102 protein-coding genes, 1 tRNA gene and 3 pseudogenes (1 of these 106 running past the window's edge) are annotated in these 114,575 nt (G+C 72.3%); 76 read left to right on the forward strand and 30 right to left on the reverse strand.

Translation table 11 applies throughout. The features are described 5' to 3' along the window. The 22 genes from LADH09A_RS19790 to LADH09A_RS19895 form a co-directional block, all read left to right on the forward strand. Window positions 1-1,900, forward strand: a 1,900-nt coding sequence (locus LADH09A_RS19790) for a peptidoglycan D,D-transpeptidase FtsI family protein (protein WP_274529815.1), incomplete at its 5' end; no start/stop codon positions are given. A gap of 52 nt (window positions 1,901-1,952) precedes the next feature. Further along, window positions 1,953-3,515: a UDP-N-acetylmuramoyl-L-alanyl-D-glutamate--2,6-diaminopimelate ligase gene (locus LADH09A_RS19795; RefSeq protein WP_238646971.1), complete on the forward strand. Its 1,563-nt coding sequence runs from the start codon at window positions 1,953-1,955 to the stop codon at window positions 3,513-3,515. Further along, window positions 3,512-4,909, forward strand: a complete 1,398-nt coding sequence (locus tag LADH09A_RS19800; RefSeq protein WP_238646972.1) for a UDP-N-acetylmuramoyl-tripeptide--D-alanyl-D-alanine ligase — start codon at window positions 3,512-3,514, stop codon at window positions 4,907-4,909. The genes LADH09A_RS19795 and LADH09A_RS19800 overlap by 4 nt, the downstream gene beginning before the upstream one ends. Further along, window positions 4,906-6,030 (forward strand): phospho-N-acetylmuramoyl-pentapeptide-transferase, encoded by a 1,125-nt coding sequence (gene mraY / locus LADH09A_RS19805; protein WP_238646973.1) that lies wholly within the window; start codon window positions 4,906-4,908, stop codon window positions 6,028-6,030. Before LADH09A_RS19800 ends, mraY begins: the two co-directional genes overlap by 4 nt. Window positions 6,031-6,369: 339 nt before the next feature. Next, complete coding sequence (locus tag LADH09A_RS19810; protein WP_238647060.1) at window positions 6,370-7,815, forward strand: FtsW/RodA/SpoVE family cell cycle protein; 1,446 nt, start codon at window positions 6,370-6,372, stop codon at window positions 7,813-7,815. Next, window positions 7,815-8,921 carry an undecaprenyldiphospho-muramoylpentapeptide beta-N-acetylglucosaminyltransferase gene (gene murG, locus LADH09A_RS19815; RefSeq protein ID WP_238646974.1) on the forward strand — a complete coding sequence of 369 codons (1,107 nt, stop codon included), beginning with the start codon at window positions 7,815-7,817 and terminating at the stop codon, window positions 8,919-8,921. Before LADH09A_RS19810 ends, murG begins: the two co-directional genes overlap by 1 nt. Next, entirely contained in the window at window positions 8,918-10,483 is a 1,566-nt protein-coding gene (gene murC, locus LADH09A_RS19820) for a UDP-N-acetylmuramate--L-alanine ligase (protein ID WP_238646975.1), read from the forward strand. Before murG ends, murC begins: the two co-directional genes overlap by 4 nt. Next, on the forward strand, window positions 10,480-11,298 hold the full coding sequence (locus tag LADH09A_RS19825) for a cell division protein FtsQ/DivIB (RefSeq protein ID WP_238646976.1): 819 nt from the start codon (window positions 10,480-10,482) through the stop codon (window positions 11,296-11,298). The genes murC and LADH09A_RS19825 overlap by 4 nt, the downstream gene beginning before the upstream one ends. Before the next feature lie 246 nt (window positions 11,299-11,544). Beyond that, window positions 11,545-12,660 (forward strand): cell division protein FtsZ, encoded by a 1,116-nt coding sequence (gene ftsZ / locus LADH09A_RS19830; protein ID WP_238646977.1) that lies wholly within the window; start codon window positions 11,545-11,547, stop codon window positions 12,658-12,660. A 9-nt stretch (window positions 12,661-12,669) separates the two neighbouring features. Continuing rightward, the gene (locus tag LADH09A_RS19835; protein WP_238646978.1) at window positions 12,670-13,413 is read left to right on the forward strand and encodes a YggS family pyridoxal phosphate-dependent enzyme; all 744 of its coding nucleotides are present in this window, start codon (window positions 12,670-12,672) and stop codon (window positions 13,411-13,413) included. Between the two features lie 190 nt (window positions 13,414-13,603). Next, window positions 13,604-14,296, forward strand: a complete 693-nt coding sequence (locus LADH09A_RS19840) for a cell division protein SepF (protein WP_238646979.1) — start codon at window positions 13,604-13,606, stop codon at window positions 14,294-14,296. 30 nt (window positions 14,297-14,326) lie between these two features. Beyond that, window positions 14,327-14,632 (forward strand): YggT family protein, encoded by a 306-nt coding sequence (locus tag LADH09A_RS19845; RefSeq protein WP_030334503.1) that lies wholly within the window; start codon window positions 14,327-14,329, stop codon window positions 14,630-14,632. A 44-nt stretch (window positions 14,633-14,676) separates the two neighbouring features. Next, window positions 14,677-15,486 (forward strand): DivIVA domain-containing protein, encoded by an 810-nt coding sequence (locus LADH09A_RS19850; protein WP_124820047.1) that lies wholly within the window; start codon window positions 14,677-14,679, stop codon window positions 15,484-15,486. Between the two features lie 158 nt (window positions 15,487-15,644). Beyond that, entirely contained in the window at window positions 15,645-16,340 is a 696-nt protein-coding gene (locus tag LADH09A_RS19855; RefSeq protein ID WP_274529825.1) for a flagellar biosynthesis protein FlhF, read from the forward strand. 10 nt (window positions 16,341-16,350) lie between these two features. Further along, window positions 16,351-16,656: a DUF167 domain-containing protein gene (locus tag LADH09A_RS19860; protein WP_238646981.1), complete on the forward strand. Its 306-nt coding sequence runs from the start codon at window positions 16,351-16,353 to the stop codon at window positions 16,654-16,656. A gap of 22 nt (window positions 16,657-16,678) precedes the next feature. Next, a complete protein-coding gene (locus LADH09A_RS19865; protein ID WP_238646982.1) occupies window positions 16,679-18,178 on the forward strand; it encodes a potassium/proton antiporter in 1,500 nt (499 codons plus the stop codon). A 227-nt stretch (window positions 18,179-18,405) separates the two neighbouring features. After that, entirely contained in the window at window positions 18,406-18,825 is a 420-nt protein-coding gene (locus LADH09A_RS19870; protein WP_238646983.1) for a TraR/DksA family transcriptional regulator, read from the forward strand. Window positions 18,826-18,890: 65 nt separating this feature from the next. Further along, window positions 18,891-19,505, forward strand: coding sequence for a signal peptidase II (lspA, locus tag LADH09A_RS19875; RefSeq protein WP_238646984.1), 615 nt, complete (start codon window positions 18,891-18,893; stop codon window positions 19,503-19,505). Continuing rightward, window positions 19,502-20,446, forward strand: coding sequence for an RluA family pseudouridine synthase (locus LADH09A_RS19880; protein ID WP_091407730.1), 945 nt, complete (start codon window positions 19,502-19,504; stop codon window positions 20,444-20,446). Before lspA ends, LADH09A_RS19880 begins: the two co-directional genes overlap by 4 nt. A gap of 42 nt (window positions 20,447-20,488) precedes the next feature. Beyond that, window positions 20,489-21,517, forward strand: a complete 1,029-nt coding sequence (locus tag LADH09A_RS19885) for a hypothetical protein (protein ID WP_238646985.1) — start codon at window positions 20,489-20,491, stop codon at window positions 21,515-21,517. A gap of 74 nt (window positions 21,518-21,591) precedes the next feature. After that, on the forward strand, window positions 21,592-23,364 hold the full coding sequence (locus LADH09A_RS19890) for a MinD/ParA family ATP-binding protein (RefSeq protein WP_238646986.1): 1,773 nt from the start codon (window positions 21,592-21,594) through the stop codon (window positions 23,362-23,364). Window positions 23,365-23,420: 56 nt separating this feature from the next. Continuing rightward, complete coding sequence (locus LADH09A_RS19895; RefSeq protein WP_238646987.1) at window positions 23,421-24,248, forward strand: DUF2567 domain-containing protein; 828 nt, start codon at window positions 23,421-23,423, stop codon at window positions 24,246-24,248. On the opposite strand, the gene LADH09A_RS19900 is transcribed toward LADH09A_RS19895, so the two are convergent. Further along, complete coding sequence (locus tag LADH09A_RS19900; protein WP_238646988.1) at window positions 24,163-24,867, reverse strand: LON peptidase substrate-binding domain-containing protein; 705 nt, start codon at window positions 24,865-24,867, stop codon at window positions 24,163-24,165. The genes LADH09A_RS19895 and LADH09A_RS19900 overlap by 86 nt on opposite strands. Window positions 24,868-24,973: 106 nt before the next feature. On the opposite strand from LADH09A_RS19900, the gene hisD reads away from it, so the two are divergent. From hisD to hisF, 12 genes are all read left to right on the forward strand, one after another. After that, a complete protein-coding gene (hisD, locus tag LADH09A_RS19905; protein WP_238646989.1) occupies window positions 24,974-26,296 on the forward strand; it encodes a histidinol dehydrogenase in 1,323 nt (440 codons plus the stop codon). Continuing rightward, on the forward strand, window positions 26,293-27,366 hold the full coding sequence (locus LADH09A_RS19910) for a histidinol-phosphate transaminase (RefSeq protein ID WP_238646990.1): 1,074 nt from the start codon (window positions 26,293-26,295) through the stop codon (window positions 27,364-27,366). The genes hisD and LADH09A_RS19910 overlap by 4 nt, the downstream gene beginning before the upstream one ends. Beyond that, window positions 27,363-27,974 carry an imidazoleglycerol-phosphate dehydratase HisB gene (gene hisB / locus LADH09A_RS19915; RefSeq protein WP_238646991.1) on the forward strand — a complete coding sequence of 204 codons (612 nt, stop codon included), beginning with the start codon at window positions 27,363-27,365 and terminating at the stop codon, window positions 27,972-27,974. Before LADH09A_RS19910 ends, hisB begins: the two co-directional genes overlap by 4 nt. Then, complete coding sequence (locus tag LADH09A_RS19920) at window positions 27,974-28,144, forward strand: CG2302 family histidine operon protein (protein ID WP_165435803.1); 171 nt, start codon at window positions 27,974-27,976, stop codon at window positions 28,142-28,144. The genes hisB and LADH09A_RS19920 overlap by 1 nt, the downstream gene beginning before the upstream one ends. 13 nt (window positions 28,145-28,157) lie before the next feature. After that, window positions 28,158-28,790 (forward strand): imidazole glycerol phosphate synthase subunit HisH, encoded by a 633-nt coding sequence (hisH, locus tag LADH09A_RS19925; RefSeq protein ID WP_238646992.1) that lies wholly within the window; start codon window positions 28,158-28,160, stop codon window positions 28,788-28,790. Between the two features lie 36 nt (window positions 28,791-28,826). Further along, a complete protein-coding gene (locus LADH09A_RS19930) occupies window positions 28,827-29,150 on the forward strand; it encodes a hypothetical protein (RefSeq protein ID WP_238646993.1) in 324 nt (107 codons plus the stop codon). A 14-nt stretch (window positions 29,151-29,164) separates the two neighbouring features. Then, the gene (gene priA, locus LADH09A_RS19935) at window positions 29,165-29,890 is read left to right on the forward strand and encodes a bifunctional 1-(5-phosphoribosyl)-5-((5-phosphoribosylamino)methylideneamino)imidazole-4-carboxamide isomerase/phosphoribosylanthranilate isomerase PriA (protein ID WP_238646994.1); all 726 of its coding nucleotides are present in this window, start codon (window positions 29,165-29,167) and stop codon (window positions 29,888-29,890) included. Then, window positions 29,887-30,276, forward strand: coding sequence for a RidA family protein (locus LADH09A_RS19940; RefSeq protein ID WP_238646995.1), 390 nt, complete (start codon window positions 29,887-29,889; stop codon window positions 30,274-30,276). Before priA ends, LADH09A_RS19940 begins: the two co-directional genes overlap by 4 nt. A gap of 79 nt (window positions 30,277-30,355) precedes the next feature. Beyond that, on the forward strand, window positions 30,356-30,802 hold the full coding sequence (locus LADH09A_RS19945) for a MarR family winged helix-turn-helix transcriptional regulator (protein ID WP_238646996.1): 447 nt from the start codon (window positions 30,356-30,358) through the stop codon (window positions 30,800-30,802). Between the two features lie 5 nt (window positions 30,803-30,807). Next, window positions 30,808-31,239 carry an organic hydroperoxide resistance protein gene (locus tag LADH09A_RS19950; RefSeq protein WP_274529816.1) on the forward strand — a complete coding sequence of 144 codons (432 nt, stop codon included), beginning with the start codon at window positions 30,808-30,810 and terminating at the stop codon, window positions 31,237-31,239. A 46-nt stretch (window positions 31,240-31,285) separates the two neighbouring features. Further along, a complete protein-coding gene (locus LADH09A_RS19955; protein WP_238646998.1) occupies window positions 31,286-32,284 on the forward strand; it encodes an NADP-dependent oxidoreductase in 999 nt (332 codons plus the stop codon). Between the two features lie 73 nt (window positions 32,285-32,357). Next, the gene (gene hisF, locus LADH09A_RS19960; protein ID WP_238646999.1) at window positions 32,358-33,125 is read left to right on the forward strand and encodes an imidazole glycerol phosphate synthase subunit HisF; all 768 of its coding nucleotides are present in this window, start codon (window positions 32,358-32,360) and stop codon (window positions 33,123-33,125) included. A gap of 5 nt (window positions 33,126-33,130) precedes the next feature. Here hisF and LADH09A_RS19965 read toward each other — a convergent pair whose 3' ends face one another. Together LADH09A_RS19965 and yczE are read right to left on the reverse strand one after the other, a co-directional pair. Continuing rightward, window positions 33,131-33,592, reverse strand: coding sequence for a hypothetical protein (locus LADH09A_RS19965; RefSeq protein WP_238647000.1), 462 nt, complete (start codon window positions 33,590-33,592; stop codon window positions 33,131-33,133). Window positions 33,593-33,693: 101 nt separating this feature from the next. Further along, a complete protein-coding gene (gene yczE, locus LADH09A_RS19970; RefSeq protein WP_238647001.1) occupies window positions 33,694-34,434 on the reverse strand; it encodes a membrane protein YczE in 741 nt (246 codons plus the stop codon). A gap of 59 nt (window positions 34,435-34,493) precedes the next feature. Between yczE and yczR the strand changes: the two genes are divergently transcribed. After that, complete coding sequence (gene yczR, locus LADH09A_RS19975; protein ID WP_238647002.1) at window positions 34,494-35,951, forward strand: MocR-like transcription factor YczR; 1,458 nt, start codon at window positions 34,494-34,496, stop codon at window positions 35,949-35,951. A gap of 79 nt (window positions 35,952-36,030) precedes the next feature. Here the strand turns inward: yczR and LADH09A_RS19980 are convergent, their stop codons facing one another. From LADH09A_RS19980 to LADH09A_RS19990, 3 genes are all read right to left on the reverse strand, one after another. Beyond that, window positions 36,031-37,857, reverse strand: coding sequence for an AMP-dependent synthetase/ligase (locus LADH09A_RS19980; protein ID WP_238647003.1), 1,827 nt, complete (start codon window positions 37,855-37,857; stop codon window positions 36,031-36,033). A 138-nt stretch (window positions 37,858-37,995) separates the two neighbouring features. Continuing rightward, on the reverse strand, window positions 37,996-38,943 hold the full coding sequence (locus LADH09A_RS19985; protein ID WP_238647004.1) for a terpene synthase family protein: 948 nt from the start codon (window positions 38,941-38,943) through the stop codon (window positions 37,996-37,998). 127 nt (window positions 38,944-39,070) lie between these two features. Then, entirely contained in the window at window positions 39,071-39,700 is a 630-nt protein-coding gene (locus tag LADH09A_RS19990; protein ID WP_238647005.1) for a TIGR03085 family metal-binding protein, read from the reverse strand. 173 nt (window positions 39,701-39,873) lie between these two features. On the opposite strand from LADH09A_RS19990, the gene LADH09A_RS19995 reads away from it, so the two are divergent. The 3 genes from LADH09A_RS19995 (at window position 39,874) to LADH09A_RS20005 (ending at window position 44,491) form a co-directional block, all read left to right on the forward strand. Further along, on the forward strand, window positions 39,874-41,757 hold the full coding sequence (locus LADH09A_RS19995; RefSeq protein WP_238647006.1) for an ABC transporter ATP-binding protein: 1,884 nt from the start codon (window positions 39,874-39,876) through the stop codon (window positions 41,755-41,757). A gap of 115 nt (window positions 41,758-41,872) precedes the next feature. After that, window positions 41,873-43,654 carry an ABC transporter ATP-binding protein gene (locus LADH09A_RS20000; RefSeq protein WP_238647007.1) on the forward strand — a complete coding sequence of 594 codons (1,782 nt, stop codon included), beginning with the start codon at window positions 41,873-41,875 and terminating at the stop codon, window positions 43,652-43,654. An 87-nt stretch (window positions 43,655-43,741) separates the two neighbouring features. Next, window positions 43,742-44,491: a DUF2470 domain-containing protein gene (locus LADH09A_RS20005; protein WP_238647008.1), complete on the forward strand. Its 750-nt coding sequence runs from the start codon at window positions 43,742-43,744 to the stop codon at window positions 44,489-44,491. A gap of 54 nt (window positions 44,492-44,545) precedes the next feature. Here LADH09A_RS20005 and LADH09A_RS20010 read toward each other — a convergent pair whose 3' ends face one another. From LADH09A_RS20010 to LADH09A_RS20020, 3 genes are all read right to left on the reverse strand, one after another. After that, window positions 44,546-45,142: a TetR/AcrR family transcriptional regulator gene (locus LADH09A_RS20010; RefSeq protein WP_238647009.1), complete on the reverse strand. Its 597-nt coding sequence runs from the start codon at window positions 45,140-45,142 to the stop codon at window positions 44,546-44,548. A gap of 61 nt (window positions 45,143-45,203) precedes the next feature. Beyond that, window positions 45,204-45,959, reverse strand: a complete 756-nt coding sequence (locus LADH09A_RS20015; protein WP_238647010.1) for an ABC transporter permease — start codon at window positions 45,957-45,959, stop codon at window positions 45,204-45,206. Further along, the gene (locus LADH09A_RS20020) at window positions 45,956-46,711 is read right to left on the reverse strand and encodes an ABC transporter ATP-binding protein (protein ID WP_238647011.1); all 756 of its coding nucleotides are present in this window, start codon (window positions 46,709-46,711) and stop codon (window positions 45,956-45,958) included. The genes LADH09A_RS20015 and LADH09A_RS20020 overlap by 4 nt, the downstream gene beginning before the upstream one ends. Window positions 46,712-47,269: 558 nt before the next feature. Between LADH09A_RS20020 and LADH09A_RS31965 the strand changes: the two are divergent. The 4 genes and pseudogenes from LADH09A_RS31965 to LADH09A_RS20040 all read left to right on the forward strand — a co-directional run. Beyond that, window positions 47,270-47,587, forward strand: a pseudogene (locus tag LADH09A_RS31965) (phosphoribosyl-AMP cyclohydrolase); the annotation flags it as partial. Between the two features lie 186 nt (window positions 47,588-47,773). Next, entirely contained in the window at window positions 47,774-48,205 is a 432-nt protein-coding gene (gene hisI, locus LADH09A_RS20030) for a phosphoribosyl-AMP cyclohydrolase (protein WP_238647061.1), read from the forward strand. 58 nt (window positions 48,206-48,263) lie between these two features. After that, window positions 48,264-49,817: an anthranilate synthase component I gene (locus LADH09A_RS20035; RefSeq protein WP_238647012.1), complete on the forward strand. Its 1,554-nt coding sequence runs from the start codon at window positions 48,264-48,266 to the stop codon at window positions 49,815-49,817. Beyond that, window positions 49,814-50,404 (forward strand): Trp biosynthesis-associated membrane protein, encoded by a 591-nt coding sequence (locus tag LADH09A_RS20040; RefSeq protein ID WP_238647013.1) that lies wholly within the window; start codon window positions 49,814-49,816, stop codon window positions 50,402-50,404. Before LADH09A_RS20035 ends, LADH09A_RS20040 begins: the two co-directional genes overlap by 4 nt. A 26-nt stretch (window positions 50,405-50,430) precedes the next feature. Here the strand turns inward: LADH09A_RS20040 and LADH09A_RS20045 are convergent, their stop codons facing one another. Beyond that, window positions 50,431-50,694, reverse strand: a complete 264-nt coding sequence (locus tag LADH09A_RS20045; protein ID WP_372492318.1) for a hypothetical protein — start codon at window positions 50,692-50,694, stop codon at window positions 50,431-50,433. Window positions 50,695-51,186: 492 nt separating this feature from the next. On the opposite strand from LADH09A_RS20045, the gene trpC reads away from it, so the two are divergent. The 3 genes from trpC to trpA are packed head-to-tail and all read left to right on the forward strand — an operon-like array spanning window position 51,187 to window position 54,068. Then, window positions 51,187-51,990 carry an indole-3-glycerol phosphate synthase TrpC gene (gene trpC / locus LADH09A_RS20050; protein WP_172862221.1) on the forward strand — a complete coding sequence of 268 codons (804 nt, stop codon included), beginning with the start codon at window positions 51,187-51,189 and terminating at the stop codon, window positions 51,988-51,990. Between the two features lie 34 nt (window positions 51,991-52,024). Next, entirely contained in the window at window positions 52,025-53,263 is a 1,239-nt protein-coding gene (gene trpB, locus LADH09A_RS20055) for a tryptophan synthase subunit beta (protein ID WP_238647015.1), read from the forward strand. Window position 53,264: 1 nt separating this feature from the next. Then, window positions 53,265-54,068, forward strand: a complete 804-nt coding sequence (gene trpA, locus LADH09A_RS20060) for a tryptophan synthase subunit alpha (protein WP_238647016.1) — start codon at window positions 53,265-53,267, stop codon at window positions 54,066-54,068. A 167-nt stretch (window positions 54,069-54,235) separates the two neighbouring features. On the opposite strand, the gene LADH09A_RS20065 is transcribed toward trpA, so the two are convergent. Continuing rightward, complete coding sequence (locus LADH09A_RS20065) at window positions 54,236-54,889, reverse strand: NUDIX hydrolase (RefSeq protein WP_238647017.1); 654 nt, start codon at window positions 54,887-54,889, stop codon at window positions 54,236-54,238. 102 nt (window positions 54,890-54,991) lie between these two features. On the opposite strand from LADH09A_RS20065, the gene lgt reads away from it, so the two are divergent. After that, window positions 54,992-56,194 (forward strand): prolipoprotein diacylglyceryl transferase, encoded by a 1,203-nt coding sequence (gene lgt, locus LADH09A_RS20070; protein ID WP_238647018.1) that lies wholly within the window; start codon window positions 54,992-54,994, stop codon window positions 56,192-56,194. Between the two features lie 15 nt (window positions 56,195-56,209). Continuing rightward, window positions 56,210-57,397 (forward strand): FAD-dependent monooxygenase, encoded by a 1,188-nt coding sequence (locus tag LADH09A_RS20075; protein WP_238647019.1) that lies wholly within the window; start codon window positions 56,210-56,212, stop codon window positions 57,395-57,397. A gap of 31 nt (window positions 57,398-57,428) precedes the next feature. Here LADH09A_RS20075 and LADH09A_RS20080 read toward each other — a convergent pair whose 3' ends face one another. Then, window positions 57,429-58,274, reverse strand: coding sequence for a GNAT family N-acetyltransferase (locus LADH09A_RS20080; RefSeq protein ID WP_238647020.1), 846 nt, complete (start codon window positions 58,272-58,274; stop codon window positions 57,429-57,431). A 165-nt stretch (window positions 58,275-58,439) separates the two neighbouring features. Here LADH09A_RS20080 and gltB point away from each other — a divergent pair, with 165 nt between their 5' ends. After that, window positions 58,440-63,125 (forward strand): glutamate synthase large subunit, encoded by a 4,686-nt coding sequence (gene gltB / locus LADH09A_RS20085; RefSeq protein WP_238647062.1) that lies wholly within the window; start codon window positions 58,440-58,442, stop codon window positions 63,123-63,125. Continuing rightward, on the forward strand, window positions 63,118-64,653 hold the full coding sequence (locus tag LADH09A_RS20090) for a glutamate synthase subunit beta (protein WP_238647021.1): 1,536 nt from the start codon (window positions 63,118-63,120) through the stop codon (window positions 64,651-64,653). Before gltB ends, LADH09A_RS20090 begins: the two co-directional genes overlap by 8 nt. Window positions 64,654-65,163: 510 nt before the next feature. Here the strand turns inward: LADH09A_RS20090 and LADH09A_RS20095 are convergent. Then, window positions 65,164-66,714, reverse strand: coding sequence for a M1 family metallopeptidase (locus tag LADH09A_RS20095; RefSeq protein ID WP_274529819.1), 1,551 nt, complete (start codon window positions 66,712-66,714; stop codon window positions 65,164-65,166). 142 nt (window positions 66,715-66,856) lie between these two features. Between LADH09A_RS20095 and LADH09A_RS20100 the strand changes: the two genes are divergently transcribed. The 3 genes from LADH09A_RS20100 to LADH09A_RS20110 all read left to right on the forward strand — a co-directional run bounded on the left by LADH09A_RS20100 (window position 66,857) and on the right by LADH09A_RS20110 (window position 73,313). Continuing rightward, entirely contained in the window at window positions 66,857-69,553 is a 2,697-nt protein-coding gene (locus LADH09A_RS20100; protein ID WP_238647023.1) for a type 1 periplasmic-binding domain-containing protein, read from the forward strand. Window positions 69,554-69,651: 98 nt separating this feature from the next. After that, window positions 69,652-72,183: an FtsK/SpoIIIE domain-containing protein gene (locus LADH09A_RS20105; protein ID WP_238647024.1), complete on the forward strand. Its 2,532-nt coding sequence runs from the start codon at window positions 69,652-69,654 to the stop codon at window positions 72,181-72,183. A 593-nt stretch (window positions 72,184-72,776) separates the two neighbouring features. After that, complete coding sequence (locus LADH09A_RS20110; RefSeq protein ID WP_238647025.1) at window positions 72,777-73,313, forward strand: hypothetical protein; 537 nt, start codon at window positions 72,777-72,779, stop codon at window positions 73,311-73,313. Between the two features lie 113 nt (window positions 73,314-73,426). Here LADH09A_RS20110 and LADH09A_RS20115 read toward each other — a convergent pair whose 3' ends face one another. Beyond that, window positions 73,427-73,804, reverse strand: a complete 378-nt coding sequence (locus LADH09A_RS20115) for a hypothetical protein (RefSeq protein WP_238647026.1) — start codon at window positions 73,802-73,804, stop codon at window positions 73,427-73,429. Between the two features lie 404 nt (window positions 73,805-74,208). Here LADH09A_RS20115 and LADH09A_RS20120 point away from each other — a divergent pair, with 404 nt between their 5' ends. The 3 genes from LADH09A_RS20120 (at window position 74,209) to LADH09A_RS20130 (ending at window position 75,717) form a co-directional block, all read left to right on the forward strand. After that, window positions 74,209-74,403: a winged helix-turn-helix domain-containing protein gene (locus tag LADH09A_RS20120; RefSeq protein ID WP_238647063.1), complete on the forward strand. Its 195-nt coding sequence runs from the start codon at window positions 74,209-74,211 to the stop codon at window positions 74,401-74,403. Window positions 74,404-74,592: 189 nt separating this feature from the next. Then, window positions 74,593-74,931, forward strand: a complete 339-nt coding sequence (locus LADH09A_RS20125) for a DUF6244 family protein (protein WP_238647027.1) — start codon at window positions 74,593-74,595, stop codon at window positions 74,929-74,931. Between the two features lie 339 nt (window positions 74,932-75,270). Then, window positions 75,271-75,717 carry a hypothetical protein gene (locus tag LADH09A_RS20130; RefSeq protein WP_238647028.1) on the forward strand — a complete coding sequence of 149 codons (447 nt, stop codon included), beginning with the start codon at window positions 75,271-75,273 and terminating at the stop codon, window positions 75,715-75,717. A 14-nt stretch (window positions 75,718-75,731) separates the two neighbouring features. Here LADH09A_RS20130 and LADH09A_RS20135 read toward each other — a convergent pair whose 3' ends face one another. The 3 genes from LADH09A_RS20135 to LADH09A_RS20145 form a co-directional block, all read right to left on the reverse strand. Beyond that, entirely contained in the window at window positions 75,732-76,199 is a 468-nt protein-coding gene (locus tag LADH09A_RS20135) for a nitroreductase family deazaflavin-dependent oxidoreductase (protein WP_238647029.1), read from the reverse strand. Window positions 76,200-76,468: 269 nt separating this feature from the next. Beyond that, entirely contained in the window at window positions 76,469-77,455 is a 987-nt protein-coding gene (locus LADH09A_RS20140; protein WP_238647030.1) for an SEC-C domain-containing protein, read from the reverse strand. 204 nt (window positions 77,456-77,659) lie between these two features. Continuing rightward, entirely contained in the window at window positions 77,660-79,126 is a 1,467-nt protein-coding gene (locus LADH09A_RS20145) for an MFS transporter (protein ID WP_238647031.1), read from the reverse strand. Window positions 79,127-79,341: 215 nt separating this feature from the next. On the opposite strand from LADH09A_RS20145, the gene LADH09A_RS20150 reads away from it, so the two are divergent. Beyond that, window positions 79,342-79,917 (forward strand): TetR/AcrR family transcriptional regulator, encoded by a 576-nt coding sequence (locus LADH09A_RS20150; RefSeq protein WP_238647032.1) that lies wholly within the window; start codon window positions 79,342-79,344, stop codon window positions 79,915-79,917. 7 nt (window positions 79,918-79,924) lie between these two features. Here the strand turns inward: LADH09A_RS20150 and LADH09A_RS31970 are convergent, their stop codons facing one another. Further along, a complete protein-coding gene (locus LADH09A_RS31970; RefSeq protein WP_238647033.1) occupies window positions 79,925-81,286 on the reverse strand; it encodes a pentapeptide repeat-containing protein in 1,362 nt (453 codons plus the stop codon). Window positions 81,287-81,515: 229 nt separating this feature from the next. Between LADH09A_RS31970 and LADH09A_RS20160 the strand changes: the two genes are divergently transcribed. The 3 genes from LADH09A_RS20160 (at window position 81,516) to LADH09A_RS20170 (ending at window position 85,210) form a co-directional block, all read left to right on the forward strand. Then, window positions 81,516-82,313, forward strand: a complete 798-nt coding sequence (locus tag LADH09A_RS20160) for an esterase/lipase family protein (RefSeq protein ID WP_238647034.1) — start codon at window positions 81,516-81,518, stop codon at window positions 82,311-82,313. Between the two features lie 173 nt (window positions 82,314-82,486). Further along, window positions 82,487-84,730 carry a M48 family metalloprotease gene (locus LADH09A_RS20165; protein ID WP_238647035.1) on the forward strand — a complete coding sequence of 748 codons (2,244 nt, stop codon included), beginning with the start codon at window positions 82,487-82,489 and terminating at the stop codon, window positions 84,728-84,730. Window positions 84,731-84,745: 15 nt separating this feature from the next. Continuing rightward, entirely contained in the window at window positions 84,746-85,210 is a 465-nt protein-coding gene (locus LADH09A_RS20170) for an effector-associated constant component EACC1 (RefSeq protein ID WP_238647036.1), read from the forward strand. A gap of 25 nt (window positions 85,211-85,235) precedes the next feature. On the opposite strand, the gene LADH09A_RS20175 is transcribed toward LADH09A_RS20170, so the two are convergent. Then, window positions 85,236-86,108, reverse strand: coding sequence for an aldo/keto reductase (locus LADH09A_RS20175; protein WP_238647037.1), 873 nt, complete (start codon window positions 86,106-86,108; stop codon window positions 85,236-85,238). Window positions 86,109-86,370: 262 nt separating this feature from the next. On the opposite strand from LADH09A_RS20175, the gene LADH09A_RS20180 reads away from it, so the two are divergent. From LADH09A_RS20180 to LADH09A_RS20195, 4 genes are all read left to right on the forward strand, one after another. Next, complete coding sequence (locus LADH09A_RS20180; protein ID WP_238647038.1) at window positions 86,371-86,736, forward strand: YciI family protein; 366 nt, start codon at window positions 86,371-86,373, stop codon at window positions 86,734-86,736. Between the two features lie 133 nt (window positions 86,737-86,869). Then, window positions 86,870-88,246, forward strand: coding sequence for an FAD-binding oxidoreductase (locus LADH09A_RS20185; RefSeq protein ID WP_238647039.1), 1,377 nt, complete (start codon window positions 86,870-86,872; stop codon window positions 88,244-88,246). 205 nt (window positions 88,247-88,451) lie between these two features. Beyond that, on the forward strand, window positions 88,452-89,900 hold the full coding sequence (pyk, locus tag LADH09A_RS20190; RefSeq protein WP_238647040.1) for a pyruvate kinase: 1,449 nt from the start codon (window positions 88,452-88,454) through the stop codon (window positions 89,898-89,900). Continuing rightward, the gene (locus LADH09A_RS20195; protein WP_238647041.1) at window positions 89,897-90,781 is read left to right on the forward strand and encodes an acyl-CoA thioesterase; all 885 of its coding nucleotides are present in this window, start codon (window positions 89,897-89,899) and stop codon (window positions 90,779-90,781) included. The genes pyk and LADH09A_RS20195 overlap by 4 nt, the downstream gene beginning before the upstream one ends. A gap of 47 nt (window positions 90,782-90,828) precedes the next feature. On the opposite strand, the gene LADH09A_RS20200 is transcribed toward LADH09A_RS20195, so the two are convergent. Then, the gene (locus LADH09A_RS20200; protein ID WP_238647042.1) at window positions 90,829-91,497 is read right to left on the reverse strand and encodes a YceI family protein; all 669 of its coding nucleotides are present in this window, start codon (window positions 91,495-91,497) and stop codon (window positions 90,829-90,831) included. Window positions 91,498-91,753: 256 nt separating this feature from the next. Between LADH09A_RS20200 and LADH09A_RS20205 the strand changes: the two genes are divergently transcribed. Both LADH09A_RS20205 and LADH09A_RS20210 read left to right on the forward strand, forming a co-directional pair. Next, window positions 91,754-92,218, forward strand: a complete 465-nt coding sequence (locus LADH09A_RS20205) for an RrF2 family transcriptional regulator (RefSeq protein ID WP_238647043.1) — start codon at window positions 91,754-91,756, stop codon at window positions 92,216-92,218. 282 nt (window positions 92,219-92,500) lie between these two features. Next, on the forward strand, window positions 92,501-93,508 hold the full coding sequence (locus tag LADH09A_RS20210) for a sulfite exporter TauE/SafE family protein (protein ID WP_238647044.1): 1,008 nt from the start codon (window positions 92,501-92,503) through the stop codon (window positions 93,506-93,508). 329 nt (window positions 93,509-93,837) lie between these two features. Here LADH09A_RS20210 and LADH09A_RS20215 read toward each other — a convergent pair whose 3' ends face one another. Beyond that, the gene (locus LADH09A_RS20215) at window positions 93,838-95,277 is read right to left on the reverse strand and encodes a pyridoxal-dependent decarboxylase (protein ID WP_238647045.1); all 1,440 of its coding nucleotides are present in this window, start codon (window positions 95,275-95,277) and stop codon (window positions 93,838-93,840) included. A gap of 268 nt (window positions 95,278-95,545) precedes the next feature. Between LADH09A_RS20215 and LADH09A_RS20220 the strand changes: the two genes are divergently transcribed. After that, entirely contained in the window at window positions 95,546-97,774 is a 2,229-nt protein-coding gene (locus LADH09A_RS20220; RefSeq protein ID WP_274529820.1) for a rhamnogalacturonan lyase family protein, read from the forward strand. A 200-nt stretch (window positions 97,775-97,974) separates the two neighbouring features. On the opposite strand, the gene LADH09A_RS20225 is transcribed toward LADH09A_RS20220, so the two are convergent. Both LADH09A_RS20225 and LADH09A_RS20230 read right to left on the reverse strand, forming a co-directional pair. Continuing rightward, window positions 97,975-98,985, reverse strand: coding sequence for an LLM class flavin-dependent oxidoreductase (locus LADH09A_RS20225; RefSeq protein ID WP_238647046.1), 1,011 nt, complete (start codon window positions 98,983-98,985; stop codon window positions 97,975-97,977). A 93-nt stretch (window positions 98,986-99,078) separates the two neighbouring features. After that, a complete protein-coding gene (locus tag LADH09A_RS20230) occupies window positions 99,079-99,558 on the reverse strand; it encodes an Lrp/AsnC family transcriptional regulator (protein ID WP_088949299.1) in 480 nt (159 codons plus the stop codon). Window positions 99,559-99,641: 83 nt separating this feature from the next. Between LADH09A_RS20230 and LADH09A_RS20235 the strand changes: the two genes are divergently transcribed. Further along, on the forward strand, window positions 99,642-100,820 hold the full coding sequence (locus tag LADH09A_RS20235) for a trans-sulfuration enzyme family protein (protein ID WP_238647047.1): 1,179 nt from the start codon (window positions 99,642-99,644) through the stop codon (window positions 100,818-100,820). Window positions 100,821-100,830: 10 nt separating this feature from the next. Here the strand turns inward: LADH09A_RS20235 and LADH09A_RS20240 are convergent, their stop codons facing one another. Next, entirely contained in the window at window positions 100,831-101,481 is a 651-nt protein-coding gene (locus LADH09A_RS20240) for a Rossmann-fold NAD(P)-binding domain-containing protein (protein ID WP_238647048.1), read from the reverse strand. A gap of 139 nt (window positions 101,482-101,620) precedes the next feature. Here LADH09A_RS20240 and LADH09A_RS20245 point away from each other — a divergent pair, with 139 nt between their 5' ends. After that, window positions 101,621-102,472 (forward strand): alpha/beta fold hydrolase, encoded by an 852-nt coding sequence (locus LADH09A_RS20245; protein WP_238647049.1) that lies wholly within the window; start codon window positions 101,621-101,623, stop codon window positions 102,470-102,472. 7 nt (window positions 102,473-102,479) lie between these two features. Here LADH09A_RS20245 and LADH09A_RS20250 read toward each other — a convergent pair whose 3' ends face one another. The 3 genes and pseudogenes from LADH09A_RS20250 to LADH09A_RS20255 all read right to left on the reverse strand — a co-directional run bounded on the left by LADH09A_RS20250 (window position 102,480) and on the right by LADH09A_RS20255 (window position 103,340). Next, complete coding sequence (locus tag LADH09A_RS20250) at window positions 102,480-102,983, reverse strand: hypothetical protein (RefSeq protein ID WP_238647050.1); 504 nt, start codon at window positions 102,981-102,983, stop codon at window positions 102,480-102,482. 141 nt (window positions 102,984-103,124) lie between these two features. Continuing rightward, a pseudogene (locus LADH09A_RS31975) lies at window positions 103,125-103,292 on the reverse strand (hypothetical protein); the annotation flags it as partial. Further along, window positions 103,263-103,340: transfer RNA gene (locus LADH09A_RS20255), tRNA-Leu, on the reverse strand. The gene LADH09A_RS20255 and the pseudogene LADH09A_RS31975, both read right to left, overlap by 30 nt. A gap of 97 nt (window positions 103,341-103,437) precedes the next feature. On the opposite strand from LADH09A_RS20255, the gene LADH09A_RS20260 reads away from it, so the two are divergent. The 8 genes from LADH09A_RS20260 (at window position 103,438) to polA (ending at window position 113,526) form a co-directional block, all read left to right on the forward strand. Next, the gene (locus tag LADH09A_RS20260; protein ID WP_088991522.1) at window positions 103,438-104,061 is read left to right on the forward strand and encodes an ANTAR domain-containing response regulator; all 624 of its coding nucleotides are present in this window, start codon (window positions 103,438-103,440) and stop codon (window positions 104,059-104,061) included. A 66-nt stretch (window positions 104,062-104,127) separates the two neighbouring features. Next, on the forward strand, window positions 104,128-105,315 hold the full coding sequence (locus LADH09A_RS20265; protein ID WP_238647051.1) for a hypothetical protein: 1,188 nt from the start codon (window positions 104,128-104,130) through the stop codon (window positions 105,313-105,315). Window positions 105,316-105,679: 364 nt separating this feature from the next. After that, window positions 105,680-106,831, forward strand: a complete 1,152-nt coding sequence (locus LADH09A_RS20270; protein WP_238647052.1) for a branched-chain amino acid ABC transporter substrate-binding protein — start codon at window positions 105,680-105,682, stop codon at window positions 106,829-106,831. Window positions 106,832-106,897: 66 nt separating this feature from the next. Next, window positions 106,898-107,881, forward strand: coding sequence for a branched-chain amino acid ABC transporter permease (locus LADH09A_RS20275; protein WP_238647053.1), 984 nt, complete (start codon window positions 106,898-106,900; stop codon window positions 107,879-107,881). Further along, entirely contained in the window at window positions 107,878-109,056 is a 1,179-nt protein-coding gene (locus LADH09A_RS20280) for a branched-chain amino acid ABC transporter permease (RefSeq protein ID WP_238647054.1), read from the forward strand. The genes LADH09A_RS20275 and LADH09A_RS20280 overlap by 4 nt, the downstream gene beginning before the upstream one ends. Beyond that, window positions 109,049-109,990: an ABC transporter ATP-binding protein gene (locus tag LADH09A_RS20285; protein WP_238647055.1), complete on the forward strand. Its 942-nt coding sequence runs from the start codon at window positions 109,049-109,051 to the stop codon at window positions 109,988-109,990. The genes LADH09A_RS20280 and LADH09A_RS20285 overlap by 8 nt, the downstream gene beginning before the upstream one ends. Further along, window positions 109,980-110,690 carry an ABC transporter ATP-binding protein gene (locus LADH09A_RS20290; protein ID WP_238647065.1) on the forward strand — a complete coding sequence of 237 codons (711 nt, stop codon included), beginning with the start codon at window positions 109,980-109,982 and terminating at the stop codon, window positions 110,688-110,690. The genes LADH09A_RS20285 and LADH09A_RS20290 overlap by 11 nt, the downstream gene beginning before the upstream one ends. A gap of 136 nt (window positions 110,691-110,826) precedes the next feature. Next, window positions 110,827-113,526: a DNA polymerase I gene (polA, locus tag LADH09A_RS20295; RefSeq protein ID WP_238647056.1), complete on the forward strand. Its 2,700-nt coding sequence runs from the start codon at window positions 110,827-110,829 to the stop codon at window positions 113,524-113,526. 370 nt (window positions 113,527-113,896) lie between these two features. Here polA and LADH09A_RS20300 read toward each other — a convergent pair. The 3 genes and pseudogenes from LADH09A_RS20300 to LADH09A_RS20310 form a co-directional block, all read right to left on the reverse strand. Next, a pseudogene (locus LADH09A_RS20300) lies at window positions 113,897-114,244 on the reverse strand (DUF3140 domain-containing protein); the annotation flags it as partial. Continuing rightward, a complete protein-coding gene (locus tag LADH09A_RS20305) occupies window positions 114,231-114,449 on the reverse strand; it encodes a hypervirulence associated TUDOR domain-containing protein (protein WP_238647057.1) in 219 nt (72 codons plus the stop codon). The pseudogene LADH09A_RS20300 and the gene LADH09A_RS20305, both read right to left, overlap by 14 nt. Window positions 114,450-114,572: 123 nt before the next feature. After that, window positions 114,573-114,575 carry the end of a class I SAM-dependent methyltransferase gene (locus tag LADH09A_RS20310; protein WP_238647058.1) on the reverse strand. Its footprint extends 804 nt past the window's final position, so the window shows 3 of its 807 coding nt (coding positions 805-807); the start codon falls outside the window, past its right edge; it ends in the stop codon at window positions 114,573-114,575.

Consider the following 114,575-nt stretch of genomic DNA (forward strand, 5'->3'; position numbering starts at 1 on the left):
GGCCGGGCGCGGCGGCGTCGTGCGCACCGTCTCGCCGCGCACCCCGCGTGCCCCGGGCGTCGACGAGCCGCCACCGCGCCGCCGGACCACCACACCACGCGCGCCGCGCCGCACCGACCGACCGGCGGCCCGTCGTCCGTCCCGCAAACCACCTCGCCCGCCGAAGCTGGCCGAATCGCGACTGCGCCTGCGGCTGGGCACCGCGCTCGCCCTGACGCTGTTCGCCGCCATCGGGATCCGGCTGATCTTCCTCCAGGCGGTCGACGCCCCGGCGTACGCCGGGGGCGGCATCGCCGACCGTCTCCGCACGGTCGAGCTGCCGGCGGCGCGCGGCGCGATCTACGACAGCACCGGCGCGCCGCTGGCCCGCAGTGTCGAGGCGCGCTACGTGTTCGCCGACCCGACCGAGGTGAAGGATCCGCCCGCCACCGCGAAGGCGCTCTCCCCGCTGCTCGGCATCCCGGTGTCGAAGCTGGTCGAGCTGATGAAGCCCCGCAAGCTGGAGAGCGGCAAGTTGTCCACGTTCGCCTACCTGGCCCGCGGTGTGGAGATCCCGACCGCCAAGCGGGTGCAGGCGCTGGAGCTTCCCGGCATCGGCGTGCACCGCGACGAGAGCCGTGACGTGCCCGGCGGCGACCTGGCGGCCAACCTGATCGGCTTCACCAGTCAGGACATGGCCGGCCTGGAGGGGCTGGAGGCCCGCTACGACGACGTGCTCGCCGGGCAGGACGGCAAGCGGGTGTACGAGGCCGGCCTCGGTGACCTCGCGGCGCCGATCCCGGGCGGTTACAGCCAGACCACTCCCGCCAAGCCGGGCAGCTCGCTGACCCTCACCATCGACCGTGACCTGCAGTTCCGCACGCAGCAGATCCTCAGCGCGGGCATGGCCCAGCAGCGCGGCGGCACCGGCGTCGCGGTGATCATCGAGATCCCCTCCGGCGCGGTGCTGGCCCAGGCCAGCAATCCCACCTACAGCGCGGCGAAGCCGCTGGCGAGCGACCCGGTCGCCCGGGAGGACGCGGCGACCAGCTTCGTCGTCGACCCCGGCTCGATCCACAAGGCGATTACCTTCGGCGCGGCGTTGCAGGAGGGTGTGATCACGCCGGACACGGCGCTGCCCATCGCCAACAGCATCAAGAAGGGCGACACCTGGTTCTCCGACACCCATCCCGCCAACGGCAAGAAGATGAGCGTGCCGGGGATGCTGGCCTACTCGTCGAACGTCGGCACCATCACGATCGCCGACCAGCTCGGCAAGGACCGGTTGATCGACTACCAGAAGCGGTTCGGGCTGGGTAAGCCCACCGGTGAGGGAATGCCGGGGGAGGCCAGCGGGCGTCTGTTGCCGGCCGACGAGTGGAGCGGATCGTCGGAGGGGTCGGTGCCGATCGGGCACAGCGTCGACGCCACCCCGTTGCAGATGGCCGCCGCGTACGCCGCCATCGCCAACAACGGCACGTACGTGCAGCCGCACCTGGTCAAGGAGGTGATCGGCCCGGACGGCAGGCGCACGCCCGCGCCGGCACCGGTGACCCGGTCGGTGCTCAGCCCGCAGAACGCGGCGGCCCTGCGCACCATGCTGGAGGCCGTCACCACGGTCGACCATGCCACCGGGCTGACCGCCGCGGTGCCCGGCTACCGGGTCGCCGGCAAGACCGGCACCGGGTGGCGACTGGTGGACGGCAAGAAGCAGCCCGGCGAGGTGTCCTCGTTCATCGGCATGGCCCCCGCCGAGAACCCCCGGTACGTGATCGCGGTGTTCGTCTACGCCCCCGGGGGTGGGGGCGCGGCGATCGCCGGCCCGGCGTTCCGCGACATGATGCAGTTCACTCTGCGTCACTACCGCGTACCGCCGTCGACCGGTGGTTCCGCACCCAAGTTCGTGGTCTATCCGCGCTGAGCAGCAATGGCGGGACATCATCGGTGAGTGCCGACGAACCACCGGGGCGGCTGTGCGGCCGGAACCGGACGACGGGGTAGGGTCTGACGCCGTGCCCGGCAATCCACGTCCACGTACCGTGACCGGAGTCCGGCTCGGCGATCTCGCCGCCCGACTCGCCGTCGACCTTTCGGCGGACGCCGCCGAGGTGGTCGTCACCGGGGCCACCCACGCCAGCCAGGAGGTCCACCCCGGCGACCTGTACGCGGCGTTGCCCGGCGCTCGCCGGCACGGCGCGGAGTTCGCCGCCGGTGCCGCCGAGGCGGGTGCCGTGGCCATGCTGACCGACCCGGCGGGTGCGGAGCTGGCCGCGGGAAGCGGCCTGCCCGTCCTGGTGGTGCCCGACCCGCGTGCCGTGCTCGGCGAGCTGGCCTCGGCCGTGTACGGCGACCCGACCGCCGGTCTCACCGTGATCGGGGTGACCGGCACCGCCGGGAAGACCTCCACCGCGTACCTGGTCGAGTCGGGGCTGCGGGCCGCCGGCCACACCACCGGGTTGATCGGCACGGTGGAGACCCGGCTCGGTGACCTGGTGATCGACAGTGTGCGCACCACCCCGGAGGCGACCGACCTGCACGCCATGCTGGCCACCGCCCGCGAGCGGGGGGTCACGGCGGTGGTCATGGAGGTCTCCAGCCACGCGTTGGCCATGGGCCGGGTGGGCGGGGTCCGGTTCGCCGTCGGCGGCTACACCAACTTCGGCTCCGACCACCTGGACTTCCACGCCGACAGCGACGACTACTTCGCGGCCAAGGCCCAGCTCTTCGACGGGCGGTGCGCCGTCGAGGTGCTCAACCACGACGACCCGGCCCTGAAGCCGCTGTACAAGCCGGCCACCGTCACCTACTCGGCGGCCGGCGACCAGGGCGCGAGCTGGTGGGCCGACGGCGTCGGCGGCGAGGGGTACGCCCAGCGGTTCACCGCGCACGGCCCGGACGGCGTGGTCCTGCCCGCGGGGGTGGCACTGCCCGGCCGGCACAACGTGGCGAACGCGCTGTTGGCCATCGCCGCGCTGGTCGGCGCCGGGGTGGATCCGACGACCGCGGCGGCCGGCGTGGCCGCCTGCGGTGGCGTGCCGGGCCGGCTGGAGCTGGTCGACGTCGCCGCGCCGGTACGTGGCGTGGTCGACTACGCGCACAAGTCGGACGCGATCGTGGCGGCGCTGGCCGCGCTGCGGGAGTTGAGCGCCGGGCGGCTGATCTGTGTGATCGGCGCCGGGGGTGACCGGGACCGGGGCAAGCGGCCGGTGATGGGCGCCGCCGCGGCGGAGGGGGCCGACCTGGTGCTGGTGACCGACGACAACCCGCGTACCGAGGACCCGGCGACGATCCGCGCCGAGGTGCTCGCCGGCGCGTACCGGGCCGCGACGGCCGCCCGGATCATCGAGGTGGCCGGCCGCCGCGCCGCGATCGACGAGGCGGTTCGGCTGTCCGAGCCGGGCGACGTCATCGCGCTGCTCGGCAAGGGGCACGAGCGCGGCCAGGAGGTGGCGGGCGAGGTGTTTCCGTTCGACGACAGCATCGAGCTGGCCGACGCGCTGCGGGCCCGCTTCGGGGACCTGGCGGTCCAGCGGTGATCGCGCTGAGCCTGGCCGAGGTGGCCGCCGCGGTCGACGGGCGTCTGGAGGCCGCCGACCCCGCCGCCACCGTGACCGGTTCGGTGGAGTTCGACTCGCGCAAGGTGGGGCCCGGTTCGCTCTTCGTGGCGTTCCCCGGTGAGAAGGTCGACGGGCACGACTACGCGGCGACGGCGATCCAGGCCGGCGCGGTGGCGGTGCTCGGCAGCCATGCGGTGCCCGGGGTGCCGATGGTGCTGGTGGACGACGCACTGACCGCGATGGGCCGGCTGGCCCGTGCCGCGGTGGACCGGCTCCCGCAGCTGACCGTGATCGGGGTGACCGGTTCCTCCGGCAAGACCACCACGAAGGACCTGATCGGTCAGCTCACCGCCCGGCTCGGGGCCACGGTGGCGCCGCCCGGCTCGTTCAACAACGAGCTGGGCCACCCGTACACCGCTCTGCGGGCCGGGCCGGACACCCGCTATCTGGTGATGGAGAAGGGCGCGCGGGGGATCGGGCACGTGCGGTACCTGTGTGAGCTGGTGCCGCCCCGGATCTCCGTGGTGCTCAACGTCGGCACGTCGCACATCGGCGAGTTCGGCTCGCAGGAGGCCATCGCCCAGGCCAAGGGAGAGCTGGTCGAGGCTCTGCCGGCGGACGGGCTGGCGGTGCTGAACGCCGACGACCCCCGGGTGGACGCCATGGCGGGTCGCACCGGGGCCCGGGTGGTCCGCTACGGCGAGGCGCCGGACGCCGACGTGCGCGCCGAGGACGTCACGCTGGACGAGCGGGGGCACCCGTCGTACACGCTGGTCACCCCCGAGGGACGCGCGCCGGTGCGGCTCGGGCTGACCGGCCGTCACCAGGTCGGCAACACGCTCGCGGCGGCGGCGGTCGCCCGGGAGCTGGACATGCCGTTGGCCGAGGTGGCCGTGGCCCTCGGCGAGCTGAGGCTGGTCTCGACCCGTCGGATGGACGTCTTCGACCGCCCTGACGGGGTGACCGTCATCGACGACTCGTACAACGCCAACCCGGCCTCGATGGCGGTGGCGGTGCGGGCGCTGGCCGGTATGGGCCAGGGGCGGCGTACCGTCGCGGTGCTCGGTTACATGGCCGAGCTGGGCCCGTTCGAGCGGAGCGGCCATGCCGAGGTCGGCCAACTGGCGGCCGAACTGGGCGTCGACCGGCTGCTCGTGGTGGGTGAGCCGGCCGCGCCGATCCACGAAGGCGCGACAGCGGTAGCGAACTGGGGAGGAGAGTCGGTGCTGCTCACCGATCAGGCGGCGGCCGTCGAGGTGCTGCGGAGCGAGCTACGACCGGGGGACGTCGTCCTGGTCAAGGGCTCCCGGTACCGGACCTGGGAGGTGGCCGACGCCCTGCGCGCCGACACCGGTGGGGAGCCGACCCGATGAGGGCGGTCATCGTCGCGGTCGGCGTGGCGTTCCTCGTCTCGCTCTTCTGCACCCCGATCGCGATCAAGTTGTTCACCCGGCTCAAGGCCGGTCAGCCGATCCGGTCCGACGGCCCCGCCATGCACCAGGGCAAGAAGGGCACGCCCACCATGGGTGGCGTGGTCTTCATCCTGGCCACGGTGATCGCGTACGTGGCCGGGCACCTGGCCCTGACCACCCTGCCGGACCAGCAGATCGCCCAGGTGGAGCCGACCATCACGGCGTTGGTGCTGCTGGGGCTGATGGTCTTCTCCGGCGCGGTGGGCTTCCTCGACGACTTCCTCAAGGTGCGCAAGCGCAACAGCGCCGGGCTGAACAAGCGCGGCAAGCTGCTCGGTCAGATCCTGGTCGGCGCGGTCTTCGGGGTGATCGCGCTGTGGTTCCCGAGCACGATGACCGACGGCTCGGGCCTGGCGACCAACACCGAGACGGTGGGCAGCACCACGCTGAGCTTCATCCGGGACATCGATGCCCTGGAGGTCAGCAAGGTCGGCGCGGTGATCATCTTCATCTTCGTGGTGATGGGCGCCACGAACGGTGTCAACCTCACCGACGGCCTCGACGGCCTGGCCACCGGCGCCTCGGTGATGGTGCTCGCCGCGTACGCGTTGATCGCGTTCTGGCAGTACCGGCACTGGTGCGCCGACCCGAACTACACCCAGCCGTACTGCTACGAGGTCCGCGACCCGTTGGAGATCGCGCTGATAGCCGGGGCGGCGGCCGGGGCCTGTGTGGGCTTCCTCTGGTGGAACACGTCCCCGGCACGGATCTTCATGGGTGACACCGGTGCGCTGGGGCTGGGCGGCCTGATCGCCGGTATGGCGATGTCCACCCGCACCATCCTGCTGCTGCCGATCATCGGCGGGCTCTTCGTGATCATCACGATGTCCGTGGTGATCCAGATCATCTCCTTCAAGACCACCGGTAAACGCGTGTTCCGGATGTCGCCCCTCCAGCACCACTTCGAGTTGGCCGGCTGGAGTGAGGTCAACATCGTGGTGCGCTTCTGGATCATCGCCGGCATCGGCGTGGCCATCGCCCTGGGCCTGTTCTACAGCGAGTTCCTCGCCAACATGACCTGATCGGCCCTCGCGATCCCCGCACTGATCGGCCGCCCGGACGGCCCGCCCCGCGCGGGTTTCGTCCGGGCGGTCAGTGCGTCAACGGCCGGCGTCGGAGTCCGACACGCCCGGTGCGTCGTTGTGGGCGTGCCCGGCGCGTCCAGCGGTGATGATGTCGGGGTGGGGGAGGACTCAGGCACCGACGACAGGACAGCCGGTCGGCCGCGACGGTCACCGGGCGCGACGCGCACCGCCGCGGCCGGCGCGCCGCCCGACCAGGCGGCGAGCGGCCGGGGAGCCGACGACGCGCGCGGCCCGGAACCGGGTGCGGCACCGCGGGCAGCGGACCCGCCACCACCCGTGCCACTGCGCGGGTTGGACGGGGCCGGTGGCCTCGCCGCGCTGCGAGGTCTGCTGGCGCGACCGCTGGCCTCCTACTATCTGCTGCTGTCCAGCGCCGGCCTGCTGCTGCTGATCGGGTTGACCATGGTCTTCTCGGCGACCAGCGTGAAGGACTACGCCGAGGACGGCAACGCCTCGGCCTCAGTGACCAAGCAGGCGATCTTCGCGGTGATCGGCATCGGGGCGTTCTGGGTCTGCCAGCGCCTGCCCGCCAGCACGTACCGCTCGCTGGGCCGACCGCTGCTGTTCACCTCGATCGGGCTGTTGCTGATACTCAACCTGCTGCTCGCGTACGCCCGGCTCAGTCACCAGGACTCGGCCCGGATCGGCCCGATCGAGGCGCGCCTGCTCTGGTTGTTCATCGGCGGGATCCAGGTCCAGCCCTCCGAGCTGGCCAAGTTCGCGCTGGTGCTGTGGGGCGCGCACCTGATCGCCCGCAAGGGCGCCGCGCTGGGGTGGTGGCGGGAGCTGGCCACCCCGCTCTTCCCGGTGATGGGCCTGCTGTTCGTGCTGGTCGGCTACAACGACGTGGGCACGATGCTCTGCCTGCTGGCCCTGGTGGTGGGCCTGCTCTGGGCGGCCGGCGTGCGGATGCGGGTCTTCGGCGCGCTGACCGTGGTCGGTCTGCTCGGCGTCGGCCTGCTCATCGCGGTGGCCTCGCTGGGCGCCGGCTCCGGCGAGAAGGGCGCGGACAACTACCGCTTCGCCCGGCTGGTCATGTTCTTCAACCCGCCCGACCCGGAGACCTGCAAGCTCGGCGACTGTCTCCAGTTCTACCAGGGTCGACTGGCCATCGAGCACGGCGGCTGGTTCGGCGTCGGGCTGGGCAAGGGCAGCCTGAAGTGGGACTGGCTGCCCGAGGCGCACAACGACTTCATCTTCGCGATCATCGCCGAGGAGCTGGGCGTGATCGGCTGCGCGGTGGTGCTCGCGCTGTTCGCGGTCCTCGCGTACACCGGGTTGCGGATCGCCCGCCGGGTAGACGACCCGTTCCGCCGGTTCGCCGCCGCCGCCGTGACCACCTGGCTGGTGAGCCAGGCCGTGATCAACATCGGCGGGGTGGTCGGGCTGCTGCCGATCACCGGCCTGCCGCTGCCGTTCATCTCCGACGGCGGAAGTGCCCTGGTCGTGACGTTGGCGGGGATCGGCATGCTGGCGTCCTTCGCCCGCGCCGAACCCGATGCGGCCCGAGCACTGCATGCCCGTCCGCCGGCCCGGTGGGTCCGACTACTCTGGGCCCCGTTGCCGCCGCTTCCCGGGCGGCGTCGCCGACCGGCGACGCCGCCCGCCGGCCGAGGGTCCGTACCCCGGTCCCGCGAGCGGCGCCATGACGACCAGGCCGCGCCGCGCGGGGTCCGCCAGGACCGGAGCCGCGGGGGTACGGCGAGCGAAAGGAGACGCTGATGGGTCCGCTGCGTTCGGTGGTGCTCGCGGGAGGTGGCACCGGGGGGCACGTCTACCCGCTGCTCGCCTTCGCCGACTGCCTGCGCCGACACGACCCGGGCGTCCGGATCACCTGCCTCGGCACACCACGCGGCATGGAGAACGACCTGATCCCGCCGCAGGGCTACGACCTGCGGCAGATCCCGGCGTACCAGCTGCCCCGGTCGGTCAACATGAACCTGGTGCGTACCCCGGGCCGGATGTGGACCGCGGCGCGCGCCGCGGGCAAGGTGATCGACGAGGTGCGCGCCGACGTGGTCGTCGGCTTCGGCGGGTACGTCTCGGTGCCGGCCTACCTGGCCGCCTGGCGCCGGGAGATGCCCATGGTGATCCACGAGGTGAACGTGCCACCGGGGGTGGCCAACAAGCTGGGCATGAAGTTCACCAAGAACGTCGCCGTCGGCTTCCCGCACCAGCCGAGCCAGGCCGAGTCGCTGCGCGACGCCACAGTGGTCGGGGTGCCGCTGCGCCGCACCATCGCCGGCCTGGACCGGTACGCGCTGCGCGACGCCGCCCGCGCCCACTTCGGGCTCCGCCCGGACCTGCCGGTACTCTTCGTCTCCGGCGGCTCGTCGGGCGCCCGCTCGATCAACCTGGCGCTCTCCGGGGCGGCCAAGGAGCTGGCCCGCAACGGCGTGCAGGTGCTGCACGTGATGGGCGCCCGCAACGAGCCGGTGCCGATCCCCACCGACCTGCCGGTGCCGTACGTGACGCTGCCGTACCTGTCCGAGATGGAGCTGGGTTACGCCGCCGCCGACCTGATGCTGGCCCGGGGCGGGGCGATGACCGTCGCCGAGGTCGCCGCGATCGGGCTCCCGACGATCTACGTGCCGTACCCGCACAGCAACCAGGAGCAGCGGCGCAACGCGCTGCCCGTGGTCGAGGCCGGCGGTGGGCTGCTGGTCGACGACGCGGAGCTCACCCCGGCGTGGCTGGAGCGCACCGTCATCCCCCTCATCCGAGACCCGCAACGGTTGTACGCGATGGGCGCGGCCGCGGGGGCGTACGGCCGGCGCGACGGTGACGAGGCCCTGCGCTCCTTCGTCCTCCAGGCGGTGGCCCGATGACCGCGCAGTTCACCCCGGCCGGCACGCTCACCGCAGAGGACCTGGGCGCCGTCCACCTGATCGGGGTGGGCGGGGTGGGCATGCTCGGCGTCGCCCGACTGCTGCTCACCCGCGGCATCCGGGTCTCCGGCAGCGACCTGCGGGAGTGGCCCTCCTTGGCGGGCCTGCGGGCGCTCGGCGGCACCATCTACCTCAGCCACGAGGCGACCAACCTCGACGGCGTGGACACCGTGGTCTACTCGTCGGCCATCCCCCAGGACCACCTGGAGCTGGTCGAGGCGCGTCGGCGCGGCCTGCGGGTGCTGCACCGCTCGGAGGCCCTGGCCGCCGCGATGACCGGCCGCCGGGCGGTGGCGGTCGCCGGCACGCACGGCAAGACCACCACCACCTCGATGGTGACGATGGTGCTCCAACAGGCCGGTGTGGACCCGTCCTTCGTGATCGGCGGCGAGATCTCCGAGGTCGGCTCGGGCGCCCACCACGGCACCGGCGAGCACTTCGTGGTCGAGGCGGACGAGAGCGACCGCTCGTTCCTCATCTACCGCCCGTACGTCTCGATCATCACGAACGTCGAGGCGGACCACCTGAACACCTACGGCGACTACGCGACGCTGGAGGCGGCGTTCGTGGAGTTCGCCCGCCTCACCGACCCGGACGGGTTCATCATCACCTGCGCCGACGACCCGGGCGGTCGGCGGCTGGCCGAGAGCCTGCGCGCCGAGGGGCGGCAGGTGTTCACCTACGGCGAGGCGGCCGACGCCGACCTGCGGCTGACCGAGATCGTCTCCTCCGCGCGCGGGGTGCGCTACCTGGCCGCGATCGACGGCCGGTCACTGGGCGAGTTCCGGTTGCCGGTGCCGGGGCGGCACATGGGGCTGAACAGCGCCTCCGCGGTGCTGGCCGCGTACCTGCTGAAACTGCCGCTGGAGGCGGCGGAGGCCGCGCTGGCGGTCTTCCCCGGGGTGCGGCGGCGTTTCGAGCGCAAGGGCGTCGCGGACGACGTGCTGGTCTACGACGAGTACGCCTACCACCCGACCTCGATGACGTTGGCGATGCAGACGCTGCGCGAGGTGGCCGGCGACGGGCGCCTGATCGTCGTCTTCCAGCCGTACCGGCTGTACCGCACCCGCGACAACCAGTCGGAGATCGCCGCGGCGCTGGCCATCGCCGACGAGGTGGTGCTGTTGGAGGTCTTCGGGCCGGGCGAGCTGCGCCAACCCGGCGAGGGTTCGGCGGCGCTGATCGCCGCGGTGGAGCTGCCCGCCGACCGCAAGGTCTTCGTCGACTCGTGGGAGGCGGCCCCGCTGGAGGTGGCCCGTCGGGCCCGCCCAGGGGACGTGGTGGTGACCATGGGCGCCCCGCCGATCTCGCTGATGGGTGACGAGCTGCTGGCCGCCCTGGGGGAGCGTGCGGCCGGCTCCGCGCCGACCGCGACCGTCGACCCGGTGGCCACCGCCCCGGTGTTCGGTGACCCGGTGCCGGGTGGCGCCACGGCCGGCGGCGACGGAGCGGCCCTCGGTGGCACCGTCGCGCCCGGCGGCACGGCGCCCACGGCCGGATGAGTCCCGGCCCGGCCCGAGGGCGGACCCGCGCCGCCGAGGGCGGCGCCCCGCGTCGCGGTCCGGCCCGGCGTTGGCAGCTGGTCCGGGCGAGCAGCGACGCGGTACCGCCCTCGGCCCGCCGGTTCATGGCCCGTGCCCGGCAGCGTCGGATGCGCGCGGCGCTGCCCTGGGCCGTGGCCGCCGGGGTGCTCGCGCTGGCCGGGCTGGTCGCCTGGACGGTGCTGGGCACCGGGCTGTTCGGTGTGCGGGAGGTGCGCGTGGAGGGGGCCGACCTGGTCACCCCGGTGCAGGTGCACGACGCGGCCGGCGTACCGGACGGGGTGCCGCTGGCCCGGGTGGACCTGGCCGCCGCGGCCCGCCGGGTCGGCGCGCTCGCGCCGGTGGAGCGGGCCACCGTGTCCCGCGACTGGCCCGGCACGCTGGTGGTGCGGGTGACCGAGCGGACCCCGGTGGCGGCGGTGCCCCAGGGCGACGCGTACGCCCTGATCGACCGCAGCGGTGTGGCGTTCCGGACGGTGGACCAGCGCCCGGCCGGGATGCCGCAGGTGACGGTGGCCCGACCGGCCGCCGACGACCCGGGCACCCGGGCCGGGCTGGAGGTGCTCGTCGCGCTGACCCCGCAGTTGCGCGCCGAGCTGGTGGACGTGAGCGTGGAGGGGTTGGCCCGGATCACCCTGCGGCTGCGGGGGGACCGGACGGTGGTCTGGGGCGACGCGACCCGGGGCACGGACAAGGCTCGGGTGGCCACCGCTCTGCTCGACGAGGACACCGATCGGATCGACGTGAGCGCCCCGGACGTGGTGACCTTCCGCTGACCCGCCGAGCGCGGGGAGGCGTGACCTGTCGCGCTCCGGTCGGCGACACGCCGAGCGGGTCCTTGGCTCATCGCGTGGTGGCGCTTACGTTGCCCCGAAGAGGTTCAGTGGTTGACATAACTGTAAGCCTCTAGTAGAGGGTGAGGGTTCACCCCTGACTCTCGCTGGTGACAGCTGTCGTCGGCCGCTGGTCTGGCCACGCCGTAACCGGTCGGCCGAAGCCAATCTCGAAGGAAAGGACCGGAGATGACACCTCCGCACAACTACCTGGCGGTCATCAAGGTCGTCGGCATCGGGGGCGGCGGCGTCAACGCCGTCAACCGGATGATCGAGGTTGGGCTCAAGGGCGTCGAGTTCATCGCGATCAACACCGATGCCCAGGCGCTGCTGATGAGTGACGCCGACGTCAAGCTCGACGTCGGCCGGGAGCTGACCCGCGGTCTGGGGGCCGGGGCCAACCCGGACGTCGGCAAGAACGCCGCCGAGGACCACCGCGACGAGATCGAGGAGGTGCTCAAGGGCGCCGACATGGTCTTCGTGACCTGCGGCGAGGGCGGCGGCACCGGCACCGGTGGCGCGCCCGTGGTGGCCAACATCGCCCGCAAGCTCGGTGCGCTGACCATCGGCGTGGTGACCCGCCCGTTCTCCTTCGAGGGCAAGCGTCGCCAGGTACAGGCCGAGACCGGAATAGACGAACTCCGCAACCAGTGCGACACGCTGATCGTGATCCCGAACGACCGGCTGTTGGCCCTGGGTGACCGCAACATCAGCATGATGGACGCGTTCCGCACGGCCGACCAGGTGCTGCTCTCCGGTGTGCAGGGCATCACCGACCTGATCACGACCCCGGGTCTGATCAACCTGGACTTCGCCGACGTCAAGAGCGTGATGAGCGGCGCCGGCAGCGCGTTGATGGGCATCGGCAGCGCCCGCGGCGAGAACCGCGCGGTCGAGGCGGCCGAGGCGGCCATCTCCAGCCCGCTGCTGGAGCAGAGCATGGACGGCGCGCGCGGTGTGCTGCTCTCCATCGCCGGCGGTTCCGACCTGGGCCTGTTCGAGATCAACGATGCGGCCCAGCTGGTCACCGACGCCGCCCACCCGGACGCCAACATCATCTTCGGTGCGGTCATCGACGACGCGCTCGGTGACGAGGTGCGGGTGACGGTCATCGCGGCGGGCTTCGACGGCGGCACGCCCGCGTACAAGGCGGCCGAGCCGACCCGTAAGACCAACACCAACCAGCCGGCGCCGCAGAGCACCCCGGTGCCGGCGCCGTCGACCAACCCGGCTCCGGCCCAGTCGCCGCGCCGAGTGCTCTTCGACGACGTGGACGTTCCCGATTTCCTCAAGAACGGGTCCTGAGCACCGCCGATGACCGACAGCTCAGCCACGGTCCGGCCGGGCCGGCACGCCGAGATCGCGGCCGGCCTGGCCCAGGTCCGGTCCCGGATGGCCGACGCCTGTGCGCAGGCCGGCCGGGACCCCGCCGACATCACGATGATCGCGGTGACGAAGACCTACCCGGCCAGCGACGTGTTGGCGCTGGCCGGGCTCGGGGTGACCGACATGGGGGAGAACCGCGACCAGGAGGCAGCCGGTAAGGCCGCCGAGGTGGCCGCGGCCGGACTGCGCCCCCGTTGGCACTTCATCGGTCAGCTCCAGCGCAACAAGGCCCGCTCGGTGGTCCGGTACGCCGACGTGGTGCAGTCCGTCGACAGTGTCCGGCTGGCCCGGGCGTTGGCCAACGCCGCCGCCGACCGGGAGGTGCCGCTGGACGTCATGGTCCAGGTGAGCATCGACGGCGACGCCGCCCGGGGCGGCGCGCTGCCCGGTTCGGCCGACCCGGGCGCCGGGCTGGAACCGGTGGCCGAGGCGGTGGCCGAGTCGCCAGGGCTGCGTCTGGTCGGCCTCATGGCGGTGGCGCCGCTGGGTTGGGAGCCGGAGCGGGCCTTCGCCCAACTCGCGGAGGTTGCCGGCGTGTTTCGGACGGTCCACCCGGGAGCGACCGCGCTGTCCGCGGGAATGAGTGGAGATTTCGAGATCGCGATCCAATACGGCGCGACACATGTCCGCGTCGGCAGCGCGTTGCTCGGAATGCGTCCCACGCTGCGGTAGCCTGACCGCGAGACATGCAAATTACATCAGTGTTGTTTCAGGGGTGGCGTCCCCTAGTTGGGGGTCGTGGCGCGCGACGCGAATCGCGCGCCAGGGGATTGCCGCCCCGGTCCGATGGGCATGGTTGTCCACTCGCGACGGGCGACATGGCACGGGGGCGCGTGCCGCACGGCGGACGGAAGGGCGCGGGATGGGTGCACTGCGCAAGGCGGGGGTCTGGCTCGGTCTGGTCGAAGAAGACGACGAGCGGGCCTACGACGACGGTGGCTACGACAAGGGTGGCTACCGCGACTCGCGTTACCGGCAGAGCCGGTACGCCGAGGAGTTCGCCGACGAGGACGAGGACGACACCGAGGAGCCACCGGCTCCCCGGCCGCGGGTCAGTGAGCGGGGTCGACTCTCCGAGCGGGCGAGCGGGCGGTTGAGCGAGTCCGAGCGTGGTGACGGCGAGCGTCCGGAGCGGGTCGAGCGGGCCAGCGTACGGTCGATCACCCGGTCGACGGCCGGTGAGACGTCCGGCGCGCTGACCTACCACACCCGGGACAATCTGGCCCTCGCGCCGCAGGTCACGTCGCGTGAGCGGGCGTTGCCCGAGGAGGAGCAGCGTTACCAGATCACGACGCTGCACCCGACCACCTACCGCGAGGCGCGCACGATCGGTGAGCACTTCCGCGACGGCGTCCCGGTGATCATCAATCTCACCGAAATGGATGAGGCCGATGCCCGCCGTCTGGTTGACTTCGCCGCCGGTCTGGCGTTCGGCCTGCGCGGTACGATCGAGCGCGTGACCAATCGGGTGTTCCTGCTCTCACCGGCTAATGTCCAGGTCACCGCTGAGGACAAGGCCAAGATCGCTGAGGGCGGTTTTTTCAGTCTGAGTTGACCCCGCCCGACCCGAGGGACGTCGCTGACCGTGTTGTCGATCTTACTGCAAGTGTTGTACCTGATCCTTTATGTCTTCCTGCTCCTCCTCTTGTCCCGGTTCGTGTTGAGCGCCGTCCTTCAGTACGGCCGCCGCTGGCAACCGGGGCGTGGCGCATCGGCAGGATTGGAATCCGTGTGGAGCGTCACTGATCCCCCTCTCAACGCGTTGAGGCGTGTGATCCCTCCGCTGCGAATTGGTACCGTGAGCATCGACCTGGCCTCCCTTGTGCTCCTGGTTATCCTGTTCGTGCTGATGGAGTTCGTGTTAGGGCCGTCGATCAGGGCATCTGCCTGATGACCGACGCGCTTTCGCGGCCGCAACTGACCCGAGGAGTTTCGATGCCGCTGACCCCGGCCGACGTCCACAACGTCGCCTTCAAAAAGCCGCCGATCGGCAAGCGGGGGTATGACGAGGAGGAGGTCGACGCCTTCCTTGACGAGGTGGAGCGCGAGCTCGCCCGTCTCATCGAGGAAAACAACGAGCTGCGCGCCCAGGTGGAGCGCGGCGGCCGTGGCGGCGCCCCCGCAGGCCCCGGCGGCGACGCCCGACTGGCGGCGGAGCTCAACGACGTCAAGGCCCAGCTGGACCGGGTGCAGCGCGACAAGTCGGCGGCCGAGCAGGCCGCCCGCGCGATGCAGGCCGAGCTCGAGCAGGTCCGTGCGACCGGCGGCCCGGCCGGCGGCGTCACCGGTGACGGTGAGCAGCAGGCCCTGCGCGTGCTGATGATGGCCCAGCGCACCGCCGACGACCACGTGTCCGACGCGCGTCGCGAGGCCGACCAGCTGCTGTCCGAGGCCCGCGGCAAGGCCGAGGAGGTGACCCGGGAGGCGCGCGCGAAGGCTGACGCCCTTGAGCGGGACGCCCGCCAGCGGCACCAGGAGGCCATGGGCGGCCTGGACGCCAAGCGCACGGCGCTGCAGAAGCACATCGAGGAGCTCAAGCAGTTCGAGCGCGAGTACCGCACCCGGCTCAAGGCGTACCTGGAGAGCCAGTTGCGTGACCTCGACGGTCGCGGCCAGGGCCTCGAAGCCGAGATGACCCGCTCCGAAGCTGGCCGGGTCGCCGGCGGCAACGGGCTGGCCGCTGCGGGCCTCGCCGGTTCCTACGGCGGCGGCGGGCGCTCCGGCGCCCTCGAAGCCGGACGCTGAGCACCGGCCGGCGATCGTTCTCCGCCAATGGTGACGATCGCCGGCCCAGCCTGGACGGTACGACGCGGCGGGGGTGAGCCGTGATAGTCGCAAGTCTCCTGCTCATCCTCGTCGCGGTGGTCCTCCTGGTGCTCGGTCTGGCCAGTGGCTCCAGCTTCATGTTGGTCATCTCCATCGCGGCCAGTCTGCTGGCCGCCGTGGCGTTGGTGGTGGGTGCCCGTCAGGCAGCCGCCAACCGCGCCACGGCGGATCCCGGTCGGCCCGGCCGGCGACACCACGACGCGCCCCGGACGGCCAGCCAGGCCACGGGTGTCGCGTACGGGCCGCCGCTGGTCGAGCCGGAGGTGCCGGTCCAGCACGTGCCCACGACGGTTGGTACCGGCGGCACCGGGTGGCGGCAACCACCCGAGCCGCCGGTCGACCATGCCCCGCCGTTCGACCCGCGCGTCGACACCGCCCCGCCGTTCGACCCGCGCGTCGACACCGCGCCTCCGTTCGATCAGGGGTCGCCGTTCGTGACCCCGGCCGACGGCGCGTCCGCTCCCGCCCGGCCGGTCAGCCCGGCGTCGCCGTTCGCGGCGTCGACCGACGACGCCTTCCGCGACGGTGCCCCGTCGGCCGACGAGCCGGCCGAGCAGCCGGTCACTCCCGCCGAGGCGGCCCGGGTGGCGCGACTCTCCGATGCCGTCGAGGTGGTCGACGGTCACCCCCGCTACCACCTCGCCGGCTGCCCGCACCTCGTCGGTCGGGTGCCCGAGGTGCTGCCGGTCGCCGAGGCCGTCGAGCTCGGTTTCACGCCCTGCGCGCACTGTGCGCCAGCCACCGCCCTGCTCGCCGACGCCCGGCCGATCTGAAGCGGCGCCGATGCCCGCGCAGGACACGCTCACCGTGGCGATACGGGTGAAGCCCGGCGCTTCGCGTACCCGGGTGGGTGGCTGCTTCGACGGTCCACACGGGCCCGCCCTCGTGATCGCGGTGCACGACCCGGCCGTCGACGGTCGGGCGACGGAGGCGGCCCGCCGGGCGCTGGCCGCCGCCCTGGGCCTCCGGCCGGCCGCGGTCTCCCTGCGGGTCGGCGCGGCCAGTCGGGACAAACTCTTCCTCGTCGATCGGCCCGGCCCGCAGATGTCCGAGCTGCTGCGCCGACTGCGCGACGGATCCGCCGAGTGAGGAACGCCCAGGCCAGGCTGCTGTGACGCCCGGATTGGACATCGCGCTGCTGCTCGGTGCGGCCGTGCTGCTGGTCGCCGTCGGCGCGGTGCGGCTCTCCACCCGGCTCGGTGTGCCCAGCCTCCTCGTCTACCTGGCACTGGGGGTGGCGATCGGCGAGGGCGGGCTGGGCATCCGCTTCGACGACGTCGAGCTGACCCGGGCCCTCGGCTTCTGCGCGCTCATCGTGATCATCGCGGAGGGTGGCCTCACCGCCCGGTGGACCACCCTGCGTCCGGTGCTCGGGCTCGCCTCCGCGCTCTCCACGGTCGGCGTGATCGTCAGCATCGGGGTGGTCGGTGTCGCCGTACACCTGCTGTTGGGGTTGGACTGGCGGTTGGCGCTGCTCTATGGCGCGGTGCTCTCGTCCACCGACGCGGCGGCCGTCTTCGCCACCCTGCGTCGGCTGCGCCTGCCGCCCCGGCTGGTGGCGACCCTGGAGGCCGAGTCGGGCATGAACGACGCCCCGGTGGTGCTGCTGGTGGTGCTGCTGTCCCACGAGGGCTGGGCGCACCCGTGGTGGTACGAGGTCGGGCTGGTCTGTTACGAGCTGGGTGTGGGTGTGGCGGTGGGCGTGGGTGCCGGCGTCGCCGGCACCTGGGCGCTGCGCCGGGCCGCGTTGCCCTCGGCCGGGCTCTATCCGATCGCCGCGGTGGGCATCACCGTGCTGGCGTACGCCGCCGGGGCGGTGCTGCACGCTTCGGGGTTCCTCGCCGTCTACGTGGCCGGGGTGCTGCTGGGCAACGCCCGGTTGTCACACCGGCAGGCGATCCTCGGTTTCGCGGACGGGCTCGCGTGGCTCGCCCAGATCGGGCTGTTCGTGCTGCTCGGGTTGCTGGCCTCGCCGGGTCGGTTGGACGCGGCGGTGCTGCCCGCGGTGGTCGCCGGGTTGGCCCTGGTGCTGCTGGCCCGGCCGTTGTCGGTGGCCGTCTCGGCGCTGCCGTTCCGCGTCGGCCTCCGCGAACAGGCGTTCCTGTCCTGGGCGGGGCTGCGCGGGGCGGTGCCGATCGTGCTGGCCACCATTCCGCTCTCCGAGCGGGTGCCCGGCGCGGAGCGCCTCTTCGATGTGGTCTTCGTGCTGGTGGTGATCTTCACGCTGGTACAGGCCGGGGCGCTCGGGCCGTTCGCGCGCTGGTTGCGGGTGACCGCTCCGGCCGAGGCCACCGAGATCCATGTGGAGACCGCGCCACTGGAGCGGATGCGGGCGGACCTGCTCCAGTTGGAGGTGCCGCCGGGCTCGCGGTTGGCCGGCGTGCACGTCGACGAGTTGCGGCTCCCGCTGGGCGCATCGGTCACGCTGGTGCTGCGCGACGGGGTGGGTTTCGTGCCCGCGCCGGACACCCGCCTGAAGACCGGCGACAGCTTGTTGATCGTGGCGACCGCAGGGGTGCGGGACGCCGCGGAGCGCAGGTTGCGGGCGGTCAGCCGGCGGGGTCGCCTGGCCCGGTGGTTTGGTGAGTACGGGGATGAGGCAGTCGATTGATCTGCTAGCGTTCCCTTTGCCCCAGTTAGGCAGGGCTAGGGGCTGTTTAGCGGAGCGACGGTGCGGCACGTTGTCGGACGCCTGTACGTTCCGTATTCTTGCCAACCTCCGGAGTGTGCGGCCACCGTCGCCGTGCGCCCCTTTTCGTACATTAGGGGACGCCTTGGTCGGCGCCCCCTGACCAGGATGCCGCGGACCACGCGGCTCCCCGGCCGAGGGAGCGACCCATGGCGAAGCCAGCCGATACCAGGACCGCCGGGCGCAAGCCGGTGACCAAGGCCACCCGGAGCACGGCGGAGACCGAGAAGATCCGGGCGGCGCTGGCGGCACGGCGGGACGAGCTTCGCGCCGAGTACGATCAGACGCTGAGTGAGATCACCGAGCTGCAGCGCGATCGGCTGACCGACTCGGCCGGGGACGACCAGGCCGACACGGGCACCAAGACGCTCGAGCGGGAGCAGGAGATCTCTCTCGCCAACAGCATTCTGGAACGGATCACGCAGGTCGAGCGCGCTCTGGAGCGCCTCGACGAGGGTGGTTACGGCTGGTGCGAGCGGTGCGGCAACCCGATCCCGGTCGAGCGCCTCGCCGCCTTCCCGTCGGCCACCCAGTGTGTGACGTGCAAGCAGCTGGAGGAGCGGCGCTGAGGTCCGTTCCCCGGCGGCGATGAGACGGTGAGCGATCACCGCCGAGACACCTCGATGGGGAGCGCATGACCGCAGTACCGTCCGCCGAACCCGGCCGCACCGATCCGGGAGGCGGCACACGCCGGCCCCGGGCCGTCGTGATCCTTGCCGGGGTCGCCCTGGTGGCCCTGCTGGCCGACCTGGTCACCAAGCACCTCGCACTGGCCGCGCTGACCGACCGGGAGCCGGTCCGGCTGCTCGGGGGGTTCGTCTACCTGAGCCTGACCCGCAACAGCGGTGCCGCCTGGAGCATCGGCGCGGACCACACCTGGATCTTCCCGCTGATCACGATCGGTGTGGTCGGCTGGATCGTCTGGATGGCGCTGCGACTCCGCTCGCTGCCCTGGGCGATCTCCCTCGGCCTGGTGCTGGGTGGCGCGCTGGGCAACCTCGTCGACCGGATCTTCCGGGCGCCCGCGCCCTTCCACGGGCACGTGGTCGACATGATCAGCCTCTTCGACCCGTACGGCCAGGTCTGGCCCGTGTTCAACCTGGCGGACAGCTCGCTGGTCTGCGGTGTGCTGCTGGCCGTGCTGCTGGAGCTGACCGGTCGTCAGCGCGACGGTCGGCGGGCCGGGCGCGACGACGCCCCGGCCGAGACCGACGCCACCCAGAGCGCCGACCAGCGGGAGCGGGCATGACCTCCGCGTTCGCCGCTGGCGGCGACCATCGTTCCCTCCCGGTGCCGGACGGCCTCGACGGCATGCGACTGGACCAGGCGGTGTCCCGTCTGTTCGGGCTCTCCCGCACCGCCGCCGCGGCCCTGGTGGATGCCGGGGACGCGCTCGTCGACGGCAGCGCCCGGCCCAACTCGCACAAGGTCAAGGCCGGCTCCTGGCTGGACGTCACGCTGCCGGCCCCGGTGGCACCACCGACCGTGGTGCCGCAGGCGGTTCCCGGTCTGCGGGTGGTCTACGCCGACGACGACATCGTGGTGGTCGACAAGCCGGTGGGCGTGGCCGCGCACCCCAGCCCGGGGTGGACCGGCCCAACCGTGATCGGCGCCCTCGCCGCGATCGGGCACCGCATCTCCACCAGTGGCGCGGCCGAGCGGCAGGGTGTGGTGCACCGGCTCGACGTGGGGACCACCGGGATCATGGTGGTCGCCAAGAGCGAGCAGGCGTACACGGCGTTGAAGCGGGCCTTCAAGTACCGCGAGGTGGACAAGGGCTACCACGCGGTGGTGCAGGGTCACCTGGACCCGCTGCGCGGGACCGTCGACGCGCCGATCGACCGTCACCCCACCCACGACTACCGCTGGGCGGTGGTGTCCGGCGGCAAGCCGAGCATCACCCACTACGACACCCTTGAGGCGTTCCCGGCGGCCAGCCTGGTCGACGTCCGGCTGGAGACCGGCCGGACCCACCAGATCCGGGTGCACTTCTCGACTCTGCGGCACCCCTGCGTCGGTGACCTCACCTACGGTGCCGACCCCACCCTCTCGGCCCGTCTCGGCCTGGCCCGTCAGTGGCTGCACGCCCGCGAACTGAGCTTCCTGCACCCCCGAACGGGGGACGAGGTCCGGTTCGTCAGCGACTACCCTGACGACCTGGACCGTGCGCTTCAGATCCTGCGTGACTGAGCGGCGACCGCCCGACACCGATCCGACGAGGGGATCCCGCCCGTGCGCGCCGGCAACCTGCTGCGGCAGCTGGACCAACGGCTGCTGCCGCCGCTGACCCGGGCCGTGACCCGGCTGGGCGACCGGTCGGCGCGGTCCGGGGTGCTCACCTGGGCCGCCGTGCTCTCCGCGGCGGCGGTCCTGGGCACCGCGGTCTGGGCCGTCGACGACACTCCGGTCGGCGACCGGACGGTGGGTGAGGTGACCCGGGTCGGCGTGACCGACGGCGATTCCGTCCCCGGCTACCTCCGGTCCGCCGCCGCCGACCTGGCCGCGCTGCCCGCCTCGCCAGAGTCCGCGCAGGAGGGGACCTACGCGCTGGTCACGCTCGCCGCGTACCTGCCGCCTCAGCGTCTGGCGACGGTGCTCGGCGACGTCGGGGTCTCCACCGTCTTCGGGCGGGTTCCGCTCCCCGGGCGGCAGACCGAGATCGTCAAGATTCCCGCGATGCGGGTGCCCGACGACGTCGTGGCCGGGATGGACCAGGTGGCGGCCCGCAAGGAGATCGAAGCCGCCGACTACCGGGTTCTGGCCGCCACGGTCGACGGTGACGGTCCGGACGAGCGGGAGTTGCGGGGGCGGTACGCCAGCGGCGCCGAGGTGGCCGCCGCCGAGGCGGCCGCGTACCGCACCGGCTGCGCCTGCGTCTACGCCGCGGTCGTGCGGGCGACGCCGGGTGCGCTGCGCGGCGTGGCGGCCCGACCGGACGTACGGGCGGTGGACCCCGCTCCGGAGGTGTACCGCCTGGACCGCACTGTCTTCACACCTCCGCTGCCCGAGCAGCGCGACGTGGTGCGCCCGCCCGTCGACACCGAGCCGAGTCCGACGCCGACGCCGGACTCGGACGCGCAGTCGACACCGCCTGCGCCCGCGCCGTTGGCGTCGATGGGCGAATCGTCGGAACCCGCACCGGTCGTCACGACTCCGTCACCCGCGTCGTCACCGCCCACGTCGACCGAGCCGCCCCCGCCGACCGCCACCACCTCCCCGGACGGCCTCGGTGACGAGCCGCCGACGCCCACGTCGTCGTGATCTGCGTCGGCTGGTGTGCGCTCTGAGGTGTGGTCCGAATAGGGTTTGGTTCGTAGCCTGTCAGACGGAGATCGATGGCGCTGGGAGGGCGGGCCGTGGAGGGCAGTGAGACCGGCTGGGGCCGGCCGGCCGAACCAGCGCCGCGGTGGCGCGCGTTGCTGGACCGTGCCCGGCTGGGCGGTCGCGGCGCGGAGCACACCGAGCCGGAGCGCCATGCCGACGACCCGTCTCCGGACCCGCTGCCACGGCGCGCGGCACCGAACGGCAACGCCGGGCGGGCGTCCGCCATCGGGCATCCGGCCGAGCTGTCGTACGGCGCGGAGCCCGACTACCGGGCCGAGGCGACCTACCGGGTCGACCCCGCCTACCGGGCCGACCCGGGTTACCGGGCGGAGCCGGGATACCGAGCCGATCCGGCTTACCGAGCCGAGCCTGAGTACCGTGCCGAGCCGGAGTACCGCGCCGAGCCGACGTACCGCTCGGAGCCGGACTACCGGTCGGAGCCGGCGTACCGGGCCGAGCCGGCATACCGCGCCGACCCGGGATACCGGGCCGAGCCGACGTACCGGGCGGAGCCGGGTTACCGCGCCGAGCCGGACTATCGGGCCGAGCCGACGTACCGCGCCGAGCCGGGCTATTCGGCCGAGCCCGGCTTTCGGGTCGAGCCGGAATACCGGGCCGACCCGGGTTACCGGGCCGAGCCGACGTACCGGGCCGAGCCCGAGCCGCCGCCGGTCGCCCCCGACCCGGGCCAGTCGCGGTACGCGTTGCTGGACAACGGCTACCGGCCGGGAGACCCGCCGGCTCAGTCCCGGTACGCCCTGCTGGAGACGGGTTACCAGCCGGAGACCGGATACCCGGCGACCGCGCCCCCGCCGGTCGCACCGCCACTCGCCGCACCACTCGCACCTCCGGCAGCCCCGCCACCCCCTCCACCCGTCGCGCCGGTGGCACCGCCACCCGCCCCGTCGGTCGGCTCGGCGGTCGCCGAGCGGGCCTACCCGGCCCGGGTCGAGTGGCGCCCGCAGGGCGTCGACCAGGAGCAGGAACGGGCCAACGGGGTGCTCCGGCGTGACCTGGGCACTCCCCGGGTGTTCGCCTTCGCCAACCCCAAGGGCGGGGTGCACAAGACCACCGCCACCGTGCTCGCCGCGGCCACGGTCGGCAGCGTGCGCGGGCAGGGCGTGCTGGCCTGGGACGACAACGAGCTGCGCGGCACTCTCGGGCTGCGTGCCGGAAGCGCCCGGCACGCCCGGACGATCCGTCACCTGATCACCGACCTGGCCCAGATCGAGATCCTCGAGGGCGAGACCCTGCTGGGTCGGCTGGACGACTACCTGCGGCACGCCTCCGACGGCTCGTACGACGTGCTGGCCGGCGAGGAGAGCCCGCGCTTCGCCCAACGACTGGACCAGTTCACCGTCCGACGTGTGCTGGAGCTGTTGCGCCGCACCCACGACGTGGTCTGCGTCGACACCGGCAACAACGTGGAGAGCCCCAACTGGCGCACCGTGATGCAGGCCGCCGACCAACTGGTGGTGACCACCGTGCCCCGCGAGGACGCGGCGTTCAGCGCCGACTGGATGCTCGACCTGCTGCACGAGGAGGGCATGGGCGAGTTGGCGGACAACGCCATCACCCTCATCTCCTGCCCGACCCCGGGCCGCTCGCCGTTGCAGGACGACCTGGAGCGGCACTTCGCCACCCGTACCCGTGGGGTGGCCGTGGTGCCCTACGACCCGGCGCTGGAGACCGGGTCGTCGATCGAGTACCACCAGCTCCAGCCGGAGACCCGGCAGGCGTGGTTGCGGGCCGCGGCGATGATGGTCGAGCCGTTCGCCCGGTGAGCTGGTCTGCCACCACCGGAGCCCCAGCCGTGCGCCGGGCCTGAGAGGATCATCGGGTGAGCCCGGACAACCCCGAACCCGAGCGGCCCGTCGACGATCCCGACCGGGCCGCCTCGCCCGACGCGTCGGGGTCCACCACGCCGGCGACACCGCCCGCTGCCCAACCGCCGGCGTACGACGACCCGCCGGGCGCCGCACCCTCGACCGCGTCCCGGAGCTGGTTCCAGCTGACCTCCGACGAGCCGCGTCGTCCGCTGCGCACCGCGGCGACGGTGCTGGGCGCGGTGCTGGCGCTGGCCGCGCTGGGGGTGCCGTTCGGGCTGCTCTGGGCCGTCCTCGCGCCGGCCACGCCGGTGCTCAAGACCGCCGAGGGGGCGATCTACGCCGACCCGCAACCGGAGCAGCCGATCGCCGCGGACGGGTGGTTCAGTCTGCTCGGGCTCGGCTTCGGGCTGCTGGTGGCGCTCGCCCTGTGGTTCGTGTTGCGCCGGCGGCGCGGCCCGGTCGGGCTGCTGGTCGCGGTGCTCGGCGCGTTGGCCGCCGCGCCGGTGGCCTGGCAGGTGGGTCGGCGGGTCGGCCTGGCCACGTTCGACCGGCTGCTGGACACCGCCCCGGCGGGGCAGTCCTTCACCAAACCCGCGGACCTGCGGGCCGGCGGGGTCGACTGGCTGCTCGGCGTCCTGCCGGTGCCGCACGGCAACCTGCTGCTGCCGGCGTTCGGGGCCGCGATCACGTACACCCTGCTGGCCGGCTGGTCGCGGTGGCCGGGTCTGCGCCCGGAACCCGAGCCGGCCGATCTCAGTTGGGTGTCGGCGGGGACGCCAGCTCCGACAGCGGCACCGGAACCGCCCGCACCTGGCGCAGCAGAGCCGCCTCGCGGTTGAGCAGCCGCAGCTCGGCGCGCAGCCGCGCGGCCGTGTCGTCGATCGCCAGCAGTCGCTGCCGGTCGTCGACGGTGAGCGCCGCGGTCGCCGCCACCAGGTGGGAGAGCACCGTCGGGTCCTCCGGCAACTGCTCGGAGATCTCCTCCGGGTCGGAGCGGATCAGGCTCAGGTACTGCCGGAACACCGCGATCACGCGCGCGGCCAGCAGGTCGGCCACCTCGTCCGACCCGGCCGGGTCGGGCAACCACTCGACGTCGGCGGTCAGGTAGGGGGCGGCGCTGTCGTCGACCTCGGCGATCCGGAAACGGCGCCGGCCGACCGTGACGATGTCGAAGCCACCATCGGTCAGCTCGGTCACCTGGCGCAGCTCGGCGGTGCAGCCCACCTCGTGGAGGGTGACCTCACCGGCGCTCGGTGTCGAGCGTGCGCCCGGGCCGGCGGGCGCGACCTCCCACCCAGCCTGGATGGCCACCACACCGAACTCGCGCGGAGCGCCCTCGGGCAGGTCGACGAGGTGTCGGACCAGCGCCCGGTAGCGCTCCTCGAAGATGTGCAGCGGCAGCACCAACCCGGGAAAGAGCACCGTTGCGAGCGGAAACACCGGCAGCCGTGCGGTCACATGGTCGAGCCTAACCAATCTCGCCCCCGTGGGCGTGGCCCGGCTCACCGTCCCGGCGGACGGGCGGCTCGGGTGCGCTCCGGGTCGGCCGCCTAGACTCGCAAGGGTGCTGAATCGGATCGACCTGCGCGACGGTCTCGGAGACCCGCGCCGCCTGCTGCCCCGTGCCCAGCTCGACGTGTCGGTTGCCGTCGAGCGGATCCGCCCGCTGGTGGAGGCGGTCCGTGAGCATGGCTACCCGGCGATCCGGGAGGCCAGCGAGCGGTTCGACGGCATCTCCCCGGAGGTGCTGCGGGTGCCGGTCGAGGCGATCACCGAGGCCGAGGGGGTGCTCGACCCGGCTGTGCGCGCCGCGCTGCTGGAGTCGATCAGCCGGGCCCGGCGGGTGCACGACGACCAGCGGCGCACCGACCACACCACGCAGGTGGTGCCCGGCGGCACGGTCACCGAGCGCTGGTTGCCGGTCGACCGGGTCGGCCTCTACGTGCCCGGCGGCCTGGCGATGTACCCGTCCACCGTGGTGATGAACGTCGTGCCCGCGCAGGCGGCCGGTGTGCGGTCGCTGGTGGTGGTCAGCCCGCCGCAGAAGGACAACGGTGGGCTGCCCGACGCGCGGGTGCTCGCCGCGTGCGCGCTGCTCGGCGTCGACGAGGTGTACGCCGTGGGCGGGGCCCACGCGGTGGCGATGCTGGCGTACGGCGCGGCGGTGGACCCGTTGGGTGAGCTGCGGTGCGACCCGGTGGACCTGATCACCGGGCCCGGCAACATCTGGGTGACCGCCGCCAAGCGGCTGCTGCGCGGCGTGGTCGGCATCGACGCCGAGGCCGGGCCGACCGAGATCGCCATCCTCGCCGACGACACGGCCGACCCGGCGCACGTGGCCGCCGACCTGATCAGTCAGGCCGAGCACGACCCGCTCGCCGCGAGCGTGCTGGTCACCCCGTCGCTGGCGCTGGTCGAGTCGGTCGAGCGGGAGCTGGCCCGGCAGGTGCCGGCGACCAAGCACGCCGAGCGGGTGACCACGGCGCTGACCGGTGAGCAGAGCGGCGTGGTCCTGGTCGACGACCTTGAGGCGGGGTTGCGGGTGGTCGACGCGTACGCGGCCGAGCACCTGGAGATCCAGACGGTCGACGCCCGGCAGTGGGCGATGCGGGTCCGCAACGCCGGGGCGATCTTCGTGGGCGCCTGGTCGCCGGTGTCGCTCGGCGACTACTGCGCCGGGTCCAACCACGTGCTGCCCACCGGCGGCTGCGCCCGGCACTCCTCCGGGCTGTCCGTGCAGTCGTTCCTGCGCGGCGTGCACCTGATCGAGTACACCGAGACCGCGTTGCGTGAGGTGGCCCCCCACGTGGTCACCCTGGCCAACGTGGAGGACCTGCCGGCACACGGCCAGGCTGTCCAGGCCCGTTTCCCGGGAGGGTCGGCGTGAGCAGCTTGGAGGAGCTGCCGATCCGTGACGACCTGCGGGGGCTCTCGCCGTACGGGGCGCCGCAGCTCGACGTGCCGGTGCGGCTCAACACCAACGAGAACTCCTACGCGGTGCCGGAGCCGGTGGTCGAGGCGATCGGCAAGGCGCTCGCGGCCGAGTTGCGCGAGCTGAACCGCTATCCGGACCGGGACGCGCTGGCGCTCCGCGCCGACCTGGCCGAATATCTCGGGCACGGGCTCACCGCCGAACAGGTGTGGGCGGCCAACGGCTCCAACGAGATCCAGCAGCAGCTCCTCCAGGCGTTCGGTGGGCCGGGGCGCAGCGCGCTCGGCTTCGTTCCGGCGTACTCGATGCATCCGCTGCTGGCCCTCGGCACCGGCACCCGGTGGGTGCCCGCCGAGCGCGGCGTCGACTTCGGGCTGACCGTCGGGGAGGCGGTCGCCCAGGTCCGTGAGCACCAGCCCGACGTGGTCTTCCTCTGCTCGCCGAACAACCCCACCGGCACGGCACTGGACCCGGCGGTGATCGCCGCGGTGCTGGACGCCGCGCCGGGCATGGTGGTCGTCGACGAGGCGTACGCCGAGTTCGCCCGACCCGGGACGGTCAGCGCCCTCGCGGTGCTGCCCGGTCACCCGCGACTGGTGGTGAGCCGCACGATGAGCAAGGCCTTCGGCTTCGCCGGCGGGCGGCTGGGCTACCTGGCCGCCGACCCGGCGGTCGTGCAGGCGGTGCAGCTCGTCCGTTTGCCGTACCATCTCTCCGCACTGACCCAGGCCGCCGCGAGGGCGGCGGTGACCCACCGCGACGCTCTCCTCGGCACGGTCAGCGCGATCATGGCGCAGCGGGACCGGATCGTGGCGACGCTGCGCGAGCGGGGGTTGCGGGTCGCCGACAGCGACGCCAACTTCGTGCTCTTCGAGGTGGGCGGCGACCAGACCACCGTCTGGAAGGCCCTGCTGGCACAGGGGGTGCTGGTCCGGGACGTCGGCCTGCCCGGCTGGCTGCGGGTGACCGCGGGCACCCCCACCGAGACCGACGCCTTCCTTTCTGCAATGGAGACAGTGCGATGAGTCGGACCGCCCGGGTGGAGCGGATCACCAAGGAGACCAAGGTCCTCGTCGAGATCGACCTCGACGGCACCGGTGCCGCCGAGATCAGCACCGGCGTGGGCTTCTACGACCACATGCTGCACCAGATCGCCCGGCACGGCGGCTTCGACCTGACCGTGCGTACCGTGGGTGACCTGGAGATCGACGCGCACCACACGATCGAGGACACCGCGCTCGCCCTGGGTGCCGCGTTCGACCAGGCGCTGGGCGACAAGGCCGGCATCCGACGGTACGGCTCGGCGACCGTGCCGATGGACGAGGTGCTGGTCCGGGCCGCGGTGGACCTCTCTGGCCGGCCGTACGTGGTGCACGACGAGCCGGCCCTGGCCCCGTACATCGGGCCGGTCTACGCGACCAGCATGACCCGGCACATCTGGGAGTCCTTCGGTCAGGCGGCCCGGGTCACGCTGCACGTCGACGTGCTGCGGGCGGCCCGGCCGGGCGGTCACCCGGACGCGCACCACGTGGTGGAGGCGCAGTTCAAGGCGGTCTCCCGGGCGTTGCGTGAGGCCACCTCGATCGACCCGCGGGCGGCGGGCGCGATCCCCAGCACGAAGGGTGCTCTCTGATGGGTGCCGCGTTGCCGACGTTGCTGCTGATCCTGGCCGGGGTGCTGGTGGGCGGCACCTGGTCGCTCTACCGGCAGGGCGCGCCCAAGGCGGCCGTGCTGGTCACCGCGGCGCTCGCGGTGCTCGCCACGGTCGCCGGGGTTCTGCGGCTGCTGCCGGAGAACGGGTGATCGGGGTGACGACATGACGGACGTGGTGGTGCTCGACTACGGCTCGGGCAACCTGCGCTCGGCGGAGCGGGCACTGGCTGCCGCCGGCGCCGACGTGCGGGTGACCGACGACCTGGCCGCCGCGGCCGACGCCGACGGCCTGGTGGTCCCCGGTGTGGGCGCGTACGCGGCGTGCATGGCCGGGATCGAGGCGCTCGGTGCCGGCCCGGTGATCGCCGAGCGGGTGGCGGCGGGTCGGCCGGTGCTCGGCATCTGCGTGGGTATGCAGGTGCTCTTCGAGTACGGCGAGGAGCACGGTGTGGTGACCAAGGGGCTCGGGTTGCTGCCCGGCGGGGTGACCCGGTTGGCTGCCACCCGGTTGCCGCACATGGGTTGGAACACGGTCCGGGCGGCCGAGGGCTCGGTGCTCTTCGCCGGGTTGTCGGAGCAGAGCCGGTTCTACTTCGTCCACTCGTACGCGATGGGGGACCCGGCGGCGCTGGCTGCCGCCGGTGCCAGGGTGACGACCGCCCACCACGACACGGATTTCGTCGCCGCGGTGGAGCGTGGTCCGCTGTCGGCGGCCCAGTTCCACCCGGAGAAGTCCGCCGACACCGGTGCCGCGCTGCTGCGCAACTGGCTCGTCACGCTGCCCAGCGGTGGCTGACCGTGGTCGCCCGGTGCCCGGCGTGAGGGTGTCGCGGTGAGCCGGGAACGGGCCCGTCGTCGGGCGGAGCGTGAGGCCGAGCAGGCCCGGGAGCGGGCGGTCCGGCAGCGGCGGGTGGCGCGCCGTCAGCGGCGTCGCGCGGTGGTCCGCCGGTTGACGCCGCGGCTGCGGCGGGGCCGCTCGGGGCGGCTGCCCCGGCACAGCCGGGGTGAGCGGGCCGCGATCGTGCTGCTCACCGGTGCGGCGCTGATTCTGATCTGGACGTTCGTCGACAACCTGGCGCTGCGTGTCGCGCTGATGGTGCTCTTGCTGCTCGTACTGCCGGCGATCGTCGTGATCGCCCTGGACCGTCGTACCTGATCGAGGAGAAGACGTTGAGCCTCACCCTGTTACCCGCCGTGGATGTCGCCGACGGCCGGGCCGTCCGGCTCGTGCAGGGCGCCGTCGGAAGCGAGAGCATCTATGGCGAGCCGTTGGACGCGGCGCTGGCCTGGCAGCAGGACGGCGCCGAGTGGATCCACCTGGTCGACCTGGACGCGGCGTTCGGTCGGGGCACCAACGCGCATCTGCTCGCCGAGGTGGTGCGCCAGTTGGACGTGAAGGTGGAGCTGTCCGGCGGCATCCGGGACGACGAGTCGCTGCGGGCGGCGCTGGGCACCGGGGCGGCCCGGGTCAACATCGGCACCGCCGCCCTGGAGGACCCGGTCTGGTGTGACCGGGTGGTGGGGGAGTACGGCGACCGGGTGGCCATCGGGCTGGACGTGCGCGGTCACACCCTCTCCGCGCGTGGTTGGACCCGTGACGGCGGTGACCTGTACGAGGTGCTGGAGCGGCTGGACAAGGCGGGCGCGAGCCGGTACGTGGTCACGGACATCACCAAGGACGGCACGATGCGCGGGCCGAACCTGGACCTGCTGCGCGAGGTGTGTGCCCGCACCGATCGGCCGGTGATCGCCTCCGGTGGTGTGTCCACGTTGGACGACCTGCGGGCGTTGGCGACCCTGGAGCCGATCGGGGTGGAGGGCGTGATCGCCGGTAAGGCGCTCTACGCGGGTGCCTTCACGGTGGCCGAGGCGCTGCGGACCCTGGCCGAGGTGTGACGACCACCCGGCTCGGCTCGGGTGGCCCGTGGGAGCAGCACTACGGCTACTCCCGGGTGGTGCGGGCCGGTGACCGGGCCTTCACGGCCGGCTGCACGGCGACGGTGGACGGTCGGGTGGTGCACGTCGGTGACGCCGCCGCGCAGACCGCACAGGCGTTGCGGATCGGGCTGGACGCGCTTGCCGAGGTCGGTGCGGAGCCCGGCGACGTGGTCCGGACCAGGATGTACGTGACCGACCGACTGCACGCCGACGAGGTGGGCCGGGCGCACAACGCGGTGTTCGGCGCGGTGCGGCCGGTGGCGACCCTGGTGGTGGTGGCCGGTCTGCTGGACCCGGAGCACCTGGTCGAGGTGGAGTTGGAGGCCTTCCTCGGCGATCGCTGAGGTCGGTGGTGGGCGTCGGGCCGGCCGCCTCCCGGCCCGATAAGTTGTGCACAACTTAATTGTGGGCTACGGTTCGGTGGTGACCGATGACCTGGTGCTGCGCCGGCAGGTGTGCTTCGCGCTCTACGCCGCGTCGCGCGCCCTGACCGACGTCTACCGGCCGATCCTCGACGAGGTCGGGCTGACCTACCCGCAGTACCTGGTGCTGCTGGTGCTCTGGGAGCGCCCCGACGACGCCCCCACGGTGTCCGAGCTGGGCACCGAGCTGCGACTGGACTCCGGCACGCTCTCCCCGCTGCTCAAGCGGCTGGAGGGGGCGGGTCTGGTGGTCCGGCGGCGCTCAGCCCGCGACGAGCGCCGGGTCGAGGTCGGCCTCACCGAGCAGGGCCGGGCGTTGCGCGAGCAGCTCTGCGACGTCCCGCTGCGCATCGCGCAGGCCACCGGGCTGGGTTTCGGCGAGCTTGTCGCGCTGCGCGACACCCTCACCCGGGTCACCGAGACCATCCACCGACAGAAGGAGCAGTGACTCTCATGCAGGTTCTCTACACCGCGTCCGCGACCGCCAGCGGCGACGGCCGCGACGGCCACGTCGAGACCTCCGACGGCACCGTCTCGCTCGACCTGGCCGTGCCGAAGGAGATGGGCGGCGCCGGTGGTGCCGCCAACCCCGAGCAGCTCTTCGCCGCCGGCTACGCGGCCTGCTTCCACAGCGCGCTGCGGCTGGTGGGCCGCCGGGCCAAGGCCGACGTGAGCGACTCCGTCGTCGCGGCCGAGGTGGGCATCGGCCCGAACGGCAGCGGCGGGTTCGGGCTCACCGTGCAGCTCGTCGTCGACCTGCCCGCCGTCTCCCGCGAGACCGCCGAGCAGATCGTCGAGCAGGCCCACCAGGTCTGCCCGTACTCGAACGCGACCCGCGGCAACATCGACGTCACGCTGACCGTCCGGGAGACCGCTGCCGCGTGACGTCGCGGACCGAGACCCCCACCCCGGACGAGAGGACGACCACCCCGTGACCAGAAACCGCGAGATCCACCTGGCCAGCCGCCCGCAGGGCTGGCCCACCGAGGACACCTTCCGGATCGTCGAGAGCGACGTCCCGACGCCGGGCCCGGGCCAGATCGTGGTCCGCAACCAGTACATGTCGGTCGACCCGTACATGCGGGGACGGATGAACGACGTCAAGTCGTACGTCGCGCCGTTCGCGCTCGACGCCCCGCTCGACGGTGCCGCGATCGGCGAGGTGGTGGCCAGCGAGGCGGCGGGCACCGCCGTCGGGACCACCGTCCTGCACGGGCTCGGCTGGCGGGAGTACGCGCTGCTCGACGCCACCGCCGCCCGGCCGGTCGACCCGAGCGTCGCGCCGGTCAGCGCGTACCTCAGCGTGCTGGGCATGACCGGGCTGACCGCGTACGCGGGGCTGCTGGAGGTTGCCGCGATGAAGCCCGGCGAGACGGTCTTCGTCTCCGCCGCGGCCGGCGCGGTCGGCAGCCTGGTCGGCCAGATCGCCAAGCTCAAGGGTGCCGGCCGGGTGGTCGGCAGCGCCGGGTCCCCGGCCAAGGTCGATCGGCTGCGGGCGCTGGGCTTCGACGCCGCCTTCGACTACCACGACGGGCCGGTCCGCGAGTCGCTGCGGGCAGCCGCCCCGGACGGCGTCGACGTCTACTTCGACAACGTCGGCGGCGATCACCTGGAGGCCGCCATCTCGGCCATGAACCTGCACGGCCGGGCCGCGATCTGCGGCATGATCTCGCAGTACAACGCGACCGAGCCGTCGGCCGCGCCGCGCAACCTGGCGCTGGTCATCGGCAAGCGGCTGACCCTGCGCGGCTTCCTGGTCAACGACCACAACGACGTGCGCGCGGCGTTCGTCCGAGACGTCGCCGGCTGGCTGCGCGAGGGCACGCTGTCCTACGACGAGACGATCGTGGACGGCATCGAGAACGCTCCGGCCGCGTTCCTCGGCCTGCTGCGCGGCGACAACCTCGGCAAGATGCTCGTCAAGGTGTGACCCAGGCCTCGTTCACGGCGGTCGACCCGATCGGGTCGGCCGCCGTGCCGTGGGCGGAGGATAGGCTCGCGGCATGACCGTGGCGGTACGGGTGATCCCCTGTCTGGACGTGGACGCCGGGCGGGTGGTCAAGGGGGTCAACTTCCTCGACCTGCGCGACGCCGGCGACCCGGTGGAGTTGGCCGCGGCGTACGACCGGGCGGGCGCGGACGAGCTGACCTTCCTCGACGTCACCGCGTCCTCCAGCGACCGGGGCACGATGCTCGACGTGGTGCGCCGCACCGCCGAGTCGGTGTTCATCCCCCTCACCGTCGGTGGCGGGGTCCGGCAGGTCGCCGACGTCGACACCCTGCTGCGCGCGGGGGCGGACAAGGTCGGCGTGAACACCGCCGCCATCGCCCGCCCCGAGCTGATCGCCGAGATCGCCGACCGGTTCGGCCGGCAGGTGCTCGTGCTCTCCCTCGACGTGCGTCGTTCACCCGACGGCGGCACGCCCAGCGGCTTCGAGGTCACCACCCACGGCGGTCGGCGCGGCACCGGCATCGACGCGGTGTGGTGGGCGCACCGGGGCGCCGAGCTGGGCGCGGGGGAGATCCTGCTCAACTCGATGGACGCCGACGGCACCAAGGCCGGCTTCGACCTGGAGCTGATCGCCGCGGTGCGAGCGGTCGTGGACGTGCCGGTGGTCGCCAGCGGTGGTGCCGGCGAGGTGGCCCACTTTCCGCCCGCGATCGGCGCCGGCGCGGACGCGGTGCTCGCCGCCAGCGTCTTCCACTTCGGCGAGCTGACCGTGGCCGAGGTCAAGGACGCGCTGCGCCACAGCGGTCACCCGGTGCGCTGAGCCGGTCAGTGCCCGCCGGAGTGCCCCTCCGGTGACCGCCGGGGCGACGGAATCGACCGCACCGCGTATTCCTGGACGGCGGCCGCGTGCTCGGCCTCCTCCAGGATCCAGTCGGCGCTGCCGGGTGCGTGCCGGCGGGTCAGGACCCCCTGCACGGTGTCCACCATGGTCGCCACCCCCGCCCGCGGGCGGGTGCGCCACAGCTGCTCACCCTCGGTGGTGATCCGGAACCAGCCGTCGGCGACGCTCACCAGGCCGGCGCCGACCAGCCGCTGGATCGCGGCCTCCACCTCGTGCCGTTGCGGGATCGCGTGGTTGAGGTGGTCGGCGGTGGAGAGCACGTCGGTCAGGCGTACGCCCTCCGGCCGCCGACTCGTCGCCGACCGATGGTGCCGTCCGGCTCCGCTCGCGATGACCAGTGACACGAAGATCCAGGCGTCCGTCCAGCGCCAACCGTTCTCCCCCATGCAGAGATGATGACGGCGCGCGTCGCGGAAGGGAACACCCACCCTCCATCCGGCACACCGGACCACCACCGCGTGCCGGGTCGCCAACGGTCGGTGAGGGTTCAGCCGGTGGGCGTCACCGGAGCGGTGCTGCCTGGTCGCGGCACGTCGGCCTCCGCGGGGGGCACGGCGGCACCGTCGGGCACGGCGCCGTCGGGGGCGGCGGCACCGTGCGTGGTGGCGTCGGACACATTTTCCTCTGGTACGGCGAACAGCGGGATGAAGAGCTGGGCCAACGGACCGATCGCCAGCGCGTACGCGACCGTGCCCAGGCCGACCGTGCCGCCGAGCAGCCAGCCCAGCGCCAGGACGGTGACCTCGATGACGGTGCGCACCAGCCGGACCGACCAACCCGGCCGGCGGGCCACGAAGCCGGTCATCAGCCCGTCGCGCGGGCCCGGGCCCAACCTGGCACCGAGATACATGCCGGTGGCGGCGCCGTTGGCGACGATCCCGGTGACGAGCAGCGCGATCCGCACGCCGAGCGGACCACCGGCGGGCAGCAGGGCCAGTGTGGCGTCCACGACCAGACCGATCACCACGACGTTGCTGACCGTGCCCAGGCCCGGCCGCTGTCGTAGCGGGATCCAGAGCAGCAGCACCAGCGCGCCGACGCCGATGGTGACGGTGCCGAACGAGAGCCCGGTCAGCTCGGAGAGGCCCTGGTGGAACACGTCCCACGGGTCGAGGCCCAGGTCGGATCGGACCATCAGGGCCATGCTGACGCCGTAGAGGACGAGCCCGAGGTAGAGCTGGACCAACCGTCTAACCGGCCGGTGCCGCAGATTGCCAAGCAATGCCATACATGCCACCCTAGGTGCCAATCCGCGACGAGGAAGAAGCCAATATCCGAGGAGTGGCCATGACGGGTCAGGTGCGGGGCGTCCAATTGGCCCGTCTGCTCGGTCAGTGGCACGCCCTGCCGGGCCGCCGACGCAGCCCCGACTACGCCGCACTGGCCGGCACGGTGCGCGGTCTGCTCGCCGACGGCCGGCTGCCGCTGGGCGTCCGCCTTCCGGCCGAACGGGAGCTGGCCGAGGCACTGCGGATCAGCCGGACCACGGTCACCGCCGCGTACCGGCAACTGCGCGAGACCGGGCACCTGGCCAGCCGCCGCGGCGCCGGCAGCTGGACGATGCTGCCCGGCAACCACCGGGTGGCCAGCACCGGCCTGTGGACCCCGCTGGACGACCGGGAGATGCTCGACCTCGGCGTCGCCGCCCTGGCGGCCCCGCCGCAGCTCCTGACGGCCGCCCGTACCGCCGCCGAGGACCTGCCCCGCTACCTGGGCGGGGCCGGCTACCACCCGACCGGCATCATCGAGCTGCGTGAGGCGGTGGCCGACGCGTACGCGGCCCGGGGCCTGCCCACCTCGGCGGACCAGATCATGGTCACCAGCGGCACCCAGCACGCACTGGACCTGGTGTTGCGACTCGCCCTGGCCCCAGGCGGCAGTGTGCTGGTCGAGTCACCGACCTACCCCAACGCCCTCGCCGCGCTGGCCGGGCGGCGGGCCCGGATCACCACCCACGGTCTGGCCGCCGACGCCGACGGGTGGGAGCCCGACCTGCTGCTGGGCAGTCTCCGGCAGACCCGACCCAAACTGGCCTACCTGATTCCGGAGTTCCAGAACCCGACCGGGCACCTGATGCCCGCCGCGCTGCGCGAGCGGGTGGTGGCCGCCGCGCACGCGGTCGGCACCGACCTGATCATCGACGAGTCCTTCGTGGACCTTCCGCTGGACGGCACCGAGCTGCCACCCCCGGTCGGCGTCTACGACCGGCACAGCCGGGTGATCAGCATCGGCGGGATGAGCAAGCCGTACTGGGGTGGCCTGCGGATCGGCTGGGTACGCGCCTCCGCGCCGCAGGTGCAGCGGCTGGCCGCCGTCCGGGTCGGGGTGGACATGGCCAGCCCGGTGCTGGACCAACTGGTCGCGGTGCACCTGCTGGCCGACGCCGACGCCATCGTCGCCGACCGCCGCGTCCAGTTGGCCGTCCAGCGCGACGCCCTGCTCGGCGCGCTGGCGCACCGGCTGCCGGACTGGCGGGTCACCGTGCCCCGGGGTGGCGTGACGCTCTGGGCCGAGTTGGACGGCCCGGTCTCCAGCGCGCTGGCGCGGGCCGCCGAGGAGGTCGGCGTACGACTGGCACCCGGCCCCCGGTTCGGCCTGGACGGCACCATGGAGCGGTTCCTGCGGCTGCCGTTCACCCTGCCGGCCGCGGACCTGGTGGAGGCGGTCGGACGGATCGCGGCGGTGCGTTACGACCTGGACCGCACCGGCCGGCAGCGATGGCGGGAGCCGGCCGTCATCGCCTGAGCCGGCCGTCATCGATCACCGGCACCAACGGCGAGGGCCCCGCCCCGGCTCTTTCGCCGGCACGGGACCCTCGGTCAGCTCACAGTTCGGCGAGCGTGCCCGCGTACATCTTGTCGATCTGGTCCGCGAAGTTGCTCTCCACACCACGTCGCTTGATCTTCAACGACGGGGTGATCTCGCCGTCCTCGATCGTCAGGTCGCGCGGCAGGATGGCCACCTTCTTGATCGTCTCCCAGCGGTTGAGCTTGGAGTTGAGCTGGGCGACGTACTCCTCGACCATCGTCTGGGCCTCCGGCGAGGCGACGATCTCGGTGTAGCTGCGCCCCTCCAGCGGACCACCGGCGACCCAGCCCCGGATCGCGTCCGGGTCCAGAGTGACCAGCATCGTGCAGAAGTTGCGGGCCTGACCGACGACGACCGCCTGCGAGGTGTACGGGCAGATCGCCTTGAACATCCCCTCGATGTGCGACGGCGCGATGTACTTGCCACCCGAGGTCTTGACCAGGTCCTTCTTGCGGTCCGTGATCCGCAGGTAGCCCCGCTCGTCCAGGGTGCCGATGTCACCGGTGCGGAAGAAGCCGTCCTCGGTGAACGCGGCGGCGGTCTCCTCCGGCAGGTTGTGGTAGCCGCGCATCACCGGCCGACCACGCACCAGGATCTCGCCGTCGGTGTCGATCTTGCACTCGAGGTCGCCCATCGCCCGGCCCACGGTGCCGATCTGGAGCCCGGACGGCGGGTTGACGAAGTTGCCGGCGCTGGTCTCGGTCAGGCCGTAGCCCTCCGAGATCGGCAGGTTCGCCGCGGCGAAGAAGGTGGCGATCTCCGGGCTGAGCGGAGCCGCGCCGGAGACCAGCACCCGCATCCGGCCGCCGAGGCGGGCCTGGAGCTTGCTGAACACCAGCTTCTCGGCCAGGCCGTAGCGCAGCTTCAGCCCACCCGGCACCGGCTTGCCGGCCTGCTCCAGTGCCACCTTCTCCTTGCCGACCCGGACGCCCCAGGCGAAGATCTTCGCCTTCGCGCCGCCGGCGCCCTGTGCGGTGGTCACCGCCTTGTTGTAGACCTTCTCGAACACCCGGGGCGCGCCGCACATCAGCGTCGGGCGGATCACCGAGAGCAGGTCGACCAGCTTCTCCACCCGCCCGTCGACATAGGTGGGCAGGCCCACGTGGATGGCGCCGCAGAGCAGTGTCTTGCCGAACGAGTGGGCCAGCGGCAGCCACAGGTACTGCAGGTCGTCGTCGCGCAGCAGCCCGACATCCGCCTGCGCCACGGCCTCCCAGCACCAGCCGCCGTGCAGCAGCTCGACGCCCTTGGGTCGACCGGTGGTGCCGGAGGTGTAGATCAGCGTGGCCAGGTGGTCCGGGCCGATGCCGGCCACCAGCATGTCGATCAGCTCCGGCTCGGCGGCCAGCGCGCGGGTGCCCCGCTCCTCCAGCTCGGCGAGGGTCAACTGGGGAATCGCGGCGGCCGGGTCGGTGTCGCCGTCGAGGAGCACCACGTGGGTCAGCGCGGGCAGGTTGGCGCCGGCGATCTTCGCCGCCTGGGCCGGGTTCTCCGCGAAGAGCACCTTCGAACCGGAGTCGGCGATGATGTACGTCGCGTCCGCCGGCTCGGTGGTCGGGTAGACGGTGGTGGTCGCCCCGCCGGCGCACATGATGCCGAGATCGGCGATCACCCAGTCCAGTCTGGTGTTGGCGAGGATCGCGACCGGGTCCTCCTGGCCGACGCCCAGGCCGTGCAGGCCGGCGGCGACCGCCTTGGCGCGCTGACCGACCTGTTCCCAGGTCAGCCAGACGGGCCCCGCGTCGTCGGGGGCCGGTGACGCGAACGCGTTGCGGTCGGGGGTGGCCGCCACGCGCTTGAGGAACATGTCCGGGATGGAACGGTACGGTACATCGAGAGCCATCGCTGTAGCCGCCTTCGGGGGTGGTGGCGTGACGGTCGTCACGTCATGATGGTTACCGAAGAGTATTGCGTGGCACCGTGCATCGGCTAGCCCTGGTGATCGTCCGGCCGTCCCATCCCACCGACCGGTACGGCGGAATCAGGCGTACCGGGCAGCCACGACTGACCAGTCGTAGGTGGCCCGGACCCAGTTGCGCCGGGTCGCCACCGCGTGGGTCATCTCGTCGTTCCCACCCGACAGCAGCGCCTCCTCCGCGGTCAGGTACGCCGCCAGGCCCTGGTTGAACCGGTTCGCCACGGCCCGCAGCGCGGCTGTCTCGTCCGCGGCGGCGTCCTGGGCGATCACCGTGACCAGGTTGTGTGCCTCCGGGTCGGCCCGGCTCTCCTTGCCGTAGGAGAAGAGGTCGTTGCACCAGCAGACCAGGTCCACCGTCAGCAGATCCAGGGCCAGCAGCGCCGGGTCGGCACGTTGGGTCGACCCGGGGGGCCGCGCCGACGCCAGGTCGGTCAGGGTGAGGCAGGGGTGCACGCCACCGATGTGCCGCCGCAGTTGGACGTACTCCGCCACCTCCGGTACGCGCCGACGCTCCCGGTTGGTCGCCTCCCAGAGCAGTGCCAGCAGGTATTCCCGCATCTGGCTGACGAACCGCAGCAGCAGCGCCGCGTGGTCGTGCAGCCGGGTCCGGCGGCACAGGTCGTGCAGCGCGTCACCCAGGGGGCCGACGGCGGGGGGCAGGACGTCCGGGTCGCCGTAGCGGTCCAGGACGTCGAGCAGGGTGCTGATCGCCGGTCCCAGCCGGACCGGGTCGGCGCCGAGGCCGTCCTCGTCGCAGGCGTCGTCCATCACGAAGAGCCAGCTGATCAGGTCCGTGAGCAGTCGCAGCCCGTCCACCGAGCCGGTCGGGCAGGCGCGGCCGGCAAGGCCGGCGGCGTCGGCTCGTTGCAGCCGGTGCACACGTTGACTGGAATCGACCAGCCCGAACGCGCGTGCCCACTCGATGCTCTCGATCGCCACCTGCTCCGTGGCGCCGTGGCGTCCCGTGGGAAACGGGGGTTCCCGCAGCGCCGAGATCGCGAAACTTCGCACAGTGCGCCCCCACTCCATGCCGCCCGGCGCGGAACGGCGCGGTGAAGAGTACGGGAGCAGGTATCAGCCCACGTCGCTGGGTGTGGGGCATTCCACAGTCAGATCGTGACCGAATAAGTGCAGGGAGTCACATGCCCAGGTTGGCGGCTCGCAGGCGTCGGACGGCCTCCGGCGGACCGTCCAGTTGGACCCGGGCCACCCGTTGACGACCGGAAAGGAACAGCACCAGCTCAGCCGGGGCGCCGACCACCCGTAGCGGCTCGCCACCACGGCCGACGGAGAGTTCGCCGTGACCGGGCGCCTTGACGTAGAGGTCCGCCGGGAAGCGGCGCAACGCCAACCGGGCCATCGGGGAGGCACGCTTCCAGAGCGCGCTCTGGAGGCCGACGGGCAGGTCGCGCGGCTGCCACCCGGAGCCGGCCCGCCGCACGTCCTCGTGATGGATGAAGAACTCCATCATGTTGGCCAGCTCGTCGGTCACCCGGTTGCTGACCGGGCTCCAGAACGGCGGGTTGCGCACCTGCGCGACCAGGTCCGGATAGGGCCGCGCGGCGAGTCGGAGACGCACCCGCTCGGCGTAGCCGCGCAGCGGTGGCAGCACGATGCCCCCGGCCGCGTCCGGGCGGCGTTCCCGCAGCACCAGGTGTGCGGCGAGGTCACGGGTCGCCCAGCCCTCGTTGATCGTCGGGGCGTCCGGCCCGAGGGCCAGGAGGAGATCGGCAAGCGCATCGCGCTCGGCTCGGGCGTACCGCGGCATGGCCCGATCGTAGGCCCGACGACCCGTTGACGCGCGCCCGCGGGCTGCCGGGTCGATGTCCGCGGTTCGCCCCGTCCGGTACGTGATGGTCGACATATCCCGTCGGGGTCGGCGGTGCTGGCCCGGACCGGTAAGGATGAGGGAGATAATTGCGGCTTACGGCGGGGGAGAGCGTGGCGAGCAGGACAAGTCGGGACGTGCTCAGTCGAGGGCTGGGGGTCCTGCGGCAGGCAATCCGCGAGCAGCCACGGATCTTCACGGTCGCGGTCGTCGGCAGTGTGCTCTTCGGCGGCATGATCATCGTCAGCGCACGGGTCGTCGGATCGGTCATCGGCGAGGTGGCGCTTCCGGCCATCGAGCGCGGCGAGGTGGGCGCGGGCACCCTGGCGCTGGCGGCGGCCGCGTTGTTCGGGATCAGCGTGCTGCGGGTGGCGGGCATCTTCGGCCGCCGGCTCGGTGCCGGCTACATGCAGTACCGCCTCCAGGCCTCCTACCGCCGCCGGGTCACCCGCCGGTACCTGGAGCTGCCGCTGTCCTGGCACCACCGCAACTCCACCGGCACCCTGCTGTCCAACGCCAACTCCGACGTGGAGGCGGCCTGGTACCCCATCGCGCCGCTACCCTTCGCCGTCGGCACGCTGGTGATGCTGGTCGGCGCGATCGTGTCGCTCTTCGCCACCGACTGGGCGCTCGCCCTGGTCGGCCTGGCGGTCTTCCCCGCGCTGTTCGCGCTCAACGTCGTCTACTCCCGCCGGATGGCGCCCCGGCAGGCCCGGGCGCAGCGGCTGCGCGCCGAGGTCAGCGGCATCGCCCACGAGAGCTTCGACGGCGCCCTGGTGGTCAAGACGATGGGTCGCGAGGCCCAGGAGACCGCCCGGTTCGCCGGTCGCGCCGGTGAGCTGCGCGACTCGTTGATCGCGGTCGGTCGGCTGCGCGGCATCTTCGACCCGCTGTTGGAGACCCTGCCCAGCCTCGGCACCCTCGCCGTGCTGGTGGTCGGGGCGTTCCGGCTGCGCCAGGGCGCGATCAGCGTGACCGAACTGGTCAGCGTGGCCTTCCTCTTCACCGTGCTGGCCTTTCCGGTGCGGGCGATCGGTTGGGTCCTGGCCGAGCTGCCGCGCAGCGTCGCCGGCTGGGACCGGGTCCGCCGGGTGCTCGACGCGACCGGCGAGATGCCGTACGGGCAGCGCGTGCTCGACCCGGTCGGCGCCGGGGCGGCCACCCTCACCTTCAGCGGCGTGCACTTCTCCTACCCGCCGGCCGAGGCGCACCAGCCCGGCGCTCAGGTCCTCGGCGAGGTCGGCTTCACCGTGCCGGCCGGTCGGACGGTGGCCCTGGTCGGGCCGACCGGCGCCGGCAAGTCCACCATCGCCTCGCTGGCGGTGCGCCTGGTCGACCCGGACTCCGGCACCGTCAGCCTGGACGGGGTGGACGTGCGCGAGCTGACCGCCGCGTCGCTGTCCGGCACGGTGGCGCTGGTCGCGCAGGTGCCGTTCGTCTTCGACGACACCGTTCGCGCCAACATCGCCCTCGACCGGCAGGGCATCGACGACGAGGCCGTCTGGGCGGCGCTGCGGCTGGCCGAGGCGGACGGGTTCGTCGCCGCGCTGCCCGATGGTCTCGACACGATGGTCGGTGAGCGGGGCACCTCGCTCTCCGGCGGGCAACGGCAGCGGCTCACCCTGGCCCGCGCGCTGGCGGGCCGGCCGCGCCTGCTGGTGCTCGACGACGCGACCAGCGCGGTGGACCCCCGCGTGGAGGCGGCCATCCTGGCCGGGCTGCGGTCGTCGGCGGCCGAGCCGGGGGTGCCGGTGGCGTCGATCCTGGTGGTGGCGTACCGGCGGGCCACGATCGCGCTCGCCGACGAGGTCATCTACGTGGAGCAGGGGCGGGTGGTCGCCCGGGGCACCCACAGCGAGCTGCTGGCCAGCGTGCCCGGCTACGTCGACCTCGTCACCGCCTACGAGCAGGCCGAGGTCGAGCGCGCGCAGGAACGTTCGTACGGCGACGATGTCGCGCCGCTGCCCTCGGGCCTGGAAATCGAGGTGGACCGGTGAGCGCGAGGAGTGCAGCGAAGCGGAGCCCCGCAGTCGCGAACGAAAGGCGGGCCCGGTGAGCGCGAGGAGTGCAGCGAAGCGGAGCCCCGCAGTCGCGAACGAAGAGGCGGGCCCGGTGACGACTGCTACGGAGACGGGTGGCAAGCGGGAGGAGACGACCTGGCAGACCCTGCGCCGGGGTCTGGCGCTGTCGCCGGAGCTGCGGACCGGTCTGGCCGGCACGTTGGCCCTGGCGTTGGTCTACATGGTCGGTCGGGTGGCGGTGCCGGTCGCCGTCCAGCAGGGCATCGACCGTGGCCTCGTCGGTGGTCTGAACCTCGACGTGGTCTGGACGGTGGTGGCGATCACCACGGCGATCCTGGCGATCACGACGGTCTGCGGTTATCTGATGATGCGCCGGCTGTTCACGGTCAGCGAGACGGCGTTGGCCAACGTGCGGACGCGGGCTTTCCGGCACGTGCACGACCTGTCGATGTTGCACCAGCAGTCGGAGCGGCGCGGTTCGCTGGTGTCGCGGGTGACCAGCGACGTCGACCAGATCACCCAGTTCCTCCAGTGGGGCGGGGTGATCCTGCTGGTCAACCTCGGTCAGCTGGTGGTCACCACCGCCGTCATGCTGGCGTACTCCTGGCAGTTGACCCTGGTGGTGCTGGCCGCGTTCCTGCCGGCGGTGTTCGTCATCCGGCAGTTGCAGCAGCGCCTGGGCTCGGCGTACGCGACGGTGCGGCAGCGCACCGGCACGCTGCTCGGCGCGATCGGCGAGAGTGTGGTGGGCGCGCCGGTGATCCGGGCGTACGGCATCGCGGGGCGCACCGAGCGGCGGCTGGACGAGGCCATCGACGGGCAGCGGCTGGCGCAGCAGCGGGCGATCCGGATCAGCATCGTGGGCAGCTCGGTGGGTGAGCTGGCCGCTGGGCTGGCGCTGGCCGGTGTGGTGGTGCTCGGGGTGACGCTGGGGGTGGACGGCACGCTGTCGATCGGCCAGCTGACCGCGTTCCTCTTCCTGGTGACGCTCTTCATCCAGCCGGTGCAGATCGCCACCGAGGTGCTCAACGAGGCGCAGAACGCGATCGCGGGCTGGCGTCGGGTGCTGGACGTGCTGGACGTCGCCCCGGACGTGGCCGACCCGGGGGAGCAGGGGCGGGATCTGCCGGGCGGACCGCTGGACATTCGCTTCTCGGGGGTGCGGTTCGCGTACCCGGGTGGTCCGTCGGTGTTGCACGACATCGACCTGGAGATCCCGGCGAAGAGCCGGGTGGCGGTGGTCGGCGAGACCGGCAGCGGCAAGACGACCTTCGCCAAGTTGCTGACCCGTCTGATGGACCCGTCGGCGGGGGCGGTGCTGCTGTCCGGGGTGCCGCTGGCGGAGGTCCGGTTCGACTCGCTGCGCTCCCGGGTGGTGATGGTGCCGCAGGACGGGTTCCTCTTCGACGCGACGGTGGGGGACAACGTCCGGTTCGCCCGGCCGGAGCTGACCGACGAGCAGTTGGGCGCGGCCTTCACCGAGCTGGGCCTGTCGGACTGGTTGGACGGTCTGCCGGCGGGCCTGGCCACTCCGGTCGGTGAGCGCGGCGAGGCGCTGAGCGTCGGGGAGCGGCAGTTGGTCGCGTTGGCCCGCGCGTACGTGGCCGACCCGGACCTGCTGGTGCTGGACGAGGCGACCAGCGCGGTGGACCCGGCGACCGAGGTGCGGTTGCAACGCACCCTGGACGCGGTCACCAGGGGCCGGACGACCCTCGCGATCGCCCACCGGCTCTCCACGGCACAGGCGGCGGACGAGGTGATCGTGGTGGACCGGGGTCGGGTGGTGCAGCGGGGCCCGCACGACGAGCTGGTCCGCGACGCGGACTCGGTCTACGGCCTGCTCTACGCCTCCTGGCTGGAGCAGACCCGGTGACGCGATGCGCCGGTGTGGTGGACGCCGAAGGTCGGGTGCTCTAGGCTCCGGCTTAGGTAAGCCTAACCTTCGAAGGAGGTCGCGCCCATGCGGCCCAACCCCGCCGAGATCGTTCGTACCCTCGTCGCCGGCCGCCTGCCCGGTCTCGTCCACCTGGCCCACCGCCCCGGGCCGCACCACGCCCGGCACGTGACCGACCCGGACGGGCGGGTGCTGCTGCTGGTGCCGGTGGCGAGCCACCTGGCCGCCGCGCTGCAACCGGTGGCCGGGGGCACCGACGTGGCGGTGGTGCTCGACGTGCTCGACCTGCCGCCCGCCGCCGGTGCGCCCGGCCTGGGTCGCGCGTGGGTCTCCGGGTGGGCCGCCGAGCTGCACGGTGACGAGGCCCGCCACGCGGCGGTCGACTTCGCCGTGGTGGAGCCGACCGGCGACCTGCTCGACCTGGGCACCCGGTTCCGGCTGTTCCGCTTCGAGGTGGTCGAGGTCCGCTGGGAGCGGGCCGGCGCCGTGCACCGGGTCGACCCGGTGGAGTACGCCGAGGCCGAGCCGGACCCGGTGCACCCGGTCGAGGCACGCCTGCTGGCCGACCTCGCGGAGCGCGACGGCGCGCAGGTGACCGAGTACCTGCGCCGGCAGCTCGGGTTGACCGAGCAGACCCCGGAGGGGCCGCCCCGGGTGGTGCGCATCGACCGCTACGGGCTGGTGGTCGCCCTCGGCCGACCTGGCGCCCGGCGTCGGATCCGGCTGGCCTTCCCCGGCCCGGTGGGCGACCCGGCCGAGCTGTCGGGGCTGCTGCCGCCGCTGCGGCTCGCGGCCGGCGCCCGTCCGCCGCGCTGACCGTCCCCCGTGCCGTGCTGGCCGTCCCCCGTGCCGTGCTGGCCCGGGGCCGCGTCAGGTCGGCAGTGGTCCGGTGAGGTAGCGCTGGATCGTCGGGCCGATCGCGGCGACCAGGGTTTCCGGGTCCGCCGAGGCGACCGGCTCCAGGCGTACCACGTGGCGCATCATGGCCAGGCCGATCATCTGGGTGGCCACCAGGGAGCCGCGCAGCGGCAGTTGGGCCGGGTCGACGTCGAGCTGTTCGAGCACCCGCCGCAGGACCTGGGTGGTGACGAACTCGCGCAGCAGCCGGGCGGTCCACTCGTTGCTCACCGCCGAGCGCAGCAGCGCCTGGGCGGCGCTGCCGGCCGGTGAGTCCCAGACGCCGAGGAAGGTGCGCACCAGGCGCTCACCGACGCCGTCCGGGTCGCCGGCGAGCACCTTCGGCACCACCTGACCAGGGTCGACCGGGAAGTTCATCGCGCTGAGGAAGAGCTGGTCCTTGCTGCCGAAGTAGTGGTGCACCAGCGCCGGGTCGACGCCTGCCGTGCCGGCGATGGCACGGATCGACGCGGAGTCGTAGCCACGCTCGGCGAACGTCGTGCGCGCCGCGTCGAGGATCGCCTCCCGGGTGTCCGGGTTGCCGGGTCGTCGGCCGGTCCGCCGCGTCATCGCCGCCCTTCGTTCGTCCACCTGGCAGCCGTGGGCCGGTCGGCCCACGGCTGCCGCAGCCTCACCCGCTGCGCCGGCGCAGGGTGGCCGCCGCGAGCACGAGCGCCAGCACCACCGCCCCGAGCACCACCGCCACGTCCCGCCACATTCTGCCGGTCGGCTCGGCGTGGGCGCCGACCTCCTGCAACGCCTCGATGGCGTACGACAGGGGGAAGGCGTCACTGAGCGCCTGGAGCCAGCCGGCCATCTGGTCGCGGGCCACGAACAGCCCGCAGAGCAGCAGTTGGGGGACCACCACGACTGGCAGGAACTGTACTGCCTGGAACTCGGTGCGCGCGAAGGCGCTGCACAGCAGCCCGAGGGCGACGCCGAGCACGGCGTCGACGACGGCGATCCCGATCACCAGGCCGATGCTGCCGGCGGTCTCCAGACCGAAGATCCAGTACGCCACACCGGCGGCGACCGCGGCCTGCACGGCGGCGGCCAGCCCGAACGCGATGCCGTACCCGAAGAGCAGGTCGAGCTTGCCCAGTGGCGTGGTGAGCAGCCGCTCCAGGGTGCCGGAGGTGCGTTCCCGGAGCATGGCGATGCTGGTCACCAGGAACATGATCACGAAGGGGAAGATGCCCAGCATCACCAGCGCGACCCGGTCGAACGTCGTCGGCTGGCCGGGTGGGGTGGGTTGGTCGGCGTACATGAAGTAGACCAGGGTGAGCAGGACGGCCGGCACCACCACGAGCAGCGCGATGGTCCGCCGGTCGTGCCGGAGCTGGCGCAGGATGCGGCCGGTGGTGGCCGCCAGGATCCGCAGGTTCATGACTGCTCCTGTCCGGCTGTCGCGGTGGTGGTGGTCTGGTCCGACTCGCCGGCCCGGATCAGGCGCAGGAACGCCTCGTCGAGGTCGTCGACACCGGCGGCGGTGCGGATGGCGGCCGGGCTGTCGTCGGCGATCAGCCGGCCCTGGCGGATCAGCAGGAGCCGGTCGCAGCGGGCCGCCTCGTCCATCACGTGACTGGACACCAGCAGGGTGGTGCCGGCGGCGGCCATCGCGTGGAACCGGGCCCAGAGGTCGGCCCGCAGCACCGGGTCCTGACCGACGGTCGGCTCGTCGAGGATGACCAGCTCCGGCTCGCCGACCAGCGCGCAGGCCAGGGAGGCCCGGCTGCGTTGACCGCCGGAGAGGGTGGCGACCAGTTGGCCCGCCGCGTCGGCCAGCCCGACATCGCGGACCGCGCGGTCGGCCTCGACCCGCCCCCGCCCGTACAGGGCGGCGAAGTAGCGGGCGTTCTCCCGGACGGTCAGGTCGGCGTAGACGCTGGGCGCCTGGGTCAGGTAGCCCACCCGGTGCCGCAGCGCGGGGGTGCCCGCCGGCTGGCCCAGCACGGTGATCGCCCCGCCGCCGACCACCTGCACGCCGACCACCGCGCGCATGAACGTGGTCTTGCCGCTGCCGCTGGGGCCGAGCAGGCCGGTGACCGCCCCGCGTGGGACCCGGCAACTGATGCCGTCCAGCACCCGTCGCCCGCCTCGGTCGACGACCAGGTCGCGGACGGCTATCGCGTCGTCCATCGCGCACCTCCAAAGAAACTCATCATCTGTTGAACTCAACGCTAGATGAAATACCGATCCGGGCGCAACGGCCGGGACCCGTGTCCGACTGTCCGCCGTCGCGGAGAGCGTGAGAACGGGCAGTAGGCTCCGGACCGGACACCAAGTCCGCCAACGGGCATTGCGCGCCGATCGGACGTACGGCACGATGGCGCGGTGGGTCACGCTCCGTTACCGGACAGCGGTTTTCTTGAGGACTGGGCCGCACGGTTGCGGCAGGGCGCCGAGCGGCCGGTCGTCGGCATCCTGCTGCGCGGCAGTCACGCCCGCCGCGCCGCCACCGCACACAGCGACGTCGACCTCGACGTGCTGGTCGGCGGCGCCCCGTACGCCGCCCGACAGGCATACCTGGCCGAGTCCGCAGGCCGGGTCACCCACGTCTCGGTGGCCGCCCGTGACGTCCGCTCCTGGGTGCACCGACTCGGCGAACCGGCCGACTGGGCGTTCGGGCTGCCGGTCACCACGCCGGCGCGACTGCTCTGGGCCGACCCGCACTGGCGACCCCGGATCGACCTGCCGGTGCTCTGTCAGCCCGCCGAGCCACCCCGGCTGGAGGAGCTGATCGCCACGCTCGGTAAGGCCGCCGCCGCCCGCGCCGCCAGCGACCGCCTGGGAGTCCGGCTCGCCGTCGCCGACCTGGCCCGCCTCTGCCCGTCGGTGCTGCGCCCGGCCAACCCGTCGGTGCGGGTCCACTCCCGTCGGGCGGCCTTCGCGGCGGCCCTGGAACTGCCGGTGGCCCCACCCGGCTACCGGTCGGACATGCTGCTCTGCCTCGGGCTGCGTCCGGGCGCCACCGGCCAACTGTGGGCCGCCGCGGTACGGCTGGTCGCCGGCACGCTGCCGCTCATCCGGCCGTACGCCGAGGAGATCGCCGACACGGCCGGCGCGGACCTGGCCGCGGCCCTGGTCGACGGTCGGCTGGATCGCTACGTGGCCCAGCTGGCCCGACCCGCAGGGCTCGCGCCGCCGTCCGGGCGGGAGCGGTCGGCGGTGCCCGCACCGCGTGCGGGACAATTCGTCACTGTGCCCGTACCTGACTCGCCGGTGACCGGCGTCCCCAGCGATCCGAGCGACCCGGTGGTGTCCGAGCCCGTTCGCCCGTCCCGCCTCGACCCGGCCATCGCGGCCCGGCTGCGCCGCTCCGCCGACGGCCTGGTCGCCGCCGTGGTCCGCGCGCACGACTCCGGCGAGGTGCTGATGGTCGCCTGGATGGACGACGAGGCGTTGCACCGCACCCTCACCACCGGCCGTGCCACCTACTGGTCGCGCAGCCGACGCGAATACTGGGTCAAGGGCGCCACCTCCGGGCACCACCAGTACGTCCGCTCGGTCGCGCTGGACTGCGACGGGGACGCGCTGCTGGTGAGCGTCGACCAGGTCGGGGCGGCCTGCCACACCGGTCACCGGACCTGCTTCTTCACCGAGCTGCCCGTCAGCGCGCCGGAGGCCCGGTGAGCGCGGGGAGCACGGCGCGGCGGAGCCGCGCGGCAGCGAACGAAGGGCGGATCCAGCCATGACCGACGGCACAGTGAGCCCCGATCTGGCCGCCTTCACCGAGCTGGCCGCCCGCTGGCGGGTCGTGCCGGTGACCCGGCGGTTGCTGGCCGACGCGGAAACCCCGGTGGGGGTCTACCGGAAGCTGGCCGGTGGGCCGGGCACGTTCCTGTTGGAGTCGGCCGAGCAGGGCGTCGGGTCCGCCGGCACGGCCTGGTCGCGGTACTCGTTCATCGGCGTCCGCAGCAGCGCCACCCTCGTCGAGCGGGACGGCGTCGCGACCTGGCTCGGCCAGCCGCCGGCCGGGCTGCCCACCGAGGGTGACCCGATGCGCGTGCTGCGGGAGACGGTGGCGGCGCTGGCCGGCCCGGTGGCGGACCCGTCCGACGGTCTGCCGCCGTTGACCGGGGGCATGGTCGGCTACCTGGGCTACGACCTGGTCCGCCGTTTCGAGCGGTTGCCGGAGCTGACCGAGAACGACCTGGGCGTGCCGGAACTGGGCATGATGCTCGCCACCGACCTGGTGGTGCTCGACCACTACGACGGTTCGGCGATCCTGGTCGCCAACGCGGTGCTGCCACCGCCGGACGCCCCGGACCGCGCCCCGCAGGTGACCGCCGCGTACCACCACGCGGTCGGGCGACTGGACGCGATGACCACCGCGCTGTCGCGTCCCATCCCGCCGATGATCTCCACCGTCGAGCGTCCGCCGGCCGGGGAGGTGCTCTGTCGTACGCCCGAGGACGGGTACCCGAAGGCGGTGGAGGCAGCCAAGGAGGCGATCCGGGCCGGTGAGTGCTTCCAGATCGTGCTCTCCCAGCGCTTCGAGCGGTCGATCCACGCCGACCCGCTGGACGTCTACCGGGTGTTGCGCACCAGCAACCCCAGCCCGTACATGTACCTGCTGCGCTTCGACGGGTACGACATCGTCGGCTCGTCCCCGGAGGCGCACCTGAAGGTCACCGGCGGCGCGGACGGGCGACGGCGGGCGCTGCTGCACCCGATCGCCGGCACCCGGCCGCGCGGCGGCACCCCCGCCGCCGACGCCGCGCTCGCAGCGGAGCTGCTGGCCGACCCGAAGGAGCGCGCCGAGCACGTGATGCTGGTCGACCTGGGCCGCAACGACCTGGGCCGGGTCTGCCAGCCGGGCAGCGTGGAGGTGCCCGAGTTCGCCACGATCGAGCGGTACAGCCACGTCATGCACATCGTCTCGACGGTCACCGGCACGCTGCGCGACGACCAGAGCGCCTTCGACGCGCTCGCCGCGACCTTCCCGGCCGGCACGCTCTCCGGCGCGCCCAAGGTGCGGGCCATGGAGATCATCGAGGAGTTGGAGCCCGTTCGACGGGGCGTCTACGGGGGCACGGTCGGTTACTTCGGTTTCGGCGGCGACCTGGACATGGCGATCGCCATCCGGACCGCGCTCATCCGCGACGGCCGCGCCTACGTGCAGGCCGGGGCGGGGGTGGTCGCCGACTCGGACCCAGCCGCCGAGGACCAGGAGACGCGCAACAAGGCCGCCGCCGTGCTGGCGGCGATCGCAGCCGCCGAAACTCTGCGGCCCGCTCGGTGAGCGCCGGGGAGCGGTCCGCGGTGGGTCGGCGCGAGTTGACGTACGCCGTGTTGCTCTGTCTGGCCGGCGCGGGCCTGGCGTTGTGGGCGGCGACGCGGAGCTGGTCGGTGGAGCTGACGGTGCGTCCGGCGCCGCTGCCGCCGGTGCGGGACACCCGCAGCGGTGCCGGGCTGCTGCCCTGGCTGCCGGCGCTGGCCCTGGTGGCGTTGGCGGGTGGTGGCGCGGTGCTGGCCACCAGGGGCCGACTGCGGCAGGTGCTCGGCGGGGTGCTCGGCGCGCTGGGGTTGGCCGTGGCGGCGGGCGGTGGGTACGGGCTGGTCGCCGACGTCGGCGGCTCGGTGAGCCGGCAGTGGCCGGCGCTCTGCCTGCTCGGTGGGCTGCTGGCTGCCGCTGGCGGCTGGTGGACGGCGCTGCGGGGTGCCGGGTGGCCGGCGATGGGTGCCCGGTACGAGCGGCCGGCGCGTTCGGCACCGGAGGCCAGGCCGGTGGCGGCTGGGTCGGAGGGCCCGCCGGCTCCGCTGGCCGGGCGACGGACCACGGAGGCGTGGGACGCCCTGGACCGGGGTGAGGACCCGACGGCCGACTGAGGCGACGGCCGGTGCGGTCGACCGGGTCAGCCGACCGGCTGGCGCTCCCGCTGGGCTCGTCGACCGGCGGCGCGGGCAGCGGTCAGTTCGGCTACCAGGCGGTTCAGCTCGGCACGCTGGTCGGCGCGGGCCCGGTCGGCGCAGACGGCCTCCCAGGCGTTGCCGCGGGCGGTCCGCATCCGTCCTTCGCCCACCACGGCCCGCTCCACGCTGTGCACCACGCCGACGGCGAGCGACGCCACCGTGCGCGAGATGGTGGTCAGGCCGATGGTCGGCTGCGGCTCGGACATGCTCATGGTCACCTCGCACGAGGAGTTGCGACGGTCGGGGCAGGCGCGCCATTGAGTCTGCCCGAGGACGATGCTCGCCGGCTGACGTTTCGCCGCCGTGAACGCCCGGTCAACTGTCCCGCGGCGGTGGTGACCAGGGGCCGTACGTTCGGCCTTGAGCTTGCTCACAACATCGACCGACGTCGTTGCCGTCGAGCGGCGTCCGTCAACTGGTGGCATGATCGATGGATCGGCCCGGTCCGACCGTGGTCGCCAGACCCCGTACCGGTGACGGCGGTCGATACCGGAGGTGGCGCTGCGTGACACACCGTTCACGGCAAGTCGGCCATTATGCCGCAGCCCTTTTCGTGAGCAGCGCCATACCCCCGGCATCCGGCGTCGGTCGGCTGCCCCTAGCATCGGCCCATGACGCCCGGAGAGGGGAGTCCGTTGGTGACTGCTGAGCATGCGCACGCGGAGGGGGACGACGCCGGTCAGGCAGCGTCCGTAAGCGTGCTCGACGAGATTCTGGCTGGCGTACGTGAGGACGTCGCCCGACGCCAGGAGCAGGTTCCGCTGGAGCGGATCCGTGAACTGGCAGCGGCGGCACCGCCGCCGCTGGACGCGTACGCGGCGCTGCGCAAGCCCGGCGTCGCCGTGATCGCCGAGGTGAAGCGCTCGTCGCCGTCCAAGGGCCGGCTGGCCGAGATCGCCGATCCGGCCGACCTCGCCGTCGACTACGCGGCCGGTGGGGCTCGGGCGATCAGTGTGCTGACCGAGGGGCGCTGGTTCGGCGGCTCACTGGACGACCTGGCGGCCGTCCGGGCCGCGGTCACCGTGCCGGTGCTTCGTAAGGACTTCGTGGTCTCCAGCTACCAGGTGCACGAGGCGCGTGCGCACGGCGCCGACCTGGTCCTGCTGATCGTCGCCGCGCTCGAGCAGAACGTGCTCATGGGCCTGCTGGAGCGGATCGAGTCGCTGGGCATGACCGCGCTGGTCGAGGTGCACGACGAGGAAGAGGCCGACCGTGCTCTGGAGGCCGGCGCGCAGGTGATCGGGGTCAATGCCCGTGACCTGCGTACCCTGGAGGTCGACCGGTCCGTGTTCGAGCGGATCGCGCCCGGCCTGCCCAGCAGTGTCGTCAAGATCGCCGAGTCTGGCGTCCGTGGTCCACACGACCTGATCCGGTACGCCTCGGCGGGCGCCGACGCGGTGCTCGTGGGCGAGGGCCTGGTCACCCAGAAGAGCCCCCGCGAGGCGGTCGCCGAACTGGTCAACGCGGGCAACCACCCGGCTACGCCCAGGCCGGTGCGCTGACCTCGCACCGGACGCCCCACCGAGAGGATTTCCGATGAGCGCCGACGCGCTGGCCCCGGTGGCCAGCCCGCAGCCCGACTCCGCCGGCCACTTCGGCCGCTTCGGCGGTCGGTTCGTTCCCGAGGCCCTGGTGGCCGCGTTGGACGAGCTCGACGGGGCGTGGCGCACGGCGATGGCGGACGAGTCCTTCCGGGCCGAGTTCGCCGCGTTGCTGCGTGACTATGCCGGCACTCCGTCGCTGCTGTACGAGGCCCGACGGTTCTCCGCGAAGGTCGGCGCACGGGTCCTGCTCAAGCGGGAGGACCTCAACCACACCGGCGCGCACAAGGTTCGCAACGTGCTCGGCCAGGCGCTGCTCACCAAGCGGATGGGCAAGACCCGGGTGATCGCGGAGACCGGCGCCGGCCAGCACGGCGTGGCCACGGCGACCGCCGCCGCCCTGTTCGACCTCGAGTGCGTGGTCTACATGGGTGAGGTCGACACCGAGCGGCAGGCCCTCAACGTGGCCCGGATGCGGATGCTCGGTGCCACGGTCGTCCCGGTCACCAACGGCTCGCGCACGCTCAAGGACGCGATGAACGAGGCGATGCGCGACTGGGTGGCCAACGTCGACGAGACGCACTACCTGATCGGCACCGCCGCCGGCCCGCACCCGTTCCCGGCGATGGTCCGCGACTTCGTCCGGGGCATCGGTGACGAGGCCCGTCAGCAGTGCCTCGACCTCACCGGCGCACTGCCGGACGCGGTCACCGCCTGCGTCGGCGGCGGGTCCAACGCGTTGGGCATCTTCCACGCCTTCGTCGGCGACGAGGCCGTGCGGCTGTACGGCTTCGAGGCCGGCGGCGACGGCGTGGCCACCAGCCGGCACGCCGCGAGCATCACCGGCGGGTCGGCCGGCGTGCTGCACGGCGCCCGCACCTACGTGCTGCAGGACGCGGACGGGCAGACGCTGGAGTCGCACTCGATCTCCGCCGGCCTGGACTACCCGGGCGTCGGGCCCGAGCACGCCTGGTTGCACGACACCGGCCGGGCGACCTACCTGCCGGTCACCGACGACGAGGCGATGGCCGCGTTCGAGCTGCTCTGCCGCACCGAGGGGATCATCCCGGCGATCGAGAGCGCGCACGCGCTCGCCGGCACCCTCACGCTGGCCCCGAAGCTCGCCGCCGAGCTGGGCCGGGAGCCCACCATCGTGGTGAACCTCTCCGGGCGGGGCGACAAGGACGTGCACACCGCCGGTGACTACTTCGGCATCCTCGACAAGGAGCGGTGAGATGAGCCGGATCGGGGTGGCCTTCGACAAGGCCCGCGCCGACGGGCGGGCACTGCTGGTCGGCTGTATGCCGGCTGGTTTCCCGACCGTCCAGGGCAGCATCGCCGCGATGACCGCCATGGTCGAGGCCGGCGTCGACGTCATCGAGGTGGAGATCCCCTACTCCGACCCGGTGATGGACGGGCCGGTGATCCAGAAGGCCAGTGACATCGCCCTGGCCGGCGGCGTACGCACCGCGGACACGATGCGCATCATCGAGGCGGTGGCGGCCACCGGCGCGCCGGTGGTCACCATGACCTACTGGAACCCGGTCGAGCGCTACGGCGTGGACGTGTTCGCCCGTGATCTCGCCTCCGCGGGCGGCACCGGGCTGATCACCCCCGACCTCATCCCCGACGAGGCCGACGAGTGGTTGGCCGCCTCGGACGCGCACGGGCTGGACCGCACGTTCCTGGTGTCGCCGTCGTCCACCGACGCCCGGCTGGCGATGACGGTGCAGCACTGCCGCGGTTTCGTCTACGCGACCGCGGTGATGGGGGTGACCGGCGCCCGGGCGAGCACGTCCGACGCCGCCCCGACGCTCGTCTCCCGGGTCCGGGCGGTCACCGACCTGCCGGTCGGGGTGGGTCTGGGCGTGGGCACCGGTGTGCAGGCGGGCACCGTCGCCGGGTACGCCGACGGGGTGATCGTCGGCAGTGCCCTGGTCCGGTGTGTGCTCGACGCGCCCACCGAGGCGGAGGGGCTGGCCGCCCTTCGTACCCTCAGTGGCGAACTCGCGGAGGGCGTGCGCAACCCCACCCGCTGAGCCTGGGCCGGTCCTCGGCGCTCGCGCTGCGACGCCTGCTGGCCGTGCGGCCTGCTGGGCATGTGTGCTTGTTGACCGATATACCTGTGAGTCATAAATATGACCCACAGGTATACGACTCAACAGCAGCCGACCACGCCGCGGACCTCGGGATGCTCGCGTGATTGTCAGGGGCGCAGGGACGGGTCCACGGGCTCGCCGCGTTGTTCCGGTGGTTGCCCCGCTCCCGGCCGCCCGTCCTGACCGGTCCGCCCGTCCAGGCTGGTCCCCGGCCGCCCGTCCTGACCGGTCCCCGGCCGCCCGCCCGGGGCAGTTGCCCGCCGTCCCTCGTCGACTGGGCGAGCCGCCGGCGCGGCGTCCACCGCGCCGGGCGCCCACCGAACGTCGCGGAGCACGCCGGAGCGGCCGGCCATCGCGTCGGTGACGGCGGCCCGGGTGAGCGGCGTGACCGACGTGGGCAGCGCGTCGGGGGAGTGCCAGGACAATCGGCAGCCCGGCAGCGGGTCGGTCGTCGGTCGGCGGTCGGCGGCGCGGGCCCGGAAGACGTGCACGAGGACGTCCGGCAGCGGCCCGGCGCGCCCGGGCGACGCCTGGCCGGTGGGGCCGCCCAGGTGGTAGACGCCGACCAGGTCGACCAGCTCGATCTCCCAGCCGGTCTCCGCGCGGATGTCCCGCAGGGCCGCCCGCACCGGGCTCTCCGCCGGGCGGAGCCGCCCGCCGGGCAGCGCGTGGCGGCGCTCCCCACGGCCCTGTCGGCAGAGCAGCACCCGGCCGGTGTCGTCGCTGACGACCGCGGCGACCGCCCAGGTGAGCGCGCTCATGGACAAAGAGCGTACGGGGGTGCAAACCAGAAGTCACCGGGATGCGGACTCCAGCAGCCCGGGGTGCCGCTGTGGGGGTGTGCAGCGGTAGCGTGTGCACCCGTGACCCTCGCCTCGCTGTCCCCCCAGGCGGCCCTGCCCAGCCCCAGCACCGCGGTCTGGCAGCTCGGGCCGGTGCCGATCCGGGCCTACGCGCTCTGCATCATCGCCGGCATCGTGCTGGCCTGCTGGGTGACGGAGCGCCGGCTGCGGCAGCGCGGCGTCGCGCCCGGTGCCGTGCTCGACATCGCCGTCTGGGCGGTGCCCGCGGGCATCATCGGCGCCCGGATCTACCACGTGATCACCTCACCGGAGAAATACTTCGGCGCCGGCGGTGACCCGATGAAGGCCTTCGCCATCTGGGAAGGCGGTCTCGGCATCTGGGGTGCCGTCGCCGGTGGCGCACTCGGCGCGTTCATCGCGGCCCGGCAGCTCGGCATCCCGTTCGGAGTGGTGGCCGACGCGTTGGCACCCGGCCTGCCACTGGCCCAGGCGGTCGGCCGGCTCGGCAACTGGTTCAACAACGAGCTGTTCGGTGGCCGGACCACCCTGCCGTGGGGTCTGGAGATCCACCGGATGGACCCGGACAACCCGGGGCACGCGCTGCGCGACGACGCCGGGCAGCCGATCCTCGAACCGGGCCTCTACCAGCCCACCTTCCTCTACGAGGCGCTGTGGAACCTCGGCGTGGTCGCGCTGGTCCTCCTCCTCGACCGCCGGCTCAAGCTGGGCCGGGGCCGGGCGTTCGCGCTCTACGTGATGGGCTACACCGCCGGCCGGTTCTGGATCGAGCTGATGCGCACCGACGAGGCCAACCAGATCCTCGGCGTACGCCTCAACGTCTGGACCGCCGCGCTCGTCTTCCTCGGTGGGTTGATCTACTTCGTCCGGGTGCGCGGCCCCCAGGAATTCCTGATCCCGCTCGGCGCGGCGGCGACGCCGACCCCGCCCCCCACATCCGACCTGTCCCAGGTGGACCTCTCCGAGCGGGAGACCCCCGCGCAGGCCGCCGCGCCGGAGGGCTACCGGGTGGTCAGCGAGGAGCAGTACGCCGCCTGGCAGGACACCGGCGTCGTGCCACCCGAGCCGACCGCCGACGACGACATCCGGCCCGGTGGCGGCGAGCCGCTCGGTGCCGAACCGCGCGGCGACGAGGGGACCCTCGACAGCCCGTCGGCCGACGACGACCCGGCGGACGACTCGTCGTCCGCTCGTACCGACCGAGCCGACGCCACGGGCGCACGGCCCGCCGACCGGGACAGCTGAGCGGGGGCGGCACCGATGCGAAGCGCGGTGGTGGTCGGCGCAGGGGTCGGTGGCCTCGCCGTGGCCGGCGCGCTGGCCCGCTCCGGCTGGCTGGTCACCGTGCTGGAACGCGCCGAACGGGTCCGTCCCGAGCCGACCGCCGTGGTGCTCTGGCCCAACGGTGTCCGCGCGTTGCAGGCCCTCGGCCTCGGCGCGGGCCTGGCTGCCATCGCCACGCCGCTGCCCGACGGTGGGGTCCGTCGCCCCGACGGGCACTGGCTCGTGCAGCCCCGTCCCATCCCCGCCGACCGGATGCCGGTGGTGGTGCACCGCGAGGACCTGCACGACGCGCTGATCGCCGGCCTCGGCGAGCGGGTCGAGTTGCGCACCGGTGTGACCGTGCGCCACGTCCGGGTCGAACCGGGCGAGCGACCAGCGGTCAGCGACGGACGGCAGACCATCGAGGTCGACCTGGTGGTCGCCGCCGACGGTACGGACAGCGGCATCCGCCGCCAACTCGCCCCCGAGTCCCGGGTGGTCAGCTCTGGATGCGCCGCCTGGCGGGCCGTCATTCCCTGGTACCAGGCACCCCGGCTCCCCGACGACCAGCCACTCGCCGGTGAGATCCTGGGCGCGGGCTACCGGTTCGTGGCCGCGTCGCTGGGCGAGCGCGGCTCGTCCGGCGGCTCCACCCGGGGCGGCATCTACTGGGTGGCCACCGCTGCCGGCGCGCCCCGCCCGGAGCCACCGGAGACCCAGCTGGCCCTGTTGCGCCGCTGGTACGCGGGCTGGCCCGCCCCGATCGGCGCGCTGCTCGACGCCACCGACCCGGCCGACCTTGTCCAGCAGGAGGTCCGCGAGCTGCGACCGCTGCCCCGCGCATACGGCTTCCCGGCCGGGCCGGGCGGGGTCGTGCTGCTCGGCGACGCGGCGCACGCCATGCCGCCGCACCTCGGGCAGGGCGCCTGCCTCGCGTTCGAGGACGCCGCCACCCTCGCCTCCCTACTGCGGGAAGCTCGGCTGCCCGACGCCGTCCAGGCGTACGACCGGATTCGCCGCCCACGGGCCGCGACCGTGGTCCGGCAGACTCGACGGATGTCGGCGGTGCTCCAGGCTCGGGGCCGGTTGGCGTTGCGAGCCCGCGACGCCGCGCTGGGCACGATCAACTCGCGGCTGCTCTCCAGTGCCGCGGCCTCCGCAGCCCAGTGGCGCCCCCCAACCTGACCGACCCGGGGTCGGCCCTGCCCATCCCGGGTCAGGGGATCAGGGCGACCGGTTCGGCTATGCAGGCGGTGCCGATGCGGCGGAAGCCGACCCGCAGGTAGACCCGCGCGATCTCCTCGCTGCCGGCGGAGAGGAAGACCAGGTCGGTGCCGGCGGCGAGCAGCTCCCGGGCGAGGGCCGCGGTGAGCGCGGCGCCCAGCCCGCGCCGGCGGGCGGCCGGCAGGGTGGCCACCCCGGCGATCTCGGCGACGTCGTCGACCCGCATGGCCATGCCGCTGGCCAGCGCACCCTCGGTGGGCGTGCCGGCCAGTGCGGAGATCCGTCGACCGTCGGCGATCCGGGAACGCTCCTCGTCGAGCGCGGCCAGTTCGAGTTCGGTGACGGCGGCGTCCCGTTCGGCCGGGCCGGCCTCGCCGGGCGCGGTGCCGGCGGCGGCGAACGACACCGCTGCCACCGCACGCCGTGCGGCGACGTCGGCGGCGAAACCGGGGGAGTCGGCGGCCAGCACCCGCACCGCCACGTCGGACAGCGTCGCCGGGTCCGGCAACGCGGCCGGGTCGAGCAGCATCAGCGGCGCCTCCAGCACGTGCAGCCCCGCCGAGCGGGCCACCGCCAGCAGCTCGGGGCTCGTCTCGTGCACCCACTCGAAGGCCTCCGGCAGGCCCAGCTTGCGTTGCCGCTCGCGGACCGAGGTCACGTCGGCCAGCGACGGCGGCTCACCGGCGTCGATGCGGGGGCGGGCGTAGAACGGCCATCCGGCGCCCTCGCGGACGAACAGCACCAGCCCGCCATGTTCCTCCGCACCGGCGACGTCGCGGGGCACCGCGTCGTAGAAGCGTTCCAACCGGTCGAAGACGTCCTTGGGTAGCTGATCCACCGCGCGAGACTACACGTCCCAGCCTGTGGACGGTGTGATCAATCTCAGGTGGCCGTGCGACCCCGGCCCTAACGTAGACTCAATAGACCCACGGGCCGACGTCGTCCCCACCATGATCCAACCTGAGTGACGACAGGAGGCCCGGTGGCTCAGCCGTACGCGGACATGATTCAACCGCATCCGCACAGCCCGCAGGCGTCCCCGATGCCCGGCCCCCGCCCACCCGCCCAGGGCCTCTACGACCCGGCGCAGGAGCACGATTCCTGCGGGGTGGCCTTCGTGGCGGACCTGCACGGTCGGCGTTCGCACGCGGTCGTCGCCAACGGGCTCGGTGCCCTCTGTCGACTGGACCATCGCGGCGCTCGTGGCGCCGAGCCGAACACCGGCGACGGTGCGGGCATCATGATCCAGGTCCCCGACACGTTCCTGCGCGCGGTGGCCGACGTCGCGCTTCCCCCGGCGGGCGAGTACGCCACCGGCCTGGTCTTCCTTCCCGACGACGACACCGCCGAGGCGCGTGCCCGGCGGGTGGTCGAGAAGTACGCACTGGTCGAGGGCGCCGACCTGCTCGGCTGGCGGGACGTGCCGATCGACCCGAGCGAGCTTGGCGAGACGGCCCTGGCGGCGATGCCGCGGGTCCGGCAGCTCTTCCTGGCCGCGCGCCGGCTCACCGACGCGCCCGAGGGGCCGGCCGGTTCACCGCTGCGCGGCATCGAGTTGGACCGGGTGGCGTTCAGCCTGCGCAAGCAGGCCGAGCGGGAGACCGCCGAGCGGGGTGTGCCGGCATACTTCCCGTCGCTGTCCAGCCGCACCATGGTCTACAAGGGAATGCTCACCCCCGACCAGTTGCCGGCGTTCTACCCGGACCTGCGCGACGAGCGGGTCGACAGCGCGATCGCGCTGGTGCACTCCCGCTTCTCCACCAACACCTTCCCGTCCTGGCCGCTGGCACACCCGTACCGGTTCATCGCCCACAACGGCGAGATCAACACGATCCGTGGCAACCGCAACTGGATGCAGGCCCGCGAGGCGCTGCTGCGCTCGCCGAACGTGCCGGGCAACATCCGGCGGGTCTTCCCGGTGTGCACGCCCGGCGCCTCCGACTCGGCGAACTTCGACGAGGTCCTGGAGCTGCTGCACCTGGCCGGGCGGAGCCTGCCGCACGCGGTGCTCATGATGATCCCCGAGGCGTGGGAGAACGACCCCGGCATGGAGCCGGCCAAGCGCGCCTTCTACCGCTTCCACGCCAGCCTCATGGAGCCGTGGGACGGCCCCGCGTCGGTGGCGTTCACCGACGGCGAGATCGTCGGCGCGGTCCTGGACCGCAACGGGTTGCGCCCGGGGCGCTGGTGGCAGACCGACGACGGGCTCGTGGTGCTCGGCTCCGAGGCGGGCGTACTCGACCTCGACCCGGCCCACGTGGTCGCGAAGGGGCGACTCCAGCCGGGCAGGATGTTCCTGGTCGACACCGTCGCGGGCCGGATCGTGCACGACGAGGAGATCAAGTCCGAGTTGGCCGCCGCCCAGCCGTACGGCGAGTGGCTGCACGCCGGGCTGATCGAGCTGGGCGACCTGCCGGCCCGCGAGCACACCGTCTACACCCACGACTCGGTGCGCCGCCGGCAGCAGACCTTCGGTTACACCGAGGAGGAGCTGAAGATCCTGCTCGGGCCGATGGCCCGCACCGGCGCCGAGCCGCTCGGCTCGATGGGCACGGACACCCCGATCTCGCCGTTGTCGACCCGGCCACGGCTGCTCTACGACTACTTCCATCAGCTCTTCGCCCAGGTCACCAACCCGCCACTGGACGCCATCCGCGAGGAGCTGGTGACCAGCCTGGCGTCGACGATCGGGCCGGAGGGCAACCTGCTCGACCCGGGCGCGGCGAGCTGCCGGCAGATCGTGCTGCCGCACCCGATCATCGACAACGACGAGCTGGCGAAGATCCTCTCCATCGACGAGGACGGCGACCTACCCGGCTTCAAGGCGGTCCGGGTGTCCGGGCTGTACCGCATCCGGGAGGGCGCCGCCGGGATCAAGGCTCGGCTGACCGAGATCTGCCGGCACGTCTCCGAGGCCATCGAGGACGGCGTCCGCATCCTGGTGCTCTCCGACCGGGACTCCAACGCCGACCTGGCGCCGATCCCGTCGTTGCTGCTCACCGCCGCCGTGCACCAGCACCTGGTGCGGGAGCAGACCCGCACCCAGGCGGCGTTGATCGTGGAGTCCGGCGACTGCCGGGAGGTGCACCACGCGGCGGTCCTGATCGGGTACGGCGCGGCGGCGGTCAACCCGTACCTGGCGTTCGAGTCCGTCGAGGACATGATCTCCACGGGTGCGCTGGCCGGCGTCGAGCCCGCTGCCGCGGTCCGCAACTACGCCAAGGCGCTCGGCAAGGGCGTCCTGAAGATCATGTCGAAGATGGGCATCTCGACGGTCTCCTCGTACTGCGGGGCTCAGGTCTTCGAGGCGGTCGGCCTGGACACCCGGCTGGTCGAGCGCTACTTCCGGGGCACCCCCAGCCGGATCGGCGGGGTGAACCTGGCGGGCGTACACGCCGAGGTGGCCGCCCGGCACGCGCTGGCCTGGCCTCCGGAGGGCTCCGCCGCCTCCGACCGGTTGGAGGTCGGTGGCGAGTACCAGTGGCGCCGCGAGGGTGAGCTGCACCTGTTCAACCCGGAGACGGTCTTCCTGTTGCAGCACGCCACCCGCAGCCGGCAGTACGACGTCTTCCGGGAGTACACCGCGAAGGTCGACGCGCTCGCCGCGCAGGCCGGCTCGCTGCGCGGGTTGTTCACCCTGCGCACCGGGCTACGCCCGGCGGTGCCGATCGACGAGGTCGAGCCGGCCAGCGAGATCGTCAAGCGGTTCGCCACCGGCGCCATGTCGTACGGGTCGATCTCCGCGGAGGCGCACGAGACGCTCGCCATCGCGATGAACCGTCTCGGCGGCAAGTCCAACACCGGTGAGGGTGGCGAGGACGTCGATCGCCTGCACGACCCGGCCCGCCGCTCCGCGGTCAAGCAGATCGCCAGCGGCCGGTTCGGCGTGACCAGCGAATACCTGGTCAACGCGGACGATCTCCAGATCAAGATGGCCCAGGGCGCCAAGCCGGGTGAGGGCGGTCAACTGCCCGGCAACAAGGTCTGGCCGTGGATCGCCCGTACCCGGCACGCGACACCGGGCGTCGGTCTGATCTCCCCGCCGCCGCACCACGACATCTACTCCATCGAGGACCTCGCCCAACTCGTGCACGACCTGAAGTGCGTCAACCCGGCCGCCCGGGTGCACGTCAAGCTGGTCAGCGAGGTCGGCGTCGGCACCGTCGCCGCCGGGGTGGCGAAGCTCAAGGCCGACGTCATCCTGATCTCCGGCCACGACGGCGGCACCGGCGCCTCCCCGATGAACTCCCTCAAGCACGCGGGCACCCCGTGGGAGCTGGGGTTGGCCGAGGCGCAGCAGACACTGCTGCTCAACAAGCTGCGCGACCGGGTCACCGTGCAGGTCGACGGTCAGCTCAAGACCGGCCGCGACGTGCTGATCGCGACGCTGCTCGGCGCGGAGGAGTTCGGCTTCGCGACCGCGCCGCTGATCGTCGCCGGTTGCGTGATGATGCGGGTCTGTCACCTGGACACCTGCCCGGTCGGCATCGCCACCCAGAACCCGGTGCTGCGCGAGCGCTTCACCGGCACCCCGGAGTTCGTGGAGAACTTCTTCCTGTTCCTCGCCGAGGAGGTCCGGGGCTACCTGGCCGAGCTGGGTTTCCGGTCCATCGAGGAGGCGATCGGGCAGTCCGAGCTGCTCGACGTGGCCCCGGCGCTGACGCACTGGAAGGCGCACGGGTTGGACCTGGCGCCCGTCCTGCACCTGCCGGAGCTGCCCGCCGGCGCCGCCCGACGAGGGGTCCGCGCCCAGGACCACGGCCTGGAGCTCTCCCTGGACAACGAGCTGATCGCGCTCGCGCAGCCCGCCCTGTCCGCCGGCGCGCCGGTCCGGGTCGAGGTGGCGGTCCGCAACGAGCACCGCAGCGTCGGTGCGATGCTCGGCGGTGAGGTGACGCGCCGCTTCGGCGGCGCCGGCCTCCCGGACGACACCATCGAGTTCGTGCTGCACGGCACGGCCGGGCAGTCGTTCGGCGCGTTCCTGCCGCGCGGGGTGACCCTGCGGCTACACGGCGACGCCAACGACTACGTGGCCAAGGGCCTCTCCGGTGGGCGGATCATCGTCCGCCCGGACGCCGCCGCGCCGTTCCTCGACCCGGACGCCGATCCGGGGCGGCGGGCCGAGGATCAGATCATCGCCGGCAACACCATCCTGTACGGGGCCACGGCGGGTGAGGTCTTCCTGCGTGGCCGGGTGGGGGAGCGGTTCGCGGTGCGCAACTCCGGTGCGGTCGCCGTGGTCGAGGGTGTCGGCGACCACGGCTGCGAGTACATGACCGGCGGCACGGTCGTGGTGCTCGGCGCGACCGGCCGGAACTTCGCGGCCGGGATGTCCGGCGGCATGGCGTTCGTGCACCACCTGGACCGCGCACGGGTCAACACGGAGCTGGTCGACCTGGCGCAACTGGGCGAGCAGGAGCAGTCGTTGCTGCACGAGCTGGTCCAGCGGCACGTCGCCGAGACCGGGTCGGCGGTCGCCGAGGAGCTGCTCAAGCGCTGGCCGGAGGCGGTGGCCGAGTTCACCGCCGTGGTGCCCCGCGACTACCGCCGGGTGCTGGAGATCATGAAGGCCGCCGAAGCCGCCGGCCGCAACGTCGACGACGCGGTGATGAGCGCGCTCAGCGCGCCGTCCGCCGCGCCGGTGCCGCCCGCCCCGCGGGTGGCTGCCCAGGAGGTGGCTCGTGCCTGACCCGAACGGTTTCCTGCGCTACGACCGGCGACTGCCGGCCCGCCGCCCGGTGCCGGTGCGGCTCAGTGACTGGCGCGAGGTCTACCCGCCGGCCGGCGAGGAACTGGTCCGCGAGCAGGCCACCCGCTGCATGGACTGCGGCATCCCGTTCTGCCACGACGGTTGCCCGCTGGGCAACCGCATCCCGGACTGGAACGACCTGGTGCGGACCGGCAACTGGGACGCCGCGGTCGAGTCGCTGCACGCCACCAACAACTTCCCGGAGTTCACCGGCCGGCTCTGCCCGGCGCCCTGCGAGGCGGCCTGCGTCCTCGGCATCTCCGGTGGCCAGCCGGTGACCATCAAGCAGGTCGAGGTGGAGATCGCCGACGCCGCCGCGGCGCGCGGGTTCATCCCTCGCCCGGTGCCGGCGCCTTCCGGTCGGTCGGTCGCCGTCGTCGGCTCCGGGCCCGCCGGCCTCGCCGCCGCCCAGCAACTGGCCCGCGCCGGTCACGCGGTGACGGTGTACGAGCGCGACGACGCGATCGGTGGCCTGCTCCGGTACGGCATCCCCGACTTCAAGCTGGAGAAGCGGCACATCGACGCCCGCCTGGCCCAGCTCGTCGCCGAGGGGGTGCGCTTCCGCACCGGCGTGAACGTCGGGGTGGACGTCACCGCCGAGCAGTTGCGCGCCGAACACGACGCGGTGCTGCTGGCCTGCGGCGCGTTGCAGGGCCGGGACACGCCGGAGACCCCGGGGCGGGTGCTTCGGGGCGTACACCAGGCGATGGCGCACCTGGTCGCGGCGAATCGCGCGGTCGCCACCGCGGCCACCGACCAGCCTGGCGTCGCGGCCACCGGCGAGGCCCGGCCGGCGCGTGCGTCGCTGCCGGACGGCACGCCGATCGACGCGGCTGGCAAGCATGTGGTGATCATCGGTGGCGGTGACACCGCGGCCGACTGTCTCGGGGTCGCGCACCGCCAGGGCGCGGCCGGCGTGCACCAGCTCGACCTGTACCCGCAGCCGCCGCACGAGCGCGACGAGGCGCGGGACCCGTGGCCGACGTGGCCGTGGGTGCTGCGCAGCTACCCGGCGCACGAGGAGGGTGGCGAGCGGGTCTTCGCCGTGGCGGTGCAGGAGTTCGTGGACGACGGCACCGGGCAGGTGCGGGCGGTGCGGATCGCCGAGGTGACAGTGGAGAAGCGCGACGGTCGACGGGTCGTCACCGTGGTGCCGGGCTCCGAGCGGGAGCTGCCGGCCGATCTGGTGCTGTTGGCGATCGGCTTCGAGGGCACCGAGCAGCAGCCGCTGCTGGCCCAACTCGGCGTGACCCGTAATCCCCGGGGCGCGGTCGACGCCCGCGACGACTGGCAGACCGACGCCGACGGGGTGTTCGTGGCCGGTGACATGCACCGGGGCGCCTCGCTGATCGTCTGGGCCATCGCCGAGGGGCGTGCCGCGGCTGCCGCCATCCACGGCTACCTCGGTGGTGTCGGTGCGTTGCCGGCCCCGGTCGGGCCGGCCGCGCAGGCTCTCGCCGCCCGCTGAGCGGACATCACCAGGCGGGTCGACGGAGGTCCGGTCGGTGCGGCAGACCCTGCCCACCGGCCGGACGTCCCCGCCGGGAAGGCCGCTCACGAAGATGGCCGCGTGCCCTGGTTCTGGACGCTCGTCGACTTGTCGTTCGCGGTCGGGGCGTTCCCGCCGCTGTGGTTCGCCTACCGGCACATCCGGGCGGTCGAAGCGAGCACGGCTGCGGCGACAGGCGTCCCAGCGACTCCGTGATCGGGCCTCGCCAGGCCCTCGGCAGGGTGGGTGAAGCCGGCCGGGGACGACCTGCGGGAGGGTAACAACACCCCTGACGGTCCCTGTCGAGCTGCCCCAGATGTGGGCCGCGATCATCGCCCCATTTGTGGGGCAGCTCGACAGGCAAGCACCGAAGTGGTCGGTCGTCGATCCGCGCCCCGGGGAGAACGCGGGAGGCCGGGGAGACAGGGCGCCGACGCCCGGAAGGGCCTGCCGCAGGGGCGGCAGGCCCTTCCGGGGCACACCGGATCACTAGTGCGACATCAGGTGGTGCGACTCGCGGATCTTGGCCCAGGACTTCGGCTCGGCCGGCGGGGCCGCCTTGCGGGCTGCGCTGGCCACGTCGGGCCGGCCGGCGGTGAACAGCCAGGTGGTGAACACCTCGTCCAGGTCCAGCCCGGCGATCCGCTCGGCCAGTGCCTGGAACTGCTCGATGGTGCCGTTGCCGTACCGGTGCTCAGTGGTCCAGGCCGGCAGGATCTCGAAGAACGCGTCGTCGCCGACGGCCAGCCGCAACTGGTGCAGCGCCATCGCCCCGCGGTCGTAGACGGCGTTGTCGAAGATCCGGGCGGCACCCGGGTCACCGGGCAGCACCTGCCAGAACCCGTCGTCGGCCGGGTAGCTGGCGTAGGTGAAGTCGAACACCTCCTGCGCGGTGCCCTCACCCTGCTCCTCCGACCAGAGCCACTCGGCGTACGACGCGAAGCCCTCGTTGAGCCAGATGTTGCGCCAGTCGGCCACCGAGACCGAGTCGCCGAACCACTGGTGGGCCAGCTCGTGCGTCACCACGTACGTGTTGGCGCCGCGCCGCCAGAAGCCCGGCCCGTACACCGGTCGGGTCTGCGTCTCCAGGGCGAAGCTGATGCCGTCCACGGGCCCGGCCACGCCGCCCTGCGCCTCGAACGGGTACGGCCCGAAGATTCCACTTCCCCAGTCGACGATCTCGGCGGTCCGCTCGATGCTGGCTCTCGCGGCCGGCCCGAGCGCGCCCAGCGAGGTGCTGTACGCGTTGATCACCGGCTGGCCGCTCGGGGCGGTGTCGGTGACGATGTCGTACTGGCCGATGGCCATGAAGGCCAGGTAGGTGGCGGTGGGTGAGGTGGTCCGCCAGATCCACCGGGTGCGGTTGCCGGCCTCGGCCACCGGTGGCCTCGGCTGCACGCCGTTGCTGATCACCTCGACGCCGGTGGGCACCGACACCGAGATGTCGAAGGTGGCCTTGTCCAGGGGGTGGTCGTTGCTCGGGAACCACCACCACGCCGACTCGGGCTCGTTGACGGCGAGCGCGCCGTCGTCGGTGCGCGTCCAGCCGGTGTAGCCGCCGACCAGCGTCTCCGACGGGATGCCGTGGTAACGCACCACGATGGTGAGCTGCTGACCCCGGGTCACCGTGCGGGCCGGGGTGACCACCAGCTCGTGTGCGCCCGCGGTGCTGGTGGTCGCCGCCCAACCGTTGACCCGCACCGACTCGACGTCGAGCAGGAAGTCCAGGTTGAACGCCGACAGGTCCTGGGTGGCGGTGGCGAGGATGGTGGTGGTGCCGGTGAGCAGGTCGGTGGCCGGGTCGTAGCGCAGCCGGACGTCGTAGTGCTCGACGTCGTAGCCGCCGTTGCCGTAGTCGGGGAAGTAGGTGTCGCCCAGGCCGGCCGCGCCGGGTTGCGGCGCGGCGGTGACGATCGGCCGGCCCCAGCCCGTCGGGGCGGCCTGGCCGGGGGTGCCGGCGAGCATGGTGCCGGCGGTGGTGAGGGTCAGGGCGGCGGTGGCCGCCGTGAGTGCTCGTCGCACGAGGTGGACTCCCTCCATCGGGTGTTCGCCACGCAAACCTAATCGACAACGGTGAACGTCGCCGACCCGCCGCGCGGCGCGGGCGAGCCGGGAATGTCGGCCGCCGGTGCCTGGCGGGGCTTGCGCCGCAAGGTCACACTGTGTGGATCGGAGGTGACGCGTGCGGCGGTCCGAGGTGCCCAAGCAGGAGTTGATCGGCCAGCGGCAGACGTCCGCCGGCCGAGACCGGCTGCCGTCCGGCGGGCTGGAGTTCTTCGCGCTGCTCGCGCGGCTGCTGCGGCGACCCCGTCGCGGCGACCGTCGGCTGCCGCTGCTCTGGCTGGTCCGCTCCGACACGGCGGATCTGATGGTGCCGCTGCGGCGGTTCCTCGGGCAGGGCGCCCGGCGACGGGTGCCGCACGCGGTGCTGGACGCCGACGCGCCACCGGGCGCCGGGGACCTGCCGGCGCTGCTGCGCGAACTGCACCGGCAGCTCTCCCTGGAGGCGTTCGGCGCCGCCCGGCTGCGCTTCCGGCACTACCCGCTCGCCGACTGGCTGATGCACCAGAGCCTCAGCTTCGGCATCGACGCCGACGACAGCCGCGCCGCCCTGGTCCGCCGGTTGCGCGACCGCCGGGGCCCGCGTACGCCCGAGGCCGCGCCCACCGGCGGTGACGCGGTCAGCATCGTCTCGCAGGTGCTGCTCTGGCTGGTTCGCCGCGCCGTGCCCGGGGTGGTCTTCCGGGCCGCCGTCTCCGGCCGGGTGCCGGTGCTCGGGCGGCACTACAACTGGTTCATGCGTCAGCAGTACCTGGCGCCCCGGCAGTCGGTCACCTTCCTCGGCTTCGCCGAACGCCTCACCGCCGGGTGGCGCGACGGCGAGCAACCCGACCAGGTCAACAAGCTGCTGCTGCACGCGTTCCTGGAGGACCTGCGGCAGGCGTACCGGCGTCGACCGTGGCGCCCGTCGGACTGGCGGCGCACCGCGTACCCGGCGCTGCTGGTCGATCACGTCGCGCCCGGCAACGTCGGCGGCGAGCTGGTGCGCCTGATCGGCGACGTCCGCACCGAGACCGGCCGCAACGATCCGCTGCTCGTCATCGTGTCCGGTGGACAGCCCCCGCCGGAACTGCCCGAGCCGCACCCGTTGACCGAGGCCGACGAGGCGTTCGACGAGTGGGTCGACGCGCTGCCGGAGATGCGCCGCCTGCGCCGCCCGGCCGCCTGGCTCGTGGCGCTGCGCCCCGACGACACCGACACCGGCCCACCCTCCCGTGCCGGTGTGCGGCCCTTCTCCGCGCCCGACCCGCCCTGGTGGTCGCGGCGCTTCCTGCCGGCGGCTCTCTGCCTGCTGTTGGTGGCGGCGCTGGGCGTGTGGGTGGGCAGCCGGTGGGGGCCGGGCTGCCACCCGTCGCTCACCGGCGGCCGGATCTCGGTAGAGGTGGTCGGCAAGGACGAGTGTGTCGGCTACAGCGACAGCGCCGCGCAGGTGTTCAACAACGACCCCGGCCAGGAGGGACTGCGGACCGTCCAGCGGCGCATCTTCGCCCAGAACCGCGCCGCCGAGGAGGTCTGGCAGCGCAGCGACCAGCGCCGTCCCTTCCTCACCCTGGTCTACCTGGGCACCCTGACCGGCAACCTGACGCGCGCGGACGAGGAGTCGTACGTCTCCGAGCGGGAGGAGCTGGAAGGCATGGCCACCGCCCAGTACGCGTTGCTGAAGGAGTCGGCCGGCGCCGACGGCGCGGCGCTGCTGCGGATCGTGGTGGCCAACGGCGGCAAGCAGATGATCTACGCCGACCGGGCCGTGTCGATGCTGGCCGAGCTGGCCTCGGACGACCCCACTGTGGTCGGCGTGGTCGGCCTGGTGGAGAGCCGGACCAGCACCGCCCGAGCGCTGCGCGAGCTGCACAGGGCCGGGCTGCCGGTGCTGGCGCCCACGCTCTCCGCCGACAAGATGGACGCCAACTCCCGCCTCTACCTCCAGATCTCCGCGCCCAACACCGACCAGGTGGAGATGGTCGACGCGTACGCCCAACAGGTGCTGAAGGTCGGCGAGGCGCACGTCTACTACACGACGCTGGAGGGCAGCACGCTCACCGAGGACCTCTACGTGGGCACCCTCGTCGACGGGCTGCGGCAGCGGTTCGGCGCCCGCATGACGCGCCTCGACGAGTGGAGCACCGGTGAGCGGCTGACCGACGAGTGCGGTTACACCGGCCTGCTCTTCTACGCGGGCCGCTGGACGGAGTTCGACGGTTTCCTGCGGGCGCTGCGCGAGTGCGGGGCCGACCCGCCCCGGCACCTCGTCGCCGACGACTCGGTCAACCGCTACATGGCCAACCCCGGGCTGCGCGCCGCCGCCCCCGGCAACCTGCCGGTCACCTACGTCTCCAAGGCCTCCCTGGCCACCTGCGCCGCGCTGCGGGCCGCCGAGGCGCGCCGCGACGATGCCCGGGCCAGTTTCCTGTCCTGGATCCAGGCCGACGACCTGCTGGACCCGCCGCGATGCCGACCGGACTCCGGGCACCAGGTCGGCGAGCGGGTCAGCCTCGCCTACGACGCGGCGATGATGCTGATCCGGGCGGTGGAGAGCCTCGCCGCCCGGCTGCACCACGCCGACCCGCGACAACGCTGGGAGCCGACCTCGATCAACCCGGTCGCCGTGCACGCGGAGGTGCTCCGGCAGAACGCCGGCCAGGGCTACCCGGGGGTGGCCGGGCTGATCCGGTTCACGCCCGACTCCGGTGAGCCGGTCGACAAACGGCTGGCCCTGCTGCGGGTGGAGCAGGTGCCGCAGGTGGCGACGGCACCGGTGGAGGTCTTCCGCTGCGGGCTGGCCGACGCGCCCGACCCCGCGCCGTGCGGCCCTGCCTGACGGGCTCGGCGTGACACGTCCTCGCAGGACTGTCCGCCTGCCACCGCCGTCCGTTAGGGTTCCTGGCACCAGGCGGTCGTCGGCGTTGGGGGCAGAGGGTGGGCAGGCTCGCGTCGGCGTACGGGCAGGCGATCAACTCCCACCGGGCGGCCCGCGCGCACCTCGACGCCGCCAGCAACGCGCTCGGCAACGCGCCGGCTGCCGTCGCCCCGGTCGGTGTCGACGCGCTGGTGAGCCGACTCGCCCGCCTCGGCGGCGCCCTGGCCACCCCCGCCCCGGGCGCCACACCGCTGACCGACCGGCCCGCGGCCGTCCGGATCGGCGAGGCGTCCATCTCGGACGGCGGCTTCCCGGTGCTGGTCCCGCTCGGCGGTGGGCACCACCTGGCCGTGGACACCGACGCCCGCGACCCGCAGGTCGCCGGGCTGCTGCGGGCACTCGTGCTGCGGCTGGTCGCCACCGCGCCGCCCGGTCAGGTCCGGGTCGCCGGCATCGACACCGCGGCGCTCGGCGCGACCTTCGGCCCGTTGCGTCCCCTGCTCGACGCGGGGGTGCTCGACCCGCCGGCCACCAGCGAGAGCGAGGTGGCCGCGCTGCTCGATGCCGCCGAGCAACATGCCCGCGCCGCCCAGCACGGTCAGCCCGCCAGCCGGCACCTCCTGGTGGTGGTCGCCACCGCCGCGCCACCGCCGCGTGAGCTGGCCCGGCTCGCCGCGCTCACCCACGCCGGCCCGGCCGCCGCCGTCTGCGTGCTGCTCACCGGCCACCCGTCCCGGGTGCCCGGGGAGACCGCGCCGCCGCTGGGTGGCACCACCGCCATCCGGCTCCACCAGGGGTACGCGCAGGTCGGCGACCCGCCCGGCCTCCCGTTCAGCGCCGACGGCAGCGGGCTCGCCGCACCCGTACTGCTCGACGGTGACCCGCCGGCCGCCTCGGTACGCGCGCTCGCCGAGCACCTCGGCGCCGCCACCCGCCGCGCCGACGCGCTGCCCTTCACCGACCTGCTGCCCGAGCGACGCTGGGCCGAGTCCGCCGGCAACGGTCTGCGCACGGTGATCGGCCGGGCCGGCACCGCCCCGCTGACCGTCGCCTTCGACGACGCCACCCCGCACTGGCTGGTCGGCGGGCGCACCGGCGCGGGCAAGACCGTCTTCCTCCTCGACGTCCTCTACGGACTGGCCGCCCGCTACTCCCCGGCCGAGTTGCAGCTCTACCTGCTCGACTTCAAGGAGGGCGTGAGCTTCACCGAGTTCGTGCCCACCGGTCGGGACCCGTCCTGGCTGCCGCACGCCCGTGCCGTCGGCATCGAGTCCGACCGCGAGTACGGCCTCGCCGTCCTGCGCGAGCTGCGCCGGGAGGCGCAACGCCGGGCCGGCGCGCTGAAGCGCCACGGCATCACGAAACTCGCCGACCTGCCGCGGGACAGCCCGCTGCCCCGCATCGTGGCGGTCGTCGACGAGTTCCACGTGCTGCTCGCCGGCAACGACGCGCTCGCCCGCGAATCCGTCGACCTGCTGGAGGAACTGGCCCGCAAGGGCCGCTCGTACGGCATCCACCTGGTGCTGGCGAGCCAGAGCATGACCGGCATCGAAGCCCTCTACGGGCGGGCCGAGGCGATCTTCGGCCAGTTCGCGTTGCGGGTGGCGCTGCCCGGCGGCGGTGGGGTGCTCGACCAGCTCAACGACGCCGCCGCGGCCCTGCCGGTCGGCTCCGCCGTGGTCAACACCGCCGCCGGCGCGGTCGGCGCCGACACCGTGCTGCGCTTCCCCGACGCGCACGCCGCGGCCGCGGACCTCGCCGCGCTGCGCCACGAGCTGTGGCAGGCCCGCCCGCCGGGCTCGCGGGCACCGGCCGTCTTCAAGGGGTACGAGGTCGCGCGGGTCGAGGACGACCCCACCTTCGCCGGGTTGCGTCCCGGCGGTCGGCGCCCGATGGCCCTGGTCGGCCGGACCGTCGACGTGCACGGCACCACCGCCCTGTTCCTGATGGACACCACCCCCGGCCGGCACCTCGCCGTGGTGGGCACCGCACCGACCGGCGCGGACGTGCTACGCGCCGCGACGCTGAGCCTGGCCCGTCAACACGCCCCCGGTGACGTCCGGTTCCAGGTGGCGTCCCTGGTCAGCGTCGCCGACCCGGTCGCCGACGACACCGAGGCGGTCCTGCGGGCCGCCGGCCACCCGGTGCACCGCCTCGACGCGGCCGGGCTGCGCGACCGGGTCACCACGTTGGCCGCCGAGCCCGCCGGCCGCGAGTACCTGGTGGTGTTCGGCATGGACGCCGCCGCGCCGGTCTTCGGCGCGACCGACCCGGGTACGTTCCGCTCCGGCCTGGACGACCTGCGCACACTGCTGCGCCAGGGCCCCGGGCAGGGCGTGCACCTGCTCGGTTGGTGGCGGGGGCTGCGCCGGCTCGCCGACGACCTCGGCGGCACCCAGAACCGTGACGACGTCGCCTGTCTGGTCGCCCTCAACGTGCCCGGGGCCGAGCTGGCCCTGCACCTCGGGACACACGACCTGACCTACACGCCCCGCGCCGACCGGGCGCTGCTGATCGACCGGCACGACCAGCGCACCCGGCTGATCGTCCCGTTCGTCGGCGACGGGCACGACCCCGACGGGGAGCGGTGACAGTGTCCTTCGAGGAGTACGCGGCGCTGGCCCGACAACTCGCCGAGCAGCGCCGGGCCGGTGAGCAGCACGCCGCCACCGAGTCCGCGCGCCGCCGCGACCTGCACGCCGCCGTCGACTACCTCCAGCAGCGGCTGACCGCCCAGGGGCACCGCCTCGACCAGCTCGGCCGGGCGATCCGTGTCGAGCAGCCACCCGCAGGTGCTACCCCGGGGCGTCCGGCTAAGTCCGCCGACTGGCCGAGCCCACCGTCCGGCTCCGGCTCCGGTGCGGCTTCCGGCTCCGGGTCGGTGTCTGGCTTCGGGTCGATGTCTGGCTCCGGGTCGATGTCTGGCTCCGGGTCGGTGTCTGGCTTCGGGTCGGCTTCCGGCTCCGGGTCGGTGTCTGGCTTCGGGTCGACTTCCGGCTCCGGGTCGGTGTCTGGCTTCGGGTCGACTTCCGGCTCTGGGTCGGTGTCTGGCTTCGGGTCGGCTTCCGCTTCCGGGTCCGGCTCGTCGGCACCTGGATCGCAGGGCTTCGGGTCGGCTTCCGCCTCCGTTTCCGGCCCGTCGGCACCCGGAACGGGGGACAGCGGACCCGACGGCGCAGCCGGCGTGCCGGGGCGGGCGGGGGTCGGGGCGTATCCCCAGCTGCCGGCGGGGGAGGCGCGGCTGGCGCTGCCGACGGCGGTGAGCCCGGCGGGCGTCGGGGTGCCGGCGCAGCGCGCGGCGGCGGTCGACCCGGCGGTCGAGTTGGAGTTGGCCCGGCGGATGGCCGACGAGGCCGACCGGCACGGGCAGCAGGCGGAGCTGCTGGCCCAGCGGCCGGCGCTCCTGCCGACGTGGTCGCCGCTCGCGCGGGCGGTCGCGGTCTACGCCGCGTCCGGTGCTGCCGCCGGGGTGCTCGTGCTGGCCCTGGTGCTGGCGTCCGGGGTCGGTCTGGTCGACGGGTTCACCCTCGGCGCGTGGATCTGCGCGGGGCTGCCGGCGGTGGCGTTCTTCGGTGGGTACCTGGTGCTGGGCAGGTGGGGTCGGCCCGCGATGGTCACCGGCACCCCGCCGCGTTATCTGCCGCTCGGGTTCCTGATCTGTTTTCTGCTGGTGCCGATGGCCTACTGCGCCTACCTGCTGCTGGTCCGCGGCCTGCGCTGACCCCGCCGCAGGCCCGCCCGGCGTGATCGACTCGTTTTTCAGAAAGTCGCGGTGTCCCGGAGGTCCGGACACCCCGACTTCCTGAAACCCGAGTCGACCTTGAGGTCGACGGCCTACGCGGCGTGGTAGGTGAGCAGCCCGCTGTCGCTGAACCTCTGCTCGGTGCCGCTGTTCGAGAGGCCGAAGACGCGACAGGTGCGGCCGTCGGCGGGTTGCCCCGCTGACGCTTCGGTGTAGGACCAGACCTGACCCACCCGCGCCTTGAACGTACGACTGGTCCGCGGTGGCACGTCGAGCGCCCTGTGCGGCTCGCAGTTGTCGTCGAAGAGCCACAGCACGTACGGCTCGCTGCTCGCCGAGGCGGTGCCACGGACCGGGTCGCCCCAACGGTCGGCGGGGATGTCCCGGTGGAAGTACGCCACGGCTTCCTCGCCCTTGGTCTGCGCGATGCAGGCCCGGGCGAGCTGTGCCCGAGATTCTGCGGGGGTCACGCTTGGCGCGGGCGGTGTCGAGGAAGACGACCGGGAACTGTCGAGGAGGCCCCACCTGTCACCGGTGGCGTGGGCAGCGACGAGCACGAGGGCCAGCACTGCCGCGAGCCCGCCCGACAGCGCGATGGCCCTGGTCCGGCGACGACGGCCGCTAGCGGTGGTGGGGTTTCCTTGAGGTGCCACGTCGCGTCGCTCCTCCAGCGGCATGGACCGCCCACTTGGCTGCCGGCAGCAGAGTCTATGACGCTGCCCGCCCCGGCACTGTCCCGCACATGCGGCCCGTGCCGCGTCAACCGCTGGTCGGTCGCGCCTGCCTGCTGCCGATCCACGCCTAAGCTCATCCGTCCGCCTCAGCGCTGGACCTGACCTGGGAGACACCAATGCCCGCCACAGCGAAGTAGGCGCTGATCGCCGATGGCATCCGCGCTCAGATCAAGTCCGGCGAACTCGCGCCGGGCGACAAGCTGCCCTCGACCTCCGAGCTGTGCCGTCAGCACGACGTGTCAGCCATCGTCGTCCGTCAGGCCATCAACGCGCTCAAGATCGAGGGCTTGGTGGAAGGTGTCGGAGGCGTCGGCGTGTTCGTCGCCGAGAGCTGAGTGCTGTCAACATTAATTGCCGAGCGCTGCCGTAGATCTTGGACAGTTTCCGTCAGCTCGGAACGGAAACTGTCCAAGATCTAGTCTTTCGGGCGGGTCGAAGCTGGATGCCATCTCGCTATTGGTGCTTGTCGGGCACTCGCCAACCGTGCGGTGGCCGGTGAGCAAGCGGGTGGTCGCGCTGAGTGCGTGGATCTCGTACGCTCCCATGTGGTCTCCGCCGGTGCGGTGGCGGAGGCGATGGTCGATCATGGGGAGGCGCGCGTGAGCGCAGCACAGATCATCGCGAGGCTGGCGGCGGCGTCGCAGAAGCTGGACGAGGCAAAGGCCAAGACCGCAGCGGCAGCCCAGGACGCGGCCGAGGCGCGGGCACTGGTGGCCGGTGCGCTGGAAGGCGTGGCAGCCGGCCCGCTCGTCGGCATGATCGATGCGTACCGTCAGGCGCTGGCGCAGGCGTCCCAGGGCGGCGAACCGGCCAAGCAGCACGTCCAGGAGACGATCGCCAAGGTCCGAGCGCTGGGAAACTGACCACGGGTGGTGGTAGCACAACCCACCAACCACCCGCAGCGGCCAGCGTCACCCTGCGACCGGCAGTCCCACGGTCAAGGCCGGCGCTGCCGGATCGCAGCCGGCGACGTGAGGCGCGAAGCCGGGAAGGCCGGGAGGCACCACCGCCCACCAAGCGCAGAAGTGTTGGCCCGGAGGCAATTGCTGTTGGCGGGTCGGCAGCGGCAACAGCGTGGGCGACGGTTTCAGAGTTCTTGCCGGCGCTACCGAAGGCGGTCGCCGGCGTCGTCCTTGGGGCCGTGGCGACCTGGGGATCCCTCAAGGCATACAAGGCGAGATCGCAGGATAGCGGAGGTTCCTTTGAAGATCGATGAGCGAGTTGAGCAACTCGTCCGAGATGGGCTGCACTGGGCCGTGAAGCGGCAGCCCGGCGAATTTGATGAGGCGCTCAAGACGTTTTCCGACGAATCAACGCGGCAGTCCGCCATGGAGTTGCTTGTTGCCATCTCGGCCTTCGTAAGTACCGACATCTGCGGAGGCAAGCCGTCGCCCGAACAGATTGAGGAACTGGCCACTGAGGTTGCAGAGGCTGAGTCCTGGAGTTCGGCGACGTCACCTGAGATCGAAGCCTTCCTCGGTGCCGCTCTGACCGGTCGACCACTGTCGGGCGTGCTGCCGGCCGGTAGCGCAGTCATCCTTGCCTTCGTTGTGGCGGCAAGCCTGTTGGCCGCGCGACCGAAGCCTGAGGGGGAGTGGTGGTTCAACTACCTGGACAAGGTGGAGGCGGCCATTGAAGCGGCGGGGTAACGCCCCCGAGGAGATCAATCGGTCTCCGAGGGTTCCCCGGGTGCGCGTTCGATGACGACGAGGGGGATCTCGCGGTCGGTGCCCTTCTGATAGCGCTCGTACGTCGGGAAGACCTTCGTCATCACCGGCCACAGCCGGACCCGTTCCTCGCCCGTCGCCGTGCGGGCCCGACCGGCGAACCGCTCCGCTCCGACCTGGATCTCCACCGCCGGGTCGGCGGTCAGGTTCAAATACCAGGCGGGGTGCTTGTCCGCGCCCCCGTTGGATGCCACCAGCAGGTGGTGGTCGCCGTCGCGGCCGTACATCAGGGCGGTGCGGCGCAGCGTGCCGGTGCGGCGTCCGCGGGTGGTGAGGAGCAGCGACGGTACGCCCTGGTAGGTGCCGCCGTCGGCGCCGTCGGTTTCGACGTACCGCCGGATGTGCTTGGCCACCCAGCCGACCGGGCTGTCCTCGATCGTCTCGTGCTGCTCCTGCGCGGTCATCGCTCTGCCTCCCTCATCGGGCCGGTCCCCGGGGGTGAGGGCAGGCCGCGTTCTGATGCCGGTGAGTCACCACGATGACTCACCGGCATCAGGCTTTCACAGGACCCGGCCTCCGGGGGCCGTGGGACCAGGCCCGAGAGGGGTCCTCTGCGCGAGCGCGGACAGGACATGCCCTCCGGGAGCCGTGGGACCAGGCCCGAGAGGGGTCCTCTGCGCGAGCGCGGACAGGACATGCCCTCCGGGAGCCGTGGGACCGGGCCCGAGGGGGGTCACCCGCGCGAGCGCGGCAGGCAGCACTTCTTGTACTTCGCCCCGGACCCGCACCAGCAGGCGTCGTTGCGGCCGGGTGGCCAGGCCCTGAGGTCGGGCCCGGTGAGCGAGTCGGCGTACTCGTCCTGGGTTTCCTCGTCGGTGGGGTCGCTGCCCTCGCGTTCGGCGAAGGCCGCCAGCCCGGCGACGGACCCGACGGCCACGCCCAGGTCGGCGCCGCCCAGCCCGGAGGCGTCGGCGAGGGCGCGCTCGGTCTGGGCGCGGTGTTCGTCCCAGCTGGTGGGGTAGCTGCCGGCGAGGGCGGGCCAGCGCAGCAGCAGCGCGTCGAACTCCGCCTGCGGCCAGAACAGCAGCGTCGCGGGGCCATCGTCCAGCGCGTCGAGCGCGTGGTCGCTGGCGGCGCGTAGCCGGTCGGCGAGGTTGTCGTACTCGTCGTGCGGGAGGCCCATCTCCTCGCGCAGGGTGTGCCGCCGCTGGGTCAGGCCGTAGATCATGGCCGCGGCCTCGTCCTGGGCGTCCTCGGATTCGTGCTGCTGGTTGCGGGTCCGTTCCAGGATCGCGTCGAGCGCCCCGGTCAGCCATTCCAACGCCAGGTCGGTGTGGCCGGCGTCGGCCAGCTCATCGATCAGGTACGTGGCGTTGGGGTTGGTTTCCAGCAGCGGGCGCAGGGCGGTCAGTTCGGCCATGCCCTCGTCGGAGCGGCCGAGGCGCAGCAGCAGACCGCCGCGCACCGACCGCGCGTACGCGTCCTCGTCGGGTTGTTCGGCGATGGCGCGGGTGGCCAGCGCGAGCGCGTCGGCCAGGTCGCCGGCCTGCTCGAGGATGTCCGCGGCGACCAGCAGGGCGTACGCGGTGTCGTCGGGGTCGGCGACCCGTCCCTCGTCGACGGCGCCCACCAGCTCGGCGACCAGCGCGGCCGGGTCCGGGCTCTCGGGTCCCAGGGCGCCGATCTCCTCGATGCGGTCGGTGGTCAGCAGTTTGGACATGGGCGCATCCTGGAAGACGAATAGGCAGACGGGAAGCGGTCAGCGTACTCCTGGGGCCGACGGAAACCCCGAACCCGGACGCCCGCCGCCGCCCAAGCGCAAGATCCGCGTACTTTCGGTGAAAGTGCTGCCTGCCAACGCGTTGAGGCAGCACTTTCACCGAAGTTGCGCGGATCTTGGACCACGGAGGGGCGGCGCGGCGGGTCAGCGGGTCGCGGGCATGGTGGCGAACTCGCCGGCTAGCTCCGACTCGACGATCGTCGTGGTGGACGGCCGGGGACCGGCCGCCTTCCGCCGGGCGGACGGGACGGCGAGGGCCGCGAGCGCGGCGGCCAGTGCGATGGCCGTGAGGACGAGAAACCCCATCGTGAAGCCGGCCTCCCGGGGCAGGCCGTTGGCCTGCGGGTTCGCGGTGATCACGCCGCTGACCACGGCGGCGCCGATCGCGCCTCCGATGGTACGGATGTTGGCGTTCATACCGGTCGCGACGCCGGTCTGGCTGGCGGGCACGCTGGCGACGATCAGGTTGGCCATCGACGCGAAGGCCAGGCCGATGCCGAGGCCGACCAGGCCACCGGCGATGGCGACCTCCCAGCGGGTGTCGTGCGCGGCGGCGAGCATCGCGGAGGCGGCCACGTTGAACGTGGCGCCGGTGGCGAGCTGCGCCTTGGCGCTGAAGACGGCCTGGAGCCGGCCGGCGACGATGCCGGCGACGAACATCGCGCTGACCATCGGCAGCATGAGCAGACCGGCCTGGCTGATGCTCGCGCCGAAGCCGTAGCCGGCGGCGGTCGGGGTCTGGAGGAACTGGGGGAGGAACGCGTACACGGAGAACATCGACGCGCCGTAGAGCAGGGCGACCAGGTTGGTGGTCCAGACGCCGGGCAGGCGCATCATCCGCATGTCGATCAGTGGGTTGGGCGACCGCACCTCGGCGACCAGCCAGCCGACCAGGAGCACCACGGCGAGGGCCAGCAGGCCGAGCACCCGGGGGCTGGTCCAGCCCCACGCCGCGCCCTGGCTGATCGGCAGCAGCAACGCGACCAGCCAGCCGGAGAGCAGCAGGGTCGCTCGCCAGTCGATGCGACCGGGGGTGCGGACCGGGGACTCGGGGACGAACAGGTGGGCGGCCACGGCGGTCAGCCCGACCACGACCATCGGGATCCAGAACAGCCAGCGGTAGTCCAGCGTGCTGACGATCGGGCCGGCCAGCACGATGCCCAGGCCACCGCCGACGGCGACGATCGCCGAGATGGCGGCCACGGCCGTGGAGACCCGCGCGGCGGGGAACTCGTCGCGGATGATGCCGAACGACAGCGGGAAGACGGCTCCACCGATGCCCTGCACGACGCGGGCGAGGATGAGGACGCCGATGTTCGGCGCGATGGCGGCCAGCAGGCAGCCGAGGGCGAGCGCGGCGAGCGCGACGACCAGCATCCGCTCCTTGCCGACCATGTCGCCGACCCGCCCGAGGATCGGCGTGAAGATCGACGCTGAGAGCAGGTAGGCGGTCAGGACCCAGGTCACGGTGTTCTGGGAGGTGTGCAGATCGTGCTGGATGGTCGGCAGCACCGGGGTGATCAGCGACTGGAGCATCGCGAAGAACCCGGCACCGGCCGCGAGCACGGTGAAGGTGAGCCGACGCGAGCTGCGTCGGGAGGTCACTACCACGAGAGAAGACTCCTGATAACGGTACGGAAGGAGGTGTGTCACCCGTCGTCTGTGGCGGGCTGGCTGTCGGGTCCGGGCGATCGGGTGGCCAGGCGGATCGGGCGGGTCCCGAGGTAAGCTAAGCGGAGGCAGGCCTCCGGGATTCCGGAGGGGTGCCTCCACTAAGCTAGCGGAGGGTTGCCTCCGGTTGCAACCGAAACGGGGTGACGCACGTCATGACCAGCGCGGGGCAGGCGCCCGAGGTATTCGCGCAACGCCCGAAGCGAGCGGACGCACGGCGTAACTACGACGCTCTGGTCGCCGCTGCGCGCGACGCGTTCGCCGAGAACGGCGCTGCCGCCTCCCTGGAGGACGTGGCCCGGCGGGCCGGTGTGGGCATCGGCACGCTCTACCGCAACTTTCCCAGCCGGCGCCACCTCTTCGAGGCCGTGTACGTCGAGGAGGTCCGGGCGCTGAGCCGCTCTGCGGAGGACCTGGCCGAGCTGCCACCGTGGGACGCGCTCGTCGCCTGGTTGCACCGGTTCGTCGCGTACGTCGCCACCAAGCGGGCCCTCGCCGAGCAGTTGCTGCACGACTCGGAGATCTTCCGGAGCTGCCGGGCGGAGATCTACTCCGCCGGCGAGCCGCTGATGCGTCGTGCCCAGGTCGCCGGCGTGGTCCGTGACGACGTCGGCTTCGACGACGTGGTGCGACTGATCAGCGGCCTCACCATGGCCCAGTTCCCGTCGCCCGAGCAGCGCGACCGGGTGCTCGGCGTGGCCCTGGACGGGCTGCGCGCGCCCACCCGCTGACCCGGCGTCACCGGTCGACCAGCAGCAGCCACTCGTCGTCGAGCTGTTCGACCACCGCGCCCGTCGGCCAGACGTGCTGGGGGCCGACCGCTGCCCGGGCCTGGTCGACCAGCGGCTGCCGGCCGAACTGCGCGCCGTCAAAGCTGGCGGAGCCGTGAAACCGGGCCCGGCCGAAGTTCGCGGCGTTGGTGAACCGGGTCTGCTCGAACAGCGCCTCGCTGCCGAACATCGTCCAGCGGAACAGGGCCATGTCCTCGAACCGCGCGGAGCGGAAATTGGCCGGCCCGCCGAAATCGGTGTGCTCCATCGACAGACCGCCGAAGAACTCGGCCTGCTGGAACGTGGCGCTGTCCTCGAATCGGGTGGCGTCGAAGCTGGTCGACTGGTCGAACGTCGACCGGCGAAATGACGTCGGGCCGGCGAACCTGGACCGCCGGCAGGACAGGCCGCGGACAAGTTCGGCCCCCGCGAAGGTCGCCACACCGGCGACGTGGGCGTCATCCAGCACGATCTCCGCGTCGGCCGCGAGGTCCTCGAAGGTCACGTCGTCGAAGGACGCCGCCCCGAGGGCGAGGCGCCCCCGCGCAGTCGCATCGGCGAAGCTGGTCGCGCCTGTGAACACCGTTCCGGTGAAGTCCGCGTTCGTGAGCGTGCAGCCGCTGGCGTCGAAGTCGACCAGCCGGGCGCCGGACAGATCCAGCACGACCTTCGGCCAGTACGTGGCGTCGTCGTCCGCGCGCAGGTGGCGGGTCAGCACACGCTGCGCGGTGCGCCGGACCTCCGTCTCGCGCGGCTCGTCGTCGGGCGCCGGCATCCGCAGGTACGCGCACAGCACCGCCGCGATCGTCGGGCGCTGCCCCGGATTGTCCTGACCGAGGCGCTCCAGGGCGTGCAGGCCGCCGAGGCGTACCGCCGCGCTGTCGTTGCCGAGCAGGTCGACGGCCCGGGTGTAGAGCTCGGTCAGCCGGCGTTCGGCGGCGTCGTGCTCGGCGGCCGTGGACTGCCGGTCCTGCTGGCGTTGCGCGGCCTCGGCCACCGACTCGGCGTGCGCCTGCACCCGGTCGCGGTGGGCCTGGTCCCGGGCGGCGACGCTCTCCTGGTGCCGCTGCGCGCGTTCGGTGATCCACTGGCGGCGGGCGGCCAGGAGCAGGGCGAGCCCACCACCGGTGCCGGCGACCACGGTCAGGCCGGTGCGGATCGCGTCGATGCGCAGCGTGGCGCGGGTGTCCGGCTGGCTGGCCCGGTCGGCCTCGGTGAGCAGCAGGTCCAGCACCAGCCAGCCCAGGGCGGCGGCGAGCAGCAGACCGACCAGGACCAGCCACCAGGGCATCACCCGTAGCTGGCGCTCGGCGGGTTCGTCGGCGGCCACGGCCACAGCATGTCACTCACCGACCCGACCCGGGTGCGGGCGTCGGGTCACCGGTCCGATGTGGAGCGCTGCGATTTGCCGGTTTGCGCCCTCGCCGGGACAACGGGTTACCGGCGCGTAACAAGTCATTGACGTTTCTGAATTGTTGCGGGCATGATCGTCGCACGGTCGACCGGACACCCCACCCACCTGCCCGGTACGCCGGGTGCCTCCCCCCGGAGGTGCAGCCATGCTGCTCCGAAAGACCGCCCTCGTCGTGGCCCTCGTCGCCGCCGCCCTGTTCGCGTCCGGCGGCACGGCGACCGCAGCCGCCCCTGCCGATCCCACCCCGGCTCCCGTCACTCCCGAGGCCTTCGCCGCCGCCGCCGCGGCCAATCCGGTGATCGTGGTCGGAGGGCTCAGCGGCGTCGCCGTCGCGTACGAGCCGATGGCCGCCCGGCTGCGCGCCGACGGCTACCGCACCTTCATCTACCAGTTGCCCGGGCTGGGCCTCGGCGACATCCCCACCTCCGCCCGCGCGTTCGCCACGTACATCGACCAGGTGCGCGCCAGCACCGGAGCGGCGACCGTGGACGTCGTGGCCCACTCCGAAGGCGGCCTGGTCAGCCGCTACTACCTCAAGCGGCTCGGCGGCACCGCCGCCATCGGTCGCTACGTCAGCCTGGGCACCCCGCAGTACGGCACCTACGTCGCCAACATCGTGGCGTTCCTCGGCCTGGGCAGCTGCGCCGGCATCGTGGCCTGCCAGCAGATGACCATCGGCTCGGCGTTCCTCGCCGACCTCAACGCCGGCGACGACACCCCCGGCGCGGTGCGTTACACCACCATCCGAACCCTCCAGGACGAGCTGGTCCGGCCGACCGGGAACGCCGTCGTCAACGACGGTGCGACCAACGTGCTGATCCAGACGTACTGCCCGCTGCGAGTGGTGGGACACCTCGGCCTGGTGCTCGACGGCACGGCGTACACCATCGTGCGCGGCGCCCTGGTCGACGGCCCGGTACGACCCAACTGCCTCGCGCTCTGACCCGGTCCGTGGGGGTGGTCCCGGCGGGGCCACCCCCACCGGCGCGCGACGGTGAGTGTCGGGTGGGCGACGGTGCGGCGAAACGGGATGGCAGACATCAGGTGTCCTCGATAGCCTGCCTCGGCCGTCCAAACACGACAGTAGACGCGACCTTTCCCCGAGGAGCAGCGCGCATGACCGAGCCGCATCCCGTGCCGCCGGAGGGCACTCCGCCGACCGTGCCGCAGCTCGACGTCCGGGCCGCCGAGCCGCCGGCGGCCCACACGCCGCCGTCCACCGAGGGGTTCGCCGACCGGCCGCCGGGCTATCCCAGCGCGCTGGTCTGGCTGCGCGCCGGGATCCTGCGGGACTGGCGCGGTGTGCTCGGCGCCTTCTTCGCCACCTGGTTCTACCTGCCGGTCGCGCTGCTCCTGGCGTTCTGGGGCGGTCTCATCCTCGCGGTCACCGGGCTCTTCGCCGGCGGGTTGGGCACCGATGACCAGCTACCCCAGGTGCTGCGCGACGCGCCGCTGATCGGCCCCCTGCTGGAGGCGTTCCTGACCCGCTCCGGCGGCGTCCTCGGCGGCGTGGTCGGCTTCGTCGCCGGGTTCCTGGGCGGCTTCCTCGCCGTGCTGGTGGTGCCCTGGCTGGGCGCCGACGCCGGGCCGCTCACGGTGGCCACCGGTCTGGTCGGCACGGTCGTCGCGGCGGCGCTGATCGGGGTGCTCTACACGCTCTACCGGGTGTTGCTGGAACCGCGCCTGCTCGTGGTCTCCGGCGCCCGTCAGCCCAGCCGCCGCGAGAACGCGCGGCTGCGCCCGGTGCTGGACGAGTGCGCCCGACGGCTCGGCCTGCCCACCGTGCCGCGGCTGCTGATGGAGGACGACCCGGTCCTGAGCAACGCCCGCACGTACGCCCGGCACGTGGTGGTCACCACCGCCGTGCTGACCGAACCGGACGACGAGATCGCCGCCCTGTTCAGCCACGAGCTGGTGCACTGGCGCACCGGGGACGAGATCACCAGCGCCTTCGTCCGTGGTGTCGGTCTGCCGCTGACCCTCGCGCACGCCCTGCCGGCCTGGTTGATGCGGACCTTCCCGCACCCGGGCACCAACTTCGTGGTCTTCCTGTTCTTCTGGCCGGTGCTGCTCACCATGCGGTACGTGGTGCTGCCGCTGCACGCCCGTGACGTCCGGGCGGCGGAGTACCGGGCCGACCTCGGCGCCGTGCTCACCGGGCACGTCGACGGGATGCGGCGCGTGCTGGAGCGGCGGCTGTCCTTCGAGACCGGCCGCAGCGGCTGGGACGAGGCGGTCTGCGCCACCCACCCGCCGCACGAACTGCGACTCGACGCGCTGGAGAGGGCGTCGGTGGCCGGTGCGTCCGTCGAGGCGGGCGAGCCCGCCGTCACCGCCGAGCGGCTGTTCGGCCACGCGGGCCCGGTCGGCACCCGCCGCACCTGGCTGCTGGTCGGTGCCCTGGCGCTGGCCGCGTGCGCCGGCACCGGCGGGCTCGGCGTGGTGCAGTGGGCGTTCTTCCGCCCCCAGTCGGCGGTCGACGGATACTTCTCCGCGCTCGCCGACCGCGACAGCGACGCCGCGCTCGGCTTCCTGACCGGTCAGAGCGACGTCACCGGCCAGAGTGGCGTCACCGACCAGAGCGGCGTCACCGACCGCAAGCTGCTCGCCCGACTGCTGCGCGGCGAGGGTTACCAACCACCGACCGACGTGAAGATCAGCTCAGTGGACCGCGACGGTGACACCGCCACCGCCACGGTGGCCTACCGGCTGGCCGGCGCGGCGCAGACCTCCACGGTGAAGCTGCGTCGTGACGACGAGGCGACCGCCGGGTTCTTCCACGGCTGGCGGGTCGACGGTGGGCTGGCCGTGCTCAACACACCGATCGCCGGCCCCGGAGTGCGGCTCAACGGGGTGGAGCTGCCCGGCGCCGCCGAGGGCCCCGCGCTGATGCTGCTGCCCGGCACCTACACGGCGACCGGCCCGTCCAGCGCGCTCAGTGAGACGCCCGCCGAGACGGTGGTGGTCGGCCCCGCGCAGAACGCGGCGACCCTGCAACTGGCTCCGGTGCTCAAGCCCACGGCCGTCGAGGCCGTCGAGGCCCGGGTGCGCGCCTGGTTGGACGAGTGCGTCAAGCAGGCGGTCGCCGCGCCACCCGGCTGCCCGTTCCGCTACCCCAGCGGCTCCACCCAGAAGGTCACCTGGAAGATGCTGGAATACCCGAAAGTCGCCGTCGAACTGACCGGCCCGGCCAGCGCCCAGGTCGCCACGCCGTACGAGACGCAGGGCAGGGTGCAGGTCAGCGGCACCAACACCTACTTCGGCAGTGACTCACCGTTCACGGAGGAGGACACGTTCACCGTCGCGGGTGTGGCCACCGCCGACGGGGACGCCGTCGCCTTCCGCCCCACCACCAACTGACCGGAGAAAGAGACCGTGACCGACAGCTTCGCCGCGGCCCGGCTGCCCGTGCGGCTGACCATCAACCCCCGGCAGCGGCAGGCCCCGACGATCGATCTGCTGGCCTGGATCCACCGCCAGCCGGAATACCGGCCGGTGGTCCGCCAGGCCGGCGGGGGCAGGGGCCGGCCGGGCTTCAGCGACGCGGTGATCATCGCGGTGCTGGCCCAGGGGCTGCTCCCGGGTCTGTTCAACCTGTTGCAGTCCTGGGTCGACCAGCAGCGCACCGAGGCCAGCATCCGGATCCAGACCGGAGACACCGAGGTGGAGCTACAGGTGAGCGGACGCACCGACTCGGCCCGTCTGCTGGCCCAGGCGACCGAGGCCCTGCGGGCCGCTCGTGAGCCCGGCGCGGACGCCGCCCTCAAGCCCGCTCCGGGCGCCGCCCGTGAGCCCGGCGCGGACGTTGCCCTCAAGCCCGGTCCGGACGCCGTCGACTGACACCGACGGCGTCCGCACCGGTGGATCAGCTCGCCTTGGCGAGCGCCTCGAACTCGTCGTCGGTGAGCCGCACGTCGGCCGCGCCCACGTTCTCCTCCAGGTGCGCCACCGAGGACGTACCGGGGATCGGCAGCATCACCGGCGAGCGGCGCAGCAGCCAGGCCAGCGCGAGCTGCGCGGGCGACGCGCCGTGCGCGGTGGAGATGGCGTCCAGCGGGCCGCCCGGGCGGGCCAGCTCACCGGTGGCGATCGGGAACCACGGGATGAACGCGAGGTCGTTGCGCTCGCAGTACTCCAGCACGTCCTCGGCGCTGCGGTTGGCGAGGTTGTACAGGTTCTGCACCGACGCGATCGTGGTGATCTCCCGGGACTCCTCGATCTGCGCGACGCTTACCTCGGACAGACCGATGTGCTGGATCTTGCCCTCCTCGCGCAGCAGCGCCAGCTCACCCAACTGGTCCGCGAGCGGCACCTTCGGGTCGATCCGGTGCAGCTGGTACAGCGGGATGCTGTCCAGGCCGAGGTGCCGCAGGCTCAGCTCACACTGCTGGCGCAGGTACTCCGGGCGGCCCAGCGCCCGCCAGTCACCCGGTCCGGAGCGGCTCAGCCCGGCCTTGGTCGCGATGACCAGGTCATCGGCGTACGGGTGCAGGGCCTCCCGGATCAGCAACTCCGAGACGAACGGGCCGTACGAGTCGGCGGTGTCGATGAACGTCACGCCCAGCTCGATCGCGCGGCGCAGCACCCGGACCGCCTCCGCGGGGTCCTTCGGGTCTCCCCAGACACCCGGGCCGGTGAGCTGCATCGCCCCGTAGCCGAGCCGGTTGACGGTGACGTCGCCACCGATGCGGTACGTGCCGGACGCCTTCGCGGGCTGCTCACTGATGTTGGTCGCCATTGGTCGATCCCCAATCGTCGTGTCGTGGGGGCGCGGAAAGGCCCACCCACCACCTCATAGATCATCCCCCGCTGGTGGGCGGGTATTCCGCTCGTCGGCCGACTGTGTGCGTGGACACGGGCAGTCGCGCGAAAAGCCGCCTCGGGCAGTCGCGCGAAAAGCCGCCGCGGGCAGTTGCCTGGAAGCGGCCGGTACGACCGGGGCGTCCGTGCGACGCTGGCCGGAGCCGGTGCCTTCCGGCGTGACGGCAGAGGGAGCACCCATGGCGGGAGTGCCGCAGGTCAACTTCGCGCTCGACACGTACGAGTGCATCGTGATCTATCCCGGCGCGGCCGGACGGGCCCTGCCCACCGAGACCGTGCAGCGGTTGCAGGCCGAGCACGCCGAGCACATGCAGGCGCTACAGCGGCGCGGCATCATCCTGGTCGCCGGTTCGGTGGACGGGCCGGCCCGCGAGCCGGAGCCACCGATCGGCTTCGGCCTGGCCCGCACCGGCAGCGTCGACGACGTCCGCAGCGTGTTGGAGGCCGACCCGGCGGTGCAGGCCGGGCTCTACCGGGTGGACGTGCTGACCTTCCTCTGCCCGGCCGGATCACTGGAGTTTCCGCTGGTCAAGACCGAAAGCTGACTGGCCGGTCAATCGGTGGCTGTCGTGATGACGACGGCGCTCGGCAGCACGTCGGTGTTACGGTCGCGCCCAGCGAGGGCCGCCACCGGGGCGCACCCGGAAGCCTTGGGTCGGCCCCGGTCGAGGAGTCGCCATGATCTCCGCCGCCACCCCCGATGTCGCGACGGCCACCGCCCGGCTGCGCGCCCTGCTCGGCGACCGGCTGCACGAGCCGGGCGATCCGGCGTACGCCACCACCACGACGCTCTGGAACGGGGCGGTGAAGCGTACGCCCGTCCTGGTGGCCCACTGCCAGGACGCCGACGAGGTGGCCGACGCCGCCCGCGTCGCCGCCCAGTGCCACCTGCCCCTGTCGGTCCGCTCCGGAGGGCACGACTGGGCCGGCCGGGCGCTGCGCGACGGTGGCCTGGTGCTCGACCTGACCGGACTTCGCGCCGTCCGGGTCGACCCGGACGAGGAGACGGTGACCGTCGGCGGCGGCGTCACTGCTCACGAGCTGCTCGCCGCCACCCGTCCGTACGACCTGGTGGTGCCCACCGGCACGGTCGGCGACGTGGGCATGGCCGGGCTCAGCCTCGCCGGCGGGTACGGCCCGTTGTGTGGCCGGTTCGGGCTGACCCTGGACAACCTGCTCGGCGCCGAGGTGGTCCTCGCCGACGGCCGTCGGGTCACCGCCGACCCCCGGCACGACGCCGAGCTGTACTGGGCGCTGCGCGGCGGCGGTGGGAACGTCGGCGTGGTCACCGAGCTGCGTTTCCGCGCGCACCGGCTGCCCGGCGTGCTGGCCGGCATGATCATGTTCGCGCTGGCCGAGGCGCCGGCCGTGCTGCGCGGCTACGGCGCGCTCGTCGCCGAGGCCCCGGACGAGCTGACCGTGATGACCGGTTTCCTGCCCGGCCCGGCCGGCGAGCCGGTGATCTTCGTCTGCCCGTTCTACAGCGGCCCGGACCTGGACGCCGGGCTGCCGTGGATGGACCGGCTGCGCGCACTGGGCACCCCGCTGGTCGACCAGATCGCCCCGATGCCGTACGCGGACGCGCTGCGGATGTTCGACGGCGGGATGGTCGACGGCAACCACTACCTGCTGCGTACCCGCTGGCTGCCCGCGCTCACCGACAGCGCGGTGGACGTGCTCGCCGACGCGGCCCGGCAGGTCAGCTCCCCGTTCTCCGCGCTGGCCGTGCACCACTTCCACGGCGCGGCAACCCGGGTCCGGCTCGCCGACACGGCGTTCGGCCTGCGGACCGACCACCTGCTCACCGAGATCATCGCCGTCTGGGCGCCCGGCGAGGAGGCCCGGCCACACCGGGAGTGGGCCGAGCGCACCTCGGCGGCCCTCGCGCCGCACGCCCTGCCCGGCGGTTACCCCAACCTGCTCGCCCCGGAGGAGACCGACCGGGTCCGGCTCGCCTACGGCGCGAACTGGCCGCGGCTACGCCGGGCCAAGCACCGCTACGACCCGCGTGAGCTGCTCACCGCCGTGCCCACCCTGCCCCGGTCGCAGCGCTGATGACGGGCCGCCGCCGGGAGCACCCCGACACCGCACGCCACCGGAGGCGTACGATTCCCGGCGCGCGGTCGCTGATGCCCGTCGCCACAACGTTCCCGGTGCGGTTCCGCCCGCCGGCCCGACGCGCACCGCGCGTCGTTGGACACATGTTCCACTGCCTGCAATGGGTCGGCCCCGAGTCCGACCTGAAGGAGAGACTAGCCTGATGGGCGTGACACGCCGTGTGAAGATCGTCTGCACTCTTGGTCCCGCCACCTCGTCCCCGGAGCGCATCCGGGGTCTCGTCGAGGCCGGTATGAACGTGGCGAGGCTCAACTTCAGCCACGGCAGCCACGCCGACCACGAGGCGGTCTATCGACTGGTCCGGGAGGCGTCCGAGGCGGCAGGTAAGCCGGTGGCCGTCCTCGCCGACCTCCAGGGCCCCAAGATCCGGCTCGGCAAGTTCGCTGACGGCCCGCACGAGTGGCGCACCGGCGACTCGGTCGTGATCACCGGTGACGACATCGTCGGCACCAAGGAGCGGGTCTCCTGCACCTACACCAAGCTGCCGCACGAGGTGAAGCCCGGCGACCGGCTGCTGATCGACGACGGTCGGGTCGCCGTCGAGGTCACCGACGTCACCGGCAACGACATCCGCTGCCTGGTCACCGAGGGCGGCCCGGTCTCCAACAACAAGGGCGTCTCGCTGCCCAACGTGGCGGTCAGCGTGCCCGCCATGTCGGAGAAGGACGCCGAGGACCTGCGCTTCTCCCTGAGCCTCGGTGTCGACCTGGTCGCGCTGTCCTTCGTCCGCTCGGCCGAGGACATCAAGCTCGTGCACGGCATCATGGCCGAGGAGGGCGTGTTCCGCCCGGTCCTGGCCAAGGTCGAGAAGCCGGAGGCGGTGGAGCACCTGGAGGCCATCGTGCTGGCCTTCGACGGTGTCATGGTCGCCCGCGGTGACCTCGGCGTCGAGATGCCACTGGACCAGGTGCCCCTGGTGCAGAAGCGCGCCGTGCAGCTGTGCCGGGAGAACGCCAAGCCCGTCATCGTGGCCACCCAGATGCTCGACTCCATGATCGAGAATTCCCGCCCCACCCGGGCGGAGGCCTCCGACGTCGCCAACGCGGTGCTCGACGGTGCCGACGCGGTGATGCTCTCCGGCGAGACCAGCGTCGGCAAGTACCCGGTGCTGACCGTCAGCACCATGGCCAAGATCGTGACGACCACCGAGTCCGGCTCGATCGGCGTGCCCCGGTTGCAGCACGACCCGCGTACCCACGGTGGCGCGCTCACCGTCGCCGCCTCGTCGATCGCCCGGGCCATCAACGCCAAGGCGCTCGTCGCCTTCTCGCAGACCGGCGACACCGTCCGACGGCTGTCCCGCCTGCACTGCGACCTGCCGCTGCTGGCCTTCACGCCGGTCCCCGAGGTGCGCGACCAGCTCGCCCTCACCTGGGGCGTGGAGACCTTCCTGATGCCGTTCGTGCAGCACACTGATGACATGTTCCGTCAGGTCGACCAGGCGCTGCTGGGCCTCAACCGGGCCAACCCGGGTGACTACGTGGTGATCGTGGCCGGCAGCCCGCCCGGCACCCCCGGCTCGACCAACACGCTACGCGTCCACCAGCTCGGCTCGCTGGTCGACGCGGCGTCGGCGCGGGCGCTGCAGTGAGCGACGGTCGGGTCGCGGTCGGCCAGGCCGCTGTGGACCAGCTCCTGGAAGTGCTGGACCTCGACCCGACCGGGGAGATGACCTTCCGGGGGATGAGCCCCCCGGTCGGCCCACAACGGGTGTACGGCGGCCAGGTCGCAGGTCAGGCCCTGGTCGCCGCCGGCCGCACGGTCGACCCGGAGCGCTTCGTGCACTCGCTGCACGGATACTTCGTCCGCCCCGGCGACCCGGTCGAGCCCATCGAGTACCAGGTGGAGAACATCCGCGACGGCCGGTCCTTCTCGGTTCGTCGCGCGGTGGCCCTCCAGCACGACAAGCCGATCTTCTTCATGTCGGCGTCGTTCCAGCGGGCCGAGGAGGGCTTGGACCACCAGGTCACCGCCCCACTGGACGTACCCCTGCCGCAGGACGTGCCGACGATGGCCGACCGGCTCTCCCGCTACCCGGAGCGGCTGGGCATGTGGGGGCAGATCCCACGTCCGATCGACGTGCGCTACGTGGGCGAGCCCGGCTGGGTCCGTCCCGGTGACCGGCCCGCCGACCCGCACCAGCGGGTCTGGATGCGCATCGACGGCAAACTGCCGGACGATCCGCTGCTGCACGCCTGCGCGCTCACCTACGCCTCGGACCTCACCCTGCTCGACTCGGTGCTCTCCGCGCACGGCGAGGTGTGGGGGCCGGGCGGGTTGGTCGGCGCCAGCCTGGACCACGCGCTGTGGTTCCACCGGCCGTTCCGTGCCGACGAGTGGTTCCTCTACGACTGTCTGAGCCCGTCGGCGTCCGGCGCGCGTGGGCTTGCCACCGGCCGGATGTTCACCACGGACGGCCAACAGATCGCCAGCGCCGTCCAGGAGGGCCTGCTGCGCCGCGTCGGCGCCTGACGCCGTCTGCGTCATCCCCGCCGGGCATCTGGCGGGGATGACGCCGGTCAGGCCTGGTAGATGGCCTCGCCGGCGATCTCGATCTGCACCGTCTTGCCGACCAGCACTCCGCCGCTCTCCAGGACGACATTCCAGAGCAGGCCGTAGTCCTCACGGTTGATCTCGGCCGTCGCGCTGAATCCGAAGATGTTCTGCCCGTACGGATCACGACGGGCGCCACCGAAATTCACCTCCAGGTCGACAGCCCGGGTGACACCCTTCGCCGTCAACTCACCGGTGAGGACGAATCGTCCGGGCGTGCTCTCCGACTGCGGCGGAACAATGTGACTCCGGCCTCGTCCGCCCAGTCTGTGGTTGCGCAGACGGGCCCATTGGAATATGGGGTCCTCAGTGCCCTGCCATTTTATTCCGGTGCTTCGATATTCGAGGGTGGGATAACGCTCCACGTCGAGGAAGTCGGCACTCTTCAGATGCGTGTCCCGGTCGGCACTCCCGGTCGTGATGCTGGCCGACATGATGGTGGCCGTCACCGAGGAGAGCAGCGGATCCTCCGCCACGAAGATCTGCGCCGTGGCCTCGGCGAACTCGCCGCGCACCGGGCTCACCATCATGTGCCGGGACAGAAAACCGATCCGCTTGTGCGCCTGATCGAGAAGATAGGTGCCGGCGACCGGGATGGTCATGCCATCCCAGGTGCGTGTGGCGACATCGGTCATCGTATTGCCTTCCCCCCGAGCACACCCGGGTGTTTATCAATATCTTGTCGGCGGCCACGTAAACGGCCAGACATTCGTACTCCCGCCCAGCATAAGGACGCTCCAGAACAGCATTTCGGCCCCCACCGTCCGGTGGATCATGACGCGCTTCGCGGCTCCGCGACGGTGGCTGCGACGGGCGGGTTTCCATCGATGCGTACCCGATCGGCCGAGGGTCGCCCGCCCAGCCGGCTGACCAGCGACTAACCTTGCCGGCATGCGCCTATCCGCCCGGGTCGACTATGCCCTCCGCGCGGCCGCCGAGCTTGCCGCGACGGCCAGTGGCCCCGGGCGCGGCCGGCCGGTCACGGCCGACCAGATCGCCCGTGCCCAGGAGATCCCGCCGAAATTCCTGGAGAGCATCCTGCTCCAGCTGCGTCGCGGCGGCATCGTGCACGCCCAGCGTGGCCCGGAGGGCGGTTACTGGCTGGCCCGCCCCGCCGAGGAGATCTCCCTCGCCGAGGTGATCCGGGTGATCGACGGGCCACTCGCCCACGTACGCGGGCAGCGCCCCGAGCAGCTCGGCTACCACGGCCCGGCGCGGGCACTCCAGGAGGTCTGGATCGCGCTGCGGGCCAGCGAGCGGGAGATCCTGGAGCTGGTCAGCGTCGCCGACGTGGCCGCGGGCACCCTTCCCGCACGGGTCACCGAGTTGGTCGCCGACCCGCGCGCCTGGATCTGAGCGCCGGCCCGCTGGTTTGCCCGCGCCACCCGCGGTGCTGTCCACCGCGGCGTGGTGTCCACCGCGCGGTGCTGTCCAACGCGGCGGTGCTGTCTGCCGTGTGGTGCTGTCCAACGCGGCGTTGCTGTCTGCCGTGGGGTGCTGTCCACCGCGCGGTGCTGTCTGCCGTGGCGTGCGCCGCCTGGTGGCGTCCCATCCACCGATCGGGGGCTTGACCCTGGCAGCCCCGTGCCGCATTGTCGACCAAGTCGATAGGAGATACCGAAAAGTCAGGGGGCGCTCGTGCGCAAGCTGCTGGTCCTTGCTCTGGTCGGGCTCGTCGCGCAGTTGATCGACGGCTCGCTCGGCATGGCGTACGGGTTGACCTCGTCCACCCTGCTGCTGGTCGCGGGGGTCGCCCCGGCCGCCGCCTCGGCCTCGGTGCACCTGGCCGAGATCGGCACCACCCTCGCCGCCGGGGTCGCGCACTGGCGGTTCGGCAACGTCGACTGGCGGGTGGTGACCCGCATCGCCCTACCCGGCGCGATCGGCGCCTTCGCCGGCGCCACCCTGCTCAGCTCGATCTCCACCGAGGCAGCCGCGCCGTGGATGGCCGGCATCCTGTTCACTCTCGGCGCGTACCTGCTGGTCCGCTTCGCCCGACCGCTGCGCACGGATCGGGTGGGCGGGCGGCTCCGCAGTCGCTTCCTCGGCCCCCTCGGCCTGGTCGCCGGCTTCGTCGACGCGACCGGTGGCGGCGGGTGGGGTCCGGTGGCCACCCCGGCACTGCTGGTCTCCGGCCGCATGGAACCCCGCAAGGTGATCGGCTCGGTGGACACCTCCGAGTTCGTCGTGGCCGGCGCCGCCAGCGTCGGCTTCCTGATCGGGCTGGGCACCGAAGGGTTCCTGCTGCCCACCGTCGCGGCGCTGCTGATCGGCGGGCTCATCGCCGCCCCGCTGGCCGCCTGGCTGGTGCGTATCGTCCCCGCCCAACTGCTCGGCGCCGCCGTCGGGGGCGTCATCGTGCTGACCAACGCCCGCACCCTGCTCCGCTCCGCCGAGCTGGACGGCCCGGTCCGCCCCATCACGTACGCCCTGTTGGCCGCCGGCTGGGTGGCCGCCCTGGTGCTGGCCGTGCGTGCTCTGCGCCGTACCCGACGGGCCCGCGCCGAAGCAGCGACCGCCGAGGCCGTCACTGTTGCTCCCGGCGCCCACGCTGTTGCTCCCGGCGCCCACGCTGCTGATCCGGTCACTCCGGCCGTGGCGGTCCCGAGCGAGTTGGCCGCAACGGGTACGCCCAGCCCACGCTGAGCCGCGCGCCGCACCCGCCCGCCGGCTTGATCGACGGCCAGCCCGTCGGGTGAGCGGGGCCGAGGCGCGGGTAGGCCGGTCAACGTCGTCACTTCCCGGGTTGAGTCGTCAAGATCGTGCTCGATCCAGGATGTAGGTGCCTCGGCCCAGGTGGATGCCCCTACATCCAGGATCGAGCGTGATCATGCCGCGCCGGAAGATCGTGCGGGGAGACCCCGATCGGAAGATCCGCGCAACATCAGGGATGTTGCTGCCTCCCGCGCGTCCGAGGCAGCAACATCGGGGAAGGTGCGGGGTGCGGGGTGCGGGGCGCGGTGTGCGGTGGGGGGTCAGGGGGTGAGTAGGTCGCTGGCTGTGTGGGCGAGCAGGGTCCAGGCCTCGTCGACGTGCGCTTCGGTGGTCTGCGGGGAGCCGATGGCCAGACGCAGCGTGTAGCGGCCGGCGACCCGGGTGTGTGTCAGGTGCACCCGCCCGGTGCCGTTCACCCGGGCCAGCAGTGCGGCGTTGACGTCGTCGTCGGCGCGCAGCCGGAAGCAGACCAGTGAGAACGGGTGCGCCGCCGCCACCTCGAAGCGGTCGTCCGCGCGTACCTGCTCGGCGAACCGGGCGGCCAGCGCCACCCCGGAGCGGATGTGGGCCCGTAGCCCTTCGGCGCCGTACCAGCGCAGCACGAACCACAGTTTCAGTGCCCGGAAGCGCCGACCCAGCGGCACCTGCCAGTCCCGGTAGTCGATCACCGCGCCGGAGTCGGAGGCCGCGTTGCGCAGGAACTCCGGCAGGACGGTCAGCGCCTCGATCAGCTCGGCGCGGTCGGCCACCCAGAACGCGTCGCAGTCGAAGCCGGTGAGCAGCCACTTGTGCGGGTCGAAGCAGTACGAGTCGGCGTACTCCAGGCCGGCGTGCGACCACCGCAGCTCGGGGCAGACGGCGGCGGAGCCCGCGTACGCGGCGTCGACGTGCAGCCAGATCCCGTACTCCGCGCAGATCGCCCCGATCTCCGGCAGTGGGTCGATGGCCGTGGTGGAGGTGGTGCCGATGGTCGCCACCACGATGGCGGGAACGTCACCGGCGGCCAGGTCGGCCTCGATCGCCGCGCGCAGCGCGTCCGGCAGCAGCGCCTGGGTGTCCGGGTCCACCTCGATGGACCGGACCCCGTCGCTGCCCAGCCCGGCGATGCGGACGGCCTTCTCGATGGAGGAGTGCCCGTGGGTGGAGGTGTAGGCGCGGTATCGCCGGTCGATGCCGGTGTCACGCCAGCGGCCTCCGCTGGCCCGGTGCAGTGCGGCCAGGGTGGCCACCAGCGTTGCCGAGGAGGCGGAGTCCTGGATGACCCCGCCGCCGCTGCCGGTCGAGCGGAACCGCTGCGGCAGGTCCAGTAGCTGGGCGAGCCAGTCCATCAGCACCGTCTCCAGCTCGGTGCAGGCGGGGCTGGTGGCCCAGAGCATTCCCTGCACGCCGAGCCCGGAGCTGACCAGGTCGCCGAGCACGCTCGGCCCGGAGGTGTTGGCCGGGAAGTAGCCGAAGAAGCCGGGGTGCTGCCAGTGGGTCAGCCCCGGCACGATGATGGCGTCCAGGTCGGCGAGGACCGCCTCGACCGGTTCGCCGCCGGTGGTGGGCGGCGCGGCGGGGAGAGCGGCGGCGACGGTGCCCGGCGGGTCGGACGGGGCGACCGGGCGCTGCTCGACCGTCGCCCAGTAGTCGGCGATCCAGTCGACGACGGCGTGGCCGGCGCGGCGGAACTCGTCGGGGTCCATGTGCGGAGCGCTCACCCGGACGAGTTGATCAGGTATCGGCCGCCGAGGCAAGACCCGGGGCGAGACCCGGGGACCAGCGCCGAGATCTAACGACGGTCGTCGATATTGCGTACCGGAAAGCGCTTGCCTTACGATGCGCGGTGAGCCGGATCCGTGAGTTCCAGGGCGTTCGACCCCCGATCAGATCGCCGTCCGCCGCAGTCGCGGCCGGGCCGGTCCACTGTGCCTCCCGGGCAGGGTCAGTGGGCCGCGGCGATCACCACCGGATCCCCGGAGGCAGTCCATGCACCCGTCCAGACATCGGCTGATCCTGCTCGCCGGCACGACGGCCGCCGCCGTCGTGGCCGGCACCCTCGGCACGGTCGCCGCCTCGGCCGCCGCCGTCGGCTGTCGGGTCGACTACCAGATCACCAACCAGTGGCAGGGCGGTTTCGGCGCCAACGTCACCGTCACCAACCTCGGCGACCCGGTCAGCGGGTGGGCCCTCACCTGGTCGTACGCCGCCGGGCAACAGGTCACCCAGGCGTGGAACGCCACCGTCACCCAGTCCGGTGCCCAGGTCACCGCGCGCAACGTCGACCACAACGCCGCCATCGCGACCAACGGCACCGCCGCGTTCGGCTTCAACGGCTCGTGGACCAGCAGCAACGCGGCACCGGCGAGTTTCGCGCTCAACGGCGTCACCTGCACCGGCGCCCCGCCCACCGACGACCCGACCACCCCACCACCCACCACGCCACCCCCGACCACCCCGCCGCCGGCTGGCGTGCTGCAGATGGAGGATCTGGACCGCGGGCTGATCAGTGTCCGCTCCGGCAGCGGCAACCTGGTCTCCTGGCGACTGCTCGGCACCGAGACCTCCGGGGTCGCGTTCAACCTCTACCGAGGAGCGACCAAGGTCAACGCCAGCCCGATCACCGGTGCCACCACCTACCTCGACAGCGGCGCGGCGGCCGGCTCGGCGTACACCGTGCGGGCCGTGGTGGGCGGCGCCGAACAGGCGGCGTCGGCCCCGGCGTTGCAGTTCGGCGCGGGCTACCTGGACGTGCCGTTGCAGGTCCCGGCCGGCGGCAGCACCCCCAGCGGCGAGAGTTACAGCTACAGCGCCAGCGACGCCTCGGTGGGTGACCTCGACGGCGACGGCAGCTACGAGATCGTGCTCAAGTGGGAACCGTCCAACGCCAAGGACAACTCCCAGTCCGGCTACACCGGCAACGTCCTGATCGACGCGTACACGCTCACCGGCACCCGGTTGTGGCGCATCGACCTGGGACGCAACATCCGCGCCGGCGCCCACTACACCCAGTTCCAGGTGTACGACTACGACGGCGACGGCCGCGCCGAGGTGGCCATGAAGACCGCCGACGCCACCCGCTCCGGCACCGGCCAGGTCATCGGCTCGTCGTCGGCGGACCACCGCAACTCCGGCGGTTACGTGCTGTCCGGTCCGGAGTACCTGACCATGTTCAACGGCCAGACCGGCGCGGTCCTCTCCACCGTCAGCTACGACCCGCCGCGCGGCACGGTGTCGTCCTGGGGCGACTCGTACGGCAATCGGGTGGACCGGTTCCTCGCCGGCACCGCCTACCTCGACGGGCAGCGGCCCTCCCTGATCATGGCCAGGGGTTACTACACCCGGGCGGTGGTCGCGGCCTGGGACTTCCGCGACGGCACGCTGCGCAAGCGGTGGACGTTCGACTCGAACGCCTCCGGCAACGGCGCCGCCGCCGGGCAGGGCAACCACCAGCTCTCCGTCGCCGACGTCGACTCCGACGGCCGCCAGGAGATCGTCTACGGTGCCGCCACCATCGACGACAACGGCCGGCTGCTCCACTCCACCGGCAACGGGCACGGCGACGCCCTGCACGTCGGGGACCTCGACCCGGGCCGCGCCGGCCTGGAGGTGTTCAAGGTCGACGAGGACGCCAGCAAGCCCAGCTCCTACTTCGCCGACGCCCGTACCGGTCAGGTCCTCTGGTCCACGCCGGCCTCGGGCGACAACGGCCGTGGGGTCTCCGCGGACATCTGGGCCGGCAGCCCCGGCGCGGAGTCCTGGTCGTCGGCGGTCGCCGGGCTGGCCAACACCCGGGGTCAGAACGTGGGCCGCAAGCCGTCGTCGGCGAACTTCCTCGCCTGGTGGGACGGTGACCCGGTGCGGGAACTGCTCGACGGCACGGTGATCGACAAGTACGGCACCGGCGGGGACACCCGGCTGCTCACCGGCAGCGCGGTGGCGTCCAACAACGGCACCAAGTCCACCCCGGCGCTCTCCGGCGACATCCTGGGCGACTGGCGTGAGGAGGTGATCTGGCGAACCACCGACAGCCGGGCGCTGCGCATCTACAGCACGCCCACGCCGACCAGCACCCGAATCCACACCTTGATGCACGACCCGCAGTATCGGGTGGCGATCGCGTGGCAGAACACCGCCTACAACCAACCGCCGCACCCGGGGTTCTTCATCGGCAACGGAATGGCCGACCCGCCCACCCCGAACATCTACCTACGCTGATCTGACCCCTGGTGGTCCCGAACGGGGTCGCCTAGGGTGGCAGGCACCGGGCCGCAGCCGCGGAATCCGCTCAGCTCCGGCCCGGTGCGCCACACCGCGGCACTCTCGACCCGTCCCGACCGAGAATGCCGTACCACCACCGGCACCAACATTAGGCACCGTCCGGGTCGGCCGGGTGACGCTGACATGAAGATCGTGTTTCACGCTGCCCGGTGCAGACCGCCCGCCACCTGCTCGGCGACCAACTCGTACGACCGCACCCGGTCCTCGACGTCGTAGACGAGCGTGGTCAGCATCAGCTCGTCCGCGCCGGTGCGCTCGATCAGCTCGGTCAACTGCCGGCGCACCGTCTCCGGCGAACCCATCGCCTGACCGTCGCGGCGCGCCACGACGAACTCCCGCTCGAACTCGGAGTACGGGTACGCCGCCGCCTCGTCCGGGGTCGACAGCGGCTCCGGCCGGCCGGAGCGCAGCTTCAGGAACGACAGCGCGCTGGGCCCCGCCAGCCACTCGGCCCGCTCGTCGGTCTCCGCGCACACCGCGTTGACCGCCACCATCGCGTACGGCTTGTCCAGCCACTGCGACGGCCGGAAGTTCTGCCGGTACAGGGCCAGCGCCGGCAGCGTGTTCTGCGAGCTGAAGTGGTGCGCGAACGAGAACGGCAGACCGAGCAGGCCGGCGAGCTGGGCGCTGAAACCGCTGGAGCCCAGCAGCCACACGGCCGGCTGCTCACCGTGACCCGGGGTGGCGATGATCTGCCCCGGCTTCTCCCCGCTGAAGTAGTTCATCAGGTCCGCCAGCTCGCGGGGGAAACCCTCCGCCGACAGGCCCTCCATGGTGCGTCGCAACGCGAGCGCGGTCACCTGGTCGGTGCCCGGCGCCCGGCCGATGCCGAGGTCGATCCGGCCGGGGTGCAGCGCCTCCAGGGTGCCGAACTGCTCGGCCACCACCAGCGGCGCGTGGTTGGGCAGCATCACCCCACCCGACCCGAGGCGGATCGTCGACGTGTTCGCGGCCAGGTGCGCCAGCAGCACCGCGGGCGCGGAGCTGGCGATCGCCGGCATGTTGTGGTGCTCGGCCACCCAGAACCGGTGGTAGCCCAGCTCCTCGGTGCGTCGGGCCAGCTCGGTGGTGGCCTGCAACGCCGCGCCAGCGGAGGTGCCCTTGGCGACCGGGGCAAGATCAAGAACAGACAACGGTACGGTGATCACACGGTCAGCCAACCCGTCACCGGCCGGCTTTGTTCCGCCACGCGGGTTTTCGTCGGCCAGCTCACCCGCTGCTCAGCCCATCCCGCGCGCCTGTCAGCCCATCCCGCGCGCCTGCTCGAAGATCAGACTGGTCTGGGTGTGCTGCACCACCGGGTCGACCGCCAGATGGTCCAGCACGAAGTCCCGCAACGCGTCACCGGACGCCGCCCGCACGTGCAGCACGTAGTCTTCCGCGCCGGCCACGTGGAACACCGACACCACCCCCGGCAGCCGCACCGACCGGGCCCGGAACGCGTCGACCGCAGCTCTCTCGTGCGCCGTCAGCCGCACCGACACCAACGCCTGCAACGGCAGACCGAGCGCGGCCGGATCCACCTCGGCGTGGAAACCACGGATCGCTCCCCGCTCGCGCAGCGCCCGGGTGCGGGTCAGACACGTCGACGGCGCCACCCCCACCCGCTCGGCGAGGGCGTTGTTCGGCAGGCGGCCATCCGCGGCCAGCTCGCTCAGGATCGCGCGGTCCACCTCGTCCAGGGCCGGATACGGCCGCACATCGTTCGGCTCAGGAGGCATCCCGCCATCATCCCCCGAATCCGCCATCAACACAAAGCCGGTTTACAGAATGATCTGCCGAACCATTGCCCGCCAGCCGGTGGATGTTCGACCCTACCGGCATGACAACGATGGACACCCGGGCCGTACACGCCGGTCGCGACGACCTCCGCGCCCTCGGCGTGCACGTGCCACCCATCGACCTGTCCACCACCAATCCCCTGCCCTCGGTCGAGGACGGCGGCGCCGCGTACGAGCAGCTCGCCACCGGCGGCACCCTCCCCGCCGAGGGCAGCGCCGTCTACCAACGGCTCTGGAACCCCACCGTCGCCCGCTTCGAAACCGCCCTCGCCGAGCTGGAGGGCACCGCGCAGGCCGTCGCCTTCGCCAGCGGCATGGCCGCCCTCACCGCCACGCTGCTCGCCGCCGCCCGCGACGACCGCCGGCACGTCGTCGCCGTCCGGCCCCTCTACGGCGGCACCGACCACGTCCTCGCCACCGGCCTGCTCGGCACCACCGTCACCTGGGCGCGCCCCGACGAGGTCGCCGCCGCCATCCGTCCCGACACCGCACTGATCATCGTCGAGACACCCGCGAACCCCACCCTCGACCTGGTCGACATCGCCGCCCTCGCCGCCGCAGCCGGCGACGTCCCGCTGCTGGTCGACAACACCGTCGCCACCCCCGTCCTGCAACAACCCGCCCGACACGGCGCCACCCTCGTCCTGCACAGCGCCACCAAGAGCATCGGCGGGCACGGCGACGTGCTCGCCGGCGTCGTCGCCTGCGACGCCGAGTGGGCCGCGCGACTACGACAGGTCCGCGCCGTCACCGGCGCGATCCTGCACCCACTCGGCGGCTACCTGCTGCACCGCGGCCTGCAGACCCTGCCGCTGCGGGTCCGCGCCCAACAGGCCAGCGCCGAGAAACTCGCCGGCTGGCTCGCCGACCACCCCGCCGTACACCGGGTGCACCACCCCTCGGTGTACGACCCGGCAGCGCTGGTCGGCCGGCAGATGGCCGGACCCGGCAGCCTGCTCGCCTTCGAGGTACGCGGCGGCGCACCCGCCGCGGCCGCCGTCACCGGCGCCTGCCGCCTCATCACCCACGCCGTCTCCCTCGGCGGCGTCGACACCCTCATCCAGCACCCCGCGTCGCTCACCCACCGACCCGTCGAGGGCGACGCGAAACCCGCCGCCGCCCTGCTGCGGCTCTCGGTCGGTCTCGAGGACCCCGAAGACCTGCGCGCCGACCTCGCCCAGGCCCTCGACACGATCGCCTGACCGCCCCCGCTCAGCGCAGCTCGCGGTTGCCCAACACCCGACGGGGCGAACCCTGCCGAGCCACCCTCAGCATCGCCCGACCGATCCCGTCGGTGGTGGTGACCTGGTTCGGCAGCAACCGACGCAACACCGGAAACAGCGGTCGCGAGACCGCGTAGGCCAACCGGTACCACCGGGTCTTCGACACCGCCCCGTACGTCGGCTGGATGAAACCGGGACGCGCCGCATAGCCGTTGGGCAGCAACTCGATGATCGCGTTCTCGGCCCGACCCTTGACCCGCGCCCACATCACCCGACCCCGACCCGACGAGTCGGTGCCCTGGCCCGACACGTACACGAACGTGACCTGCGGGCTCACCTCCGCCAACAACCGCGCCGCCGCCAGCGGAAAGTCGTAGCTCACCCGCGTGTACGCCGCCTCGTCCAGACCCAGCGAGGACACTCCCAGGCAGTAGAAACACGCGTCCACACCGGTCAACTCGCCGCGCACCGCATCCAACTCACCCACGTCCGCGACCGTGAGCTCCCGCAGCTTCGGATCGCGCGCACCGGTCGGCCGCCGACCGACCGTCAGCACCTCCCGCACGTCATCGGCGAGCAGGCACTCGCGCAACACGCCCTGGCCGACCATGCCGGTCGCACCGAAGATGACCACCCGCATCAGTTCCCACCCCTGTCGTCGGCCCCCGCCACCGGCCCGTCCGCCCGCGCGTCAGCCAGGCTCCCACGGGTGGCATGACCGCCGACGGCCGGGGAAAGCGGCTTCGGCCGAAATCGCCGAACCGGCAGGGGAGACGAACATGCCGTTCATCACCGTGGGCACCGAGAACGACACCGCCATCGACCTCTACTACGAGGACCACGGCTCCGGCCAGCCGGTCGTGCTCATCCACGGCTTCCCGTTCAACGGCGCCACGATGGAGAAGCTGGCCAACCCCTTGCTCGCCGCCGGCTATCGGGTGATCACCTACGACCGCCGGGGATTCGGCGCCTCCAGCCAACCGGACACCGGGTACGACTACGACACCTTCGCCGCCGACCTCAACACCCTGATGACCGAGCTGGACCTGCGCGACACCATCCTCGCTGGTCACTCCATGGGCACCGGTGAGGTGACCCGCTACCTCAGCAGGTACGGCTCCGACCGGGTCAGCCGAGGGGTGCTGCTCAGCCCGCTGGCCCCGTTCCTCCGCAAGACCTCGGACAACCCCGAAGGGGTCGACGGAAGCGTCTTCGACGGCTTCAAGAAGGCCATCGCGGCGGACCGGTTCGCCTACCTCACCGCCTTCTGCACCAGCTTCTTCAACTACGACCAGACCAAGGGCAAGCAGGTCAGCGAGGAAGCGTTCCGGGCGCACTGGGCCATCGGCCGGCTCGCCTCCGCCCGCGCCTCGTACCAGTGCATCGACGCCATCTCCACCGACTTCCGCGCCGACGTGCCCCGTATCGACGTGCCGATCCTCATCGTCCAAGGTGACCAGGACGCGGTGCTGCCCTACCCGGTCACCGGCCAGCGGCTCGCCCCGATGCTGCCCAACGGCAAGCTCGTCACCCTCAAGGGCGCCCCGCACGGCATCCCGTGGACGCACGCGGACGAGGTCAACAAGGCGATCATGGAATTCATCGGCGCACCGGCCATGGCCCGCGCGTAGGCGCAGGTCAGGACTTCGGGCCCACGTGCCGGTCCAGGGTGGCGACCGCGTCGCGCCGCGCCACCGACAGCGAGTTGCGTCGGTTCATCCGCCAGGCGACGCCCAGCAGATCGAGGCCCCACTGACAGAGCCCCATGATGTCGGCCGACTCGTTGACGAACATGTACCGCGGATAGACGTACGCCCTGCCGCGCACGGTGACCCGGTTGGCGACGCGGCAGCCGTCGGAGTGGAACAGGCCGCGCAGGAAGTCACCGGGGTGGTCTTCCAGAATCGGTCGCTGCCAGTCGGCCAGGACGATCGGGCGCTCGTGCTTCTTGCCGGGGCCGTGCTGCGGGAGCAGGCACGGCCAGTGCACGCCGTAGCTCTGCACCCCGACGCAACCCTGCTTCTGGACCCGCTGCACCTTTGCCGCGAGCACGGCCCGCATGGCGACGTCGCACGCCTCGATCAGCCCTGGCCAGGCGTCGGAGCAGTAGATGCGCAGCACCGGCACGCGCGCCGTCGTCACCAGGTGACCATCGCCTAGGTAGAGGCCGAGCAGATAGGCATAGGCCTTCGGGTCTGTCGGACTGTCGACACCGTCACGGCAGCGAAAACACCGGTGTTGCGTGACCTGGAACGTCGTTTCTGGTCGGTCGTTGCACCAGTGCCACACGGTCCGATAGGGCAGACCGACCGCACGAGCGGTGTCGGCAACCGTGCTGCCAGCGAGGAAGAGCTGTCGCGCACGGTGACGTATCTCGGGTGGATGCACGAGGACATCCTCGAACACCCGTACGACAAATTTTGGTGCCCTCGGTGGGATTCGAACCCACACTGTATGGAGTTTGAGACCATTGCCTGCTGCCAGTTGGGCTACGAGGGCGCTTCCCTGATTCAGCACTGACAGGATACCCACTACGCTGAGGGCGGTGACACCCGGCTGGGCGGGTGACGCGTTCGAACTGGTGGGGGTAGGGCTGGTGGCTGAGATGCCGACGGATGCCGAGCGCAGGCGCGTACTGATCGCCGAGGACGAGGCGCTGATCCGGCTGGACCTCGCCGAGATGCTGGTCGAAGAGGGTTACGAGGTGGTGGGGGAGGCCGGTGACGGCGAGACAGCCGTCCGCCTCGCCGAGGAGTTGAAGCCCGACCTGGTCATCCTCGACATCAAGATGCCGATCATGGATGGGCTGGCCGCCGCCGAGCGCATCGCCGGTGCCCGGATCGCCCCGGTGATCATCCTGACCGCGTTCAGTCAGCGTGACCTGGTGGAGCGGGCCCGGGCGGCGGGCGCGATGGCGTACCTCGTGAAGCCCTTCCAGAAGAGTGACCTGGTCCCGGCGGTGGAGATCGCGCTGTCGCGCTACTCGGAGGTCGCGGCCCTGGAGGCGGAGGTCGCGAGCCTGACCGACCGTCTGGAGATCCGCAAGGCGGTGGAGCGCGCCAAGGGCGCGCTGATGACCACGTACGGGATGACCGAGCCGCAGGCGTTCAAGTGGATCCAGCGCACGGCGATGGACCACCGGATGACCATGAAGGAGGTCGCCGAGCGGATCCTCGCGGAGACCGCCGGCGGCGAGGTGTCGCAGCAGCCGACCGTCTGAGCGCTCCGCGCGACAACGGGCCGTGTGGGGCCGCCGTGAGCGGCGTCGGCTGGTTAGCATCGGCGGGTGTCCGTCCGACGGGTGATCGCGGTGTTCGGCCTCCTCGCGCTGGTGCTCACCGGGTGCGACGGGCCGGCCGCGCCCGGCGGCGCGGGGTCGGCGACGGCCGCCGCGCCGGCGTTGCGGCCGGGTTGGCAGCCGCTGACGCTGCCGGCGCCGCCGGGCGGTGCGGGGCGTCCACTGATGCGGGACGCGGCGTCGTGCGCGGGTCGGTGGTTCGTGGTCGGTGGCGTCGTGGACGCCGAGGGCGGCACGCGTCCGGCGGCCTGGACCAGTGTGGACGGTACGACCTGGACGGTGCTGCCGGTTCGGGCGGATTCCTTCTACGGTCGGCAGAACGTGTTCCTGTCGGTGGCCTGCCGCGACGGCAGGGCGGCGCTGATCGGCGCGAAGGTCGGTGGCGCGCACGGTTATCCGCGGGTGAGCACCTGGCGTCAGGTGGCCGACGGCGCGGTGGTCGAGGTGCAGGCGTCGTTCGAGACGTACGGCGGGCCGACTGCGGTGAACGTGTCCCGCCTGGCCGCGGGTGCGCCGGGTTGGTTGATCGTCGGTAACCGTTCGGCGGGTGCGGCCTCCTGGGTGTCGTCGCCGGACGCGGCGGACTTCGCGCTGGTCGAGGGTGCGCCGGAGCTGGCGAGTGACGCGGTCGGGGTGACCTGGGCGTTCGACTTGGTGGCGACGTCGTCGGGCTGGTTGGCGGTGGGCGGCCTTCTGCCGGCCGGCCGGATCGACCGGGACCCAGCGGTCTGGTCGTCGCCGGACGGGCGGTCGTGGCGGCGCACGGTGCTGCCGGGCAGTTCGGAGTACGAGGAGTTGCAGCGGGTGGTGCTGGTCGGCGGGGTGCCGGTGGCGGTCGGGCTGCGCGGGGCGGTGTTCGGCGCCTGGCGGCAGGAGGCGCAGGGTTGGGTGTCCGCCGGGACGTTCGGGCGGCGGGCCGGGGCCGGGGTGCCGGGGGTGACGTCGCTGGTGTCGTCCGGGGATCGGCTGTTCGCCGCGGTGACCGACGGGGCGCGGCACTCGGTGTGGGTGTCGTCGGACCGGGGCGGGTCGTGGCGGGAGGTCACGGCGCCACTCGATGTGCCGGCCGGCGCTGACCGGGACGTGACGCTGGTGGCGGTGGGTGATCGCTGGTGGTTGGCGGCCGACGACGGAACGAGGGCCGGCCTGTGGTGGGCGGCCGGTGTGGGTGTCTGAAGGCCGACGTTCACCGGGCAGGCTGGCCCGGTTGCGATTCGTTGCGACGTTTCCGCAGGTCAATCGGCCTTTTCGGCAGGGGTGCGCGGTCCGAGTGGGTGCGGGTGGACTGCGACCGGCCGTGGGTTTAAGGACCGACTGGCGGATTCACCTGTTACGGACATCGACATGATTGCCCACGTCTTCGTAACGGTTTCGCAGACCCAGCGTTCAGGCCTTCCGGGACGGTATGCGGTGTCGGTACGCTCCGCCATCACGAGCCGTAACGCAGGGGCAGTCCCTGCGGGGTGGGTGGAATTGCGGTCTGCTGCTGTCGCCGGTGCTTCGGGTCAGCCGCGTCCGCATCTGGAGGAGGTCTGAAGCCGTGAGGCGAAGCTATGTACGGGCGCTGGGCACCGTTGCGCTCGCCGCGACCCTGGTGGTCGCGGCTGGTTGCCAGGATTCCGGTGGCAGCGAGGGTGGAACCGCGTCCGGTGACTGCGGTGGCAAGATCGCGATCTTCGGCGCGTTCACCGGTGACAACGCGGGCCTGGTGATCCCGTCGCTGAACGGCGCGAAGCTCGCCGTTGAGCAGTTCAACGCGGCCAACGCGGACTGCAAGGTCACCATGCAGGAGTTCGACACCCAGGGTGACCCCGCGGTGGCGACCCCGTTCGCGAACCAGATCGCGGGGGACAACTCGTTCCTCGGTGTCATCGGTGGTCACTTCTCCGGTGAGTCGGACGCGACGATGCCGATCTACCAGGCCGCTGGCCTGGCGATGGTCAGCCCGTCGGCGACCCGGACCGACCTGACCCAGAAGGGCAACACGTCCTTCTACCGCGTGGTCGGCAACGACAGCACGCAGGCCGGTGCGGTGGCGAGCTACCTGAAGACCCAGAACGCCGCGAAGGTCTTCATGGTCGACGACGCCAGCGCGTACGGCGCGGGCATCACCGACGAGCTGGGCAAGCAGCTCGGCCCGCTGGTCGTGAACAAGGACAAGATCCAGGAGCGGCAGACGCAGTTCGACGCCACCGTCTCCAAGATCAAGTCTTCGCAGGCCGACTTCGTCTTCTACGGCGGCTACACCCGTGAGGCCGCCCCGCTGGTGAAGCAGATGCGTGCCGCTGGTGTCCAGGCCAAGTTCGTCGGCCCGGACGGTCTCTACGACACGGCGTTCCCGTCGGGTGCCTCCGGCGGCGCCGAGGGCGCGATCATCACCTGCCCGTGCCTCCCGGCCGACAAGGCCGGCGGCACCTTCTCCGCCGACTACCAGAAGAAGTTCGGCATCCCGCCGGGCTCCTACGGTGCGGAGGGCTTCGACGGCGCCACCATCTACCTGGACGCCTTCAAGGCTGGCAAGAAGAGCCGGGCGGACATCCTGGCGTTCGTGAAGTCGTACGACAAGCAGGGTGTGTCGAAGTACATCAAGTTCGACTCCAAGGGTGACGTCGACCCGACGAAGGTCGTCATCTGGGCCTACCAGATCAAGGGCAACGCCATCGAGGCGCTGCAGGAGCTCAAGCTCAGCTGACGTCCAGGCACTGGAGTGCGGCCGGGGTGTTTCACCCCGGCCGCACTCGATTCAAGGAGACCCCCGGTGCATTTCGATGAACTCATCGGCCATCTCGGCCAGCACACGGTCGACGGCCTGTCCAAGGGCGCCATCTACGCCCTGATCGCTCTCGGCTACACGCTGGTCTATGGCGTCCTTCGTCTGATCAACTTCGCGCACTCCGAGGTGTTCATGGTCGGTACCTTCTCGGTACTGATCCTGTGGACCCAGCTCGGCGTGCAAAATAACCCGCCTATCGGCCAGGCGATCCTGTTCCTGGTGCTTGGTCTGGTCGTCGCGGCGGTCGCCTCCGGCGGCACGGCCCTGGCGCTGGAACGGATCGCGTACCGGCCGTTGCGACGCAAGAACGCGCCGCCGCTGATCTTCCTGATCACCGCGATCGGTCTGTCGCTGGTCTTCGTGGAGCTGTTCGGGCAGGTGCTGCCCAAGCTGCTCGGTGGCGTGTTGCCGGAGGCGTTCGGCCGGCCGCGGCAGATCGTCGGTATGCCGACGATCATCCAGCAGGAGACCCTCTTCACCGTCGGCAACACGGCGATCACGAACATCCAGCTCATCGTCTTCGTCTCGGCCGTGGCCATGATGGCCTTGCTGGACTGGTTCATCAACCGCACCCGGTACGGCCGGGGTGTGCGGGCCGTGGCGCAGAACCCGGAGACCGCCGCGTTGATGGGCGTCAACCAGGAGCGCGTGATCATGCTGATCTTCGTGCTCGGTGGCATCATGGCCGGCGCCGCCGCGTTGTTGTGGAGCATGCGGTTCGGCTTCACGCAGAACAGCATCGGCTTCGTGCTCGGCCTGAAGGCGTTCACCGCAGCGGTGCTCGGCGGCATCGGCAACCTGCGCGGTGCGTTGCTGGGTGGCCTCTTCCTCGGCATCGTCGAGGTCTACGGCGCGACGCTCTTCGCGTCCAACTGGGAGGACGTCATCGCCTTCGTGGTGCTGATCGTGGTGCTGATGTTCCGGCCCACCGGCCTGTTGGGTGAGTCGCTCGGGAGGGCCCGCGCATGATCGACAAGATTCGCTCCGCAGACCGCCGCCGGGTCGGTTTTCTGACCTCGGTCAGTGACCGCTGGCAGGCACTGCCGAAGTGGCAGAAGGCCATCGGCGTGGTGGCTCTGCTCGTCTTCGTCTACTCCCTGCCGTACCTGGGCAAGCTGCCCGGTGGTCTCATGATCCCCGGCCTGAACAACCTGCGTACCGACTCGATCGACGGCGGCAACAACTGGGCGGGCGTGCTCTTCGTCTGTGCCATCTACGTCCTGGTCGCGATCGGTCTGAACGTGGTGGTCGGCCTCGCCGGCCTGCTCGACCTCGGCTACATCGGGTTCTTCGCGATCGGCGCCTACAGCGTGGCGCTTTTCGGTTCGGTGAACTCGCCGGTGGTCAAGTGGATCCAGCAGGAGTTCAACCTGCCGCCGACGTGGGCGGTGACCTGGGGCATCTGTCTCCTGATCGCGATCGTGCTGACGATGATCTCCGGGGTGCTGCTGGGTTGGCCGACGCTTCGGCTGCGCGGTGACTACCTCGCGATCGTGACGCTCGGCTTCGGTGAGATCATCCGCATCGTGGCCCGCAACGCCACCGGGGTCACCAACGGTCCGGTCGGCATCTCGGCCATTCCGGGTCCGGAGGGTCCGCCGTCGGCGGACAACAAGGTCTTCGGTCTGATCGACGCGAAGCCCTGGTACTGGTTGGCGATCACCTTCGTGCTGCTGATTGTGATCCTGGTTCGCCGGTTGGAGCACAGCCGGGTCGGTCGCGCGTGGCTCGCGGTCCGCGAGGACGAGGACGCCGCCGCCGTGATGGGCGTGTACCCGTTCAAGTTCAAGCTGTGGGCGTTCGCCATGGGCGCGGCGCTCGGCGGCCTGGCGGGCTTCCTCTTCGGCAGCCGCAACGCGTTCATCGACCCGACCCAGTTCAACGCGAACCTCTCGATCCTCTTCGTCGCCATGGTCGTGGTCGGCGGTTCCGGCAACATGATCGGCGTCTCGCTCGGCGCGGTCCTGTTGGCGTACCTGCCGGAGCGGTTCCGCGACTTCGCCGACTACCGGTGGCTGGCGTTCGGGCTGGCCATGGTGCTGGTGATGATCCTGCGTCCGCAGGGCCTGATCCCCAGCCGGCGGCGGGCCCGCGAGTTGAAGGACCGCGCGGCGGAGGCAGAGGAGGCGCCCGCTCATGTCTGACCAGACCACCAGCACGTCCGCGCCGAAGATCCCGGCACAGCCGGGGCCCCGGTCGGTCCTGCTCGAAGTCGACGACGTCACGCTCCGCTTCGGCGGCGTGGTCGCCCTCGACAAGATCAATTTCAAGATCTACGAAGGTGAGATCCTCGGTCTCATCGGGCCCAACGGCGCCGGCAAGACCACCAGCTTCAACGTGATGACGGGGGTCTACAAGCCGACCTCCGGCGCGGTTCGGTTCCAGGGTCAGCGGGTGACCGGCCGCAAGCCGCACCAGATCAGCCAGCTGGGCATCTCCCGGACGTTCCAGAACATCCGTCTCTTCCCGGAGATGACGGCGTTGGAGAACGTCATGGTCGGCACCGACTCCCGGCACAAGACCAGCGTGCCCGGGGCGCTCTTCCGGGTGCCCCGGAAGAAGCCGAAGCCGCACGAGTTGCCGCAGGTCACCGCCGAGGCGGGCATCCAGCGGTCGTGGCAGGAGATTCGCCGGACGTTCGCCAAGACGTTCGGGTTGTCCCGGCACATCCTGGAGGAGCGGGCGGCCGAGGCCAAGGCGCTTGAGTTGTTGCGCTTCGTCGGGATCGTCGACCGGGCCAACGACGAGGCACGCAACCTGCCGTACGGCTACCAGCGCCGGTTGGAGATCGCCCGCGCGCTGGCCACCGAGCCGAAGCTGATCTGCCTGGACGAGCCGGCCGCCGGCTTCAACCCGGCGGAGAAGGAGGAGCTCCTCACCCTGATCCGCAACATCCGTGACATGGGCCTGACCGTGCTGCTCATCGAGCACGACATGCGGCTGGTCATGGGTGTGACCGACCGGATCGTGGTGCTGGAGTTCGGCCGCAAGATCGCCGAGGGTGCGCCCGCGGAGGTCAGCCGCGATCCGAAGGTGATCGCCGCGTACCTGGGGGAGCCAGCCGATGATGCTGCTTGAGCTCGAGAACGTCGCCGTCGCGTACGGCCGGATCGAGGCGTTGCACGGCATCAGCCTCACCGTGAACGAGGGTGAGGTGGTGGCCCTGATCGGTGCGAACGGCGCCGGTAAGACCACCACGATGCGGGCCATCTCCGGGACCCGGGCGCTCGCCAACGGGAAGATCACCTTCAACGGTGAGGACATCAGCAAGCTCCGGGCCGACCTGCGGGTGGTCCGGGGGCTGTGTCAGTCGCCGGAGGGGCGGCAGATCTTCCCGGGTATGACGGTCATGGAGAACCTGGACATGGGGGCGTACACCCGGCGGGACACCGCCGGCATCGCCTCCGACCTGGAGCGGGTGCTGACCCTCTTCCCGCGGCTGGCCGAGCGGCGCAAGCAGGCCGGCGGCACGCTCTCCGGCGGCGAGCAGCAGATGCTCGCGGTCGGCCGGGCGTTGATGAGCCGTCCGAAGCTGCTGCTGCTCGACGAGCCGTCGATGGGTCTGGCCCCGCTGGTGATCCGGCAGATCTTCGACATCATCACGGAGATCAACCAGCAGGGCACGACCATCCTGCTGGTGGAGCAGAACGCCCAGCAGGCGTTGTCGCGGGCACACCGCGGCTACGTGCTGGAGACCGGTCGGATCGTGAAGGAGGGGTCCGGTCAGGACCTGCTGCACGATCCGTCGGTCAAGGAGGCGTACCTCGGCGTGGCCTGACGCCACCCGAGCGACGGCCGGTCACCCCTTCACGGGGGTGGCCGGCCGTCGGCGTTCGGGGCGGCCGTCGTTCCGGCGTCGTGTCACCCGGTGCCGCCGGCCAGGGATGTCGGTGCGACGGACTAGAGTCGCTGCCGTGACAGCTACGACGCCGCGCCTGCTCCTCGTCGACGGACACTCCATGGCATACCGGGCCTTCTTCGCCCTGCCGGTGGAAAACTTCTCCACCACGACGGGCCAGCCGACCAACGCGGTCTACGGCTTCACCTCGATGCTGATCAACGTCCTGCGCGACGAGCAGCCCACCCACATCGTCGTCGCCTTCGACGTCTCCCGCCATTCCTTCCGCACCGACAGGTACGCGGAGTACAAGGCCGGCCGCAGCGAGACCCCGACCGACTTCAAGGGTCAGGTCAGCCTGGTCAAGGAGGTCCTCGCCGCGCTCCAGATCCCGGTGGTGGAGAAAGAGGGCTTCGAGGCCGACGACGTCATCGCCACGCTCGCCTGCCAGGCCCGCGACCAGGGCATGACGGTGCTGATCAGCAGCGGCGACCGGGACGCGTTCCAGCTGGTCGACGACCAGATCACCGTCCTCTACCCGCGCAAGGGCGTCTCCGACCTGGCCCGGATGGACCCGGCGGCGATCGAGGCCAAGTACGGCGTTCCGCCGCAGCAGTACCGGGACCTCGCCGCGCTGGTCGGCGAGACCAGTGACAACCTGCCCGGCATCCCCGGCGTCGGCCCGAAGACCGCCGCCAAGTGGATCACCACGTACGGCGGTGTGGAGGGCGTCATCGCCCGCGCCGACGAGATCAAGGGCAAGGCCGGCGACAGCCTGCGCGAGCGGCTCGCCGACGTGATCCGCAACTACGAGATCAACTGCCTGGTCTCCGACCTGGAGCTGCCGCTGCGCCCGGAGGACGCCCGGTGGACCGGTTGGGACCGGGAGGCGGTGCACCAGGTCTTCGACACCCTGGAGTTCCGCATCCTGCGCGACCGCCTCTACCAGTACCTGGAGGCGGTCGAGCCGGAGGCCGAGTCCGGGTTCGACCTCACCGGCGAGGTGCTCACCGAGCCCGGCGCGCTGGCCGGCTGGCTGACCACGCACGCGCCGACCGGCACCCCGGTCGGGTTGGCGGTCAAACTCGACACCGGCCCCAACCGCCGGCACACCGCCTCGATCACCGGTCTCGCGCTGGCCACCGCCGGTGGCGCGGCGGCCTGGGTAGACCCGGTAGCGCTCGACCCGACCGACGAGGGCGCCCTGGCCGGGTGGCTGGCCGACGCGCAGCGCCCCAAGGTGCTGCACGACAGCAAGCCGGCCGTGCTGGCCTGCGCCGCGCACGGCTGGCAGCTCGCCGGCATCGCCCGCGACACCCAGATCGCCGCGTACCTCGCCCGCCCCGACCAGCGGTCCTACGACCTGACCGACCTTGCGCTGCGCTACCTGCACCGGGAGCTGCGGGTCGACGTCCCGGAGTCCGGCCAGCTCACCCTCGACGGGCTGGGCGACGAGGGCGTGGTCGAGCAGAACCTGATGCTCCAGGCCCGGGCCACCCTCGACCTGGCCGACGCGATCGATTCCGAGCTGTCCCGCGACGGCGAGCAGTCCGCCCGGCTGATGGCCGGGGTCGAGCTGCCGCTCATGCGGGTGCTGGCCGGCATGGAGAGCACCGGCATCGCCGCCGACACGCACTACCTGTCCGAGTTGGAGGCGCACTTCGCCGCCGAGGTGAAGGCCGCCGCTCAGGGCGCATACGAGGCGGTGGGCCGGGAGTTCAACCTCGGCTCGCCCAAGCAGTTGCAGGAGATCCTCTTCACCGAGCTGGGCCTGCCGAAGACCAAGAAGATCAAGACGGGTTACACCACCGACGCCGACGCGCTGCAGTGGCTCTACGCGCAGCAGCCGCACCCCGTGCTGGCCCATCTGCTGCGCCACCGCGACGTCGCCAAGCTCAAGTCGACGGTGGACGGTCTGCTCAAGTCGGTCTCCGACGACGGCCGGATCCACACCACGTTCAACCAGACGGTGGCGGCCACCGGTCGACTCTCCTCCACCGAGCCCAACCTGCAGAACATCCCGATCCGCACCGAGGAGGGCCGGCGGATCCGCCGTGCCTTCGTCGTGGGGGACGGCTACGAGTGCCTGCTCACCGCCGACTACAGCCAGATCGAGATGCGCATCATGGCGCACCTGTCGTCGGACGACGCGCTGATCGACGCCTTCAACTCCGGCGCCGACTTCCACGCCGCCACCGCCTCGTCGGTCTTCGGCGTGCCGCTCGACCAGGTCACCCCCGACCAACGCCGCAAGATCAAGGCCATGAACTACGGCCTGGCGTACGGGCTGAGCGCCTTCGGTCTGTCCCAGCAGCTCGGGATCAACACCGAGGAAGCGCGCGGGCTGATGGAGAACTACTTCGCCGGCTTCGGTGGGGTGCGCGACTACCTGCACCAGGTGGTCGCCAAGGCCCGTCAGGACGGCTACACCTCCACCATCCTGGGTCGCCGCCGCTACCTGCCCGACCTGGTCAGCGACAACCGGCAGCGCCGTGACATCGCCGAGCGGATGGCGCTCAACGCCCCGATCCAGGGTTCCGCCGCCGACATCATCAAGGTGGCGATGCTGCACGTCGACACGGCGCTGGGCGAGGCTGGGCTGCGCTCGCGGATGCTGTTGCAGGTGCACGACGAGCTGGTCTTCGAGGTGGCCCCCGGTGAGCGGGAGGCTCTGGAGGCGCTGGTCCGGCACGAGATGGGCGGGGCGTACCCGCTGTCGGTGCCGTTGGAGGTGTCCGTGGGCGAGGGCCGGGACTGGAACAGCGCCGACCACTGAGCCTTCGGTGGTCGCGGTCGGGATTCCGGGTTGGTTGCGGTCGGGATTCCGGGTTGGTTGCGGTTGGGGGTTCCGGGGCAGCCCGACCCGCTCCGGGCGGTCAGGCTTGATCCCTGCGCGGGTCGGGCTGCCCCGGAACCCCGACGGGGTTTCTGCGGTCGGTCCTGCGCGGGGTGACAGCGCCTTTGATCGCGAGGTCCGCGCTGCTGTTGCCGTGGCGCACCGGCACCGAGCCAAGATCTGCGCAACTTCGGGGAAAGTGCTGGGTCGCGACGTTCTGAGGCAGCAACTTCGCCGATGTTGCGCGGATCTTGCCGGGTAGTGACGGGGTCGGGGCGGGTCCACAGACCACGTCTTGGGGTCGTGCTTACTTCATGGGGTCGTGGCCCCAGTTCATCAGGGACCAGCGCCACTTGGTGTCGCGCACGTTGCCGGACGGGCGTTGCGCCATGTGCCGTCGGACGTAGCCGACCACCTTGCGCATGTGCTTGTAGTCGCCCTCGGACAGATCGCCGCGTTTGCGGCGCAACAGGTTGATGATCTTCCGGCCGGACTCGTGGCCGACGGACTCGCCGCCACCGGAACGCCCACCCTTGTGCCAGCCGACCTGCTTGGACTCGTCGGTTTCGAGCCACGTAGACAGCTCGCCGGGCTTCATGTTCACCGCCTCGGTGAACTCCCGGTAGGTGTCCCGGCCCGGGTCGTCAGCCTTGCTCATGACGCAGCGCCTCGGGGCGGTGGGCCACGTCGTGGCCCGTTCCGTCACTGCGGACCCGGTACTGCGGGTCGTCGGGGGCCGCGCTCACGGCCCGCCCGCGGATCCGCGTCCGCTCGGTGGTCGTGCCCCGCACCACGCCGTACGCGCGGCTGCCGTGGGCCGACCAGGAGACATGGTCGCCCTGGTGGAATCTCTGTTCGGCCATGCTCCTCGGCTACCCGACACGAGCGGGGCGAAACGGCCGGCCGGCCCGGCCGCCTACGGCGTGATCTCGGCGATCGGCAGCTCGATGTCGAACGGCTCGGTCAACTCGATCACGTCGGCGCGCTCA

Source organism: Micromonospora cabrerizensis (assembly GCF_022230955.1).
Lineage (GTDB): Bacteria > Actinomycetota > Actinomycetes > Mycobacteriales > Micromonosporaceae > Micromonospora > Micromonospora cabrerizensis.

What these genes read in the sequence shown, in the direction of transcription:
- hisF (WP_238646999.1), top strand. Translation starts at nt 32,358, where the DNA reads ATGACCGTGGCGGTACGGGTGATCCCCTGTCTGGACGTGGACGCCGGG.
- LADH09A_RS20065 (WP_238647017.1), bottom strand. Translation starts at nt 54,889, where the DNA reads ATGAGCGCGCTCACCTGGGCGGTCGCCGCGGTCGTCAGCGACGACACC.
- LADH09A_RS19860 (WP_238646981.1), top strand. Translation starts at nt 16,351, where the DNA reads ATGCCCGCGCAGGACACGCTCACCGTGGCGATACGGGTGAAGCCCGGC.
- murC (WP_238646975.1), top strand. Translation starts at nt 8,918, where the DNA reads ATGACCGCGCAGTTCACCCCGGCCGGCACGCTCACCGCAGAGGACCTG.
- LADH09A_RS20165 (WP_238647035.1), top strand. Translation starts at nt 82,487, where the DNA reads ATGACCGAGCCGCATCCCGTGCCGCCGGAGGGCACTCCGCCGACCGTG.
- LADH09A_RS19980 (WP_238647003.1), bottom strand. Translation starts at nt 37,857, where the DNA reads ATGGCTCTCGATGTACCGTACCGTTCCATCCCGGACATGTTCCTCAAG.
- hisH (WP_238646992.1), top strand. Translation starts at nt 28,158, where the DNA reads ATGACGGACGTGGTGGTGCTCGACTACGGCTCGGGCAACCTGCGCTCG.
- LADH09A_RS20180 (WP_238647038.1), top strand. Translation starts at nt 86,371, where the DNA reads ATGGCGGGAGTGCCGCAGGTCAACTTCGCGCTCGACACGTACGAGTGC.
- LADH09A_RS19850 (WP_124820047.1), top strand. Translation starts at nt 14,677, where the DNA reads ATGCCGCTGACCCCGGCCGACGTCCACAACGTCGCCTTCAAAAAGCCG.
- LADH09A_RS20200 (WP_238647042.1), bottom strand. Translation starts at nt 91,497, where the DNA reads ATGACCGATGTCGCCACACGCACCTGGGATGGCATGACCATCCCGGTC.
- LADH09A_RS19840 (WP_238646979.1), top strand. Translation starts at nt 13,604, where the DNA reads ATGGGTGCACTGCGCAAGGCGGGGGTCTGGCTCGGTCTGGTCGAAGAA.
- murG (WP_238646974.1), top strand. Translation starts at nt 7,815, where the DNA reads ATGGGTCCGCTGCGTTCGGTGGTGCTCGCGGGAGGTGGCACCGGGGGG.
- LADH09A_RS20035 (WP_238647012.1), top strand. Translation starts at nt 48,264, where the DNA reads ATGACCGACGGCACAGTGAGCCCCGATCTGGCCGCCTTCACCGAGCTG.
- trpA (WP_238647016.1), top strand. Translation starts at nt 53,265, where the DNA reads ATGAGCCGGATCGGGGTGGCCTTCGACAAGGCCCGCGCCGACGGGCGG.
- LADH09A_RS20235 (WP_238647047.1), top strand. Translation starts at nt 99,642, where the DNA reads ATGTTCGACCCTACCGGCATGACAACGATGGACACCCGGGCCGTACAC.
- LADH09A_RS19880 (WP_091407730.1), top strand. Translation starts at nt 19,502, where the DNA reads ATGACCTCCGCGTTCGCCGCTGGCGGCGACCATCGTTCCCTCCCGGTG.
- LADH09A_RS20020 (WP_238647011.1), bottom strand. Translation starts at nt 46,711, where the DNA reads ATGGACGACGCGATAGCCGTCCGCGACCTGGTCGTCGACCGAGGCGGG.
- LADH09A_RS19870 (WP_238646983.1), top strand. Translation starts at nt 18,406, where the DNA reads ATGGCGAAGCCAGCCGATACCAGGACCGCCGGGCGCAAGCCGGTGACC.
- LADH09A_RS19825 (WP_238646976.1), top strand. Translation starts at nt 10,480, where the DNA reads ATGAGTCCCGGCCCGGCCCGAGGGCGGACCCGCGCCGCCGAGGGCGGC.
- LADH09A_RS19855 (WP_274529825.1), top strand. Translation starts at nt 15,645, where the DNA reads ATGTTGGTCATCTCCATCGCGGCCAGTCTGCTGGCCGCCGTGGCGTTG.
- LADH09A_RS19890 (WP_238646986.1), top strand. Translation starts at nt 21,592, where the DNA reads ATGGCGCTGGGAGGGCGGGCCGTGGAGGGCAGTGAGACCGGCTGGGGC.
- LADH09A_RS20185 (WP_238647039.1), top strand. Translation starts at nt 86,870, where the DNA reads ATGATCTCCGCCGCCACCCCCGATGTCGCGACGGCCACCGCCCGGCTG.
- LADH09A_RS20240 (WP_238647048.1), bottom strand. Translation starts at nt 101,481, where the DNA reads ATGCGGGTGGTCATCTTCGGTGCGACCGGCATGGTCGGCCAGGGCGTG.
- yczE (WP_238647001.1), bottom strand. Translation starts at nt 34,434, where the DNA reads ATGGCATTGCTTGGCAATCTGCGGCACCGGCCGGTTAGACGGTTGGTC.
- mraY (WP_238646973.1), top strand. Translation starts at nt 4,906, where the DNA reads ATGAGGGCGGTCATCGTCGCGGTCGGCGTGGCGTTCCTCGTCTCGCTC.
- pyk (WP_238647040.1), top strand. Translation starts at nt 88,452, where the DNA reads ATGGGCGTGACACGCCGTGTGAAGATCGTCTGCACTCTTGGTCCCGCC.
- LADH09A_RS20280 (WP_238647054.1), top strand. Translation starts at nt 107,878, where the DNA reads ATGATCGACAAGATTCGCTCCGCAGACCGCCGCCGGGTCGGTTTTCTG.
- gltB (WP_238647062.1), top strand. Translation starts at nt 58,440, where the DNA reads ATGATTCAACCGCATCCGCACAGCCCGCAGGCGTCCCCGATGCCCGGC.
- LADH09A_RS20245 (WP_238647049.1), top strand. Translation starts at nt 101,621, where the DNA reads ATGCCGTTCATCACCGTGGGCACCGAGAACGACACCGCCATCGACCTC.
- LADH09A_RS20285 (WP_238647055.1), top strand. Translation starts at nt 109,049, where the DNA reads ATGTCTGACCAGACCACCAGCACGTCCGCGCCGAAGATCCCGGCACAG.
- LADH09A_RS20305 (WP_238647057.1), bottom strand. Translation starts at nt 114,449, where the DNA reads ATGGCCGAACAGAGATTCCACCAGGGCGACCATGTCTCCTGGTCGGCC.
- LADH09A_RS20160 (WP_238647034.1), top strand. Translation starts at nt 81,516, where the DNA reads ATGCTGCTCCGAAAGACCGCCCTCGTCGTGGCCCTCGTCGCCGCCGCC.
- LADH09A_RS20175 (WP_238647037.1), bottom strand. Translation starts at nt 86,108, where the DNA reads ATGGCGACCAACATCAGTGAGCAGCCCGCGAAGGCGTCCGGCACGTAC.
- LADH09A_RS20015 (WP_238647010.1), bottom strand. Translation starts at nt 45,959, where the DNA reads ATGAACCTGCGGATCCTGGCGGCCACCACCGGCCGCATCCTGCGCCAG.
- ftsZ (WP_238646977.1), top strand. Translation starts at nt 11,545, where the DNA reads ATGACACCTCCGCACAACTACCTGGCGGTCATCAAGGTCGTCGGCATC.
- LADH09A_RS20150 (WP_238647032.1), top strand. Translation starts at nt 79,342, where the DNA reads ATGACCAGCGCGGGGCAGGCGCCCGAGGTATTCGCGCAACGCCCGAAG.
- LADH09A_RS20005 (WP_238647008.1), top strand. Translation starts at nt 43,742, where the DNA reads ATGCGGCCCAACCCCGCCGAGATCGTTCGTACCCTCGTCGCCGGCCGC.
- LADH09A_RS20095 (WP_274529819.1), bottom strand. Translation starts at nt 66,714, where the DNA reads ATGGAGGGAGTCCACCTCGTGCGACGAGCACTCACGGCGGCCACCGCC.
- LADH09A_RS19990 (WP_238647005.1), bottom strand. Translation starts at nt 39,700, where the DNA reads ATGCCGCGGTACGCCCGAGCCGAGCGCGATGCGCTTGCCGATCTCCTC.
- yczR (WP_238647002.1), top strand. Translation starts at nt 34,494, where the DNA reads ATGACGGGTCAGGTGCGGGGCGTCCAATTGGCCCGTCTGCTCGGTCAG.
- LADH09A_RS19920 (WP_165435803.1), top strand. Translation starts at nt 27,974, where the DNA reads ATGGGTGCCGCGTTGCCGACGTTGCTGCTGATCCTGGCCGGGGTGCTG.
- LADH09A_RS20140 (WP_238647030.1), bottom strand. Translation starts at nt 77,455, where the DNA reads ATGTCCAAACTGCTGACCACCGACCGCATCGAGGAGATCGGCGCCCTG.
- hisB (WP_238646991.1), top strand. Translation starts at nt 27,363, where the DNA reads ATGAGTCGGACCGCCCGGGTGGAGCGGATCACCAAGGAGACCAAGGTC.
- LADH09A_RS19965 (WP_238647000.1), bottom strand. Translation starts at nt 33,592, where the DNA reads ATGGGGGAGAACGGTTGGCGCTGGACGGACGCCTGGATCTTCGTGTCA.
- LADH09A_RS20045 (WP_372492318.1), bottom strand. Translation starts at nt 50,694, where the DNA reads ATGTCCGAGCCGCAGCCGACCATCGGCCTGACCACCATCTCGCGCACG.
- lspA (WP_238646984.1), top strand. Translation starts at nt 18,891, where the DNA reads ATGACCGCAGTACCGTCCGCCGAACCCGGCCGCACCGATCCGGGAGGC.
- LADH09A_RS20220 (WP_274529820.1), top strand. Translation starts at nt 95,546, where the DNA reads ATGCACCCGTCCAGACATCGGCTGATCCTGCTCGCCGGCACGACGGCC.
- LADH09A_RS20290 (WP_238647065.1), top strand. Translation starts at nt 109,980, where the DNA reads ATGCTGCTTGAGCTCGAGAACGTCGCCGTCGCGTACGGCCGGATCGAG.
- LADH09A_RS20075 (WP_238647019.1), top strand. Translation starts at nt 56,210, where the DNA reads ATGCGAAGCGCGGTGGTGGTCGGCGCAGGGGTCGGTGGCCTCGCCGTG.
- LADH09A_RS20010 (WP_238647009.1), bottom strand. Translation starts at nt 45,142, where the DNA reads ATGACGCGGCGGACCGGCCGACGACCCGGCAACCCGGACACCCGGGAG.
- trpB (WP_238647015.1), top strand. Translation starts at nt 52,025, where the DNA reads ATGAGCGCCGACGCGCTGGCCCCGGTGGCCAGCCCGCAGCCCGACTCC.
- LADH09A_RS20135 (WP_238647029.1), bottom strand. Translation starts at nt 76,199, where the DNA reads ATGACCGCGCAGGAGCAGCACGAGACGATCGAGGACAGCCCGGTCGGC.
- LADH09A_RS19835 (WP_238646978.1), top strand. Translation starts at nt 12,670, where the DNA reads ATGACCGACAGCTCAGCCACGGTCCGGCCGGGCCGGCACGCCGAGATC.
- LADH09A_RS20205 (WP_238647043.1), top strand. Translation starts at nt 91,754, where the DNA reads ATGCGCCTATCCGCCCGGGTCGACTATGCCCTCCGCGCGGCCGCCGAG.
- LADH09A_RS20230 (WP_088949299.1), bottom strand. Translation starts at nt 99,558, where the DNA reads ATGCCTCCTGAGCCGAACGATGTGCGGCCGTATCCGGCCCTGGACGAG.
- LADH09A_RS19950 (WP_274529816.1), top strand. Translation starts at nt 30,808, where the DNA reads ATGCAGGTTCTCTACACCGCGTCCGCGACCGCCAGCGGCGACGGCCGC.